The following is a 115,343-nucleotide window of genomic DNA, read 5'->3' as shown; positions in this document are numbered from 1 at the left end:
GGTGACGCATTTTTGATTCACGAGGCCAGCCACCCGTTCTCCTCCAGGATGAGTCGCAGGGCGCGCACCCCGTAATACAGCCGGCTGCGCATGGTGGAAGCCGAAATACCCAGTTCCTCGCCCAGCTCGGCGCAGGTACGGCCACCGAAGTACACCTCGACCACTGCCTCCCGGTGCTGTGGGCTCAACCGCTCCAGGGCTGCGCCCAGTTGAATCCGCTCCAGAAGCCGATCGACCGAGTCGACCCCCGAGGGTGACTCCGTCACGGCTTCCCACGAAGTGAAGTCACTCCCCTCACGGACCCTGCGCCGCCGGACGGCGTCCACGACTGCGTTGCGTGCGATGGCGAACAGCCACGTCCGCATGGCGCCCTGCTCCGGATCGAAGCCCCGTCCCGACCGCCAGGCACGGACGAAGGTGTCCTGCACGACGTCTTCGGCCAGTTGCCGGTCGTCCAGTGCCTTGTAGGCGAATCCGAACAGCTCCCCTCCGTACAGTTCGTAGGCGGCTTGGACCTCGGGTTCCGTCCTCAGTCCTGAACGCTCCACCTCCGGCGGGCCGGAACCTCGGCGCAGCCGGCCCAGCGGGCTACCGCTCACAGCCATGGTCACCTGCATCCGTTCCGTGCCGCACTGCCATGGGGCTTCCTCATCTTTCAGAAAACGTATTCATCAGGGGATACGCACGACCCCCAGCATGTGTTGAAGGGTGTCGAGAAAAACTTGGAGCACGGCGCCCCGGTGGCCGGAGCTTCCGTGCGTACCGTGCGCCGGGTCACAAGCATCGGGCGGGCCGCGCCTCGATTACCCATCGGCCCCGGCCCAGTCGTTCGCCGGACCCGATGCCCATACGGGCGAGGCGCCCTCCGATGCCCTTGCCGCGTCCATTCCCGCAGGTGGACCATGTCGTACGCCTTGCCGGCATGTAGCCGTTGCAGCTTGAAATACCTTCCGCGGTGGGAGGTGCCTCGTTCAGTGACCGGGCACCACGGGCTTCATCCCTTCGCCGTCGTGGACGTGGGCGGCGGAGACGCCGACGTCCAGGGGCGATCCGTCCGCGTCCGACAGGACGTGCCTCCTGGAACTCGGCCTGCCCCAGCCCACGGGGCACGGGGAGGGATGGTCGGCCGCATCTCCGCGCGCGGCAGGACCCACAAGAAGAGGCCCTGCGGACGCAGCTGTCAGACACCAGGTCGACGGCTGAGGCGGGCGGCAAACATGGTGTCAAACGCGACGGCGACCAGCGGCCCATGTTGGCTCCTCACCGCCGCGGGAATGAATCCGCATGGGTGAATCCTTGATATACGTATCAACCGAGCAACTTCAGAGGGACGTGACGTGACAGCATCACTTGCAGGACGACGGGCGCTGGTGACGGGGGCTTCGCGTGGTATCGGGGCGGCGATCGTCAGACGGCTGGCCGAGGACGGCGCCGCTGTCGCCTTCACCTACGGCGCCTCGGTCGCCGAGGCCGAGAAGCTGGTTGCCGAAGTCTCCGAAACCGGCGCCACTGTGGTCGCCATCCAGGCCGACAGCGGTGACCCCGAGCAGGTAGCACGGTCCCTCGACGAGACCGCGGCACAGCTGGGCGGCTTGGACATCGTCGTCAACAACGCAGGCGTCCTGTATGCGGGTGACATCGAGTCGTTGACAATGGAACAGTTCGACCGCCTGGTCGCCATCAACGTCAAGGGGATCTTCGCTGCGGTCAAAGCCGCCCTCCCCCACCTGGACGCCACCGGCCGCATCATCAACATCGGGAGCATCAACGCCGACCGGGTGCCCGGTGCCGGACTGTCGTTGTACGCGATGTCGAAGGCGGCGGTCGCCGGGTTGACGCGCGCGCTGGCACGTGAGCTCGGCCCCGAGGCATCACCGTCAACAACGTGCAGGTCGGGCCCACCGCAACGGATATGAACCCCGAGGACGGCGAGTCCGCAGATTCGCTGCGCGAGGTGATGGCGCTCGGGCGATACGGTCGTCCTCACGAGATTGCCAGTGTCGTCAGTTATCTGGCCGGTCCGGAGGCGGCGTACGTCACCGGTGCGAACTGGAACGTCGACGGCGGTTTCACGGTCTGAAGAACATGCAGTCGACCTGAGTGGGGCAACCCGACGAGGGCCGGTTGACCGCCGTGGTCAGCCAGGGTCCGGTGCCCTGGCGAGACGGGTCGACCACGAGCGGGACGCCCTGGCGCTCGCAGATCCTGATGATCCGGTGGGTACGGGCTGCGGTGAGGTCGCGCGTACGGCCCGTCAAAGCGGACGGCGGCCGTAGAAGCCGGCCCATGGGCCCGGCGCACGAGCGGCGAGCAGAGTGATGACGGCGCTGCCGTAGGCGTGAGCGGTCCCGACGGGAGACGCCGGACCCGGCCGGGAGCTTTGCGGGCGTGTCAGGGCGGTGCAGGTGCACTGGGCAGCCAGGGCGCGCTGGTGCGGCGAGAGTGTGCAGCGGTGGTCGCCCTCGTGGGTGACGATGGGCAGAGTGACCCGCTCGGCCAGCGCGTGCGGCAGGTCGAGTGCGGCAGGACGGGGGACCAACGAGGCGCTTGTGCTGGTTGGTTGAGAGGCCGGACACCTTCCTCAATGGCACGGGTGCCTCGTGCGTTGCGGTCCCTCGCCGTCACTCCGTCAACGACCGCTCCGAAACGGCTCACTGGCATCCGGCCGGGCCGCGGTGCTCAGTCACATGTGAAGTCGTCGATACACGTATTTCTCTGACGGTGTCGTGTTTCTGCGTTGTCAATAGCTCATTGGCACCTGACGTCAGGTATTTTAAGGTGCAATAATCTTGCCCGGGCGCCGGTGGAGTGACCCCCACCGTGTCACACGGCCCTCCTTCCGACCGATGAGGTGAGTCACGCATGGTGAATCGCACAACCCGACGGACTTTTGCCGCCATGGCTGCCAGTGGGGCAGCCGTGCTTGCCTGCACTGCTGCAGCTCCATCCGCTTCGGCGGCCGTGAACTCCGGGGCGTCATTCTTCAGCGGCAAGAACCTGACCGGAACGAGGACAGTCGTTGATCTGCACGCTCCCGGCTGCCAGAACCTATCCCAGCCCGCCCTGTCGGCAACGAACATGTCCGGAGCCGACGTGCATGTCTACTACAACGCGGACTGCCAACCGGGTCTGCCCGGTAGGGCCGGTGACTCCTACTTCATCCTAGGAAGCCTGCACTCGGGTCAGTTCCCTTACGCGGCGGTGAGCTACAGGGTGATCACCAGTAGCTGACCTCGGATCCGCGGGCGGAAGGTCTGACCGGCCCCACGTCGCCACCTGCCATACGCAGAAACCTACCGCTGGCCCCTTCCGGGTTTCGTGCACGGAGTCGGCCGGATCGCTTGCGAAGCTCGACCCGCGCTCCAGGAGCTGCCCACCGGTAGTGGCTTCTGGAGCGCACACCTGTGGCCCCACGCGCCCGGACGACTCGTGCCCGCACCCTGTCGACGGCTTACGGGTGGGCGCGTGGTGGTGGGGTGGGCGTCCTCTGACAACGAGGGACGTGGTCGTTCGTGCAGTACTGGCACATTCTCCGTCCACGGCCGTCTCGCCGGAGCATCTGACTACTCCGGCGTGGGCGAAGACGCGTCGCCGAGTGGACGCGGGTCCACTCCAGCGATCACCACATGGGGCACCGTCCGAGCGAGAGAGTCCAACCCTGACCGTCTCCTTGCACAGTGGCACCATGATTCGTCCGTCGGCCGCAGCTCCGGCCGCTCTCTCCCCCGGGTCCGCAATCCATTCTGCCGCCGATGTATTGACATATATCTAAGTATAGGACTTAGGTATCTCGCTTACGCCTCACTCATCACCTACATAGACCGACGCCCTGCTACCCTTCATACGTACACCTCGCGGAGATATCTGCAACCCCCACCGGTGCGGATTTTAGGTACAGCCGCACGGATTCGGGTATCCGTTCAAGCCTTGAGGGGCTCCCGTCCGCCCCTCCCTCGCACCGATTTGCCCGACGACCGGTGCGGGTATGAGCCCGCCCTCGGTCTCCAACCGCCGGCACCTGCCGCGCCTTCGGGTCGAGTTCGCCCCACCCCACACGGGCCCAACGCTGCCCGTCTCGGGACTCTTTCCCCAATGCACCGTCAATTCTCACCGTGAACAGGATCAACAGTCATGCCATCTCTTCTCTCCGACCAGGTGCAACACGGACGTACCGCGTTCGTCACGGTGGCCGACATGGGTATCGGGCGCGCCATCGCGGAACGACTGGCCGAAGTGGACATGACGGTGTACCTGGGGAGCCGGACCGAGATGTCGGGCAAGGACGTCGAACAGGTCCTGCACGCAGCCGGGCGCGATGTCCATTCTGCAGTGGTCGACCCCGACGACATCGCTTCCCTCTGGCGCGTTGCAGAGCGCATCGAGCGGCACAGTGGACAACTGGACGTGCTGGTCAACGTCCTCGGGCTCACTACAGCGTTCTCGGTGGAGAAGACTGCGAGTCCAGACGACGACGTGCGAGCCGTTTTCGATGCGAACGTCAACGAATCCGTACGCGTGGTGTCGGTGACCGAGGCACTGCTGCCTCTGCTGCGTAAATCAGGAAGAGCGCGGGTCGTCAATGTCAGCAGCGCTTTCAGGTCCGGCGGACGCGTCCCTGCCCGTCTGCCCTCGGCAGTTGTCGAGGGCGGACTTCCCGAGGTCAGCGGCAGTGTGTCGCCAAGGACGGCCGTTGAGGCACTCACCCTTCAGTACGCCGGTCTGGCACGCCAGGACGGCGTCCTGGTGAGTGCAGTGTGTCTGGACGCCGAAGCAGGCGGCTTCGGGGACGGGCCCGACGCTTCTTTCGCACTGTTGCAGGCCGCATCCGTGCCGGTTCGTCTCGCGACGCTGGCGGACGGTGAACTCACTGCCACGTCCACGGACTGCGACGGAGTCCGTCTCGTCCTGTCGAACGAGTAGGCCCGGACGGCACTAGCACTGCACCGGCCGACTCCGGGCGGGCCATGACGTCCGTGAAGGCGGGAGCCTCGCCGACCTGGTCGGCGAGGACGAAGGCCCGTGACCGGCACCGGCCGTCGGCCACCGGGGGGGATCTTCGTGGTCGGCCCGCCGCGGGACCGACCGGAGGCATGGCCGTCCGGATCGAGCGGTGAACATTTCCCACGTGCCGTCGGCGGCTCATATCCTCAGCCGGTTGCAGACGCCCCACCGGTTGCCGCACCTCTCCGGCAGGTGCATGCACTGAGTGCCGGCCCGGAGCGCGAAGGCGATCGCGCCGGTCACCCCGCGGTGGCCCCAGCGCGTTCCCCACTCTCGACGGCACCTGCTGCCGATCGACCCCTCACCGCCGACGCCTCTCGGGATCCCCGGCGGAGTCGGACTGAATACGGCCGCTGACCAGCAAGCATAAGATGGGCTGACCGGCGGCTCAAGGAAATGAGGGCGGTGATGGTGGATCGGCGCAGGCGCAGCGCAGGCCACGGCGATGCCCAGAAGGTCGTGTTGCTCGGGCGGGACACGGAACGTGCCGTTCTTGATCGGATGCTTGCGGCCGTCGCCGCCGGTGAGAGCCGCGTGCTGGTAGTACACGGTGCGCCGGGAGTCGGTAAGTCGGCGCTTCTGCGCTACGCGGAGAGCTCGGCCGTAAACATGCGGGTGCTCAGTGCGGTCGGCGTCGAGTCGGAGATGGAGTTGGCATACGCCACACTGCATCAGCTGTGCGCTCCCTTGCTGATTCGACTGGATCAGCTTCCCGGACCGCAGCGTGCCGCGTTGGAGACGGTGTTCGGGATGCGGGCGGGGCCCCCGCCCGAACGGTTCCTGGTCGGGTTGGCGGTACTCACGCTGCTGTCGGACGCTTCGGAACAGAATCCCTTGCTGTGCATGATCGATGACGCACAGTGGGTGGACCAGGCATCGTTGCAGGTGCTGGGCTTTGTTGCCCGTCGTCTGCTGGCGGAGTCGGTTGCTGTCGTCTTCGGGGTGCGGGAGAGGTCTCAGGAACTGTTCGGGCTCTCGGAACTGAAGATCACCGGTCTCCGGGACACTGATGCGCACACCCTGCTGGACTCCGTCACGCACGGACGTCTCGACAGGCAGGTCCGCGACCGAATCGTCACCGAGACCAAAGGCAATCCTCTCGCCCTGCTGGAACTGCCGCGCGGACTGACCGTGACCCAGATGGCAGGGGGGTTCGGCCTGCTGCGCGCTGACACGCTGCCGGGCCGGATCGAGCAGAGTTTCCTGACCCGGATCGGTGCTTTGCCCGAACCTGCCCGGCTGTTGCTGCTGATCGCCGCGGCCGAGCCGGTCGGTGACCCTGTTCTGGTGTGGAGTGCGGCCAGCCGGCTCGGTCTGACCCCGCGGGAGACGCTCGTCGAGGGCATGCAGGAATGGCTGTCCTTGGATGCACGTGTCACGTTCCGCCATCCGCTCGTGCGGTCGGCGGTGTACCGGTCGGCATCGAGAGACAACCGCCGAGCGGTGCATCTGGCGTTGGCTGAGGTCACCGACCCGCAAGCCGACCCGGACCGGCGTGCCTGGCACCGGGCGTCCGCGGCGGCTTCACCGGATGAGTCCGTCGCTGCCGAGTTGGAACGGTCTGCCGACCGGGCGCAGGCACGCGGCGGGATGGCCGCCGCGGCGGCGTTCCTGCAGCGGTGTGTGGCGCTGACGGAGGACTCTTCACGGCGTGCCGAGCGCGCGGTGGCAGCTGCGGAAGCCACCCTGCAGGCCGGTGACCTCGATGTTGCCCGCAGGTTCGCCGAAGTTGCCGACCGGGCCGCCCAGAACGAGTGGCAGCGCGTCCGGACGCATCTGGTCCGGAGCCGGATCACGTTCGCGGCCGGTCTCAACCAGGAGGCGCCACCGCTGCTGCTGACAGCCGCACGGCAGCTCGAACCCTTCGACATGGACCTCGCACGCGAGACCCATCTGGTTGCGTGGGGTGCCGCGGCGCTGCTGGCCGTGCACTCCGACAGCCTGCGGGCGATCTCCACAGCGGCCAGGGAGCTTCCGGCACGGGCCGGGACACCGCACGCGCTCGATGTGGTGCTGGAGGGCTGTGCGCTGCTGGTCACCGAGGGGCGGGCCGCCGCTGCGCCGGTACTGCAGCGGGCGCTGGCGGCGCTGACCGATCTCCCGGCGAGCGAAATGCTGAACTGGGGGTGGGTGGCCAACGGTGTCAGCGCGGCTGTCTGGGACGACGGGGCCATGCGCGTACTGGTCGGCCGGGTCGTGGAGCACGTGCGGGCTGTCGGCGCCTTGACCGAGCTCCCGTTCTGCCTGACATCGCTGGGAATTGCGATCGCTTGGACCGGAGACTTCACCGCTGCGGCTTTGATCGTCGCGGAGATCGAGGATGTGTGCGCGGCGACGGGCGTACCCATCGCGCCGCATGTCGAGCTCAGGATGAGCGCGCTGCGAGGCCGGGTGGCCGAGTCCGAGGCACTGATCGCCGCCACGACCGAGGAGGCCGGCAGGAGCGGTCAGCTGATGGGAGTCACCGTCGCCCAGTGGGCGGCCGCGGTTCTGTACAATGGCCTGGGCCGATACGAGCAGGCAATGTCGGCGGCGCAGGTGTGCACCGGGATGCCCGAGCCGTGGGTTTCGGTCTGGGCGTTGCCCGAATTGATCGAGGCGGCAGTGCGTGGTGGTTACGGTGACGTTGCTCGCGCGGCGCTGCGGGATCTGGCCGAGGTGACGGAACCGTCGGGCACGGATTGGGCGCTTGGTGTACTCGCGCGCTCTCGGGCGCTGGTGAGCGACGACGCCGCGGAAAACCTCTACCGCGAGGCGATAGAGCGGCTGGGCCGGACAGAGCTTCGCCCGGAGCTCGCGCGCGCTCACCTCCTGTACGGCGAATGGCTGCGCCGAGATCGTCGGCGGGGCGAGGCACGAGAGCAGCTTCGAACTGCGTATGAGATGTTCGGGTCGATCGGGATGGAGGCGTTCGCCGAGCGGGCCCGCGGTGAACTCGTCGCCACAGGTGAGCGCATCGGCAACCGCTCGATCGAGACCTCGTCCGGTGAGGAACTGACGGCGCAGGAGCGGCAGATCGCGTTGCTCGTGCGGGACGGCCTGACCAACCCGGAGATCGGCACTCGGCTTTTCCTCAGTCCGCGAACGGTCGAGTGGCACCTGCGCAAAATCTTCGCCAAGCTCTCGATCACCTCACGCCGCCAGCTCAGGGACGTCCTGCCGCTCAGCGAGGCCGCGTCCACCTCAGAGTGACTTCACCTACCACACCAGCCACCGCCAGTACCAGGCACAGGTGTGTACGCTCGGCGTGCTGCGGTCTGCGGCGGGCATCCACCTGCTGTGCCCACGCCCCTCGGAGCCTGAGGCACCCCGCACAGCATGGGAACTCTCTCTCCTGATGTCGAACGAACGAGGCACTGGACCCCGAGGATCCGAGAACGAACCTCATGAAGCTTCCCGTTGATCGTGCACACCTGGAGACTGGGACCTGAGGTTCCGACCGAGCAGGCCAGGACGATCGAGGTCCCGTGAGAAGCCGAGGTCTTCTTCGCGGAGGAGAGCGACAGGTGAACGACACGGGGCGGCGGACCCGGCCCAGCGGTTCCGCCCCGGCTTCCCGCTCGTCCACGCCCTCGCGGACTGTGGTCTCGCTGATCCCGGCCGCCTGGGCGACCGCCCCGATCCCGCCGTGGCCCAGGATCCTGGGCCACGGCCCCCCTCAGCGGACGACGCCGCCGCTCATCCGGATGCGGGAACGACGCTGCGCACCTCAGGCCGGGTTGACCATGGACCTCGCCAGGTACGCGCCCACCGCACCAACGAGCCGAACCATGGGAAGCAGCACCTTGATCCTCTGCGAACCCCAGGGACATCGGACTCATTCATCTAGCGGTGGAGGAGCTCCACCCAGTTCGCCGGTACCCGTCCTGCCGGCCCTGGGGCCGGCTGCTCCTCGGGATGGCTTCCAGGCGGAGCCAGCAGAGGGCCGGACTCGCGCCCCTTGTTGGCGGCGTAGTCCCAGAACCACTCCTCTCCCGGTTCAAAGCTCTGGACCACCGGATGCCCTGTGGCCTTGTAGTGAGCAGTGGCGTGCTGCCCCTGTGAACTGTCGCAGCAGCCGACGTGCCCGCAGAGCGCACAGCGCCTGAGGTGGAACCACCAGCCATTCGTCGCCAGGCACTCAACACAGCCGGTGCCGCTCGGCGCGACGGTGGGATCGATTGCAGGGTTGCCGGTCATGGTGTCTCCTCAGTCGGATCGGGTTGAGTAGCGGTAAGCGGAAGCAGTACCTGGAAACGAGTATTGCCAGGAACGGACTTGACGCGGAGGCTTCCATGGTGCTTGTTGGTGACGATGCGCCATGAAATGTCCAGGCCGAGCCCGGTGCCCTCGCCTACTGGCTTGGTGGTGAAGAACGGGTCGAAGATCCGGTCGCGGATCTCGGCGTCGATACCGGTGCCGGTGTCCTGGATCTCCACGAGCAGTTGGTCGTTGGCGCGCGCGGTCCGCACAGTGAGCGTGCCGTCCCGGTCGGCGCCGTTCATGGCAGCGACCGCGTTGTCGATCAGATTGGTCCACACCTGGTTGAGTTCAGCGGGATGGGCGGGAACCTTCGGCAGCGTCTCGTCGTACTGTCTGACGACCGTGATCCGGGTTCCGATCTTGCTGTTCAGCATCAGAAGGGTGCTGTCGAGGAGCTCGTGTACATCGACCATACGGAAGGGTGCTCGGTCCAGCTGGGAGTACTGCTTGGCGGCGTCGATGAGGTGCGAGATGCGAGCGGTGGAGTCTGTGATCTCGTCCAGGAGCAGTTCGGTCTCGACGGTGGAGTGGAGCCAGCCGATCGCCGACGGCAGGATTCGTTCGTCCAGCATCGATTCAACGCGGTCCAGCCATTCGCTGTCCAGGCCGGCTTGGACGAAAGTGGGCGCCACCTGCCAGCTCTGCTCGATGCCGTGGTCCTCCAGCCACTCTGTGAGGGTGTCTTCCCGGTCGGCTGCTTGCAGCGGGCTGAGTGCCGGTGCCTTGGCCACGCGGTCGGCTGTCTGCTCCTGGAACCCGATCAGCTCCGCGAGTGCCTCTCGGATGAGAGGACTGTCGGTGACCGCAGCGAGCTCGTGGCGCATCCTGGCGATCCGTTCACGCAGTGAAGCGGCCGCCCGGGCGGCCGCGGCGGCCGGATTGTTCAACTCGTGGGTGAGCCCTGCGGACAACGACCCCAACGCCAGCAGCCGCTCTCGCTGCCCGATGGCCTGCTGCATGTTTTTCACCCCGAAGAACAGGCCCTCCAGCAGATGGACGGCCATGGGGAACCATTCCTGCACGATGCCGGCGAACGTGTCGGCCGGCAGCACGAAGAATCTGGTCGGTCCGGTGATGTGCAGAGTGTGGTTGTAGATCTGCGGCGTTCGGTCCCCGAGATATGCCTGCAAGGCACCCGCGTACACACCGGGTCGGCTGGTCCGGTTGACTTCTACGTCGTCCCCACCGACCCGGCGGGAGAGGACGACGGTGCCCTCAAGCAGTACGTAGAAACACGTCGCGGGTTGTCCCTCGGTGTAGATGACGCCTGGTTCGAACAGCTCCACCCGGCCTGCGGCGCAGAGCCGTCCCAGTTGCTCGGGCGTCAGCTTCTCGAACAGGAACAGTTGCCTGATCTCCTGGACGCTGCACGGCATGGGCCGCCTGCTCATGACTGCTCCAGGTAGCGGTGGACGAGCATGACGGCCATGGCACCCTCGCCGACGGCGGAGGCGACGCGCTTGGCGGATTCTGCGCGTGCGTCGCCCGCTACGAAGATGCCGGGGATGCTGGTTTCCAGGTGGTACGGCGGCCGGTCCAATTCCCAGTCGGCCGGAGGTCGTCCGTCAGGGGTGAGGTCGGGGCCGGCTAGGATGAACCCGCGCCTGTCCCGCAGCACGGTTTCGTTCAGCCAGTCGGTGCGCGGGGCTGCGCCGATGAAGACGAACAGCCACTGCGCGTCGACGATTTCGCTGTGGCCGGACTGCGTGTCGCGCAAGGTGAGCTGTTGCAGGTGTCCGGAGCCGTGGGCAGCCTCCACGACCGTGTCGTGGCGCACCTGGATGTTGGACGTCTGCTCAATCTGCTGGATCAGGTAATGCGACATTGATGCCGCCAAGGACGATCCCCGCACCAGCAGCGTCACCGACTTGGCGTTGCGTGCCAGGTGCATCGCTGCCTGACCCGCGGAGTTGGCGCCGCCCACGATGTACACATCGTGGCCTTCGCAGGAGGCTGCCTCGGTCAGCGCCGAACCGTAGAACACGCCGCAGCCGATCAGTTCGTCGGCGCCTGGGGCGGGAAGCTGCCGGTAGGACACACCTGTCGCGAGGATCACGCTGTGGGCGGTGATCGCTGAGCCGTCGGAGAAGCGCACGATGCGCGCCGCGCCGCTGGCCTCAAGCCCTGTCACCTCGCGTGTGGTGAGAACCTCGGCACCGAATTTAGCCGCCTGCCTGCGAGCGCGTTCGGTGAGCTGACCTCCGGAGACGCCGTCGGGGAAGCCCAGGTAGTTCTCGATCCGCGAACTCTGCCCGGCCTGGCCGCCGGTCGCCGAGCGCTCCACCAGCACTGTCCGCAGTCCCTCGGACGCGCCGTAGACGGCTGCGCCCAGGCCGGCCGGGCCGCCTCCGATGACAATCAGATCGTAGAAATCGGTGGCCGGAGTGGTCGCCAGACCCACCCTCGCGGCAAGCTCGCGGGTGTCCGGCTCGACCAGCAGCGTGCCGTCCGGGGTGACGACTACGGGCAGCCGCTGTCCGTCCTGGCCTGCAGCCGACAACAGCCGCTGCCCCTCGGGCTCATCGGCCGAGTACCAGCGGTAGGGCACCTGGTTGCGGGCCAGGAACTCGCGGGCTTCGGAGGAACGGGCTGACCAGCGGTGCCCAATCAGTTTGATGCTGGGCACCGGGCGATGGTCGCCCGTGTGCCACGCCTGGAGCAGGTCGTCCAGGACCGGGTAGAGCTTCTCTGCCGGCGGGTCCCAGGGTTTCAGCAGGTAGTGGTCGAGGTCGACGACATTGATCGCGTCGATCGCCGCGTTGGTGTCCGCGTACGCGGTCAGCAGTACACGCCGCGCACTCGGGTAGATGTCCATCGCCTGCTCGAGGAATTCGATGCCGTTCATCTGCGGCATGCGGTGGTCGGCCATGAGTACGGCCACCAGGTCGCCGCGGAGCTTCAACTCGCGCAGTGCCTGCAGTGCGGACTCGCCGGACTCCGCGCGCACGATGCGGTAGGTGGCACCGTAGCGCCGTCGCAGGTCCCGAGCGACAGCTCGGGAGACACCCGGGTCGTCGTCCACGGTCATGATGACAACTCGCGGTTTCTCGGTGGCCTGTGTCATTTTTCCCCCATGCAATCGGGCGGTAGAGGTGTTCAGGGCGCTTCAATATCGGCGCGAATCGCTTTGATGATGCAGTCGGTGATCGCCATGAGCAGAACTATTTGCCGGGGAGACAGATGACTGAAGAAGAGCCTACGGACTTCTTCGGCATGACGAGGAGCAGCTAAGGTGATTGGCCATCTGCCTTCCGGGGTCGCGGCAACGAGAATACCTCTCTTGTCGCCAGAACATTCTTTTCTGATGACAAGATCCCGTTTCTCCATGCGTCCGATCTGATGCGACAGCCGACTTTTTTCCCATACCAGACTGCTGGCCAAGTCGGATATACGCATCCATCCGTCAGGACCTTGCGTCAGCTCTGTCAGCACGGCGAAATCAGCTTCTGAAATACCGAACTCGCTCTGGATGGGGCGCGTAGTGCGACCGACCAGCAGGTCATTCATCAAGAGCAATCCGCGCCATGTCTGCATTTCGGTAGCCGACAGCGCGTACGTCTTCTTTTCCATGTGACCACCATACGAGACGATCAATCCACGTAGTCCCGCTATTCGAATTGTTCAGGACTGCTCCGCGCAGCGTCCGCTGTGGTCACAAAAAGGCTGGTTGCCTCGTCCCGCCCCCCGGCCAAGCGATACTGCAGAGCTCCGCTGGGGCAACGCCTCACCACTTCGGCAATGTCATCGGCCGACTAGGCGCCGACGTCGGTCCAGGGCCTACGTTCGACGTCGAATACCGTCGGCAGCCCTTTGATGCACTCCGTCTGGTGAAGGCAACGCCGCGCCTCGAAGCTGACCACTGTGCCAGCAGGCTTATAACGCTCGGATCCGGGTCGGCGTGTACGATCCGAAGGATCAACAGTCGGGAAGGACATCAGTCATTCACTTTGCTTCGACTCTTGTAGAGAAGGTCCCGGTACTCGGGGTGCCGGGCGATCCACCCCGTATAGAAGGGGCAGACGGAGAGCACGTCAAGACCGTCGGCGCGTGCTGTTTCCAGCGAGGAGCGCACCAGCGCCGTGCCAATTCCCTGCCCTTCGTAGCCTGCATTCACCTCCGTGTGCACGAAGGCGATGAGGCTCTTGGTGCGGATATATTCGGCGAAACCAGCCACTTTCCCGTCGACGAGCGCTTCGTATCTGTTCGCCTCAGTGCTGTCGACAATCTGTGCAGTATGCCTCTGCGTGTCGTCCATCTTGGTCCTCACCGATGATCGTTGGATGCCCCTGAGTGTCTGGCTCCAGGCTCGGGGTGTGGCTGTTTGGGTGTGGTGGTTCAGGGGGTGGTGTGGAGGGCTGTGTGGAGGGTGGCGGTGGCGAGGAGGACGGCGTGCTTGGCGGCTTCGGTGTCGTGGAGGGTGTGGAGCATGACGAAGTCGTGGACGATGCCGCCGAAGCGGGCGTTGGTGGCGGGGACGCCGGCCTGGCGCAGGCGGGCGGCGTAGGCTTCGCCCTCGTCGCGCAGGACGTCGGCCTCGGCGGTGATGATCAGGGCCGGGGGCAGGCCGGTGAGGTCTTCGAGGGTGGCCCGCAGGGGGGAGACGGTGATCTGGGCGCGTTCTTCCTCGCTGCGTGTGTACTGGTCCCAGAACCACTTCATGCCCTCGCGGGGGAGGAAGTAGCCCTCGGCGAACTGCTCGTAGGAGTCGGTGTCGAAGGCGGCGTTGGTGACGGGGTAGAACAGCACCTGCTTGACGAAGCGGACGTCGCCGCGTTCCTTGGCCAGCAGGGTCAGGGCGGTGGCCATGTTGCCGCCGACCGAGTCGCCCGAGACGGCGATGCGTGCGGGGTCGAGGTTCTTGTCGGTGCCGTTGGTGGTCACCCACTGCGCGACCGCGTAGCTCTGTTCGAGTGCGACGGGGTAGCCGAACTCCGGGGAGAGGTCGTACTCGGGGAAGACGACCGCGGCGTTCGCTCCGACGGCCAGGTCGCGCACGAGCCGGTCGTGGGTGTGCGCGTTGCCGAACACCCAGCCTGCGCCGTGGACGTAGAGGACGACCGGGAGGGTGGTGTTGGCCGAGCCGGCCGGGCGCACGATGCGTACCTTGACGCTGCCGGTGGGGCCGCCCAGTACCTCCAGCCACTCCTCGTCGATCTCCGGCTTGGCGATCGGGGCGTCCTGGACCTGGTCGACGGTCTTGCGGCCGTCCTGCGGGGTCAGCTGGTACAGGAACGGCGGCTGCGAGGTCGCGTCCACGAAAGCCTGCGCAGCAGGCTCCAGAGCGAGGTTGTGCGGGTTACCGGCCATGACGTACTCCCTGAACGATGTGAACTCGGAACACCCACAATCCTGGCCCCCCACCCCACCCGAAGCCCCTCGGATCAAGGCAGAAAACCCTCGGATCAAGACACGATCCATGTTCTGGCCTCGCCCAAGGCCCCGGAGCCGAGGCGGAGGCCCGGGGCCGGCTCCCTGCTCAGTTGGGGCTGACACAGAGATGGACGACCAAGCGTTGCAACGTCCTGTGCCTACTGTGCAAGTCGGCCAACGAGCGCGGGCCATGCCCGGTCACAGGTCACAGGCTTGAGACGGTGTCCTACATGATGATGCCGGCAGTGCTGTCCACCAGGGGGCGGGGGACATGGAGTGCGACCATGACTACAAGCTGAGGGCTGTCGGCCCGGGTTCCGCAACAGCGTGGATCAAGAGCGGCATCCGGGTGCCGGAGGCTTCGACCGTAGGGCCGGTACTGCCACGGTCCTGCGTGGTCGCGTCGTGGCCGACACAGAAGAGACGTCCTGATCCGTGGGGTTCCTGCCCATAACTGAGGGGCGTCGAGCAGATCAAGGATGCAGTCTGGTCAGGCCAGATGCCGGCCAACCCAACAAGTTCCAAGCTCGAAGAAGCACAGCACCGTAGTGCGGTGCCCGAGCCACGAACCGGCACAGATCCCCCCTCGCACACAGCAGGAGTCGACCATGGGTACTCGAGTTGCAGTGATCTTTTACAGCGCCACCGGCAACGTGCATCGACTTGCCCAGGCCGTGGCGGAGGGTGCAGCCAGTCGTAACGCGGATGTCCGGCTGCGCCGTGTGCCCGAGCTGGCGCCCGACAGCGCCATTGACGCCAACCCCGCCTGGCGCGTCCACGCGGACGCCACCAAGCACGAGGTGCCCGAGGCGACATTGGAGGACCTTGAGTGGGCCACGGCCTACGCTTTCGGCACGCCCACCCGGTTCGGCAATGTCGCCTCCCAGCTGAAGCAGTTCATCGACTCGACCGGTGGTCTGTGGCAGGCCGGCGTCTTCCACAACAAGCCGGCCACCAGCTTCACTTCGGCGATGAACCGTCATGGCGGTCAGGAATCCACGCTCCTCGCCCTGAACAACGTCTTCTACCACTGGGGCTCCATCATCGTGCCGCCCGGTTACACCGACCCCCTCCTGTTCGCGTCGGGCGGTAACCCGTACGGCACCAGCTGGCCCAGCGGTGGTGGCGAGGGTCCCGACGAGGCCACACTCGAGTCGGCTCGCTACCAGGGCCGCCATCTCACGGACATCGCCGACCGCCTCCGCGGCTGACCCGGTGCGCTGGGACCGCCGACTTCCAGAGCCGCATCTGCTGTGGGAGGAGGCGGGCCGGAGGCACCACCTCGGTACGTCTGCAGGCCAGTTGCCGGCCGAACGGCCGGCTGTTTGAGGTAAGAAAGAGGGTCGATCGTGGCCAAGATCATTCGCATACATGAGCACGGTGAGCCCTCGGTATTGAGGGTTGAGACAGCGGAGGTCGCGGAGCCGGGACCGGGAGAGGTGAAGATCAGGCAAGAAGCCGTCGGCGTGAACTTCTTCGACACGATGTTGCGTGACGGGCGCGTCAACGGTCCTCTTCCCATGGTGCTCGGTTCCGAGGGTTCAGGCGTCGTGGAAGCCGTCGGTCCGGGTGTGGCAGACATCCATGTCGGTGAGCGAGTTGCTTATTTCGCTTCCATGGGTGCCTACGCGAGCGAGCGACTGATTGACGCGAGTTCCCTCGTCGCGTTGCCCCAGGACATCAGCAATGAGCAGGCTGCGGCGTTTCTCGCCAAGGGCCTGACGGCATGGATGGGACTGCGCGCTCTCCATGACATCGCCCCCGGCGAGGTGGTGCTGGTGGCAGGTGCTTCCGGGAATGTCGGATCCATCCTGTCCCGTTGGGCGATGGCACTCGGCGCGACCGTCATCGGAGTGGCCGGATCGAGGGGCAAACTCGACAAGGTGCGAGCCGGCGCCCATCACGCCTTTCACTCTCAGGACCCGGAAGCTCTGACCAAGATACGGGCGGTCGCTCCGGAGGGTGTCGATGTCGTCTTCGACTTCGTCGGGCATGGCACGGCAGAACTGACTGCGGCGGCGGTACGGTCCGGCGGGAAGATCGTCGCCATCGGTGCCGCATCCGGGCAGTTGCAGACCGACGCCCTGGAAGTGACGCGACGCGGCATCGAGGTGGTGAGCGGAGGCGTTCAGGATCATGTGAACACAGCCACCGTCGGTGAAGCCTCAGGACAGCTGTTTCAGGCGATGCGGGACGGGCTCTTTCACGATCTCCGTGTCAGTCGCTACGCCTTCACCGACGTGTCCCGCGCTCACGCGGATGTCGCAGCCCGGAGGCTTACAGGCCTGCCTGTGCTTCGCGTCTGACGCATACGCCGGCCGCGACGAGCAGCGCCGGGTGAGCCGCACTCCTCACCGCGCACGCTGTCATGACCGTATTCCCTGTTACCTCATACGAGGCGGCCCTCGGGCCCTCGTTCGACGAAGGAGCAGCACTGATGATGGACGAAGGCATGGGAGATGACGTCTACCAGCCGGATGGGTCACAGCCCCAGGACGACACCGGCATTCTGGATGCTTTGGACACTCTGGACTACCGGGCTGGTGACGAGGCTCTCGACGAGGGGTACTCGCCCCCGGAGAAGCCGTGGGGTGTGGAGCACAGCGGCGTGACGGCGTCGGAACAGCGCCGAGGGGAAACTCTGGACGAGCGCCTCGCGGAGGAAGTGCCGGACGTCGGAGTACCTGCAGGTGATGGCATCGGAGATGTCTGGGACACGGACGGCGAGGCTCGCGACGAGGAGGTCGGTTACGAGCGGACTGGACGTCTCGTTGCACCCGACGAGGGAACGCGACAGAACACAGAGACCGACTTGCTAGCTTTCGATCAAGGGCTGGACGGTGCGGGCGCCTCGGCAGAGGAGGCCGCCATGCATCTCGTCCCCGATGCCGATACCTCCTCCGACTACTGAACCGACGTCGGCCTATCGTTTGCCGACCGACACGAAGGTCCGCCGGACTAGGCATCCGCGGCCGCCGGCAGCGAACACGGATGCAAAGGGCACAGCCACGCTGCGGGTCGGTGTACTGCCCCAGAGCTCGCGCCGGCTGTGAGGCGTCGTCCTCAGAAGAAGCATGCCCACCCGGCATGGCCGTGCTGTGCGGTGGCCGAGAGTTCAGCGTCACCGCCGGATATCGGCCGGCCGGTCCGGATGGATGACTACCGACCGCGCCCGAACCTGGTGGTGTCGGGGGCGTCCGAGGAGCCGGTCCGGGGGCGGCGTGGGAAACGTCAGGACGGCACGCGAAGAGCGGATTGATCACCATTGCAGCAGAGGCCGCGTCGCCGGCCGGGCAGTTCGTGCGGGAACCCCAGTGAGCCGGATCGCCGCGGCGTCATGCGCGTTGTCCTCGCGACTCCGCGTCCGGACGGTCCGGTACGTTCCCCGTGCCCGTCGACCCGGTTGCCGGCCGCCTGACTGTGGAACAGGCTCGCGGATCGCCGTCCCCCACCCCTTCCCCTGCAGCACAACGCGTACGACGGCTCCTTGCGCGTTCATGGCGAGCTGAGAGCGGGACGTGAAAGACCAACCGCATGCGGATGATCCGCTGACGGTTCGTTACAGAAAGGTACGGCTTGCTTCATGTCTGCATCGGGACGTACGGCATCCGCAGTAGCACGCTCATTGTTCGGCTTCACTCTGCGGCCGTCCCAGGAGCAGGCTGTCCGTGCGGTGGTCGAGGGCCGGGACACGCTCGCCGTGCTGCCAACTGGTAGCGGCAAGAGCGCGATCTATCAGGTTGCCGGGATGCTGATCGGAGGACTGACCCTGGTCGTCTCACCGCTCATCGCGCTGCAGCGGGATCAATTGCGATCCATCACGGGCCGGAATGACGCGTCGCGTCCCGTCAGGGCCGCCATGTTGAACTCGGCGCAGCCCGTTCGCGACCGGCGGAAAACCCTGGATCTCCTCGCCAGGGGTGAACTGGATTTCCTTCTCATGGGGCCTGAGCAGCTCGCGAACGCTGAGACCGCAGCCGCAGTTCGTACCGGAGCTCGTGCCGTCGGCCTGTTCTGCGTCGACGAAGCACATCTCGTCAGCGAGTGGGGCCAGGAGTTCCGGCCCGAATACCTGCGCCTGGTGGACGCTGTGACGAACCTGGGCAGTCCGCCGGTTCTCGCCCTGACCGCGACGGCCTCGCCTCCTGTCCAGTCGGACATCACCCGTCGCCTGGGCATGCAGACGCCGGAGGTGGTGGTCGGCGGCTTCGACCGGCCGAACATCTCGCTGACCATGCGCTATACCGAACCGGCCAGTACCGAACCGCAAGCAGTCGATGATCGCTGCGTCGACGTGCTCCTGCAGCAGGAGACCCCAGCTCTGGTATATGCCCTGACCCATGCCCGCTGCGAGGTTCTGGCCGATCGTCTGCGGCGCAACGGGTTGCGGGCAGCTGCTTACCACGGCGGCCTGTCCTCCGGCACCCGAGCCGGTGTTCAGGACGCCTTCTTCGCAGGGAACCTCGATGTTGTAGTTGCTACCAGCGCTTTCGGCCTCGGCGTGGACAAACCGGATATTCGGACTGTGGTGCATGCGGGTGTGCCTGCGAGCATCGACGACTACTATCAAGAGATCGGCAGGGCGGGCCGGGACGGGCAGCCGGCGTCAGCGATCCTGGTGCACGACGCGCGCACGATTCGCATTCCGCGCAGCCTCGCAGCGCGAACTCACCTGGGAGAGTCAACACTTCACCGCATTGTCGATGCCATGGAGAACGCGGGCTGCGAGATCACTGTCGCGGATTTGGCCCGGGCCGCCAACGTTTTTGCCCACAGCGTCAACCGCGTCGTCAACGAACTGGTGGACATGGGCATCGTCCAGGTTCGTGGTTTCGGCCACCAGCGCGCCCTTGAGCCGCGGCGTCAACCCTATAACTCAGCCGAATTGATCGGACAACTCCTCAAGCGGGACAAACGGCGTCAGGCGATATTGGCGAGTCGCCTTGATGCGGCTCGCCACTACGCGGAAACCACGCGCTGCCGACGGGCGGAAATGCTCGCGTACTTCGGTGAAACCTACACAGCGCCTTGCGGCAACTGTGACAACGACCACGCGCCGGAAAGGACTCCCACGCACCGCCCAGTCGTCGTCGACGGCGGCGCTCCCGTACAGCACCGGCTCTGGGGAGAGGGACATCTCCTCAGCCAGGACAACCACGAACTCCTCGTCTACTTCTCAAGCGTCGGCTACAAACACCTCACCCCATCGGTTCTGGCATCCGGGATTCTGCAACAAGCCTGACCCCTATTCGCTTGCGGATCCCGGGGTCTGATCTGGCAGGTCTCTTCATCGGGCGATCGTACGAAACTGGTATCCAGTCGACTTCGGCGACCTGCTGGTTGGGGGCCCTCACCTGCCGCGCGAGCGTGAGCACCGTCTGGGCCGCGGGCTTCTCGCCGGACAGGCGGGTGTGCTGGCATCCAGCAGCCTCCAGAGCGGTCTCGGCGAGCCGGGCGCGCAGCCGGTTGACGGCACGGGTGCGGCCGGCGGCCGGGCTCTGCACGTCGGCTCATCAAACGAAGAGAGGCGCTTCGAACCGCTCACGACCGAGGGTGTGGACCAGCTTGACCGCGGAGAGGTTCCGAGTGCCTGTGGTCCTACTGAACTCGACGACCGCCCGCCTCCGCGACACCACCGATTCGCGTCATCGACCCGATCGGACGAGCGATACATGTAAAGGTTGTGTTTGTTGCTGCGCAAAACCAATACGCCATCGAGATACATGGCAACATACACGTGGTTCGGCACAACCGTGCCGGACGATGAGTGAAGTTACGGACGAGCACTGCACAGACGAGGAGAGTCAGATGCCGCTATCAGGCGAGTACGAACCCAGTCCCGAGCCCTGGGTGCGCGAGCAGGTCGAACTCTACGAGAGCTCCGGTGGCAAGGAGGGGACCACCCTGCGCGGCGAACCGGTGATCCTGCTGACGACACGTGGCGCGAAGAGCGGAAAGATCCGCAAGTCCCCCCTCATGCGCGTAGAGCACGAGGGACGCTACGCCGCCGTCGCGTCGCTGGGAGGGGCGCCAAAGCATCCGGTGTGGTACCACAATCTTGTTGCCGACCCCCGGGTCGAGGTTCAGGACGGTCCGGACCGCTGGGACATGAAGGCACGCGAGATACACGGCGAGGAAAAAGCCCTGTGGTGGGAGCGCGCGGTTGAGGCGTGGCCCGACTATGCGGATTACCAGGCGAAGACCGACCGTCAGATTCCAGTCTTCGTACTGGAACCGGTGCCTGAGGGCCACTGAGCCGCTCCGCCCGGAAGTGGTCCGCCCCGGTCTCCACCGCACGGCCAAAAGATACATGGGCCGGACGTCCGGCCAAGCGCACAATCTGGTACTCGCCTCGCGATGCGGTCGAAAAGTGGCATCATTAGCAATTTTCTGACGCTCTGTCAGATAGAAGGTCCAGCTCAATACCCGGCGGTGATTCCGCCGGGCGTTCGCCGGCAGTGCCCTCAGAAGTCGCGGTTGCCGACAGCTGCTCGGATGGACCCGCACACCGTCTGCGCATCCGCCTGTCGACATGTCGACCCAGATACGAAATGCGAGAACGCTTTGCTGAACAAATACGACGAATACCGATCTCTGTATCTTTCTTATCTGGAGCGCTGCAATGAGCATGATTTCGATGGTATGGCTTCGTTCTACACTCCGACAATCAAAATCAACGACCTTCCGATGAATCCGAAAGCTGTTGCAGCACAGTTCGCCCCGGTAACCGCTGCGTTTCCCGACTGGCACTGGGAGGCGCGCAGTATTGCCATCGACGGAGAGCTGATCGCGGTGCACTTCGAAGTTACCGGTACTCATCTCGGGTCATTCCGAGGAATCTCGGCCACCGGCCGCCGGGTGCGTATCAAGCAGTTCACATTTTACCGCCTTGAAGACGGCAAAATCGCCGAGGTGTGGGATCATGCTGATATGGATAAAGCATTGAGGCAAATCGAAGCGAGCGAAGGCAGCGCGCCTACGTAACCGTCAGGTTATCGCTTGGGCAGCCAGCCGTACACTGTGTCTGCTGGGTATGCCCCTCTGATGAGGGCGGCCCGTACGAGCGGCATCCGAATCAGAACGCCTCGTTCACGCCTGTGTTCTCGGGGTTGGCCAGGTGGGCAGCCAGCAGGCCGCCTGGCCAACTGGATGCTGGGGCTTTGCTGGGGCACCTCACGGCTTGCGAGACGACAGCGTCGCCGAGCACGATTTCAATGCCGGCGCGAGGGAATTTTTGAAGGGAAAAGCGGAGTTCTTCATCGACTTCGCTCGCGGTGCTGCCGAAATCAACTGTAACTCCCAGCCGAACGAGCCGGGTCAGCGGCCCCATTCTTTCGGCAAGACCTGGAGAAGTGTGCAGGGCGATGGCTTCCCATACTTGTTTGCGTAGCGTGGGGTGAAATTCGCGTTCGGCCAGGAAGTTCGAAGCCGCATCAGCCCCTTCGACTTCGAACCTTTGCGGCCCGTCATAAGCTGGCGCTGTGCCAGCATCATGGAAGAGGCATGCGACGGCCAATGCCTCGCGCTCCTCCGTCGCAAGTGAAAGTCGACCGGCAGCTCTATCGGCTATCAAGTAGACACGGATGCTGTGGTTCAAGATCGCGGGGTGCAGCAGACCTCGCACGTGTTCGTATGCTGCTTTCCCCGCGGATCCATTGAATATTTCGTCCATACAGGCCAACCTATCCGGCTATCCATTACGCACAGTCTCCCTCACTGATACCATGCGCGGCAACTGCCGAGCATATAACCGGCGTTCACGGACAGCGGGCGATGGGTATCGCGGTGTGCCCCCTGACTGCCGTGGCGCTGAACATGATACGTGGCGAGTCGAAGCAACGTCTGTCAGCCATGGAGCTCATGACACGATCATGTGTGGGTGTTCTTGAGCCATTGCCAGCAGGTGAGGCCACAGGCCAACGAGAAGAATGCCTCGTGGAGTTCGGGTCTACGATCTCCTCGGACGGGAGCCGTTTGAACGGGTGAAGCAGGACGAAGGTCCGCTCGGCGACGTAGCAGAGCCCGCCCAGGCCCTTGATTTCGAGGCACCCTCTCGGGAGATCACCGACAGGGTCCGGCGGCGTCGTAGGTCACGGCGCACGGCCTTCAAATCATACGCCGTGTCGCCCAGGACGGCCTTGGGGCGGCGTCGAGGCCCGTTCCGGCCGTCCGGCGACGGGCGGGATGCCGTCGGCGAAATAGAGGGTCTGAGTGAGGTCGTTGACGTCGGCGGCGATGGTGAGGAGATGCAGCGGGATGCTTGCCGTCACAGATCGGATGGTGTCTGCTGTCCTCTTCCGCCGGTCGGCCGGCGACGGACCGGTCGCGGCTCGCCCATTCTTCCGCGCGGACGTGGGAGTCGTCCACGCCCGCACATGACCAGTCGAGTGCGCCGGCCGCGTGCAGCTCCGTGAGCAGGATGCGGTGCAGCTGCTCGAAGGCTCCGGCCCGCTGCCGACGGTCCAGGCACCGCCGGCAGGTCTGCCCGGACCAGAACCTCTTGCCGGAGGGAGGAGTTGCTGGACGACGTCCTGGTGCAGGACGTACAGAATGCCCTGCAGACACCGCCGGTCATCCACCGCCTCCGACCCGGGCGACCGCTCCGGCCGCAGCGGCAGCAGCGGCAGCAGCGGTTCAACTCGCGCCCGCAAGCCGCCGTCCACCATCCACGACCGAGTCGCCGCACACCACGAACAGCCGAACCATCACATCGGTCACGCCCGGCCAGGACACCTCGACAAGATTCCGTGGAGACCTCTTAGGACTTCCTTTCGAAGCCCCTGGTGTGTTCAGAGATGAGCGATCGTGTCTTGATCCGAGGGTTTTCTGCCTTGATCCGAGGGGCTTCGGGTGGGGTGGGGGGCCAGGATTGTGGGTGTTCCGAGTTCACATCGTTCAGGGAGTACGTCATGGCCGGTAACCCGCACAACCTCGCTCTGGAGCCTGCTGCGCAGGCTTTCGTGGACGCGACCTCGCAGCCGCCGTTCCTGTACCAGCTGACCCCGCAGGACGGCCGCAAGACCGTCGACCAGGTCCAGGACGCCCCGATCGCCAAGCCGGAGATCGACGAGGAGTGGCTGGAGGTACTGGGCGGCCCCACCGGCAGCGTCAAGGTACGCATCGTGCGCCCGGCCGGCTCGGCCAACACCACCCTCCCGGTCGTCCTCTACGTCCACGGCGCAGGCTGGGTGTTCGGCAACGCGCACACCCACGACCGGCTCGTGCGCGACCTGGCCGTCGGAGCGAACGCCGCGGTCGTCTTCCCCGAGTACGACCTCTCCCCGGAGTTCGGCTACCCCGTCGCACTCGAACAGAGCTACGCGGTCGCGCAGTGGGTGACCACCAACGGCACCGACAAGAACCTCGACCCCGCACGCATCGCCGTCTCGGGCGACTCGGTCGGCGGCAACATGGCCACCGCCCTGACCCTGCTGGCCAAGGAACGCGGCGACGTCCGCTTCGTCAAGCAGGTGCTGTTCTACCCCGTCACCAACGCCGCCTTCGACACCGACTCCTACGAGCAGTTCGCCGAGGGCTACTTCCTCCCCCGCGAGGGCATGAAGTGGTTCTGGGACCAGTACACACGCAGCGAGGAAGAACGCGCCCAGATCACCGTCTCCCCCCTGCGGGCCACCCTCGAAGACCTCACCGGCCTGCCCCCGGCCCTGATCATCACCGCCGAGGCCGACGTCCTGCGCGACGAGGGCGAAGCCTACGCCGCCCGCCTGCGCCAGGCCGGCGTCCCCGCCACCAACGCCCGCTTCGGCGGCATCGTCCACGACTTCGTCATGCTCCACACCCTCCACGACACCGAAGCCGCCAAGCACGCCGTCCTCCTCGCCACCGCCACCCTCCACACAGCCCTCCACACCACCCCCTGAACCACCACACCCAAACAGCCACACCCCCAGCACATCGGCACAGGGAATGGCTTCGGCAGCACATTGTGCGAACCGGGCTTCGTGAGGTCGCGTACGCGCACCCGTGCCACCGGCTCGACGACTGACGCGGGTTCCGCAAGGGCCGGCCCGACTGAGGGATGCAGTCGGGCCGGCCGGCAAGTCGGCGACCTCCTCGCGGCCGGATATGGCTGCCCATGGTTTTGCGACTCGCGCGCGGCTTGGACGATCGCATATGTCTGCTGGACAGTCGGCCGTGGATCGCTCACAGGGGCGCCAGTAACTTCGGATGCGTCAGCATGCCCATGTTTCTCCCAGGAGTTCCTTGTGAACGCTTCATCTCGGATCACGACTCCCTTTGCCCCCGGTGCGACTGCCCTTGAAGTGATCGACGGTGTCGATCTTGCAGGGCGTCGTGCCGTGGTCACCGGCGGCACCTCTGGCATCGGTGCGGAAACCGTCAGAGCCCTTGCCCTGGCCGGTGCGGAGGTCATCGTGGCCACCCGACGCCCAGAGACGGCGGGGCTGCTTGCCAGCGAACTGTCCCGTGTCCCGGGTGCCGGGCCCGTGCGCGCCCAGGCGCTCGAACTGTCCGACCTCTCTTCTGTGCGCAATTTCGCCGAGGGGTGGCAGGGGCCGTTGGACATCCTCGTAGCCAACGCCGGAATCATGGCCCTGCCGCAGCGGGTGACCAGCGCAGAGGGCTGGGAAATGCAGCTGGCCACCAACTACCTGGGGCATTTTGCGCTGGCGACCGCGCTTCTGCCGTCGATGCAGGCATCGGGTTCGGCCCGCATGGTGATCGTAAGTTCGGGAGCACACCGCGCTTTCCCTCTCGACTTGGCAGACCCGCAGTTCGAACAGCGGCCCTATGATCCGTGGGCAGCTTACGGACAGTCCAAGTCGGCTGATGTCCTCCTCGCTGTTGGCGCGCGTCGCTGGTGGAGTGAGGGCATCACGGCCAATGCGGTCAACCCCGGTTACGTGCTGACCAACCTGCAGCGGCATCTCGACGACGACACCATGCGGTCCTTCGGTGTGATGGACGACGACGGCAAGGTGAAGCCGTTGCCCTACTACAAGACCCCTCCGCAGGGAGCTGCCGGATCGGTGCTGCTTGCGGCGTCCCCCTTGGTGGCCGGCGTGACCGGCCGCTACTTCGAGGACAATCAGGAGGCCGCGGTCGTCTCGGGCGACAAGGGTGAGGCCAGCGGCGTCGCCGCGCACGCCGTCGATCCGACGGTCGCAGACCGCCTGTGGGACTACGCCACTGACGCCATCTCGCGATAGGGCGCGCGCACCTGTCTGCGCCCTCGCTGTACCGGGCTGCTTCCGACCGAATCGGCGGCAGTCTTCACCTCACCGGCGCGGTGATCACGCAGATTGCCGCTCTCTCGTCTGTGCGGGCTTCAACCAAGAGGAAAATATGTACCACAAATTCCGATACAGCGATATTGTCCGCATAAGCGATGAGGTGTACCTGGTATCAGGCAGCAATACCAACTGGGTGGTGGTCAAGGAGGGGGACAGCGCGACCCTCATCGACAGCGGCTACCCGGCCGACTACGAGCGGCTGCTCGCCTCGCTGGTCGCCATCGGGCTGCACCAAGGCGCCGTGAAAGCCCTGTTGGTCACTCATGCCCACAATGACCACATAGGGGCAGCCGAGCGCCTGCGAGTCTTGCACGACGTTCCTGTTCTCATGCATGAGGAAGAGGTTCCGCATGCGCGCCGGGACTTTCTGCAACAGGTGTCCACCGGTCAGGTCCTCTCACAGGCTCTGCGCCCCGGCGTCCTGCCCTGGGCGTTCCATGCGCTCCGAGCCGGCGGGACCTACCACGTGCCCGTCCTTGGTCCGCGCCCCTTTCCCGCGCCCGGCCCTCTCGATCTTCCGGGAGCTCCCATCCCGATCCACACACCGGGACACACGCTGGGGCACTGCGTCTACCACCTGCCCAACAGCGGCGTGCTTGTCAGTGGTGACGCCCTGGTGACCGGCCACCCGACCTCTCAGCTCACCGGCCCCCAGCTGCTGCCCGACATGTTCCACGCGGACCGCGAGCGGGCCCTCACGTCCCTGGTCGTGCTTGGGGGAATCGACGCCGACACCATTTTGCCAGGGCATGGGCCGGCGCATTACGGGAGTGTGAAGGATGCGGCTGCCCAGGCCCTGCAGCGGGCCGAACCCAACGCCGTGTTCGGCTGAGCGGTGGGGCCCGGAGAGACAATGCTGGACCGTCTCGTCAGCCGCATGCGCCGCCCCGGCCCCGTCCGACAACACTTCTCGATGAGACCTGTCCGGCCCGCAGCTGTGGCCTGTGCGGGATCGCCGCGGACAGTCCCTCCAGGGCATCGCCGAAAGTCGATGCCGGACCGGGCAGCGCAAGCGCCGTCCCGAAGCAGCTGTACCTGTCCGCCGCGCTCGCCGCCTGCGGCGAAATCTTCCTGACGAGGAGCCCATCGGTGTCCCAGCAAAAGCCCGAACCGCCACCTGCCGGCCCTCCGGCGGAAGATGGCCGCCACCCATTGGTCGTCCAGCATGCCAGAAGCACCCTGCCTGCCTGCCGTGGTTCGCACGAGGCCACCCCGCTGGCCCCTGCGGCCGGGGACGGGCGCGGCAGGTGGATCGCCGTGGGCTCGGTGGCTGCCGCGTCCTTCGCGCTCGTCCTCTCTCAATTCGTCATGGTCGCTGTCCTGCCCGACGTCATGGAGCAGTTCGATGTCTCGGCCGGCACAGCGGGCCTGACCCTCGTCCTGCCCGGTCTTCTCGCCGCTGTGGCCGCACCCGTTCTCACGCTGGCCTTCGGGCAGCTCGACCGGCGTGTTGTCCTGTGGGGTCTGACAGCGATCATCGCCCTGTCGGACGTGATCGCGGCCCTCGCCCCCAATTTCGGCACTCTCATGGTCGCCCGTCTGGTGCTGGGCGGCGCGATCGGCGCCTTCTGGACAATGGGAGTCGGCGTGGGCCGTCGGCTGGTAGCGCCGGCCCAAGTGACGCGAGCCACCTCATTGGTGATGGCCGGTATCTCCGCCGGCACGGTGGTGAGCCTGCCGCTGGGCAACCTCGTTGCCCAGTACTGGGATTGGCGATCGGCTTTGGCCGCCACGAGCGTACTGAGCGTCTCGGTCCTGCTGGTTCAACTGCGTGTCCTGCCGAAGATGCCCGCTGCGGGCGCCCTGCACATCGGGGATGTCTTCGGGCTGCTGCGGAGTCCGAAGGCCCGGGTCGGGTTGCTGCTGTCTGCACTGCTCTTCTTCGCCCACTTCGGGGCCTATACCTTTGTCTCGTCATTCCTGACGGAGCAGGCCGGATTTTCCACGACGACCGTCGGCGGACTCCTGCTGCTCTACGGTGTCGCGGGGTTCATCGGCAACTTCGCGGCCGGAGCCACGCTCGACCACAGTATTCCCGCCACGCTGGGCACCGCAGCGGCGGTGCTGGCGGCGTCGGTCCTCGTCCTCGGGCAGTGGCACTCCCAGCCCGCGGCCGCCGTTGCACTGTTCCTGTGGGGCATCAGCTTCGGAGCCATCCCCATCTCCCTGCAGACCTACATGATGCGCGGGACCACGGCAGAGGCCGGGCTCGCACTGTTCGTTACCGTCAGTCAACTGTCCCTGGCGACGGGCTCCTTCGTCGGAGGCATGTTCGTCGACCGTTTCGGATTGCCGACCGACTACACCCTCTTCGCCGTCCCTGCGGTCATAGCCGTTCTGATCGCGGCCACACGACTGCGTCATCACACCCAGGGATGGGCAGTGTCGCGCCCGGACGTGTAGTCGGCGTAAGGGCACCCGGATGTGAAAACGAGAGGCCAATGAAGACAGACCACACAAGCGAAGTCACCCTGCGGATCAACGGCACCGAAGAGAAGGTGCTGGTGGATCACCGTGTCACCCTCCTCGATCTCCTGCGGGATCGTCTCGGTCTCACCGGGACGAAGAAGGGATGCGACCACGGTCAGTGCGGCGCGTGCACGGTGCTGCTGAACGGCCGACGGGCCAACAGCTGCCTGAAGCTGGCGGTGGCCGCTGAGGGTGCCACAGTCGTCACCATCGAAGGAGTCGCTGATCTCACCGAGGGCGACGGCCTGCACCCACTGCAGGAAGCGTTCGTCGCCAACGACGCCATGCAGTGCGGCTACTGCACGCCAGGACAGATCTGCTCCGCCCTGGGCGCACTGGCGGAAGCGGACGCAGGATGGCCGAGTCACGTCACCCCCGATGTGACCGCAGGTGTGAAGTCGGCATCCGAGCTCGGTGCGGAAGAGATCCGTGAACGTATGAGCGGTAATCTCTGCCGGTGCGGCGCCTACCACGGAATCGTTGCCGCCATCACCCAGGTGGCATCGGGGAGCAACCGATGAAGCCCTTCGCCTACCAGCGTGCCGACAGCATCGACGACGCCATCTCCGCGATCGCCAACCACCCCGGGACGGCCTACCTCGCCGGCGGTACCAACCTCGTTGACCTGATGAAGCTCGGAGTCAGCCGCCCGCGGGCCCTGGTCGACATCTCCCACCTTCCGCTGGACCACCTGACGCACCGCGACGGCCACACCGTCATCGGCGCACTGGCGACGAACGCCACCGTCGCCGCCGACCCCGTCATCCGCACCGACTTCCCCGTGCTGTCCGAAAGCATCCTCGCGGGTGCATCCGGGCAGCTGCGCAACAGCGCGAGCACGGCCGGGAACCTGCTGCAGAAGACCCGCTGCACGTACTTCCAGGATGTGAGCAAGCCCTGCAACAAACGGGCCCCGGGCTCGGGCTGCCCAGCCCGCACAGGTGCGCACCGCGACCTCGGTATCCTCGGCGTATCCACCTCCTGCATTGCGACCCAGCCCTCCGACATGGCTGTTGCGCTGTCGGTCCTGGACGCCACCGTGAGCCTGCGCAGTGCTGCCGGGGAGCGCACGGTGAAGCTGCAGGACTTCTACGTGGCCCCTGGCACGACCCCCCACCGTGAGACCGTCCTGGAGCACGGCGAACTCCTCACTCAGGTGGCCTTCCCCGCCCTTCCCGCAGGTGCCACATCGCGCTACCGCAAGGTACGCGACCGCTGGTCCTACGCCTTCGCGGTCATCAGCGTGGCCGCAGTAGTCGTGCTGGACGCCCATGGACGGATCGAGCAGGTCCGCATCGCCTGGGGCGGAGTGGCCCCGCGGCCATGGCGCGCGTACCTCGCCGAAGCCGAGCTCCGCGGCCGCCGGCCCTCTCCGGAACTCTTCGAGCGGACCCTGCGGGCCGAACTGCGCCATGCCACACCGCTGCCGCAGAACGAGTTCAAGGTGGACCTGGTCAAGGACGTGACGACCGCCCTGCTCACAGATCTCGCTCATCCCGCAGAGGACCGGAAGGTGACACGATGACTTCGGTTGGCACGCCGCTCGAACGTCAGGACGCACGGGCCAAGGTCACCGGCACAGCCACGTACGCCTACGAGCACCGCGTCGAGGGTGTGCTGTACGCGTGGCCGGTGACCTCGACCGTCGCCAAGGGACGCGTCGTGGACATCGACATGGACTCCGCCATGGCTACGCCGGGAGTCGTTGCCGTCCTGCACGCGGACAACGCTGCACGGCTCGAGACGAACATCGACCTCGGCCCTGTGCAGCAGGCATCCGTACCGGAGCTGTTCGTGCTCCAGTCGAAGAAGATCGCCTACCGTGGGCAGATCGTCGCCGCAGTCATCGCGAGCTCGGCCGAGGCGGCCCGCGAAGGTGCGGAGAAATTGGTCGTCCACTGCGAGGAACAGGCACACGACGTCGTCTTCCGGGCCCGGGATCCGCGTGCCTATGTGCCGTCCGTGCTCGGCGACCTGGGTCCGGGAAACGTCAACCGCGGTGATGCGGATGCCGCTCTGGAAGCCGCCGAGGTCGTCGTCGACGTCGCCTACAGCACACCGGCCCAGCTCCCCCACCCGATGGAACCGCATTCGACTCTCGCCAGTTGGACGGAAGGGCGGCTGACGCTCTACAGCTCCGAGCAGGGGCCCTCCAACACCAGCCAGGCGTTCGCCGCCCTGCTGGCCATGGACGCCGACGACGTCGAAGTGGTCTGCGACTACGTCGGCGGAGGATTCGGCGCCAAGGCAGCTCCCCGGCCACCTGCGGTGCTGGCTGTTCTCGCCGCGAAGCTGGTCGGCCGGCCCGTCAAGGTTGCGTGGAATCGCCGGTTGATGACCGCGCACGCCACCTACCGGTCACCGACGGCCCAGCGCATCAGGCTCGGCGCAGACGGCCAGGGCAAGCTGAGCGCCATCGTGCACGAAGCCCAGCACATGACCTCGGCACTGTCCGACTACGTCGACCAGACGGCGAGCTCCGCACGCATGATGTACGCCGCCGAACACGCGCGCACCACCGCCACTGCGGTGCGCCTCGACGTTCCCTCAGCAGGCTGGATGCGCGGGCCCGGAGAGACGCCGGGCATGTTCGGCCTCGAATGCGCCATGGACGAACTCGCCCACCGTCTGGACCTGGACCCCATCGAGCTGCGGATCCGCAACGAGCCTGAGGTCGATCCTTCCGACGGCAAGCCGTTCAGCAGCCGCAACCTGGTCGCGTGCCTGCAAACGGGAGCAGAGCAGTTCGGCTGGGTCAGCCGCGACAGGCGTCCGGGAACCCGACGTCACGGTCGGTGGCTTGTCGGCACGGGCGTGGCGGCGTCCCGCTATCCCGTCTTCACCGTACCGAGCCGCGCCTCCGCCACCGCCGAGACCGACGGCACCTTCACCGTAGCGATCGGGGCGGTGGACATCGGCACAGGGTCGCGAACGGTGCTTGCTCAGATCGCTGCGGACGCACTCGAAGTGCCCGTCGCGCGTGTACGCCTGGACCTCGGCCGTGCCTCCTACAGCGCGGCCGCATTCGCCGGAGCCTCCCTGGGCACCGCTTCCTGGGGATGGGCGGTCGACAAAGCCGGCCGCGTCCTCAGAGACCGGCTCCGCGACGGCGCACCGCTGGGAACAACGGTGGACGTTGACACCACCGAGGAGGTGAGCGCCATGCGGGACGTCAGCCGCAACGCCTACGGAGCTCAATTCGCCGAGGTCAAAGTCGATGCCGTCACGGGCCAGATACGGGTGGAAAGGATGCTCGGCGTCTTCGCGGCCGGGCGCATCATCAACCCGCGCACCGCCCGGTCCCAACTGATCGGAGGCATGATCATGGGCATCGGTGGCACCCTGATGGAAGCGGCGGACATCGACGAGACCTTCGGGGACTTCGTCCAGTCCGACCTGGCCGGCTATCACTTCCCGACGCACGCCGACATCGGCGACATCGACGTAGTCATGCTGCCCGAGACAGACGACGAGCTCAGCCCGGTGGGTGGCAAGGGGATTGGCGAGATCGGCGTCGTCGGTGCCGCAGCCGCTGTCGCCAATGCCGTGCACCATGCCACGGGTCGGCGTTTCCGGGACCTGCCGCTGCGCCTGGAGGACCTGCGGAACGCTTCCCCTGCCAGCATGAGTCTCCATCAGAGCCTGCGATGAGCACGTGACCCCTGGTCGGACGTCCGCACGCGGGACACCGGGTGCTCGCAGAGGGGCGGCCCGACCTTCATGACCCCGCATGACCTGTTCCGCGGAACGGCCCGGCGGGTCGGAGCGCTGTGCTCCCTGTCGGCATTCAGCCGACGGATTTTTCACACGGCAGCCACAGCTGGTGACATCACGTTGTGCCCTGGCTGTCACAGACACAAGGAGGAGATGACATGAAGGTACTCGTCACCGGGGCATCAGGCACTGTCGGCAGTCTGGTGGTGCGCAGGCTCGCCGAGCAGGGAGTGCCGGCTCGGGGCGTCGTGCGTCGTCAACAGAGTGCCACTACCCTACGTGGCCGGGAACTGCCGGGCGTGGAGGTCGTGGTAGCTGATCTGGCGAACGAAGCGGCCGTTGCTCCGCTGATGGAAGGCATCGACGCGGTGTTCCTGGTGGCGGCCAATGTGCCCGACCAGCTCGACCAGGAACTGTTCGTGATCCGGGCAGCCTCCGCAGCGGGAGTAGGACGCCTGGTCAAGCTCAGCGTCGGCGGCGCCTCACCTGATGCCCCGCTGGCTCTGGCCCGTGTCCACCATGCGGCGGAGCAGGAACTGACGGCCAGTGGGCTCACGCATACGGTGCTGCGCCCTTCGTTCTTCATGGAGAATCTGCTGCAGTACATTCCCTGGATCGACTCCTCGGGCAGTCTCCCTCTGCCGACGGGCGAGGGCTCCATGTCGATGATCAGCTCCCGTGACATCGCTGATGTCGCCGCGGCCGAACTCATGGACGTCTCCACGGAGAACCGCGACCTGGTACTGACCGGCCCGGAAGCGCTCACCGTCGGCCAGGCCCTCGCTCGGGTGGGAGAGGTCCTGGGTCAGCCTCTCAGCCACCTCGACACCACCCGGGAGGAGTTTCTTCGTCGCTACATGGCTGACGGCAACACCCCCGAGTACGCGGAGGACATGGCCACGCTCTACGACGGCATCCTGCGTCAGGGCTACGGCGCCGGCATCACCGACACCGTGGAGAAGGTGACCGGCAACCCGCCCCGTACCATCACCGACTTCGCGCGGGACCACGTAGCGGACTTCGCTGAGGTCCACGAACCCGTCGGCGACTGACGAGCCCCTTGCGGCAGTACCCGGCCAGACGGACGGGTACTGCCGCTTTCGTGTGCCGCCAGGCGCCCTGCAGCAGGGCGTCATGAAGCGGGGGGCAGCCTGCCGTCCCTCACCCGACGCTTGAGGGGGCGAAGGACGCAGCAGCAGCTTCGCCCGCCGTGCGCTTCGCCGTCAGCGTGAACGCCATGTACTCGGCCGGACTTTGCACACACTGGCCGAGAGCGTCACGCAGGCGTAACTCGTTACGCGGATCCATTGCCCTCGTCCGGATACGGGGCCTCCTGCTTGCCCGTACCGACAGATCGCTCGCGCGTTGAGGATTCGGACAGCGACGGGCCTGAAGACGGTTCCCGAGGTCTCGCTCGGAGGCGAGTGCACGCACGGTGTTCTGGCGCAGGGCCAGCATCGCCGGCACGACAGCAGCGGCCGTGATCAGGACGAGACCTGCACCGACGACTATTCCCACGGCGCCGAGACCGAACGCGGGTGGCATATCGAGCGCCCAGGCACCGATGAGACCGGTGGCAGGCACGGTGGGAACGGCGAGCAGGACGGCCGTGGTCACATAGATGACGGCCCCGGACGCGGCTGCGGCCACGACCGTGGCCGTTGTCCCGCCGCTCACCATCAGCAGGGCGACCTCGCGGTCCCGCTGGCGGCCGGCCATGAACAGCGTGACCGTGGCACCGGTCAGAGACAGCAGCAGCACGAGCCATCAACCGGGCAGGGACACCGGCATGACCGCAGTCCACGTGCGCAGGAGCGCCACCATGAAGACCGGGCTGAGAGCGGACAGAAGACCAGCCGCGAGGGGCCCGTTCAGCATCAGTGACGTCGCCGCCTTCTCCGGATTCGCCCCCGGCAGGCTCATGACGATGCTGATCAGGATGAGAAGCAGGGCCGCGCCGGTGAGCCACCGCGTCGTGCTCATGCTCTTGGTGGCTGCCTCAGGTTCGTGCAGCGCCTGGACAGCTGGTGTCCGGGAAGCACGGCGGGCACCGCGTGAACCCCCGAGAAGCACCATCCCCAGTACGCACGCCATCACTGCGCCGGCGGCAAGCGGACCGAATGCCGGCGTCACGTCCCGCAGGTGCGGCACATCGGCGAAGCAGTAGGCGCAGTAGCGGCACGGCCACTGCGCATCCTGCGGCACCTCCGATCAGGGCCATGTGGGCGAGCTGGGCCTGGACCACCGTGCGGACCTGATGCGGGCCGAGCCCGACCAGCTGCCAGAGGGCGTATGAGCGCTGATGCAGGGCAACTGCCAGGTTGGTGATCGAGCCGAGCACAACTACGGACGTCAGGGCGCTGAGGAGGATGACGGTGCCGCTGATCCCGTACAGGGCGAGGCCGGCGGTGCCACCGATCTCCGTGGCCGTCTGGATGTCGCTGGCGGCAATCGCGCCCACGACGGCGGTCACGGCAGCGGACAGTGCGGCGCCGAGCCAGATGCGCAGATTGTCGATGAGGTAGCCGAGAACCAGACGAATCACGTCAGGCCACCTGACTTCCGCTGCCCGTCACCGCATCGAAGACTTCCTCGGCGCTCGGGCAGCAATTCACGGTGGACGGCGCCGTCTCGCAGGACGAGGACCCGGTCGGCGCGGGCGGCTGCCTGCAGGTCGTGCGTCACCATCACCACCGAGCGGTTCTGGGCCGCGGTGTCCCGCAGGAGAGCCAGGACCTGCCTCCCTGCCTCTGTGTCCAAGGCTCCGGTCGGCTCGTCGGCGAACACGATGTCCGGGCTCATCGCCAGGACTCGGGCGATGGCCACCCGTTGCTACTGCCCGCCCGAGAGTGTTCCCGGCTTCTGCCGGGCCTGCCCGCTCATGCCTACGGCCGACAGCGCAGAGTCGACTCGTGCGCGGTCGGTCTTGCGACGGGCCAGCCGGGCGGGCAGAGCCACGTTCTCCGCTGCGGTGAGCGAGGGAATGAGGTTGTAGGACTGGAAGATGAAACCCACATGGTCACGTCGCAGCCGAGCCTGCGCTCTGCGGTCAAGAGCAGCCAGATCCTTCCCGAGCATGCGAACCGTTCCCTCGGTGGGAGGCTCCAATCCCGACATGCAGTACAACAGAGTGGATTTCCCTGAGCCGCTCGGTCCGACGATGGCGACGAACTCGCCGCGTGCGACGTCGAGTGAGATACCTCGCAGTACTGGGACCGGTGCCTGGTTCGTTGCTGCAGGCATGACCTTGCCAAGGTTACGTATCTCAAGAAGATGTTCGTTCATACCTAAGATCCTGGTGGTTGGGGCGGGTGAATACGTCCCTCCGCCGGACGTTGCTGCCCAGCCCTCAGAAGGACACGTCCCCTACGGGGCAGGACGTTCAGGACGGCCACCTGCTGCGGCCGACCCGCCGAAGAACAATCGCCACCGCTTGCTCCTTACCGTCACGGAAGTCTCGGAGACGACAGGACCGGACGGGGGAACCAGCTTTGCCGAGCCCGGCCTGCGCGGAAGGCGTTCCTCACGCAACGTTGCGCCTCGCTTCAGGCGGGTTGCCGGCGACTTCAAACGTGCTGCTTCCCCACCCCGCCGCGCCAGTACCGATCCTGTGTCGAAGATCAGCCGCCGCGGAGGGTGGGACGATACGTTTGTGCGAGCCCAGATGCCACCCGCGTCGCCCTGGGCACGCCTCGCGTCTCCTGTCCTCTGCGGGGCCCGCGCCACCCGCGGTCCCGTGGGTCCCAGGGACTCGACCAGTGACCTCCCTGGTCTCCCAGAAGCCCTGGTCAGGCGAGCATGGGGCAGGGTTTCTCTACCTTTGGACGAGAGATCCGCCGACGGGTGTGAACAGCGGGTAAATGATTAGAGATACCTCTAAACAATTGACACATCATCCAGTCGTTTCCTACGATCACTCCATGAACGGATCGGTACCGGACATGGCCGGAACACGTAGAATTGCCCTGCTTGTGGTCGACGGTGTATCCATGCTGGATATTGCCGCGCCCTCGGAAGTCTTCGCCGAGTCACGGCACGCGAGCAGCAATTATGAACTCGTCATCTGCTCTCCCGACGGCAAAAACATAAAGACGGGCAGTGGCCTCTCTCTGCACGTCGACTCCGACGCCCACGACGAAGGGCCGCTCGACACCGTAATCATCGCGGGAGGCTGCAGCATGCCCACCCGCGCCCTCACCTTCGAGCACATCTCCGCGGCACGCCATCTGGCAGGACGCGCAAGACGCGTGGCAAGCCTCTGCACGGGCGCCTTCGTCCTGGGAGCCGCCGGCCTCCTCGACGGCCGGAAGGTCACCACTCACTGGAACCACACCCAACGACTGCAGGACCGCTACCCACAGGCCGAAGTCGTCCATGACAGCGAGCTCGTCACGGACGGCAACCTCATCACCTCAGCCGGGGAAAGCGCCGGGATCGCACTGACCCTGCACCTCCTCAGAGAAGACCAGGGCAACAAGGTACACAGCGTGGTCGCTCGGGATCTCCTGGTCTATCAACCGCCGGACAACGATGTCGCCAGTACAGGAAAGCTCATCCCCCGCAACCCCCTGGTCCGCAAGCTCACCGAGGAGATCCTTGCGGACCCCACTGCGCAGTACACCCTGGCAGACCTCGCCCGGCGCGCTGCCGTCAGCCCTCGCCACCTCTGTCGCCTCTTCCAGGAAGAAGTGCAGACGACACCCGCCAAGTTCGTCGAGCAAGTGCGGTTCGACAGCGCCCGCTCGCTTCTCGACAACGGCGAATCAGTCACCAACGCTGCCTTCATGTCGGGCTTCGGAAGCATGGAAACCCTGCGGCGTACTTTCATCAGTCGTCTGGGAATCTCACCGCGGGCCTACCAGCACCGGTTCAACACCGTGGCGTAGAAGGGGCGTGTCCGCCGACGCCCTGCCCACTGCGTTCGCGGAGTCCCGGAGGACAGCGATCCGATCCGAGCCTGCGTCTGGAGAAGACGAGCTCCCAGCATGTCGGCAGCTCACCGCTTCACCCGTTGCCACCCACAGCTACCAACCCCCTGTACCCGCATGTCCGCAGATGGCACCCACCAAAACAGGCGCATGCGAACTTGAGGTCTCCCGCGCAGGCCGACGGCTCAGCAGCCCCGGAACGATGCGACTCCGGGCCCTTCCGTCCCGTACGCCTGGCGGCAGGCCATCCCTGCCGTCGCGCCCCACCCCCAGGCCCCTCGCGCGCACTCCGCGCCCGACAGCCTCTACTGTGCCCCTGCCGCACTCCTGGCAGTTGAATCGTGCGCGACGCTCCTCTGGACATGGCCGGCCCTGCTGTCCCTGCAGCGCACCATCAGCATGACCCGGGCGTGTTCAAGGCCGACTGGAGATTTGAATGCTGGACATCGCCGAGGAGTTGTCCCGTTGGCTCAGCGAGGACCGCGACTTCGCCATAGCAACAGTTACCGCTGTCAGTGGCAGTGCCCCCGTGCACCGGGCGCCGCCCTGGCTGTGGCTTCCGACGGAACTGCCGTCGGATCGGTCTCGGGCGGTTGCGTGGAGGGCGCTGTCTACGACCTGTGCCAACAAGCCCTGCTCGACGGTGCCACCGTGCTGGAGCATTTCGGATACAGCGACGAGGACGCCTTCTCGGTTGGACTGACCTGCGGCGGCAGCATCGATGTGCTGGTTACTTCGGTACGAAGGACGGATGTTTTCCGGACCTTTCTCGCGTCCGTCCTGGCTGTTGCTGTCTCGGGCAAGGCAGCCGCGGCAGTACGGGTGGCAGATGGCCCGGAGGAACTGAGGGGCCGTGGACTGCTGGTCCTGCCCGACGGGTCCCATCAAGGCGGTCTCGGTGATCATCCGGACCTGCAGGCATCCGCTGTGGCAGCAGCGTGCACCGCTTTGACGACAGGACGGACAGCCACGGTGGTCGTCGGGAGCCCGTACAGCGGCGCATCGCTCACCTTGCTGGTGGAGGTGCGTGTCCCGGCGCCTCGAATGATTGTCTTTGGCGCCACGGATTTCGCCGCCGCGCTGATTCCAGCGGGGAAACTCCTCGGCTATCACGTGACGGTGTGCGATGCCCGTTCCGTCTTCTCCACGACCGCCCGATTCCCCGCAGCCGACGAAGTCGTCACCGATTGGCCGCAGCGCTACCTGGCGGGCACGCAGACGGACGAACGAACTGTGCTCTGCGTCCTCACGCATGAAGCCAAGTTCGACATACCACTCCTTCAACTCGCCCTTCGTCTTCCCGTCGCCTACGTGGGCGCCATGGGCTCCCGGCGTACGCACACCGACCGCCGGCGCAGACTGCGTGAAGCCGGGCTCGACGAGGACGAGCTGGCAAGGCTCCATTCACCCATAGGCATGGATCTCGGCGCCCGCACACCCGAAGAGACCGCTGTGTCCATCGTCGCGGAAATCGTCGCTCTGCGGTACGGCGGAAGCGGGGTTCCACTCCGGGCGTCGGGCACCCCCATTCACAGGAAACTCTTGACCCCCTGCCCAGGAGACGCGGCAAGGTGAGCCGCGCGGCCAACAACCGGGCAGCTGTCACCACTTGCACTGGCCCGAAACCGGACTCACAGTCGCCTTAACGGGTTCGTTGACGGACTGCCGCAGCATCTCCCGACACCTCATCATCGTGAGCGGACCCCGGCCGCCTCACCCACCAGCAATTAGGGATGTGACCAAAATTTCTGCAAGCACTGCTCGTTCGGCACGCTTCGAAATTATCTGTGACCAATGGGAGAAGGCTTGGAATGATTTGGACGGTGATGCGGTAGCAGCACTGTGTGCAGACGACCTGCTCTATGACGAACCTGCGCTGGGGGACACGCGGCGTGGCCGCGAGCACGTCCGTCAGCATGTACTGAGCATGGCTCGGAATTTCCCGCAGGGCTCATCCTCTTTTACGCGCATCGGGCTGTACGTAGAGGCGGAGCGTGATGCGATCGTGGTTGCATGGCGTTTCAAAGGAACCCCGAAGGGTGGTGACCGAGCCATCGAGTTCCATGGAGACGACCGGTTGGAAGTCGGCCAGGACGGGCTGATTCACTCCTACCGGGGACTGTACGACAACCGGCTCGTGCGTCGGCTGTTCCGCGAAGCACAGGGCCATTGACGGCAGTGCAGGTGGAGCTCGTGGCGTGAGAGAATGGGCGGGGTCGGACCACTCTGCCGTGCCCTGGCCCCGCCCTTTCCCTCACGCCACACCCGCTGGTGCAAGGCCAGTTGCTTCGACCAGGCGTTGCTTGCTCTCGCCGGTCTGCACAGGAACAAGATGTTCTCGCAGCGCGGAGCCGGTTTCGGGACACCCTGGGCCGCCTGGCGGCACGTCAACGAGACCTTGGATGTCCTGGTCTCCTGGGCGCCCGCACCCCCCAGGCCGTAACCGACGACCTGGCCGCGGAGCGCCCGGCTGAGAGCTCCAGAGCGAACGCGTCTTCGCTCAGCTGAAGTCCTGACGACTGTTCCAGCAAGCAAGACGCTTCACCCCCCATTTCGGCACCCATGTCCAACCCGCACATGCCCTGTTGACCTGTGACTACAGACTGGCGATGCCGTCCCGCACCGACTTGCCCCAGGCCACACCTTCGGCATGCGTGTTGGCGAAGTCAGGGTCCACATAGATGTGGAGCCGCTTGATGAGTTCACCCTCGAACTCGAACACATTACAGAACAGCCCGAAGGAGTAAACGCCGTCAGGGAAGTCCACGCCTGACGTCGTTGTTCCCTTTTCCGCACCCTCCACAACCACGTGACTCCCGGACGTCAGCACAGTGAAGTCCTCGATCTCGTGCTCGAGCGACGCGATTCCCCGTGCGAGCCCCTGAGCGAATGCTCCGATCTGCTCCTTCCCCGCGCGAGGCCGAACTTCGGGTAGAACAGACGAGCATCTTCGGTGAAGAGGTCGATGACCGCGGGATTACCAGCGTCCACCATGCGGAAATATCTGATAGCGATCTCTTCGCGACGCTTCCGGGTATCACTGTGGCCGTTCATTTTTTTCTCCTGGTACGTGTGCGTGGTGCGCTTTCGCGCTGGTTGAGGGGCGTGGTCAGACCTGTGCCTGGCCTCCGTCGACGAACCAGTCGACGCCGTTGACGAAGCTGGAAGCGTCCGAGGCCAGGAACGTCGCCACGGCGGCGATCTCATCCGGGCGGCCGATCCTGCCGAGCGGCACCCCTGAAGCGAGCTGGTGGTCCGGACCCACGACGCCGATCAGGCCCGGGGTCTCGGTCGGACCGGGGCTCAGCACGTTCACCCGAAACTTCCGTTCCTGCGCGCTGAGCGCCCAACTGCGCACCAGGTTACGCAGCGCCGCCTTTGATGCGCCGTAGATCTCCAGGCCCGGTCCGGGGCGGAGGGCGTTGGTCGATCCCGTCACTATGATCGAGGCGCCGTCCGACAGCAGGGGCAGCGCCTTCTGTACCGTGAAGATCGTGCCCTTCACGTTCGTACCGAAGGTGGCGTCGATGGCTTCCTCCGTGATCTCACCGAGACGCTGAGGGACAGCGCTGCCGGCGTTGGCGACAAGTACGTCGATGCGACCCGCCTCCTGGCTCACGAGCGAGTAAAGGTCATCGAGGTCCGTCTGCACCGAAACATCGGCCCTCACACCGGTGGCCGCCGGCCCGATTTCAGCGACGGCCGCGTCGAGCGGCTCCTGGCGGCGACCGGTCAAAAACACCCGCGCCCCCTCCGCAGCGAACCGTCTGGCGATGGCGAGCCCGATGCCGCTGCCCGCTCCGGTGACTACCGCCACCTTGCCTGCGAGTACTTCCGTCATGACACCCTCACTCTTCGGTTCTTGACTGGTTCGTCCATAACGTTAGTTGTTATGGACGAACCAGTCAAGAACCGGTAAGCTACTCCCATGGCACGACCGAGGAAGTTCGACGAGCAGCAGGTACTGGACACTGCCCGGGAGCGGTTCTGGTCGGGTGGGTACGCCGCCACGCGGATGGAGGACATTGCCGAGGCAACGGGGCTCGGCAAGGGCAGCCTGTACGGCGCGTTCGGCGGAAAGCAGAAACTGTTCCATCGCGTGTTCGACGACTACTGCGACTCCGTCGTCGAAGCTGTGAGTCTGCAGCTGGGCGGCAGCGACGCAGACGCCTACGCACGGCTGTCCGCCCACGTCTACGCGGTGGCGGCGGCGACTGCCGCAGACACTGCCCGCCGCGGATGCCTGTTGGCCAAGGGCGCCGCCGAGCTGGCCGAACACGACGAGACGGTGGCCAAGCGGGCGCGCGCGGCCATGGAGTCGCTGCAGGCGCTGTTGGAGAACGACATCGCAGCATGTCAGCGCAATGGCGATATCGCTGCGGACGCGGACACGGGAAAGTTGGCTGCGTTGGCGCTCGCCGTGCTGCGCGGCATGGAAGCGCTCGGCAAGGCCGGAGCGAGCGAGGAAACACTGACCGACATAGCCTCGGCAGCCCTTGCCGCATTGCCCCGCACCGCTCCCTGAGCCCCTGCTCAGCGTTGCCCCTCCAGCGTGAGGGTGGCTCCGGCAACGGGCGTCATGCGACGGGAGCTGGATCGGGGCCTGCGAAAGATTCACCCAGGACTTCAGCCGCCGGCTGCCGGGGTCGGTGAGGACCAGCACGGTGACCCCCCTCCACGACGAGCGCATGGGACAGGTCGGGTGCGGCAGGGTGGCCGCCCCATGAGGCATCCGGAGCACCGTGGCGGAGATTTCAGACACCTCAATCAACAGGCCGGAGGCCCCGCTCGTTGCGCTTCACCACCGCTCGCTCGGGGCCGACTCGAAGAGGCTCGCCGAGGGCTTCGCGGGGAGCACGATCTGAGGCCGGTTTCCCCGCCGTCGGCGTGATGCGAACAGCGGCTGTCGGAGCGCGCCGGGCTCACCGGGCCGGCCGCGCCATCGCGTTCGGGCACGGGCTGTCCGTTCGCGGTCAGCCCGGCTGGCCGAGTGCCACCGCCGACTGCAGGGCGTGCAGGTTCTTGTTCATGCCCGGCTTGAGTGCCAGAAGGTCGTAGTACACCCCGACGGACTTCTCGTCGTCGTAGGTCCGCTGGAACTCGGAGGCCAGGGACAGCCATGAAGTAGGTGTGACGCCCAACTGAACGAGGCGGGTAACGGCGGCGTCGTGAATGGCCGGCGTCTCCCCGGCGGTCGCGTCGATGACGAGCGACACCTCATAGTCACGGCGCAGGGCGCCCAGGGCGGTGTGCACGATGCACCCCTCGGTCATCAGGCCGGCGAGGACCAGGTGTTTCCGGTCCATGGCCGCCACTGCGGCTTCGAAACCCGGGTGATCGAACGCATCGAATGAGCCTCCGCGGTGCACGACTGGGTGCTCGCCCAGGAGGGCGGACAGCTCCGGGTAGAGGGGGCCGCGAGGATCCTGCGCGGGGCCGAGGGTCACCACGAGAGGTACCTCATAGCCCAGTGCCGCCTTGGCCAGGCCCACGGCCCCGTTGACGTTCTCGCTCACGGTCTGAGACGTGAACACGTTGGCGAAGCCCGTGACGTAGTCGATGAGGACGATGCCCGTATTGTCGGCGGATCGGCGATCTATGTGCATGACAACTCCTGAGCGAGGTGCTCTTTATTCATTAGAGAGCTCCATGAGACTGGTCCTCAAGATACACCTGCTCAGCGCTACACCTGTTCGCCGACCGGTGAGGCGAACACGCAAAGCAAAGGTTCCTCGCATCGCTCCGGGCCCCGGGCTCCCGGCTCCTGGCTCCTGGCTCCTGGCTCCTGGCTCAGCCGGAGTGCATGCCGGGGGTCCGATGCCTGCTGCCGCAGTCCCGTCGAGGCGCAGGCCGCGGCAGGACGGCAGTACGCGGAAGGAGGTGTCGCCCATGGGCGGGGTTCCTGTTCTGCGGGCCGGAGGGTCAGGACGAAGCCGATTGCCGACGGAGAGGAGGTGCCCTGCCACGACGCCTTCACCAAACAGTCGGGGCGCGCCGCGCATTCGACGACATTGACCCCGCAGGCGCGAAAAGAGCCGGGGGCACGCATGGTGCCCGCAGGGGTTCCGATGCGGCTCCTCGGACGGCAGCCGCCCTGGCGAGATCCTGCGCGTCGGCCATGAGCTCGATCAGGTTACGGTCGCGCCGGTGGAGCACGGTGCCCATTGCAGGTGTCGTCCCGGCGAAGGTCCTTGAGAGCGGTGCTGCACTGAGGCCGGCGCTTCTCTTGAGTGCCGGCCTTCTCCCACGTGGACGCGGACGCACCCGGTTCCTTCAGCGCATGGACCCGCCTGGAGGGGCGGCTCCTCGCAGGGCTCCCGGGTGCAGCCGAGCCGGTTGCCGAGGCACTCCCAGGCAGCGAGCAGTCCCGACTCGGGATCAAGGCTGGGCCGCCGTGGCCGACCGGAGCCATGAGTGGTGTGAAGGCAGATCACGAGACCGGACTTCAATCCGGTGATCTGCACGTATCGACCGGAGCAGTGGGCGACGAAGCCGAAGGGCTCGGTTCGGCATGCCGATCCGGATGCTGCACACAGCGCGGGCGCGGTGCGCGCTCAACGAGTTCAGGGCCTCCTTGGACCACGCCCGTACTTGCCGCCCGTCATAGGTGGCGTGCTTGTTCTGCGGCGCGCATCCCGCTCAAGGGTGCAGATCGTGCCGGGATGCCGACGTATACCCTCCACAAGCCGTGAAGGGTTTACATAGAGTGCCATCTATCGATTAGAGTCCACACTATGAATCGTTCTGGTACGGAAGCCGTCGCTGTTACTGAGACGCGCCTGTCCCATGGCTTGCACCGTCGCGCCACCACGCTGTTGTCGCAGGCTGCACTGCGTCCGTCAGCACCTCTCGCAGCTGTCGCCGAACTGCGCGACTACCTGGTCAAGAACCTGCACCACCACCACAAGACGGAGGACCAACAGCTCTGGCCGATGATTTCCGCCGTTGCTCCGGAGGCAGCCGAAGAGCTCGCCGCCCTCAGCAAGGAGCACGACCAGCTGGACGGGGCGCTTGATGCGCTGGAAAACGCTCCGGCCGAGAGCGACGCCGACCGGGAGGGCCTGCACCGAGCGGCCGAAGTGGTACGTGATCTCGTCCACCGCCACCTGGACCACGAGGAACCCATCCTGTTCCCCGCCCTGGAGAAGCTGCCCTCCGAAAGCTGGGCGGACTTCTCGCAGGAGGTCATCATCACCTCCCCCCCGGAAGCGGCGCACCTGACGGTGGGGTTCTTCGACGAGGTCGGGACACCCCAGGAGGTGGCTCTCATCCTGTCGGGGCTTCCTGCACCTGCGCTGGAGTTCGTACCTGTCATGCGGGAACAGGCCCGGGCAGCACTTGCAGTACTTTCTGGTGCGGGCGCGAGCTGAAGAACCGGCTCAGGTTCAGGTGTCGTCCGCCCTTCTGAGCACCTCGGAGGGCCCCGGCCCACCCGCTGCACCGAATGGCCCATGCCAGTACCGCGGCGTCACGCCACCGCTTTGGCGGTGACCCACGTGTATCCCTATGAAATCGACGATGTCGCCGGCGCCAGAGCATGAGCAGGCTCCGAGCCGTAGGTACTCCGGCGCCGGCGACAGTCGATACGGCATGGTGACCGTACGTCGCGTCGACGGAGTACGGCACTCCGCGTGGTCATCTGCGGTTCCCACCGGCATAGAAACGCTCCACCGACCAGCGGTCGTTGCCGACGATGCCTTCTTCCAGTCCGCGGAGAGAAAGCACCGGAAGCGTCAGCGGCGTCAAGAGAGGACCCGCGAGACCCCAGCGATAAGTCAGGGGCTCCGTCAGAGCGTGCTCAGGAACTTCTCGCCGGACGCGTACGCCGGCGGCGAGGGAGAGCTTGCCCTGAGGCAACGGACGGACCCGCTACCGCTCGACCTCAGGGTCTGCGAGCAGTGCCCATTTTGCTGCTTTCGCCAGCCATTCCTCGGCATCATCGAAACTCCAGTGCCGGTGGCCGACCAGGCTGAACCAGGCGTCCTGGCCCAGGTGGAACCAGAGCAAGTCGGCGGCCTTGTCCGTGGTCAAGTCCGGACGCAGCGCATTGAGGTCCCGCAGCCGCTCAGCGATGAGCGTGAGCACCTTCATGAACTCCGCATTGCCTGCCGCCAGCACCGCTGCAGCGGTGGGCTCGGCATGGCACTGGGGCACCAGGGCCTCCAGCATTTGCCAGTGCCCCTCGTGTGCTTGCCGTGTCCCCTGCGCGGTGGCGTTGATGACCTCACGCGGATCCTCGGTCTCGGTGATCTGACGCATCGTACGCGCAACACTCGGGTCTTCGATGGCGGGGATAAGCAGTTCCATAAGGATTTCCGCCTTGCCACCCGTACTGCTGTAGACGGTCTGCGTCGCCACTTGAGCAGTCGCGGCGATCTTTCCCACCGTGACGGTGGAGTAGCCTTGAGCGATGAAGAGGTCCTCGGCCGCCCGCAGGATCGCGGCACGAGTCTCAGAGGCTGAGCGCATGCGCCTCAGGGAGTGATAACTCCTGGTGCTCACCATGCTCCTTACTCCACCGACGGATTCCCTTTGTCGCATACCTTACCCGTTTGCTGCAGAGCTGTGGCCAATGGGCGGACAGCCGACGTGCGGGGTTGGTTACCTCACGAGATGAGTTGCCCCGCCTCCATATCGGTGGGCGCGTTCACCTCGCAGCGGGTGGCCTCACGCCAAGGACATGCCGTTCGGCACATACCTGAACCATGGCCGCGGGGCTCGTACCAAAGGGGGATGTTGCCTGGCTTATCCAGCGGACATCGCTCGGCCTGCAGCGGCCACCTCAAGCCATACTGGCCATATCGTGTGCTTTTGTACGTTCCCGGCGGCTCTGCCTCGGCACGGCCCGTGAGTACCATGCGCAGCGTCACCCACGAACAAAGGAATAATGGCTGTGAGTGAATCAGCCCCCGCACCACTCAAGTCGCGCTACGCGGAACAAGCCGCCGCGGACCTGGAGGAAAACCGCCGCCGGCAAGCAGAACTGATGAGTTACGTGGAGGCGCTACGGGAGGAGGAGGCCCTGTTGGTGAACATCTGCAACCTTACCGGGCCGTCTTCGACGGCGCCTGCACCGCGCCGGGCACAAGAAGGCGTCTCTTCGGGAGCCCCCGCAGCACCGGGGCAGCACCGCGCCGAAGTTTCCCCGGACTTGCCTGCGAGCGGTCGCCATCGGCCCGAGAAGCAGGCCACCCCGAAGGGCGGCGACAAACAGCCCCTGCTCAGAGACCTCGTCCTGAACCTGCTCCGCACTCAAGGCGAACCACGCCTGGCCAGGGAGGTGCATGAGGAGTTCCTGCGGAAGCACCCGGGCCGGAACCCCTCTGCCCAAGTGGTCCGCAACACGATCGAGGGGCTCGTCGCCAAGGGCCACGTCCAACGGCACAAGCAGGGACGATCCGTCATGTACTCAGTAAGCAACTCGGAGGCCACTGCATAGGTTCCGTTCAGGAGTCGACCTCGTGCCGGCCGCACGACTTGACCAGCACGACTGGTCACTGCCGGAGCCAGGTGCGGTACCCGCCCGTTGTCGGAGCGTGCACTTTTAAGGGCCGCAGCAGGCAAGGGCGGGACCTGCCTGATCGGCCGAAGGCGAGCGCTTACTTCTACTGAGGTTGTAGGCGTGGTGTCGTGAATGTGAGTCCGGTCGCGGTGAGGCATCCGTCGATGAGGTGGCCGCGGTACTGGATCTGGCGGAGGCCGTGTCGTAGGCGGCGGATGAGGTGGTCGGGGTCGGTGAAAGCGGTGTTGGCCTGGGTGGTCCGCCGGAGGATCGACCAGATGCTTTCCACCGGGTTGAGGTCGGGTGCGTAGGGCGGCAGATGGTAGGCGCTGATCCAGCCCTGCGCGTCGATGAAGGCCCGCATGCGGCGGTCCTTGTGGACGTTCAGGTTGACCCAGATGAGGATGATTGGCCCGTGGAGCTGCCGGTGGGCGGCGATGAGGAGGTCGCGATACTCGGTCCAGGCGAAGCTCTTGCGCCCGCCGCTCCGGTGATCGGTATGACGTTTGGGCCGGTAGATCAGGCGAGAACGTTCGCCAGGTTTGTAGCAGCACAGGGCCGCAGTGGAGAAACGTATCTGAGAACGGCCGCGGACCCGGATAACCGGAGTGGTTCCGCGCCGGCCCCAGGTTCGAGAGGCCGGCGGCGTCATCGAGGATCCGGCCTCGTCTTCGAAGACGATCCAGGCCCCGAGCGCCCCGCGGTAGTTCCAGGTCCGGCCACACCTCCTTCACCCAGCTGGCCACGGCTGTCTCGTCCCGCTCGACGGCACGCCGGGCCGGAACCTGATGACTCCAGCCGTGCCTCCGCAACATCTGGGAGATCCTCGACAACGTCATGCTCTTGTGGAACCGCCGTCCGATCAGCGTCTTGATCCTGGCCAGGGTCCATCGTTGGTCCGGCCAGCCGCGCGGGATCGGGCCCTTGGCCAACTCCTCCTCGAGCACGGCGAACAGCACATCGCTCAGCTTCGGACGGGACGCTGGACCGCGGGAACGGACCGCGTCCTGCCCGGCCTCCCGCCAGGCCCGTCGCCATCGCTGGACCGACCGGACGCTGACCCGCAACTCCTTCGCGATCTCCGTACTGCCCCGCACGTCCGCGAGCATCCCGACCGCTTCCATCCGGACCCGCTCACGGAACGCTTGTCTCTCCGCGTTAAGACCCCCACCTTGCGGATACCTCATACCTCCGGCATACCGCGCCAATCACCAACCGTCAGCCCCTACGACAAGACGACTTCAAGGTCAGTAACTGATCGTTTCAGGATGAGGCACGGAGTCGTCTCAAGCAGATGATGCCGCAGGCGAGTTGGAGTAGTCCGAGGTGGAGGTCGGCTCGCATCTCGTAGCGGATGCGCAGTCGTTTGAATTGGTGGAGCCAGGCGAAGGTCCGCTCGACGACCCAGCGTGTGTTGCCCAGTCCCGGGCCCTGCGGGGTGCCGCGGCGGGTGATCGTGGGTGTGGTATCGCGTGCGCGGACCAGACGCCGGTACGTGTCGAAGTCGTACCCGCGATCAGCGAACAGCCGCCGGGGCCGGTGGCGTGGCCGGCCACGCAGCCCACGGATGCGCGATATTGCGTCCTGCAGCGGCATGAGCTGGGTGACGTCGTGACGGTTTCCGCCGGTCAGGGAGGCGGCAAGCGAAGTCCTGTGCCGGTCGACGATCAGGTGGCGCTTGCTGCGGGCCAGGCCCGGTCGACCGGCGAAGCTCCGGTGTGAGCCCCCTGACGTGCGAGCCGTCCATCGAGGCGTCGTCCATCTCCGGCAGGCCCTCTTTACGCAGTTCCTCCAGGAGAACCTCATGCAGGCGGGGCCACACTCCGGCCTCGGTCCAGTCATGTAGACGCCGCCAGGCCGTCACCCCACTGCAGCCCACCGGCTCCGCGAGAACGTCCCGCCAGCTCACACCCCTGCGCAGCACGTGCACGATGCCCCGCAGAGCAGCCCGGTCATCAGCCGGCAAGCGCCCGGGATACCGGTGCCGTCGAGGCGGTCGTACGGGCAACAGCGGGGCTATGCGTTCCCATAGGTCATCAGGCACAAGGTCAGCAGACACCCACCAGATCCTGCCGACCCAACACCCAACTGCCAAGCCACCGCACCGATCTCATTCTGAAACGGTCAGTAGGGGCGACGGCGATCATCGGCGCCCCTCTGAGGCGCTCAGGCGGGTAAGCACGCGGTGGTGGCGTGCGCTCAAGAAGCCGCCCTGGTCCAGCTTCAGTGACGCCCGGCATACGGAATGCTACGCGCGCCGGTGGCCCGTGCCAGCGTCCTGCCGCTGGGCAAGATAATCCATGATCTTGTACATCTCTGCAGGCAGGTCCCCCGGCTTGCGGGCGGTGAAGAAGGAACCGTCCTGGACGACGGGCTCATTGACCCAGATACCGCCGGCTGCCTCGACCTCTTCACTGACCTCGTACCAGGAGGTGAGACGACGTCCCTCGGCGAGCCCGGCCGAGACGAGCATCTGGGGACCGTGGCAGACCAGTCCGATCGGCTTTTCGGCGGCTGCGAAGGCACGTACGAAGTCGAGTGCTGCAGTATTCTCCCGCATCTCGGTCGGGGCGAGGCCCCCAGGCACATAGAGCATGAGGTAGTCGGCCGGATCCACGTCGGCCAGAGCCGTGGTCTCCGTGAGGCCCATGCCACGGTATCCGGTGAGCTCACCACCGGACGGAGTGATCACCTCGACGTCGTAGCCGGCCTCGACGAAGCGGTAATACGGGTAGAAGAACTCCACGTCTTCCACCTTGTCGGCCGTCAGTATGGCTATGCGGCCCTTGGAGGGCTCGCCAGTCGGCAGCGCGACTCGGTTGTCGATGGGACGGTTGGAGGCATTGTCAGCCACTGTTCGCTCCTTGATCGGTGCTGATGAGTACAAGGTAGGAGCAGTGGCGTAGACTCTCAAACATAGTGAGTCCTACTAAAACTATAGAAGGTCCAGCAGTCGTGGACCCCCTCGAAGAGATCCTGACTCTTGTCGACGTCCGGGCGGAGCGCGCTTCCACCCTGACCGGCCACGGTGACTGGGCCTTGCGTTTTCCCGCACCCGCTGGCGCGAAATTCAACTCCGTGCTGTCCGGCTCCTGCATGATCGACACACCGGGGCTCAAGGAACCGCTCCAGCTTCGCACGGGCGATTCCTTCCTGCTGACCCGACCGCAGGAGTTCGTCCTGTCCACCTCGGCTCGGGCCAGCGTGCAGCAGGCTTCTCCCATTTTCCGTGCCACGGAGGGTACGACGAGCGTCGAGATCGGACCCCTCGGGCAACCAGTGAGCACACGTCTGGTGGGCGGCAGCTTCGCCTTCGGCCGCCGCGCCCGTGAACTGCTGCTGGATACGCTTCCGCCGCTGATCCACCTGCCCGCCCACGCCGAGGGTGCGACGATGGTCCCGCATCTTCTGAACCGCATCGACCACGAGGCCCGCACCGCGGGCCTCGGCGCGCACGTGGTCAGTGAACACCTCGCCGTCGTCCTGCTGGTCGATGTCCTGCGATGTCATCTCATGCACCAACCCGACCGGGCGGGATGGCTGCAGGGTCTCGGTGATCCAGTCGTATCCACGGCCCTGCGTGCCATCCACGCCGATCCCGCACGCCGCTGGACGGTGCGGCTCCTTGCCGATGCTGCACTTGTCTCCCGCTCCACGCTCGCCGCACGTTTCAAGGCTGCCGTCGGCAAGGGACCACTCGAATACCTCACCAGGTGGCGCCTTGAGCTGGGAGCCCACCGGCTCGCGTCCACCGACCAGACCATCGCGGTCATCGCAGACGCCGTCGGCTACAGCTCAGAGGCATCCTTCGCCCTCGCGTTCAAACGCGAACTTGGAACCGCACCGGGCATTTACCGCAAGGAAATCCGCCATCAGGACGGTACTGCGCCGTAGAAGTCGCCCGTCCACGCCCAGCAGTGTCACGGCTGAAGATTCTTGGTGTGAGCACTCTTCCCGCTCAGAGGTGACAACAGAAGTGGCCGTGGTGTGACTGTCGGCCCGGTTGATCATTGGTCGTTGGTCTGGTTGCGGGAAGGAGGGATTCTCGTCCGTGGCTCGTGTCGGACGAACTGCGATCGCTCAAGCCGCTGACGCCGGCGCCTTCCCTGACACCTTCTTCTCCAACGCGTGGAACCATGGCTACGCAAGGGCACTGAACCGTCGCTCATCGATAACATGACCACGTGGTGGCCGTATGGACTTGATCCAGATGGGACACCAACGATGACCGCGCTGACGCACGCCGGTCCGGTCGAGATATCCGTGCCCCGTGACCGCGACGCATCGTTCGATCCGAAGATCGTCAAGAAGCGGCAGAAGCGTCTGTCCGGCGTGGACGAGATGGTCATCTCCCTTACGGCGAAGGGTCTGACGACCGGCGAGGTCCAGGCCCACCTCGCGGAGGTCTACGGCGCCGACGTATCCCGTCAGACGATCTCCACGATCACGGACAAGGTGGTCTGGCTCATCGTGCGAACAGGACGCGTTTGCGAAGGAGATCAAGGCTGGCTCGGCCGAACATCTACCGCTTGAGCATCTTCAGCCGGTTGATGTTGCCCTCGACGGCGCCGGAACTGTGTGGCGGAGAGAAGCCGTTGCGGACGACGTCGAAGTCGCGTCGGAGGTTGCGGGCGAAGCCTGCGAGTGGGGCCAGGGAGTCCTGTTCGGCTCCGGTGATCCAGACCTCGAGGCGGTCGCCGTGGCGTGCGGTCATCATGACGGCGAATTTCCTGACGTGCCGGGTGAGCCGGTCCAGGTCGGGATCGCGTTCACGGAGCCGGTGGAGCTTGTCCGCGTTCTCGTCACGCAGGTGTTCGGGGTGGGTCATGGTCCAGGAGGTGACCTCGCGGACCGATGGAGGCTTGGGCCCCGGGTCTGGTGCATGTCCGCGCCCGGTTCGATAGCGCCGCAGATGTCACTGGACTGCCAACTCGTCTCCCAGGTAGCCCTGTTCCTGAATCTCGCGGCGGAGCTGAGCGCCGTTTCTGACACCTTCGTTCCAGCGTCGGTGCAGGTAACCGACGTACGGGTCGACGTCACGCGCCCGCTGCAGGTTCTTGGCCACGACGTCGTCCGCGGAACGGGCGTTGACCAGCTTGCGGACGGTCGCCTGGTGCGGCCCGAGTTTCCGGCCGATCGCAGCCTTCGGCATGCCCCGCTGCCACAGCTCATGGGCAGCTGCATGCTGTTCACGGAGCCGAGTCACGATCTTCAGCGCTGCCGTCAGCTGGACCACCTGCGGCTCACCGGGAGCGTCGGCGGGCTCCGAAGGCGGTTCGGCCAGACGGGCGCGGTAGCCGTTCACCGTCTTCTCCACCGCCTGACCAAGATTGGCTCACAGGTGACAGCGGTCAGCGACCTGCTGGGCCTGCGGCGCCCCAGTACGTGCACCCTCCGCATAGCCGCTGGACCGGTCCCGGCAGATCACCTTCACCTCGGGATGGTCGCGAAGCCAGGCAGCCAGGTCCTCGCCCTCACGCCCGTCGTAGAGATGCAGCGTCCGGTGGGTGGCCATGTCGATCAGCACCGTCCCGTAGTGGCGGCCCTTGCGGAAAGCGAAGTCGTCGATGTCAAGGACCCTCACCTCGCTGACTTCCGGCTCAGGCAGGGCCCTGACCAGCCGCAACAGCGTGTCCTTGCCCACGGTGATGCCGACCGCGGAGGCCAGACGGGCTCCCGCCCGGCCGGCCAGGGCCAGCCCGATCTGCGTCAACACCCCACGCAGCAAAAGGGTCTGCCGACTGTGCGGGGTTGTCAGTCCCGTGATCTGTTCCGCGAACGTCACCGCCGGGCAGGAAGAGTTCTCGCAGCGGAAGCAGCGTATGCAAAACTCGATCACAACATCGAGCCCGCCCATAACGACGTCACGCAGCTTGCGTACAAACCGGCCATGCACCCGCGTCGAGCCCTGGCCGCACCGACAGACCGCGGTCGCCGCCCGCGCCCGCGTCCGCAGCACCACCCTGTCCGGCCGTCGCTCGATCTCCTCGACCAACAATGCGGACAGGTGCGGGAACAGCTCCGAGAGCACATCACGAGAGCACGCGATGCATGATCGCGAACATCCAGCGCGGCTCGCCTACCCGTCCGGATCACAAGATCGTCGACAGAACCAAGATCCGCGACGGCGCCGTCGCCAACCGACCGATCTACGTCGCCCTGGCCGTCACCACCGAGCGCCGCCGCGAGATCCTCGGCTTGTGGGCCGGGGACGGCGGCGAGGGCGCCAAGCACTGGATGCACATCCTCACCGACATCAAGAACCGCGGCGTGAACGACGTTCTGATGCTCGCCTGCGAGGGGCTGAAAGGACTGCCCGACGCGGCCGGGACCGTCCGGCCCCAGACGATCGTGCAGACCTGCATGGTCCACCTGCAGCGGAACTCCTTCCGCTATGTCGCCCGCCAGGACTGGGACAAGATCGCCAAGCTCCTCAAGCCCGTCCATACGGCGCCGACCGAGGCGGCCGCGCTCGAATCCGACGGGCGGTCAAGGCCCGCGGACACTTCCCGAACGAGACCGCCGCCCTGAGATCGGTCTACCTGGCGATCATGTCCCTGGACCCCGCCGGCAGGCGGCAAACACGCTGGACCCTGCGATGGAAGACCGCTCTCAACGCCTTCGACATCACCTTCGACGGCCGACTCTCCGCAACACGCCAGCAACCCCAGTTACACCGTTCGATTGACAGACCCGGAGCCGACGTGCGGTCTCCCGTGTGGCTGAACGAGAAGAACTCCCTCAGCCTGCGCGAGGACCGCGCGGGCGACATCCGCCTCGACTGCGAGGACGATGTCTCCTGCGAACTGCAGAGCGACACCAGCGTGTTCATGCAGATGTTCAACGGCAAAGCCGCTCGCCTCGACACCTGTCGGCACCTCCTCACCAGCGCCACCGGCCTCACGTACCGCACCTGGACGTTCGCGGCGGCGGACGATGGCTCCCAGCTCTGCGTCAAGAACGCTTCTGGCGACATCGCGGTGCTCACCATCCAGATCAAGCAGACGACCCTGCGAGAAGCCGCCTTCCTGCAGCTGAGCATGCACGTCTGGAAGAGGGCGGCCTGAGGCGCGGACCGGAGGCACCTGTGCCCGGTCCCGAGAGCGCTGCGGGGTGTGTCAGGCGGGTGGTTTGTGGGCGACGGCGACGATTGCCGCGCGCGGTATCTCGGCGACGAAGGCATCCTCGGAGCGGTAGACGACGGGCCCCGGTGTGAAGTCGGTCTTCTCGGGCAGGGTCGCCAGGTACGTCTCGTGCTGGAAGTACTGCTCCAGGAGTTGCCAGCAAGCGTCGGTTCCGCCCAGGGTCGCGAAGAACGCGCCGACTCCGTACATGTCGGCCACGTACGCGCACATGCGGCGGCGCACCTCTTCCTGCGTCTTGCCGCGGACGACGAGGGGGTCGTACAGGTCGACGACGCGGGCCGGTGTGCCCGCTTCGTCGAAGAGTTCGGCCAGGGGGCCGCGGGAGAAGTGGCGATAGTCGTGGCCGGCTGTGGTGTGGGGGTGCACGATGTCGGTGAAGAACCGTGCCATGGGGCTGGTGTCGTCGAAGTCGTGCAGGACCACGTGGCCGCCGTCCTTGACGACGCGCAGGGCCTCGGTGACGGCGTCGAGCCTGTCCTGCGGCGCGATGTGGTGGGTTCCGTAGGCGAGCAGTGCCGCGTCCATGGTGCCGTCGGCGAGGAAGAGGTGGTCCGCGGCTTGCCGGATGGCGGCCAGGCCCTGGGCGAGGGCTTGTTCGACCATGTCCCCCGAGAGGTCGCCGGTGAGGATGTGGACGCGGTCGCGCAGGTCGGGGGCGTTTTCGTGGACGGCGCGGGCGATGGTTCCATCCCCGCCCAGGACGTCGAGGACGGTGCGGGGGGCGGCCGTGTCGGGCGTCTCGCCGGAGGGGACGGCCAGTTCGAGCAGCTGTCGCATTCCCTTCCAGCGGACGGAGGAGTCCTGCTGGGCCCTGCGATAGGAGTCGCCGCGTCCGGTGTCGTCGGAATCGAATTCCGTGGTCGTCGCGGCCAGCGCTCTGAGCGCTTTGTCGGCGCCTGGGCGGCCGAAATCCACCGACGATTTCAGGACCGGGTGGGCCGGGACTGTATCGCGCAGATAATTTTCGAGAGTCAGGGACGGTAAGTAGGCGTCCGTTCCCACCGGTGCATCCGTCTGCATTTCCACCAATCCGGTCAGTCGATGGTTCTCATCGTGGACGACTGGTCGTTCCGTATGCAGGGTTTTCACCCTCCGCAACCCATGAACGGCGCTTGACCAGTCCGGTCCGCGGTTTCACCGTCGCACCCTTTCAGGGCGCTGATCCCGCGTCAAGGGTGCTCACGCGCGGGGCGATCCCCCAGGGCTGGTCGCGCGGCGCCCTCGCTGTGAAGGTGTTCACTTCGTGTCGTGATGGAGAGTCGTTTCTATTACTCACCTCCGATTCAGACGGACATTCCCCGAAATTCCCCTTCCTGTCTACTCCGGTCGCTGAATCGCACTCCCCTTCGCCTTCGATCGGCGCGTCCGCCGTGCCCCGCCATCCGGCGGCGGTTCCCTGGTAGATTGGCGTCCCTTCGCCCTTCTCCACGCCCTGTACCGGTCGGCCGGGGATGGGCCCGGTGAAACGGGGAAGTCGTTTCCCTGTTCCATTCGGTGGGTTCTCGAAGAAGGGCGCGGGATTTCAGGGGCGCCGCCGGGAGGGCTCCACGAGCGAGGAGAGGCGGAGCGGGGCTGCCATGTCTTGGTTGAGCGATCTGCTGAACGATCTGCTGGCAGCGGTGTCGGAGATGAGCCCGGTCGCCAGATTGGCCCTGGCCTCGGCGTTCGCGTTCGCCGAATCCGGCCTCGGGGCCGGCATGGTCGTCCCCGGCGAAGTAGCGGTCCTCGCCCTGAGCGCCGGAACCGAAGGGACCCGCCCGCTGCTGGCCCTCTTCCTCGTCGTCACGATCAGCAGCTCGGCCGGCGACCACATCGGCTACTTCCTCGGCATCCGCTACGGGCAGCGCATGCGGGAGACCCGCCTGGTACGCCGGATCGGGCAGCACCATTGGGACCGTGCCCAGGAACTCTGCCACCGGTACGGGGCCAGCGCCGTCTTCCTGACGCGGCTGCTGCCCGTGGTGCGCACCCTCACCCCCGCGACAGCCGGAGTCGGCTCCGTACGCTACCTCCGCTTCCTGCCCGCCTCCCTCGCCGGAGCCGCGATGTGGTCCGCGCTCTACGTGTCCGCGGGAACGCTGGTCTCGGCCTCCCTGCGCGAGGCCGAGAGCCTGCTCTCCACCATCCTGTGGGCCCTGCTGGGCGTAGCGGCCGCTCTCTCGCTCGCGGCCGTGTGGTGGCGGCGCAGGCACCGCCGCCGCAGCTCTTGACCGTGCGTCGCGTCGTCCCATGCCGCTCGCCCGAGGTGGCACGGACCGTCGGCGAGTCGTCGCGGTCACTCGTCGGGCGGGCGGCGGAAACCGCGCGCGGCGAGGACCATCATCGCCGCCATCAGGCCCAGGGCCGCGCACAGCGCTGCGGGCACCTCGCTCCCGACCTGCCCTCCCAGGGCGAGGCTCCGCGACGCCCCCACGGCATAGCTCACCGGATTGACGGTGGCGACGGCCGCCAGCCAGCCGGGCAGCACATCGACCGGTACGAACGCGCTGGAAGCGAACATGAGCGGGAAGTTGACGAAGAAGCCGATGCTGGACAGCACCTCCACCTTCCGCAGCCACGCGGCGAGCGCGATGAAGATCCAGATCAGGGACCAGATCACCACCGTGGACAGCAGCAACGCCGCCGCCAGACCTCCCACGCCTCCCCCGGCCCGGTAGCCGAACAGCAGATGGCCCCCGATGACCAGGACCAGCAACTGCATCCCCGAGCGCGTCAGATCGGCGATCGAACGCGCCACGAGCACCAGCGGCAGTGACAACGGCAGGACACGGAAGCGGCGTACCATCCCGCCTTCCATGTCCCGCACCAGCCCCACCCCCGCGGACTGCGAGGTGCCGAGCCCGGTGGTGACGAGGAGAGCGGGCAGCAAGAACTCGATGTAGGACACCCCTCGCGGAAGGATCGAACGGTCCGCGAGGCTACCGAAGACCTGGCTGATCAGCAGCAGCATCACCACCGGCTGCGCCACGCTGAACAGCACCACCCTGCGGTCCGCGTAGACCAGGCGGATCTGGCGTGCTGTGAGGACCCGGAGTTGCGCGGCCCTCCCCGCCGGTCTCCAGCGCGGTACGCGCGCTCCCGCTGCGGGCTCGGCCAAGGGCGCCGTCGTCACAGGTACGTTCACGGGGTCTCCGGGGTGTCGCCGGTACGCCGTTCGGCCTCCGGGGTGGTGCTCCGGTGGGCTGTACGCGCCGGAGCGGGGGCAGCAGGACGGCCGATGGCACCCGCCGCCGGGGCGCGGGTGCCGGGGGCCGTAGCGGTGAAAGCGAGGTAGACGTCGTCCAGAGAGGGCTCCGCGTAGCGGATCTCGCTCACGTTCTGCCCCACGGCGTCCAGCACCCGGATCACGACGGCCAGATCCGCCGAATGCCCCGCCGGCACGGTCAGCTCACTGGGCTCACCCTCCACGCCCGGCGGGAAACCGGCCCGGCGCAGAGCCTCGGCGGCCACGGCCCTGTCCCCCTGTGGCCCGACCCTCAGCGAGATGGAACCGCTACCGGTCTGTGCCTTCAACTCCACCGCCGTACCGGAAACCAGAACCCTGCCCGTCCCCAGGACAGTGATCCGATCGGCGAGCCGGTCGGCCTCCTCCAGATACTGCGTCGTCAGCAGAACCGCCGTACCTTCCCGTGTCAGCCCCTGCACCATCTCCCACAACCCGAGACGGCTGGGCAGGTCCAACCCCACAGACGGCTCGTCCAGGAACAGGACATCAGGAGACCCGACCAGCCCCAGCGCCAGATCCAACCGACGACGCATCCCTCCGGAATACGACACCGCCCTACGCCCCGCGGCTGCACGGAGGCCGAACACCTCCAGCAGCTCGTCGGCCCGGCCGACGGCCTGCGCCTTGGAGGCTCCGCACAGCCGGGCCACCAGGACGAGGTTGTCGTATCCGGAGAGCTGCTCGTCGAGAGCGGCGAACTGCCCGGTGACCCCGATGCGCCGACGGACCTCCTCGGGGCGACCGACCACGTCGAAGCCGGTGACCGAGGCGGTGCCCGACGTGGGGGCGTGAGGGTGGAAAGGATGTTGACGAGGGTGGTCTTGCCCGCCCCGTTGTGGCCCAGGAGGCCCATGATCTCCCCGCGTGCCACCGTCAGGTCCACGCCGTCGAGGGCCTGGACCGTGCCGAAGCGCTTGCGCAGGCCGGTGGCGTGGATCACCTGGTCCGCCGCCATCAGCTCAGCACGCGCCCGTGCTGCGCGCGCACGGCGCGGGACCGCCGGTGGTCCAGGTGGACGAAGGTGCGCTGGAGCCAGCGGTCCTGGCCGTCGTAGCGCGGGACGAAGGCACTACGCCCGTGCAGCGCGACGCGGTTGTCCACGTACACCAGGTCGGCCGTGTCCAGGACGAGTTCCTCGGAGACGGCGCGGGCGGCGTCCGCCAGGGCGTCCATGGCCTGCCTGCCCCAGGGGTCGCTCGTGTGGGTGGCGTGGAAGTCGACGCGGATGTCCGGGTCCTCCGCGTCACCGGTGAGCACGGCGTGCGGCTTGGTCGCGCTGTCCGGCCGCCCGAAGGAAGGGGGCGGCTCGGTGGTGAACAGGGGGCGCCGCAGCGTTTCGACTGTCCCGGCGTCCAGGTGGTCCATCGCGGCGCGGACGGAGGCGACCCGCAGGCCGGCGGCCCGGTCGTGGTCGCCGCGGACGCAGAACAGGCCGACGTAGTCGGGGCGGTGGGGGTGGAAGGCGTTCTCGGTGTGCATCTCCAGCGGGACGGAGCCGGCGTTGGACTGCTGGCCCTCCCGGCCGGGCACGGGCACCACGTTCTGCACGAGCGCCCCCTGTTTCTCGTTGCGGTAGGCGATGACGTCGCCCAGTGCCATGGACAGGGCACACAGCACGGAGGCGCTCAGGGTGGCCCTGCGCTCCACGGAGTCGGCCTCCTGCGGAGTGGCCGGCACACCGTCGGCGGCGGGGAGGTTGCGCAGGAGCAGTCTGCCGGTGGGGCCGGGGTCGTGCCGGAAGGCGCGGAGCCGGTCCTGGAGGCGGGCGGGCAGGTGGCAGGAGGCGGTGCGGCACCGGTCGAGCCATTCCCGTTCGTCCACGAGGCCGGGGGGCGTGCGCGTCAACTCCTGGGCCAGGGCCGCCACGTCGCCGCGTTCGGCGTCGGACAGGGTGAAGCTGTTCTCGGGGTTCATGCTGTTTCTCCGGGGGTGGGGAACCGTTCGGTTCGGATCTGCGAGGGGCGGCCGGGCGGGGGCGTACCTCAGCCGCGACAGGGCTCCGCGACGGCGAACACGCTGTGGCGGTCGCTGCCCGCGTACCGGTCCTCCTGCTCGGTCAGGACGCTGAACCCGCGCCGCTCCAGCTCGTCGGACACCGCTCGCAGCCGGCCGGCGGTGTTGCTGTCGGGGCTGTCGTGGACCTCCATGGCGATCTGGCGGACCAGTGGCCAGTGCCGCTCCGCCAGGCCCCGCAGCACCTCCTGCTCACCGCGCTGAACGTCGATCTTCAGCAGGTCGATCCGGTCCACGGGGTGCTCGTCGAGGACCGCGGAGAGCGGGCGGAGCCGGCAGCTCACCTTCTCCTCCCGGAACCGGAAGGCGAGGAGCTCGTCCAGCATCCGCTCGGCCTCGGGCAGGTGGTCGGTCCGCACCTGTCCCCGGACGAAAGCCCGTTCCGCCTCGGTGTCCGCCAGGGTGCTGCGCGTGGACATGGTCGAGTAGCCCGGATAGTGGGTGAACTCGACCTCCTGTTCCGCCTCGGCGAGGCCGTAGGGGTGGGCGAGCCCTGCCACCGCGTGGCGCTCCCGGTTGCGGCGCAGGAGGTTGTACACCTGGGGGACCGGTTCGAAGGAGTGGACCGTGGCACCTGGTCTCTCGGAGCGCACGAAGAGGGTGAACATTCCGATGTTGGCCCCGACGTCGAAGACCACGGGGTCCTCGGGCAGGTGCAGGGCCTCGGGCAGGTAGGCGCGGCGGGTGAAGATCTCGTCGTAGAGGAACTCGGTCTCATGCTTGTTCAGACCTGCCACCTCGGCGAGGGCGATGGTCATCGGCGGCCTTCCTGTGGGGTGGGCGGCGGTTGTCTGTGACGGTGGGAGCAGGCCCGGCATGGTCCGGAAGGCAGGCCCTAGTCCGACATGGCGACCAGGATGCGGCGGTCGCCGGTGAAGGGCCTGCGGCCGTGGGCCGCCTGGACGTTGTCGACGAGCATGAGGTCGCCGGGCCGCCAGTCGTTGTCCACGGCGTGCTCGAGGCCGCGGTCGCGTACCTGGCGTACGTGGTCGGCGGGTATCGGGGTACCGTCCGCGAAGGCCACCGACTGGGGCAGTTCTTCCGGGGGAAGCATCCCCAGCAGCGCGGCGGCGGCCTCGTCGCCGAGCGTGGCCGGATGCCACTGGTCGCTCTGGTTGAACCACAGCCGCTCGCCGGTGGCGGAGTGCTCGATCGTCGCGGGCCGCACGTGGCTGACGCGCAGTCCGTTGCGGGCGTTCCACTGCCAGGTGGCGTCGGTGCGGGAGAGGTAGTCCTCGACCTCCGAGCGGTCCTGCGTCTCGAAGGTGTCCTGCCAGCTCTTGCCGAGCCCGCGTCCCCCGTGGAGGTTCTGGGTGTAGCGCAGGCCGCCCGCGAAGGCGTCGCGGACGTCCTGGTCCAGTGCCCGGTACCAGGTGGCGTTGTCCACCACCGGTGTCGCGCCGCCGCTGCCGGCCGCCCGCTCGCAGTAGAAGAGCAGCCGGGCCGGCCACTTCGCGGCGTAGGACATCTCGCTGTGCATCGAGATGGTGAGCTCAGCCGGGTACTCCGTGGAGGTGTACACGTTGTGGCCGACCTTGGTGCGGGGCGAGTTGCCGAAGACGTAGGGCAGGCGGTCCGGGAGCAGGAGCGGCATGATCTTCTCCAGCTCCTCAGGGCTCACGCCGAAGCCGCTCAGGACCAGCACTTTGTGGGCGGCCAGGAGTTCGTCGGTGCGCGCGGAGTCCTGGAGGAAGCCGGCCAGGGCGTCGGCGGTGGCGGGCAGCGCGTGGCTGTCCGGGCTGATCGCGGCGGGCCGCCAGGGGGTGGTCGGTTCCATGGAGGGGCTCTTTCATGCGTCGAGGAATTGGGTGATGAACCGGTTGACCATGTCGGGCTGTTCGAGGTAGCCGTAGTGGCCGCAGTCGGGCACCACGTGGTAGTCGGCTGTGGGCAGGGCGTCGGCGATCTCCTTGGCCAGGTGCGCCGGCGCCACGATGTCGTCGGCGAAGGCGATCACCCGGCAGGGGGCTGTGATCCGGGCCAGGTCCTCCCCGTGGTCGTCGGCGGCGCTGATCTCCCTCTGGGTACGGACACCGGGGCCCGCGGTCGCCGTCAGCTCGAACAGGTCGAGCCAGTCGGTGATCCGCTCGTCGTCCGCGAGCGTCCTGGGCGAGAGGTTCTGCATGGCCCGCACCACCGCCCGGTAGCGGGGCGGCACGGTGACGCCGCTGACGTCGAGATCGATCTCGGCGGCGGTCGCGGCGGCCCTCATCCGGTCCGCGCGGGACCGCGGCGCCATCAGGACACACCGGGAGACCAGGTCGGGGCGGAGACGGGCGACCTCGAGCGCGACCCTGGCCCCCAGAGACGTCCCCACGACCGCGCACGGGCCCAGTCCGAGGCGCTCGATCAGGCCGATGGTGTCGGCGGCCATGTCCTGGAGGGTGAAACCGGGGCCCCCGCCGCTGGGGGCGATGCCCCGGTTGGTGAACGTGACGGCCTCGAAACCCGCGGCGACCAGCGCGGGCACCTGGTGCAGGTGCCAACTCGTTCCGGCGGCGCCGCTCCCCATGATCAGGAGGACGGGGGACCGCTGCCGGTGCGTGCGTGATCCAGGTCGATCCCGTTGATCCGTGCCAGCATCCAGGCTTCCTCGCAGTTCGTCGGCGGTCTTCGGGACCGGGGTCGGTGAACGGGCGCGGGGGGCGCGGGCGGGCGGGGTCCCTGTACCGGGCCGCCCGCCCGCGCCCCCGAGGTCACTTGGTCGCGCCCGCGGACTTCTCGTGGGCCTCCATGGCCTCGATGAGGCTCTGGGGGCGCATGTCGGTCCAGTTCGCCTCGATGTAGTCCAGGCACTCCTGGCGCGGGCGCTCGCGCACCACGGCCCGCCAGCCCGCGGGGATCTCGACGAAGTGGGGCCACAGCGAGTGCTGGTTCTCGTCGTTGACCAGGACGTGGAAGGCGCCCTCGGTGTCGTCGAAGGGGTTGGTCATCGTCATACCTCTCGTTTCTTCGTGGTGGCTCCCCGAAGGGAGTCCAGTCGGCGGGTCAGGACGCGGCCGGCTTCGGCGACCGACGTCGGTTCGGTGAGCATGGACATGTGGGCGGCGTCCAGCCGGTGCACCTCGACGCCTCCGTCGGTGTGCGCCTCCCACGCCGCGGGGTCGAGGCCGCGGGTGCGTTCCGCGGTCATCAGGACGATTCCGCAGCGGACACGGCCGGGGGTGAAGGAGCGCATGAGCCGGACGTTGTTGACGTAGACGTCCTTGGCCGCCGTCAGTTCGGCGTCGTCGAGGTGGCCGAGCGAGCTGTCCACGCGGCGCAGATGGGCGCGGAACCGCTCCAGCGGGAAGCGTCCCGCGCGCTGGTCGGCCTCCTCCCACGCGAACCCCGACTCGCGCAGGTTGGCCGCCACGATCTCGGCCTCGGACCCGTCGGCCCGTCCGCCGGGGTCCCCGGTGCGATGGGGTGGGTAGGCGTCCAGCATGGCGAGCAGGTCCACCCGCTGCCCGTCGCGCTCCAGCAGGCCCGCCGCGGTGTGGGCCACGTGGGCCCCCAGCGACCAGCCGAGCAGCCGGTAGGGGCCGTGCGGCCGGACGCGGCGGATCAGCCGGACGTAGTCGTCGGCCATCTCCTCGACACTCCCCGGCAGACCGGCACCGTCCGCGGGCGTGCGGGCCTGCAGCGCGTGGACGGGGACGTCGGCGGGGAGCCACGGCAGGAGACTCGCGTACGCCCATCCCAGACCGACGGCCGGGTGGACGCAGAACAAGGGCGGCTGGTCGCCCCGGCCCCGCAGGGTGAGCAGGGGCGCCGGGGCGCGGCGCTCGGCGCCCCGGCCTATGCGTGCGGCCAGGGCGGCCGGGGTCGGCGCCTCGAACAGGTCCCGTGCGGCCAGGGGCACACCCAGGCGCTCACGGACCCGTGCGACCAGCCGGACGGCGAGCAGCGAGTGCCCGCCGTTCTCGAAGAACCCGTCGTCGGCGCCGACCGACGTGCGCTCCAGCACCTCGGCGAACACCTCGCACAGGGCGGCCTCGCGTTCATCGCGCGGCGGCCGCCCGGCCTCTTCGGCGAGTGGTTCCGGCGCGGGCAGGGCGTCCCGGTCGAGCTTGCCGTTGGCGGTGGTCGGCAGGGCGTCCAGCACCAGGAAGGCGGCGGGCACCATGTAGGGCGGCAGGAGGGCGGTCAGGTGTGCGCGCAGTCGGGTCGCGGTGGGGCGGGGCGGGCCGTCGGCCGGTACCACGTAGGCCACCAGCGCGCGTCCGCCCGGCCCGTCCTCCCGCAGGACGACCGCCGCCTCGCGCACGGCCGGGTGGTCGGTGAGCCGGGCCCGGATCTCACCGGGCTCGACGCGGAAGCCGCGCAGCTTGATCTGCTCGTCGGTGCGGCCCATGTGGTGGACGCGACCCTCCCGGTCCCGGCGCGCCAGGTCGCCGGTGCGGTACATCCGCTCCCCCGGCTCTCCGAACGGGCAGCCGACGTACCGGCTCGCGGTGAGCGCCGGACGGCCGCCGTAGCCGCGCGCCAGTGACGCGCCGGCCAGGTACAGCTCGCCCATCACCCCGGGCGGGACGGGTCGCAGCCGGTCGTCGAGCACATAGGCCCTGGTGTTGGGCACGGGGGTGCCGATGGCGGGCGGCGGGCCGCCGGGAGTCAGGGCCTCACTGGTCAGGGTGACCGCGGTGGTCTCGGTGGGGCCGTAGACGTCGAGCATGCGCCGGCCGCGGGCCCAGCGGTCCACGAGGGGGGCGGTGACCGCCTCGCCGCCGACGGCGAGGCAGCGCAGGCCGTCCAGCCCTTCGGAGGGGAGGCCGCTCAGCACCGCCGGGGGGATGAAGGCGTGGCTGATGCGGTGCTCGGCCAGCATCTCGGCGAGCGGTTGCCCGGCGAGGAGGGGGCCGTCGGGCAGGACGAGGGTTCCCCCGGTGGTGAGGGCCATGAGCAGTTCCAGTACGGCGCCGTCGAAGGACGGCGAGGCGAGTTGCAGCACGCGGCTGCCGGGCTCCACCGGGTACCGCTCGCGCTGCGCCGTGGCCAGTGACAGCAGGCCGCGGTGTTCGGTCACCACGCCCTTGGGGCGGCCGGTGGAGCCGGAGGTGTAGACGACGTACGCGGCGTTGCCGGCGGTGAGGGGGGCGTTGCGGTCGCCGTCGGCGAGGTCGGTGGCCGGCTCCTGGGCCGGTTCGTCGTCGGGGACGAGGACCGGGACGCCGGCGATCTCCTCGCGTCCCGCCGCGTACGGGTCGCCTGCCAGGACCAGGGCGCAGGCGCTGTCGCGCAGCATGAAGGCGATGCGCTGCTCGGGGTGGCCGGGGTCCACCGGTACGGCGGCGCCGCCGGCCTTGGCGATGGCCAGCAGGGCGGTGATCTGCCCGGGGGAGCGCGACATCAGCGTGGCGACGCGGTCTTCGGGGCGGATGCCGCGCCGCACCAGCACTCCGGCCAGCCGGTTGGCCCGGGCGTTGAGTTCGGCGTACGTCAGTGCCTGGCCGGCGTGTTCGAGGGCTGTGGCGTGCGGGGTACGGGCGACCTGCTCCTGGAACATCCGCGGCAGTGTCGCGACCAGGCCCGCGCGCCGGGTGGCGTTCCATTCGGTGACCACCGTGTGCCGCTCGTCGGCCGCGAGGAGTTCTCGTGCGCCGATGGTGTCGGCCGGTTCCGCCGCCCAGATCGCCAGCATCCGGCCGAAGCGGTCGAGCAGGCTCTGCGCGGTCTCCCGGTCGAAGAGGTCGGCGCTGTATTCGAGAGCGGTCTCGATGCCGCTGGGCTGCCCGTCCTCCCCGTGGCTCTCCAGGAAGGTGAACATCAGGTCGAACTTCGAGCGGGCGGTCTCCACCTGGTGCGGTGTGACGGTGAGTCCAGGGGGGCGGCCGCCCTGGCGCGCCATCTGCTCCTCGGTGTTGTTGCAGGACAGGGCGACCTGGAAGAGGGGGTGCCGGCCGAGGGAACGGGTCGGGCTCAGGCGCTCCACCAACTGCTCGAAGGGCAGGTCCTGGTGGGCGTAGGCGGCCAGCGCGGTCTCGCGGACCCGACCGACGAGTTCGGTGAACGTGGGGTCGCCGGAGGTGTCGGTCCGCAGGACCAGGGTGCTGACGAAGAATCCGACCAGCTCCTCCACCGCTTCGTCGGTGCGCCCGGCGACCGGGGCGCCGATGGGGATGTCCTCCCCGGCGCCCATCCGGGTGAGGAAGGCGGCGACGGCGGCCTGGACGACCATGAACACGCTGGCCCGGCAGGTTCTGGCCAGATCGGCCACGGCGGAGTGGACGGTCGCCGGGAGCGTCAGCCAGACCTGGCCTCCGGTGCGGGTCGGGCGGGCCGGTCGCGGCCGATCGGCGGGCAGCCGCAACTCCTGGGGAAGCCCTGCCAACTGCTTCTCCCAGTAGTCCAGTTGGACGGCTGCGGGGCTGGCGGGGTCAGCGGGGTCGCCGAGGTAGCGCCGTTGCCACAGGGCGTAGTCCGCGTACTGCACCGGCAGCGGCCGCCACTGGGGGGCCCGGCCCGCGCGGCGCGCGGTGTAGGCGGTGAACAGGTCGCGCAGGAGTCGCCTGCCCGACCAGCCGTCGCTGGCGATGTGGTGGAGCACCAGCACGAGGACCCGGCTGCGCGGACCGCTCTCCAGCAGCCAGGCGCGCATCGGCGGTTCGGACTCCAGGTCGAAACGGTGGGCCGCCAGCTCGGCGAGGGTGCGGTCCACCTCCTGGCCGGCGACCGGGAGGACGGTGAGGGTTCCGGCCGCTCGTCGGGCCGGGAGCACCTTCTGGTAGGGGCCCTCGGCGCCCTCGGGGAAGACGGTGCGCAGCGTCTCGTGCCGTTCGGTCACGTCTTGGAGCGCGGCCTCCAGCGCCGGGACGTCGAGATCGCCGTCGAGCCGCAGCGCCCGGTGGATGTTGTACGTGGCGTCGGGGCCGGTGAGCCGGTGCATGATCCACAGCCGCTGCTGGGCGTAGGAGAGCGGGACGTGCTCCGGTCGCGGCGCGGGCGTCACCGGTGGGCGTCTGCCGTCGTGGGAGTCCAGCAGTGCGGACAGGGAGCGCACCGTGGGGTGTTCGAAGAGGCGGCGCACCGGCATCTCCGCGTCCAGGGCCGCCCGCACCCTGCTGGCCAGGCGGGTGGCCAGCAGGGAGTGCCCGCCCAGGGCGAAGAAGTCGTCGTCGATGGAGACCTGCGGGCGCCGCAGAACGTCGGCGAAGATGCCGCACAGGATCTCCTCACGGGGGAGCGGGGCGCTCCCCGGCCGGGGCGCCGGCGACGGAGGGCTCCGGCAGCGCGGCCCGGTCGATCTTGCCGTGGGGCGTGACGGGCAGCGCGGGCAGCTCCATCAGGTGCGCGGGGACCATGTAGGGCGGCAGGGTCCGGCGCAGGTGCTCCAGGATCTGCTCGGTGGGCATCGGGGGCGCTGAGGGCGGCGTGCTCTGTGGTCCTTCCGGCTCGGTGGGGACGGCGTAGGCGACCAGTCGGGCGTCGCCGGGCGTGTCCTCCCGCAGCACCACGGCGGCGCGGCGGACCGCGGGGTGGGCCGCCAGCGCCGCCTCCACCTCGCCGGGTTCCACCCGGAAGCCGCGCAGGCTGATCTGGTCGTCCACCCTGCCCAGGTACTCCAGCAGGCCGTCCTCGTTCCAGCGGACGAGGTCACCGGTCCGGTACATCCGCTCCCCGACGGCGTAGGGGCAGGCGACGAAGCGTTCGGCGGTCCTGCCCGGGTCGCGGAGGTAGCCGCGGGCCAGGCCGGCGCCGGCGACGTACAGCTCGCCAGGAACGCCGACCGGCACCGGTGCGAGGCCGGGGCCCAGGACGAACAGGCGGGTGTTCCACAGCGGCCGTCCGATGGGGACCGGCCCGTCGCCGACCGGATCGCGGGGGGCGATGCGGTGCTCGGAGCAGTTCACGGTCGTCTCGGTGGGCCCGTAGACGTTGTAGACGGTGACGTCCGGGTGGTCGGCGCGCCAGCGGCGCAGGTGGCGGCCGGTGAGCTGTTCCCCGCCGAAAGTGATCGCCCCGGTCGGGCTGACCTCGCCCGGCAGTCCTTCGAGGACGGGCAGGTGGCTGGGGGTCACCTTGACGAAGTCGGGGGACGCCTCGCCGGGGCGCAGGACCGGTTCGTCGTCCAGGGAGGCGAGGCGCACCGTGCCGCCGCTGATCAGCGGGACGTACAGGGCGCCGACGGTGAGGTCGAAGGAGACCGGCGAGTGCACCAGGGAGCGTCCGTCGGACGGGTACTGGTCCGAGCCGCGCAGCAGGTAGCCGACGAGGGAGCAGTGGGTGGCGACCACGCCCTTGGGGCGGCCGGTGGACCCGGAGGTGTAGATCGCGTACGCGGCGTTCTGCGGGCCCACGGGCGCGGGGAGTTCACCCGGGTCCAGCGGGCCGCCGGGCAGGACCCGGAGGGCGGCGGCGGTGCTCGGGGCGTCCAGGACCAGCAGCGGGAGCCCGGCCGGCAGCCGGTCGGCCAGGTCGGCGGTGGTGATGGTGAGGACGGGATCGGCCTCCCGCAGCAGCCGGGCCACCCGGTCGGCCGGATGGGTGGGGTCCACCGGGACGTAGGCGGCTCCGGTCTGCCACACCGCGAGCGCGGTCTCGACCAGTTCGGGCGAGCGCGGCAGCACGAGAGCGACGAACTGCTCGGCCCGCGCCCCGTGCTGCGCCAGCAGGCGGGCCAGCCGGCCGGAGCGGTCGGCGAGCCGTGCGTAGTCGAGGGAGCGCTCGGCCGTCTCCACGGCGATCCGGCCGGGGGTGCGGGCGGCCTGCCGGAGGAACAACTCGGTGGCGGTGATGTCCTCGACCTCGCGCGCGGTGTCGTTGTACTTCTCCAGTACCAGGGCGCGTTCGGTGTCGTCGAGGACGTCGAGCCTGCCCAGGGGCAGGTCGGGGGCGGCCAGGAAGGCGTCGACGAGCCGCAGCAGGCGGTCGCGCAGGGCGGCCGCCAGGCGTGGCGTGACCGCGCTGGGCCGGTGGCCCAGGCGAAAGCGCATCGGCGGTCCGGGGGAGGCCAGGAGGCCGAGCGGGTAGTGCATGGCGTCGCGCATCTTGGACGCCACCACGCGCACGCGTCCCGGCGCGTCGGCGGACGGGTCGGAAGGCTCTTCGGCGGAGCCGTCCGGGTAGTTCTCGAACGCCATCACCGAATCGAACAGCTCGCCCCGGCCGGCTTGGCGCTGGATGTCGGCCAGCCGTAGGTGCTGATGGTCCAGGAGCGCGCTCTGCTCGCGCTGCAACCGCCGCAGGAAACCGATCAGGGGTTCGTCGACGGGCATCCGGGCCCGCAGCGGGACCGTGTTGGCGAACAGGCCGATCATGGACTCGACGCCCTCCAGCTCCGGCGGACGACCGGAGACGACCACCCCGTACACCAAGTCCTGACTGCCGGTGGTGCGGGCCAGGGTCAGCGCCCACAGTCCCTGCACGACCGTGTTGAGCGTGAGACCGGCGCCTCGCGCGGCCGCGGTCAGACCGGCGGAGGCCGTCTTCGACAGGGCGAAGTCGAGCCACCTCGGCGCCTCCGCGGCCCGGTCGGCCCGCGGGGCGATGAGGGTGGGGGCCTCCAGGCCGGCCAGAGCCCCGCGCCAGGCGTCCTGCGCGGCCCCGCTGTCGCGGCTCCCCAGCCAGGCGAGGTAGTCCCGGTAGCGGCGCACCGGCGGCAGGGCGGAGGCGTCGCCACCGGTGCGGTAGAGCAGCATGAGCTCGCGCAGCAGCATCGGCATCGACCAACCGTCCAACAGGATGTGGTGGTTGGTGAGCGCGAAACGGTAGCGGTCGTGTGCCATACGCAGCAGCAGGAACCGCACCAGCGGCGGCTTGGAGGGCCGGAAACGGCGCCAGCGGTGCTCCTCAAGCCGTCGGGCCGCCTCCGCGTCCGGGTCGTCGGCCGCGCGCAGGTCGGCCTCCTCCCAGGGAAGTTCGACCTCTCGGGGGACGAACTGCACCGGGTCCTTCAGAGCGCGGGTCGCGAAGCCGGCCCGCAGGTTGTCGTGGCGGCGCAGCAGGGCCTCGGCGGCCGCGCGCAGTGCCGGGACGTCCAGCGGTCCGCGCAGCTCCACCTCGGTCTGGACGGTGTAGACGTCGACGGCCTCGTCCCCGACGTACTCGCTGTGGAAGAGGAGGCCCTCCTGCAGCGGGGAGAGGGGCAGGACGTCCTGTAGGGATCGGCGCATCAGCCGGCCTTCCACTCTGCTTCGAGCTGGTCGAGTTCGGCGTCGGAGAGGTCGACCAGGGGGGCCGGGTCCGACAAGGGCGGGGGGCCGACCGGGGGCGGTTCGGCGGAAGCGAGTTCCTCCAGCTCGCGGAACCAGAGTCCGGCCAGTTCGCGGATCTCCCGCTCCCGGTGGAGCCGGCCGGCCCAGGACCAGGTGGCGATCAGACGCGGGCCCTCGGGCCCCTCGGCGGCGACCGCGGTGACCTCGATCTCGTGGGCCAGGGGAAGCCCGGCGGGCTGGCCGGCGAGCCCGCTGCCCACCGGCGACCAGTCCGGCGTCCGGTCGGCCTCGTTCCGGTCACCGCCCGAACCGCCGAACCGGCCGAGATAGTTGAAGCCGAAGCGCGGCGCGGGCAGGGAGGCGAGCCGTTGCCGTGTGCGCGGGTTGAGGTACCGCAACAGGCCGTAGCCGAGACCGGCGTCCGGCGCCCGGTCCAGGATCGCGCCCAGCGCCCGCAGCGCGCCGGTCCGGTCGTCGTCGGGCCCGGCGGCGGGCACCCGGACCGGGTGGGCGGCGGTGAACCAGCCGACCGTGCGGGAGAGGTCCGCTCCGGGGACGACGTCCTCCTCGCGGCCGTGGCCCTCCAGATCCACCGTGACGCCGTCCGCGGCCTCCGCAGGACGCCAGCGCCGCACGGCGGCGGCGAACGCCCCGAGCAGGACTTCGGTCACCCCCACGCCGAGCGCGGCGGGCACCGGGCCGAGCACGGCGCGGGTGGCGGCGGCCGGGAGGGTGAGGGAATGGGCCTCCTCGGTGCTCCGGTCGTCGAGGGCGGGGTCGAGGCGGCCGGTCTCCCAGGACCGCGCCGACTGCTCCTCCCAGTGGGCGCACCGCTCGGCGCGGCGCGGGTCGGCGGCCAGCTCCGCCAGCTGCCCCGCCCAGATCCGCAGCGGGGTGCCCACCGGGTCGAGCCGGGGTTCCCGGCCCTCGGCGAGGGCCTGCCACGCGCTGCCGAGGTCGGCGGTGAGGATGCGCCAGGAGACGCCGTCCACGACGAGGTGGTGGGCGACGAGCGCGAGGTGTCCCGGCTCCCCCGGTCCCCGGTCGAACCAGACTGCGCGCAGGACGGAGCCCTTTCGCGGGGCGAGCCGGTCTCGGGCCGCGGCGCAGTGCGTCCGGACCAGCCGGTCCAGCTCCTCCTGGCCGGCGCCCGCCGCGTCCACCCGCTCCAGCACGGCGGCCGCGTCCACCGCGCCCGCCTCGGCGATCTCCATCCGCCAGTGACCGTCCTCCGGTTCGGCCCGCATCCGCAGCGCGTCGTGGTGGTCAAGGAGCGCCTGGAGGGCGCCGGTCACGACGGCCACGTCGGCCTCGGCGGGGACGCGCAGCAGCATGGACTGGTTGTATCCGTCGACCGCGCCGCCCAGCTCGGCCAGCCAGGAGCTGATCGGCGTCGGCGCCACCGGCCCGGTCCCCCGGCCACCGAGCACCTCGGCCGCCGGGCCGCCGGGGCGCGAGCGGGCCGCCAGGGCGGCGGGCGTGCGCTGTTCGAAGACGTCGCGGACGGTCATCCGGCCGCCCGCCCCGCGCACCCGGCCGACGAGCTGGATGGAGCCGATGCTGTCGCCGCCGAGAGTGAAGAAGTCGTCGTCGGCCCCGACCTCCGCGACCCCCAGCACCTCGCGGAACGCCTCGCACAGCACGCCTTCCCACGCGTCGCGCGGCGGCCTGCTCCCGTGCGGGGCGTCGGCGGGCGCCGGTGGCTGGGGCAGCGCCCGGTGGTCGAGCTTGCCTCCCGGAGCCAGCGGCAGGGCGTCCAGCCGGACGAACGCGGCGGGGACCATGTACCGGGGCAGCCGGGACGCCAGCGCCTGACGGAGCGCGTCCGGGTCGAACCGCTCCGGCGGGGCCGCGACGTAGGCGATGAGGCGTTCGCCGCGCAGGACGACGGCGGCCTGGCTGATCTCCGGGCGGTCGAGCAGGGCGGTCTCGATCTCGCCCGGTTCGACGCGGAAGCCGCGCACCTTCACCTGGTCGTCGCGGCGGCCGAGGTACTCCAGGTTCCCGTCGGTCCGCCAGCGGGCGAGGTCGCCGGTGCGGTACATCCGCTCCCCCGGCCCCCCGAACGGGCAGGCCACGAACCGCTCGGCGGTCAGCCCCGGCCGGCCCAGATAGCCGCGGGCCACCCCGACGCCGCTGACGTACAGCTCGCCGGGGACGTTGGCGGGCGCCGGGCGCAGGCGTTCGTCCAGGACGAACAGCCGGTGTCCCGCGAGGGGGCGTCCGATCGGCACGATGTCGGGGGGCGGTGCGTCGCCCGGTTCCAGGACGAAGTCCGCGCAGCTCACGGTGGCTTCGGTGGGGCCGTAGTCGTTGTAGACGCGCATGTCCGGGTGGGCCTGGCGCAGCCGGGCCAGTCGGGCCGCGGTCAGTTGTTCGCCCCGACGACCAGGTCGGCCGCGGGGACCGCCCAGGAGGCGATCGTGTCCAGGAAGGCGAGGTGGGAGGGGGTGACCTTGAGCAGGTCGGGGCGGGCCGGGGCGTCCTGCTCCGGCGTGTCCAGGTCCGCCACCACGATGCAGCCGCCGGCGATCAGCGGGGTGAACAGGGTGGTCACCGTGAGGTCGAAGGCCGGGGAGCCGTGCAGCAGCGCGGTTCCGGCGGCTCCGCGGTACCGGGCGGCCGAGCGGACCAGGAAGGCGATGAGGGAGCGCTGTTCGACCACGACGCCCTTGGGCCTGCCGGTGGACCCGGAGGTGTAGACGACGTAGGCCGGGTCGTGGCTCGCGGCCGGTGCGCGGCGGTCGGCGTCGGTGCAGTCGCCGCCGTCGAGCCCGGCGAGGGCCGCCTCGGTGGCCGGGGCGTCGAGGCGAACCACGGGGCCGGCTCCGGCCGGGAGGACGTCCTGTGTCCCGGTGACGGTGAGGACGAGCACCGGGCGGGCGTCGTCCAGCATGTGAGCGATCCGCTCGGCGGGCAGCTCGGTGTCCAGGGGGACGTAGGCGGCTCCCGCCTTCTGGACAGCCACCAGGGCGGTGATCAGCTCGGGGCCGCGCGGCAGCAGGACGGCGACGGTGTCCTCGGGGCCCGCTCCACGAGCGGCGAGGAGCCGGGCCAGCCGGTTGGCCCGGTCGTTCAGGTCGGCGTAGGACACCTCCCGGCCGCCGTCGCGGACGGCGGGGGTGTCCGGGGTGCGGGCGACCTGCGCCTCGAACAGGTCCGGGAAGCGGGCGCCGTCCACGGGCGCGGCGACCGGTCCGGGGTCGGGCTCGCTCCACGCGCCCTCCAGGAGCGAGCGTTCGCCCGGCAGCAGTATGTCGATCTCGTCGAGCGCGGCGCCGGGCGCGGCCACCGCGGCCTCGAGGAACCGGCCGAACCGCTCCACCAGGCGCTCGGCGGTCCCGCGGTCGAACAGGTCGGTGCTGTACTCGAGCACCCCGCGCAGTCCGGCGGGGCCGCCGTCGTGGGCGCGGGTCTCGGTGAGCGCGAAGGTGAGGTCGAACTTGGCCGTGGTGACGCCGAGCCGCTGCCCGCCCACGGTCAGCCCGTCCAGTTCCGGTGCGGCTTCGCGTGCTCGGGCCGTCTCGGCCGTGTCGTAGTTCAGCGAGACCTGGAAGAGCGGGTGGCGGGCCAGCGAGCGTTCCGGATCGCGGATCTCCACCAGGCGTTCGAAGGGGAGGTCCTGGTGCGCGTAGGCCGCCAGGTCGGTGGCCCGTACCCGCTCCAGCAACTCCCCGAAACTCGGGTCGCCCGAGGTGTCCGTACGCAGCACCAGCGTGTTCACGAAGAACCCCACCAGGTCCTCCAAGGCGTCATCGACACGCCCGGCCACCGGCGAACCGATCGGCACGTCCGTCCCCGCCCCCAACCGCGTGAGCAACGCCGCCAACGCCGCGTGCACCACCATGAACGGCGTCGCCCGGAACTCCCGCGCCAACTCCACCACCCGCCCGTGCACCCACGGCGGGATCGAGAGGGGCACGCTGTCGCCCCGGTGCGAGGGGACGGCGGGGCGGGGCCGGTCGGCGGGCAGCGCCAGCTCCTCGGGGGAGCCGGCCAGCGCGCTTTGCCAGTAGGCGAGTTGGGCGGACAGTTCGCTGTCGTCCTCCCGCTCGTCCCCCAGCCGGGCCTGCTGCCACAGGGCGTAGTCGGTGTAGGCGACCGGCAGCGGCGGCAGGGCCGGGGCCCGGCCGGCGTGGCGGGCTGCGTAGGCCGCGGCCAGATCGGCGGTCAGCGGCCGCTGCGACCAGGCGTCGGTGGCGATGTGGTGCATGACCAGAAGCAGGGTGTGCTCGTCGGGCGCCGTGGCGAACAGGTGGGCCCGCAGCGGGGGTTCGGCGTCCAGCCGGAACGCGTGGTCGGCCGCTTCCCGCAGCAGGCGGGGGAGTTCGTCCTCGTCGGTCCGGACGGGCCCGGTGAGCGGGGCGGGGCGGTCGGCGGGCAGGACGACCTGGTGCGGGCCGTGCTCGTCCTCGGCGAAGACGGTGCGCAGGCTCTCGTGCCGGGCGACCACGTCCCCAGCGCGGCCCGCAGCGCCGCCACGTCCAGCGGACCGGTCAGCCGCAACGCCAGCGGGACGTTGTACGTGGCGCTGGACCCCTCCAGTTGCTGGACGAACCACAGGCGGCGCTGGGCGTAGGAGAGCGGCAGCCGCTCGGGGCGCGGGTCGGCGGGGCGCAGCCGGGGTCCGGCCTCGCCGGCCGCAGAGAGCGCGGTGGCGAGGCCGGCCACGGTCGGTGTCTCGAAGACCTCGCGGACCCCCAGTTCGACGCCGAGGGTGCTGCGGACGCGGGCGACGAGCCGGGTGGCGAGCAGGGAGTGGCCGCCCAGGGCGAAGAAGTCGTCGTCCACGCCGATCCCGGACGCGCCCAGCACCTCGGCGAAGAGCCCGCACAGCATCTCCTCGCGGGGCCCGCGCGGTGCCCGGCCGGGACCCCGGCCGGTTGTCGCCTCGGGCGCGGGGAGCGCGGCCCGGTCCAGCTTGCCGTTCGCGGTCAGCGGCAGGCCGCCGTCCAGCACCATCAGGGCCGAGGGGACCATGTACTCGGGCAGCACCGCCCGTACGGCGGCGAACACGGCCTTCTCGTCGAGTACGCCGGTCCCGCCGGCCGGTACCAGATAGCCGACCAGGCGGGCGGAGCCGGCGGGGTCGGGGCGCACGGCCGCGGCGGCCCGGCCGACGCCGGGGGCCTGGGCCAGGGCCCTTTCGACCTCGCCCAGTTCGATCCTGAACCCGCGGACCTTGACCTGGTCGTCGGTCCTGCCCAGGTGTTCCAGGCTTCCGTCGGGCCGCCAGCGGGCGAGGTCGCCGGTGCGGTACATCCGCTCCCCCGGCCCCCCGAACGGGCAGGCCACGAACCGCTCGGCGGTCAGCCCCGGCCGGCCCAGATAGCCCCGGGCCAGCCCGGCCCCGGCCAGGTACAGCTCGCCCTGCACTCCGTCGGGCACGGGCCGCAGCGCGGCGTCCAGCACGTAGGCGGCGGTGCGGGCGATCGGCGCCCCGGTCGGCACGGCGCCGCGGTGCGCCTCCAGGGTCTCGGCGGTGATGTGCGCGGCGGTGGACCAGACGGTGGTCTCCGTCGGTCCGTACAGGTTGAGCAGGCGATCGCCCGACGGCGCGCGGCCGGGTTCCAGGAGGGCGCGGGCCAGGGCGGGCGGCAGCGCCTCGCCGCCCACCAGCACGCGCAGGGCGGTGAGGTCGAGGTCGCCGTCCACGGCCATGGCGTGCCACCAGCCGGGGGTGGCCTGGATCACCGTCACGCCCTCGCGGGCACACAGGGACCGCACGGCCGCGGGGTCGCGCTGGGTGGTGGCGTCGGCCAGGACGACCGTGCCGCCGGTGAGCAGCGGGGCGAAGATCTCCAGGACGGCGATGTCGAAGGAGACCGTGGTGACCGCCAGCAGCCGGTCCTCGGGTCCCAGTTCCAGCCGTTCGGTCATGTCGGCGAGGAAGTTCGCCACGGCCGACCGGGTCACCATGACGCCCTTGGGGCGGCCGGTGGAGCCGGAGGTGTAGATGGTGTACGCCAGCTCCTCCCCCAGGTCCCGCGCCCACGTGCCTTCGGCCGGTGCGGTGCGGGGGGCGGCGGCCAGCGTTGCGGCGGTGGCCGGGTCGTCCAGGACGAGGAGCGGGGCGGGCACCGGCGGGAGGCCGCCCGCGAGGTCGGTGGTGGTGATGACGCAACCGGGCGCGGAGTCGGTGAGGATGTCCGCCAGGCGGTTCTTGGGGTGGTCGGGGTCCAGCGGCAGGTAGTGCAGGCCCGCCTTCCAGACGGCGAGAAGAGCCACCGGAAGCAGTGCGCCACGCGGCAGGGCTACGGCGACGGGTCCGCCGCGCCCGCCGGCGCTCCGGGACAGCAGTGCGGCGAGCCGGTCGGCCCGTGCGTCGAGTTCGGCGTAGTCGATCCGCTCCCCGTCCGCGACCAGGGCTGTGGAGCGGGGAGTCCTGGCGGCCTGGGCCTCGAAGCGCCGCAGCGGGGAGGCGTCGGGCAGGGCGCGGGCGGTGTCGTTGCGCCGGACGAGGACGTCGTGCAGCTCGGCCTCGCTCAGGACGGGAATGCGGCTCAGCGGGGTGCGGGGCTCCGCGACCGCCGTTTCGAGCAGCCGGAGGTAGCGCTCGACCATCTTCCGGGCCGTGCTCTCGTCGTACAGGTCGGCGCTGTACTCCAGCACGCCCCGCATCCCGGCCGCCGTGCCGTCGGCCGCCCGGTCCTCGTTGAAGGACAGCGACAGGTCGAACTTGGCCGCCGCGATCTCCACCGTCTCGGGCCGCACCAGGACGTCCGAGGCCCGGTCGGCGGGTCCTTCGTCGGGCGCCGCGCCGTTGTTGAAGGCCAGCAGGACCTGGAAGAGCGGGTGGCGGACCAGGGAGCGCGCCGGGTTGAGCACTTCCACCAGGCGTTCGAAGGGGAGGTCCTGGTGCGCGTAGGCCGCCAGGTCGGTGGCCCGTACCCGCTCCAGCAACTCCCCGAAACTCGGGTCGCCCGAGGTGTCCGTACGCAGCACCAGCGTGTTCACGAAGAACCCCACCAGGTCCTCCAGGGCGTCATCGACACGCCCGGCCACCGGCGAACCGATCGGCACGTCCGTCCCCGCCCCCAACCGCGTGAGCAACGCCGCCAACGCCGCGTGCACCACCATGAACGGCGTCGCCCGGAACTCCCGCGCCAACTCCACCACCCGCCCGTGCACCCACGGCGGAACGGTGAAGGCGACGCGGCCGCCCCGGTGCGAGGGGACGGCGGGGCGGGGCCGGTCGGCGGCCGGCGCCGCCTCCTGCGGCAGTCCGCCCAGGGTCTGGCGCCAGTAGCGCAGTTGCGCGGCGATCGGGCTGTCCGGGTCGTCCTCGGAGCCCAGCTCCTCGTGCTGCCACAGGGTGTAGTCGGCGTACTGCACGGGCAGTTCGGGCAGGGCCGGGGAGGCGCCGCGGCGCCGGGCCGCGTAGGCGGACGCCAGGTCGCGCACCAGGGGGCGGACCGACCAGCCGTCCATCGCGATGTGGTGGACGGCCAGCAGCAGGACGTGGGTGCGTTCGTCGAGGACGAAGAGGCGGGCGTGGACCGGCGGCGCCTGGGCGAGGTCGAAGGGGCGGGCGGCCTCGGCCTCCAGGCCGGCCCGCAGGGCGTCCTCGGTGGTGGGGACCGCCTTCAGGCCGGGCTCGGCGGCCCGGGGCGCGAGGACGATCTGGTGCGGGCCGTGCTCGTCCTCGGCGAAGACGGTGCGCAGGCTCTCGTGCCGGGCGACCACGTCCCCCAGCGCGGTCCGCAGCGCCGCCACGTCCAGCGGACCGGTCAGCCGCAACGCCAGCGGGATGGTGTAGGTGGCGCTCGGCCCCTCGATCTGGTGGAGGAACCACAAGCGGCGCTGGGCGTAGGAGAGCGGCAGCCGCTCGGGGCGCGGGTCGGCGGGGCGCACCGCGCCGGGACCGCGTCCCGGCCCGTCGAGGTGGGCGGCCAGCTGGGCCACCGTGGGGGCCTCGAAGAGCGCGTCGATGGCCACGTCCACGTCGAGCAGGGCCCTGATTCGGCTGATCACGACGATGGCCAGCAGGGAGTGGCCGCCCAGGGCGAAGAAGTCGTCGTCCACGCCGACCGCGGGCACGCCCAGCACGTCGGCGAAGAGCCCGCACAGGATCTCCTCGCGCGGGCTGCGCGGCGCCCGGCCCGCGGTGCGGGCCGGTCTGGCCTCCGGCGCCGGCAGTGCGCTCCGGTCGATCTTGCCGTTCACCGTCAGCGGCAGCCCGCCCTCCAGCACCACCAGCGCCGAGGGGACCATGTACTCGGGCAGCACCGCCCGTACCGCGTCCGACACCGCCTCCTCGTCGAGCGTGCCGTTTCCGGCGGCCGGTACGAGGTAGCCGACCAGGCGCTGGTCGCCCGGCTGGTCCTCGCGCAGCACCACCACCGCGCTGCCGACGGAGGGGCAGCCCTCCAGGGCGCGGGCGACCTCCGCGGTCTCGATGCGGAACCCGCGCAGTTTGACCTGGTCGTCGCTTCGGCCGACGTACTCCAGTTGGCCGTCGGACCGCCAGCGGACGAGGTCGCCGGTGCGGTACATCCGCTCCCCCGGCCCCCCGAACGGGCAGGCCACGAACCGCTCGGCGGTCAGCCCCGGCCGGCCCAGATAGCCGCGGGCCACCCCCGTGCCGGAGACGTACAGCTCGCCGACCGCGCCCCCGGCGGGGACCGGGCGCAGGCCGGGGCCGAGCACGTGGACCCGCACCCCGGCGAACGGGCGGCCGATGGGCACCGGTCCGTCGCCGACCAGTTCTCCCTTGGGCAGCCGGTACTCGGTGCAGTTGACCGTGAGTTCCGTCGGCCCGTAGGCGTTGACGACCTGGACGGCGGGGTGGAGTTCGAGCCAGGGGCGCAGCCGTCTGCCGGTCAGCGCCTCGCCGCCGAGGATCAGGGTGCCCCCGTCCGTCAGGACTCCGGGCAGCTCGCTCAGCAGGGGCAGGTGAGAGGGCGTCGCCTTGACCAGGGTGGCCCCGGCGGCCCGGGCGGACTCGTCGAGTTCGCCCAGGCGCACGGCACCGCCGGCGGCGAGCGGGGTGAGCAGGGTGGTGACGGTGAGGTCGAAGGCGAGCGAGGTGTGGGCAAGGGAGGTCCCGGCCGCATCGGGGTAGCGGCGGCGCGCGCCGCCGACGTACGCGCCCAGGGCGCCGTGGTCGATCACCACGCCCTTGGGGCGGCCGGTGGACCCGGAGGTGTAGAGCGCGTACGCGGCTCCGCCGGGCGTCAGGGGGCGTATCCGCTCGGCGTCGCTCAATGCCTGGGCCCCTCGTGTGGCGAGGGCGGCCGGGTCCACGGGGAGCACCGCCGTCCCGATCTCCCGGGCGGCCCCGTTCCGGGCGCCCGTCGGGGCCACCACGAGCGCGGGACGGCAGTCCTCCAGGACCGTGCGGAGGCGTTCGGTCGGCCACTGCTCGTCCAGGGGGACGTAGGCGGCGCCCGACTTGAGGACGCCGAGCAGGACGGGGAGCACCTCGGGGCGGCGGGGGGCCAGCACGCCGACGTAGACGTCGGCGCCGCCGACGGCTTCGGCGCGGTCGGCCAGCCACCGGGCGACGCCGTTCGCCTGCCGGTCCAGCTCGGCGTAGGTGAGGGTGCCGTCGGGCGAGATGACCGCCGGGGCGTCGGGGGTGCGGGCGGCCTGCTCCTCGAACAGCTCCACGTAGGTGCGCGGGGCGCCCTCCGGTGCGGCGCCGGTGCCCCACTCAAGGAGGCGGGCGCGCTCCTCGGCCCCGAGCAGGTCGAGCGTGCCGGCGGGGGCGAAGGGGCGGTCGACGGCCTCGGTCAGGGCGGCGATCACCCTCTCGCCCAGGGAGCGGGCCCAGTCCTCGCCGAAGAGGTCGGGGCGGTAGTCGATGCGGACGGTCAGCTCGGTCCCGCGCATGGCCCCGACCAGGGTGAGCGGGTAGTGGTTGCGGCTGTAACTGGCCGTGCCAGACGCGCGGAAGGGCACCTGCCGGGCGGTGATCTCCGCCGGGTAGTTCTCGAACACCATGGTGGTGTCGAAGAGTGCGGGCAGGCCGCTCCAGCGGTGCAGGGTGGTGAGCGGGACGTGCTGGTGCTCCAGGAGTTCGAGCTGTTCCTTCTCCAGCCGCCGGACCAGTTCCATGAGGGGTTCGGCCGGGCGGAGGCGTACGCGGAGCGGGATCTTGTTCACCAGCATGCCGACCAGATCCTCGGCGCCGGAGAGTTCCGCCGGGCGGCCGGAGACGGTGATGCCGAAGGTGACGTCCGAGCGGCCGGTCTCCTGGGCGAGTACGAGCGCCCAGACGGCCTGGACGACGGAGTTGAGGGTGACCCCGGCCTCGCGGGCGCGGGTCCGCAGTCGTGCGGAGACCTCCTCGGGCAGGTTCAGCCGCACCGACTCGGGGACTTCTCCGACGCGCGGTGCGCCGGGGGCGAGCAGGGTCGGCCCGTCCGTGTCCGCCAGCGCCCGCGTCCACGCCTCGCGCGCCGCCTCGAGGTCGCGTCCGGCCAGCCAGTCGGCGTGGAGGCGGTGACCGGGGGCCGGGGGCAGCGGGGCGCCCTCGTAGAGCGCGAGCAGTTCGCGCAGCAGGATGGGGATGGACCAGCCGTCCACGATCGTGTGGTGGGTGGTGATCACGAACTGGTACTGCTCGGGGGCGGTGCGGGCCAGGAGGAAGCGGACGAGCGGCGGACGGGTGAGGTCGAACCGCTCGGTGCGTTCGGCCGCGGCCAGCTCCTCCAGCCGCCGCTGGGCGGACCCGGCGTCCGCGGGCCCGCCGTGCGGGTCGAGCAGGTCGTGGAAGCGCCACGGCAGCTCCACCGAACGGGCCACGGCCTGCACCCACGCGCCCGATTCCCGTTGGTGGAAGCCCGTCCGCAGGCTGGTGTGGCGGGCGAGCAGCGCGGCCGCGGCCGTCCGCAGGGCGTCCTGGTCGATCTCGCCGTCCAGGCGGAAGGCGAGCTGCCCGACGTAGACGTCCAGGGTGCGCCGGTCGTACACGCTGTGGAAGAGCAGGCCCTCCTGGAGGGGGGCGACCGGCAGGACGTCCTCGAGGGCGGTGCCGCAGCGGCGTTCGAGCTGTTCGATCTCCGCCTGGCCGAGGCCGGGGACGGCCACGTCGGAGGGGGTGAGGCCGCCCGCTCCGGCGGCGATGGCGTGGCCGACGACTGCGTGCAGCGCCAGCGACCAGGACCGCGTGAGGCGGCGCATCTCCTCCTCGGTCAGCAGGCCGGTGGCGTAGGTCCACCGGGTGATCAGCCGGGGCCCGTCCGGGCCCTCGGCCGTGACCACGTTGACCTCGATCTCGTGGTCGAGCGGGGTGTCCGGGTGGTGGCCCGCGGGGCCGCTGCCGAGCAGCGGCCAACCGTCCTCGCCCGCGCCCTGCTCGGCGGCGAACCGGCCGAGGTAGTTGAAGCCGAAGCGCGCTCGAGCGAGGCCGCGGAGGGAGGGGGCGGTGTCGGGGTTCAGGTGGCGCAGCAGGCCGTATCCGAGCCCTCCGTCGGGGACGGCGCGCAGTTGCTCCTTGATCCGCTTGATCGCGTCGCCGACGGCCGGGGCGCACGCGGAGAGGTCGGTGGGAGCGACCTTCCCGGCGGCGAGCCGCACCGGGTGGACGGTGGTGAACCAGCCGACGGTGCGGGACAGGTCGGCCCCCGGAACGAGCTCCTCGGTCCGGCCGTGGCCCTCCAGGTCCACCAGGACCGGTTCGTTCTCCTCGCCCCGCCAGTGGGCGACGGCGAGGGCGAAGGCGGTCAGCAGCAGGTCGTTGACCCCGGCGCGGAAGGCCGCCGGGGCGGGGCCCAGCAGGGCGGTGGTGAGGGATGCGGGCAGTTCGCCGCCGAGGACGGCGGAGGTGGCCGCGGTGTCCCGGGCCGCGTCCAGCGGGCGGCTGCCGGGTGCGGGGCCGTCGTCGGCGAGCGTGGCCGTCCAGTGGTCGAGCTGGGCGGTGACGGCCGGGTCGATGGCCCGTTCGGTGAGCCGGGTCGCCCAGGTGCGCAGCGAGGTGCCCGTACGGGGGAGTTCGGGGTGGCGGCCGGCGCGCAGGGCCCGCCATGCCTCGCGGAGGTCGCCGAGCAGGATGCGCCAGGAGACGCCGTCGACGGCGAGGTGGTGGATCACCAGCACGAGCCGCCCCGGCTCGTCGCCACGGTCGAACCAGACGGCGGCGACGAGGGCGCCGGCGAGGGGGTCGAGGGACGCGCGGGCGGTGACGGCCTCGGCGGCCTGCGCCTGTGCCAGTTCCTCGTCGGACATCCCGGTCGCGTCGATCCGGCGCAGGCACCGCTCGGCCGCGACCGTGCCGGCCTTCTCCACCCGCAGGTCCCACAGGCGGCCGGGGTCGGCCGCGGGGGCGGCGTGGATGCGCAGCGCGTCGTGCCGGTCAAGCAGGGCCTGGAGCGCGTCGCGTACGTCGTCGGGTGCGGCGTCCGGTGGGGAGGCGAGGACGACCGACTGGTTGTATCCGTGGACCGGCCCGCCGGCCGCGAGGGACTCGAGGACCACGGGGAGCGGCGGCAGCGGTCCGACGGCGAGGGCGGGGTCCTCGTCGCGTGCGGCGTCGGTCCGGCGGGCGGCGGTGGCCAGGGCCGCGGGGGTCCGCAGCTCGAAGACCTGCCGGACGGTGAACTCCAGGCCGGCCCGGCGGGCGCTGCCGACCAGCTGGATGGAGAGGATGCTGTCGCCGCCCCGGGCGAAGAAGTCGTCGTCGATGCCGACGCTCCCGGCGCCGAGGACGTCCGCGAACAGCGCGCACAGCTCGCGTTCCAGGGCGGTGCGCGGTCGCCGGCCGGCGGGGAAGTCCGCGGGGCCGGGGGCGGGGAGCGCGGACCGGTCCAGTTTGCCGCTGGCGTTGACGGGCAGTTCCCCGACGCGTACCAGCGCGGACGGCACCAGGTGGTCGGGCAGCCGGTCACGCAGGCGTGCCAGCACCTCGGCGGGACGGAGCAGGTCGTCGTCGGCGCCGGGGGCCCCGACGACGTACCCCACCAGTCTGCGGGTTCCGGGGGTGTCCTCGCGGACGGTCACGGCGGCGCTCGCGACGCCCTGCAGCTCCCGCAGGGCGGCCTCCACCTCGCCGGGCTCGATGCGGAACCCGCGGATCTTGACCTGTTCGTCGCCGCGGCCGACGTAGACCAGATGGCCGTCTGGGAGCCACCGGGCCAGGTCGCCGGTGCGGTACATCCGCTCCCCCGGCCCGCCGAACGGGCAGGCCACGAACCGCTCGGCGGTCAGGGCGTGCTGCCCCAGATAGCCGCGGGCGACTCCGGGCCCGGCGATGTACAGCTCGCCCAGCACACCGGGCGGGACCGGCTGCAGTCCGGCGTCCAGGACGTAGGCCCGCCAGCGGGGCACGGGCCGGCCGATCGTGCCGGCGGGCAGGTCGCCCAGTGCGGTCACCACGGCGTCGACGGCGGTCTCGGTGGGGCCGTAGGTGTTCATCGCGGTCACGCGGGGGGCGGCCGCCCGCAGGCGCCCCCACAGCTCGCCGTCCATCGCCTCGCCGCCCAGCGCGATCAGGGAAGGGCAGGGGGCGCCCTCCTCCAGCAGCCCGGCGTCGAGCAGGCTGCGGAAGTAGGTGGGGGTGAGGTCGACGTAGTCGACGCGGCGGTCGCGGAAGTAGGCCACCACTCCCGGCGGGTCGAACCGCAGGTCCTCGTCGATCATGTGCAGTTCGTGACCGGCGACCATCGCGAGCAGCGGGTCCCACGAGGCGTCGAAGGAGAAGGAGGAGACGTGGGCGGCGCGGCCGGGGCCGCCGGCGGAGGGGCGGATGCGGGAGAAGGTGACCCGGCGGTGCGCCTGGAACAGCCTCGTCAGGGCCCGGTGGTCCACCACGACCCCCTTGGGCCGGCCGGTGGAGCCCGAGGTGTGGATGACGTATGCCGCGTGGCCGGGCAGGAGGGGCGCGGTGCGGTCGGCGTCGGTGACCGGACCCGGTTCCTGGGCGTCGATCGCGGCCCGGGTGCTCGGGTCGTCCAGGACGAGGACGGGGGCGGCGAGTTCGGCGACCGCGGCCTCGGTGGCGTGCTCGGCGAGGACGAGGAGGGGGGCGACGTCGCGTTCGACGGCGGCCAGGCGCTCGTGCGGGGAGCGCGGGTCCAGCGGTACGTAGGTCGCGCCGCTGCGCAGCACCGCGAGCACCGTCGTCGGCCACAGGGCGCCGCGGTCCAGGCAGACGGCGACGCGGACCTCGGGGCCGGCGCCTCGGGAGATCAGCAGCCGGGCCAGCCGGGAGACCCGGGCGTCGGCCTCGGCGAAGGTGAGCGCGACCTGGCCGCCGACGACGGCCAGGGCCTCGGGGGTGGCGGCCGCCTGGCGGGCGAAGGTGTCGCAGACCGGCTCCATGCCTTCGTCGGCCGCACCGGCCGGGGGCTCGGCTGCTGCGGACTCGACGGCTCTGGGCCCGGCGGTTGCGGACCCGGCGGTTACGGACCCGGCGGCTGCGGGCTCGACGGCGAACTCCCGCAGCACGCGCTGCCGCTCGTCGGCGGAGAGCAGGTCGATCGAGAGCAGCCGCGCCGCGGGGTCGGCCGTCCCGGCCTCCAGGAGGCGGACGAGGCGTTCCTCCAACCTGCGGACGGTGGCGGCGTCGAAGACGTCGGTGGAGTACTCGACGGTGCCGGCGATGCCGTCCGGGCGGCCGTCGGGGCCGCGCTTCTCCAGGAGGTCCAAGGACAGGTCGAACTTGGCCGCCCGCCACCCCGTGTCCAGGGGTGCCATCTCCAGACCGTCCAGGAGGGCCGTGTGCGCGACGGCGTGCTGGAGGCTCAGGCTCACCTGGAAGAGCGGGTGGCGGGCCAGGGAGCGCTCAGGGGCGAGCACCTCCACCAGCCGCTCGAACGGCACGTCCTGGTGGGCGTAGGCGTCCAGGGCGGTGGCGCGGGCCCGTTCGACCAGTTCGCCGAAGGTCGGGTTGCCCGAGGTGTCGGTGCGCAGCACCAGGGTGTTGACGAAGAAGCCGATCAGCCCCTCCAGCGCCTCGTCGGTCCGTCCGGCCACCGGGGTGCCCAGGGGGATGTCCGTACCCGCGCCGAGCCGGGACAGCAGGCCGGACAGGGCCGCCTGCACCACCATGAAGGTGCTCGCGCCGTGGCGGGCGGCGAGCGCGGCGATCCGCTCGTGCGTCCCGGGCGGCAGGGTGAAGGGCACGGTGTCGCCGCGGTGGCCGGCGATCGGCGGGCGGGGACGGTCCAGGGGCAGCTCGATGGCGTCCGGCAGGCCCGCGAGCCGCTGCTTCCAGTACGCCGTCTGGCGGCTGAGCAGGCTCTCGGGGTCGTCATCCGAGCCGAGGAGTTCTCGCTGCCAGAGGGTGTAGTCGCCGTACTGGACGGGGAGTTCCTCCCAGCGCGGGGCGTGCCCGGCGCCGCGGGCGGCGTAGGCGGTGGCGAGGTCGCGTGCGAGCGGGGTGCGCGACCAGCCGTCGCTGGCGATGTGGTGGATCACCAGGCAGAGCACGTGCTCTCGCTCGCCGAGCGTGAACAGCTTCGCCCTGATCGGGACTTCGCGGGCCAGGTCGAAGGCGTGGCCGGCCTCGTGGGCCAGGGCGGCGGGCAGCTCGTCCTCGGTGGACCGGGTGACGGCCAGCTCGACGGCGGTCTCGGCGGCGGGCAGGACGTGCTGCCGGGCGCCGTCGCCGGTGTCGGGAAAGACGGTGCGGAGCGTCTCGTGGCGCCGTAAGACGTCGTGCAGGGCTTCGCTCAGCGCGGGGACGTCCAGCGCGCCGGTCATCCGCAGCGCCGTGGGGATGTTGTACGTGGAGCTGGGGCCGTCCATCGTGTGGAGGAACCACAGCCGCTGCTGAGCAAGGGAGAGGGGAAGCATCACAAGTCCTCCGACCGCGACATCCGTCGCAACGCTGGGCGGGTGTCAGGGCGGGCGGTCCGCAGCCGGGCCGCCAGCGCGGCTACCGTTCGCGCTTCGAACACGGTCCGTACGTCCAGTTCTTCGGCGAGTTCGGCCCGGATGCGGTTGACCAGCCGGGTGGCGAGCAGGGAGTGGCCGCCGAGTGCGAAGAAGTCGTCCTCGGCCCCGACCTCGGGCAGGCCCAGGACGTCGGCGTAGATCCGGCACAGGGTCCGCTCGCGCTCGTCGCTCGGCGGGCGGCCGCCCGCCGAGCGGTGGGCGGGGGCGGGGAGCGCGCGCCGGTCGAGCTTGCCGTGGGGCGTGGTGGGCAGTTCGTCGAGGACCACGACGGCGGAGGGCACCATGTAGTCGGGCAGGATGCGGGCCACCGCGCCGCGCAGTGCGTCCTCGTGCGGGCGGGCTCCCGCCGCCGGGACCACGTAGCCGGTCAGCCGCCGGTCGCCCGGACGGTCCTCCCGTACGACGGCGACGGCGCGGGCGACCGACTCCTCGGCGGCCAGGGCGCGCGCCACCTCGGGGAGTTCTATCCGGAAGCCCCGCAGCTTCACCTGCTCGTCCGTTCGACCCACGTACTCCAGTTCGCCACCGGGCAGGCGGCGGACGAGGTCGCCGGTGCGGTACATCCGCTCCCCCGGCTCCCCGAAGGGGCAGGCCACGAACCGCTCGGCGGTCAGGGCGCGCCGGCCCAGGTAGCCGCGGGCCACTCCGGGCCCGGCGACGTACAGCTCCCCGGCCACGCCCGGGGGCGCGGGTGCCAGTCCCGTGTCGAGCACCATCGCGCGGACGTCGGCGAACGGGCGGCCGATCGGCACCGGACCGTCCGGCACCGGGTCGCCGGGGGCGATGCGGTGCTCGGCGCAGTTGACGGTCAGCTCCGTGGGGCCGTAGGCGTTGACGACCTCGGCGTGCGGGTGGGCGGCCCGCCAGTCGCGCAGGGCCCGCCCGTCGAGCGCTTCACCGCCCAGTACCAGGGTGCCGTTCTCCCCCAGCAGTCCGGGACGCCGGTCAAGGAGCGGCAGGTGGGACGGCGTCGCCTTGACGAAGCCCACCGGGTGGGCGTCCGCCGCCCGGTCCACCTCCCCCAGCACGACGCAGCCGCCCGAGGCGAGGGGGGTGAACAGGGCGGTGGCGCTGAGGTCGAAGGTCAGCGGCGAGTGGAGCAGGGCCGTTCCCGCGGCGTCCGGGTAGCGGTGGACGGCCCCTTCCACGTAGTGCGCCAGTGCCCGCCGCTCCACGCCCACGCCCTTGGGGTGCCCGGTGGAGCCGGAGGTGTAGATGACGTACGCGAGCGAGCGCGGGTGGAACCGCCCGGCGGGAAGGGCGGGGCCGCCGGTGGCGCGGAAGGCCGGGTCCGCGAGGCCGAGGACCTCGGTGTCCGGTCCGCAGGAGGGGCCGAAGGCGGTCCGGGCGGCGCCGGTGTCCCCTGCCGCCAGGAGCAGGCGCACCCCGGCGTCGGCGGTCACCCGCCGCCGCCGTTCGAGCGGCCACGACTCGTCGATCGGGAGGTAGGCGGCGCCGGACTTGAGCACCCCGAGGAGTGCGGCCACCACGTCGGGATCGCGCGGGGCGACGACCGCGACCACGTCCTCCGGCCCGATGGAGCGCCCGAGGAGCACGCGGGCCACCGCGTCCGCCTTCCGGTCCAGCTCGGCGTAGGTCAGCCGGCCGCCGTCCCACCGCAGGGCGGGGGCGTCGGGGGCGGTCGCCGCCCACCGCTCGAAGCGGGCGAGCGGTTCGTCCGTGCCTTCCGCCGTGCCCGGTCCGCGGCTGTGCTCCCGCTCGCGCCGCGCCTCGCCGGGCAGGAGCACGTCCACCCGCCCCACGGGGGTGGCGGGGGCGGCGAGCACTTGGTCCAGCACCCGCAGCAGCCGGTCCACGAGCCGCTGCGCAGTCGCGCGGTCGAAGAGGTCGGCGCTGTAGGTGAGGACTCCGGGCATGTCGCCGCCGTCCGGTCCGCTCGGGGCCAGCACGAAGGACAGGTCGACCTTCGCGCCGTCGCGCCGGGTGCGGACCGCTTCGGCGCGCAGTCCGGGCAGTCCGTCCACCGGCGCCGCCGCCTCGTCGAGGTTCTGCAGGACGAGGGAGACCTGGAAGAGGGGGTGGCGGGCCAGGGAGCGCTCGGGGGCGAGCACCTCCACCAGCCGTTCGAAGGGCACGTCCTGGTGGGCGTAGGCGTCCAGGGCGGTGGCGCGGACCCGGCCCAGGAGTTGTGCGAAGGTGGGCGAGCCGCTCAGGTCCGTGCGCAGGACCAGGGTGTTGACGAAGAGTCCGACGACCCCCTCCACCGCGCTGTCGGTGCGCCCGGCGACCGGGGTGCCCAGCGGGATGTCCGCACCCGCCCCCAGGCGGTGCAGCAGGACCGCCAGCGCGGCCTGGAGGACCATGAAGGGCGTGGCGCCGGTGGTTCCCGCCAGCTCCCTGATCCGTGCGGCCGCGGCAGCGGGGACGGTGAAGTCGACGTCCTCGCCCCGGTGGGAGGAGGCGGCCGGGCGCGGCCGGTCGGCCGGCAGGGCGATCTCCTGCGGCAGGCCGGCCAACTGCCGCCGCCAGTGGGCGAGCTGGCCGTCGAGCGGGCCGTCGGCCGCGTCGGGGCCGCCGAGCACCCGGTGCTGCCACAGGGTGTGGTCGACGTAGTCGACGGGGGTCGGGGCGGGCGCGAAGTCCTCGCCGCGCACGCGGGCGGCGTAGCCGGCGGCCACGTCCCGCGCGATGATCCGCAGCGACCATCCGTCGGCCGCGATGTGGTGCACTACCAGCAGGAACAGGTGTTCTTCCGGCTCCTGGCCCGCGTGCGGGTCGGCCGGGTCCGCGGACCGGGTGAAGAGCCTGCACCGCAGGGGCGGTCCGGCCGTCAGGTCGAAGGGCTTGGCCACCGCCTCCTCCGCCGCCCGCAGCGGGTCCTCGACCGGCTCCGGGGCCAGGGTGATCAGCCGGGCGGCCGCCGAGGCGTCCTGGACGACCTGGCAGGGGCCCTCGGCGTCCTCGTCGAAGACCGTGCGCAGGCTTCCGTGCCGGGCGACCGCGTCGGCGATCGCGCCGCGCAGCGCGGCCGTGTCGAGGCGTCCGGTGAGGCGGAGCGCGAGCGGGACGTGGTAGGCGGCGCTGTCGCCCTGGAGGCGGTGGAGGAACCACAGCCGCCGCTGGGCAAACGAGAGGGGGATGCGGTCGGGCCGCTCGTGCAGGCGGGAGACCGGCGGCCGGGCCGCCCCGGCACGGGCGATCCTGGCGTACAGGGCGGCCACCGTGGGGTGTTCGAAGAGGTCCCGCACCGCCAGTTCGGCTCCCAGAGTGGTGCGCACCCTGCTGACCAGGCGGGTGGCGAGCAGCGAGTGGCCGCCCAGTGCGAAGAAGTCGTCGTCGATGCCGGCCGGGCGTACTCCGAGCACATCGGCGAACAGGCCGAGCAGGATCGTCTCGTGCGGGCCTCGGGGGGCGCGCGCCCGCGTGGCGTCGCTCCGGTCCGGCGGGGGCGGCAGCGCGGCACGGTCCCGTTTGCCGTTGACGGTCAGCGGCAGCTCGTCAAGGACCACCAGCGCCGAGGGCACCATGTAAGGGGGCGCTTTGCGTCGTACGTGGTCCAGGACCGCGGCCGTGTCGGGCGTCGTTCCGCGGGGGACGACGTAGCCCACCAGGCGCGGTCCCGCGGGTCCGCCGTCGTGCACGGCGGCTGCCGCCTGTCCGACCTCCGGGTGGGAGGCCAGCACGGCCTCCACCTCTCCCAGCTCGACCCGGTGGCCGCGCACCTTCACCTGGCCGTCGGCCCGGCCGACCAGGTCGATCTCCCCGTCGGGGCGGAGCCGCCCGAGGTCGCCGCTGCGGTACATGCGGGCGCCCGGTGCGCCGAAGGGGTCGGCGACGTAGCGTTCGGCGGTCGTGTCCGGGCTCTGCCAGTAGCCGCGGGTGACGTGGTCCCCGGCGATGTACAGCTCCCCCACGACTCCGTCCGGCACGGGGCGGAGCCAGGGGTCGAGGATGTGGATGCGCACGCCGGGCAGCGGGTGACCGATGGGGGGCGCGCCGTCCTCGGTCTCGTCGAGGAACCGGGCGGTGACGAAGACGGTCGTCTCGGTCGGGCCGTAGAGGTTGGCCACGCGTGCCCGCGGGAACGCGGCGCGCAGGGCGTCGCCCAGCGCGGCGGGGAAGGGTTCTCCGGCGCAGAGGAAGGTGTCGACGGCGAGCGGCTCGCCGCGCTCCAGGAGCGCCTGCAGGGCCGAGGGGACGGCGTTCAGGAGGGAGGGTTCGCCGTCGGTCCTGTCAGCGACGGCCAGGGTGTTCTCCACGATCTCGATGCGGCCGCCCATGAGCAGCGGGACGAGGGTGTCGAAGACCGACACGTCGAAGCTCTCCGAGGTGGCGGCCACGGTCCGGTGCAGCCGGTCGGCGCCGAGGCCGGTGGCGGCCCAGGACAGCAGGGCGTTCACCTGGGCGTGTTCGACCGCGACCCCCTTGGGCCGGCCGCTGGAGCCGGAGGTGTGGAGGATGTAGGCGAGGTGGCCCGGCAGCAGCGGCCCGGCCCGTTCGGCGTCGGTCGGTGCGGCCGGGTCGTACGGGGCCAGGAGTGCTTCGGTCAGGACGACGCGCTCGACGCCGCCCGGTGCGGTCTCGGGTCGGTCGTGCGCCCCGGGGTCGGTGCGCCGGGTCCGGGCGGCCTCGGCGTCGGGGTCGGTGAGGAGGCAGACCGGCGCGGTCTCGCGGAGGATGTGGGCGGCGCGCTCCTGCGGCAGCGCGGCGCCCACCGGGACGTAGCAGCCGCCCGCCTTGAGGATGCCGAGGACAGCGACGGGCAGCCAGGCGTTCCGGGAGACGGTGAGGGCGACCCGGCTCTCGGGTCCGCACCCTCGCTCCAGGAGCAGGCGCGCCAGCCGGTTCGCGCGGGCGTCGAGTTCGGCGTAGGTCAGCTCCTGGCCGCCGGCGAGGACGGCGGGGGCCGCGGGGGCCGCGCGCGCCCGCGCCTCGAACGCGTCCACGATCGTGGTCGGGGTGGGCTGCGGTGCGGCGCGGTGTGCAGGCGGGCGCACCGCCCGTTCCGTCGCGGGGGTGGCGGCGAGCGCGGCGGTCGGGGTGGCGGGGGCGCTGTGGATGGCCGTCAGGGCGCGTTCCATCAGGTCCGCCGCGTGGCGCGCGGTGACGCGGTCCACGGCGTCGGGGCGGTGGTCCAGGCGCAGGCGGAGCGCCGGGCCGGGGAGCGCGTAGAGGGAGAGGGGGAAGTGTGTGGTGGTGCGGCCGGAGCCTCCCTCGACGCGCAGGCCCGCGTGGTCAAAGGAGCTGACGGCGGCGAGGTCGTCGGCGGGGTAGTTCTCGAACGCGGTGGAGGTGTCGAAGAGCACGGTCCGGTCGGACCAGCGCTGGATGTCGGAGAGCCTGACGTGCTGGTGCTCCATGAGGGCGGTCTGCTCGCGCTGGAGCCGGACGACGAGGTCGCCGACCGGCTCGCCCGGCCGCATCCGCACGCGCGTCGGCACGGTGTTGATGAAGAAACCGACCATCTCCTCGGCGCCGGGCAGCTCCGGCGGGCGCCCCGAGACCGTCGTCCCGAAGACGACGTCGTCGCGGCCGGTGAGGCGGCCGATCACCGTCGCCCAGGCGGCCTGCACCGCCGAGTTGACCGTCACGCCGTGGGTCCGCGCCCACGCGCCGAGGGCGCGGGTGTCCCGCTCGCCGAGCCGCGTCCACACCGACCTGGGCAGCGGTCCGTTGCGGTCGGCGTCCGGGGCGATCAGGGTGGGTCCGGGCAGCCCCGCCAGCGCCTGCCGCCAGGCGCGGGCGCTCTGCTCGGGCGGGCGGCGGGCCAGCCAGTCGAGGTGGTCGCGGTGCGGGCGGACGGGCGGGAGCGCGGAGGAGTCGCCGCCGCTGCCGTAGAGCGCCACCAGTTCCCGCATCAGGATGGGCATGGACCAGCCGTCGAGGATGAGGTGGTGGTAGGTCACGGCCAACTGATGGCGGTCCTCGCCGGTCCTGGCCAGCAGGAAGCGCAGCAGGGGTGGCCGGCCGAGGTCGAAACCGGTGCGGTGGTGCTCGTCCAGGAGCGCCTCCAGGTGCTTGTCCGCCTCCGCCGGGCTCCCCACGGGCCGCAGGTCCAGCTCCTGCCAGGGCACCGCGGGACGGGTGGCGACCAGTTGGAACCACTCCCCGAGCGCCGCTGGCGGAAGGCCGAGCGCAGCGCCGGGTGGCGTGCCACCAGCGCCTGGGCGGCCCGTCGCAGCCGGTCGGCGTCCAGCTCCCCGGAGAGGGTCAGAACCAGTCGGCTGACGTAGGCGTCGGGGGCGTTCTCGTCGAAGACCGCGTGGAAGAGCAGCCCCTCCTGGAGCGGGGTGACCGCGAGGACCTCCTCGACCATGCGCTGCGGACCGCTCACTGCATCTCCTCCCAATCCGCGCCGAGCTCGTCCTCCAGCTCGGCGAGTTCATCGGCGCTGATGGGCCGGGGGGCGGTGGCGCCGGGGTCCGGCGGGCCGCCGGTCGGCTCGCCCTCCGGTTCCCTGCCTTCCAGGGCCGCCGCGAGCGCGGCCGCGGTGTGGTGCTCGAAGACGTCGCGGGTGGTCAGCGGCAGCCCGTGTTCGCGGGCGCGGCTGACGAGCCGGACGGACAGGACGCTGTCGCCGCCCAGGCCGAAGAAGCTGTCCTGGACTCCGACCCGGCCCAGGCCCAGCAGGTCGGCGAAGAGCGTGCACAGCAGCTTCTCCCGGGGCGTGCGCGGCGGGCGGCTGCCGGCCGTGCCCGCCGGGTCGGGGTCGGGCAGCGCGGTCCGGTCCACCTTCCCGTTGGCGGTCAGCGGGAGGGCGTCGAGGATGACGACGGCCGAGGGGACCATGTAGTCCGGCAGCCGTTCGGCCAGGTGGGAGCGGAGTGCGGCGGCCAGTTCGCGGTGGTGGGATGCGGCGGACGGGTCGTTCGTTTCCGGCCGGTCCGCGTCCGGCTCGCCGGGCCACAGCTCGGCCGGTGGTGCCACCGGCGCCGCGGCGTTGCCGTCCGCCGGGGCCAGCACCAGGTCCACGGTGTCCGGCGGGCCCTCGGCCGACCAGGTCACCCAGGCGGTGCGTCCGGCCGCGGCCGCGGCGTCGTACAGGTCGTCCGGATCCACTCCGTCGGCGGGGCCCTCCAGCAGCCGCCGCACCGCGGTGACCGGGCGCCCGTCCTCCAGGGCGGCGAGGGCGGCGGTCTCGCGCCGCACGCGGGCGTTGGGGATCGCGGTGACGCGCAGCGCGCCGGGGTGCGCCGCGCAGATCTCGGCGAGCCGCGTCCCGTCGCCGTCCTCCGGCGCCCAGCGCAGCTCGGTGGCCGGGGGCGCGGCGGGGGCGCGGTTCCGGCCCCCGGTTTGGCCAGCAGGACGTCGTAGCGGTAGCGGGTCAGCTCGTTGTACGGCCTTCCGCGCCGGACGCGCACGTCCAGGAGGAGCGGTTCGCCGGCCTCCCGCCGTAGCCGCGCGAAGTAGTCGGGGGCGATGACGAGTTCGTTCTCCGCGGCGGTCCTGCGGCCGGCGGCGGCCAGTACCGCGACGGGGGTTTCGGAGACGGCGGCGTTGCCGGTCTCCACCGAGGCGCGGAAGGCTCGCAGCAGCGCCAGGCTGCGGACGTCGCCGACGAAGAGCCGTCCGCCGGGGGCGAGCAGGTCGAGCGCGCCGCGCAGCACGCGGGTGAGGTAGTCGGCGTCGGGGAAGTACTGGACGACGGAGTTGAGCACGACGGTGTCGTAGAAGCCCCGGCGCAGACCGCTGAAGTCGTGGGCCGGGCGGACGTGCAGCTCGACCTTCTCCTTCAGCGCGGGTTCCGCGGCGACCTGCTCGCGCAGCGTCTCGATCGCCCGTGCGGACAGGTCGGTCCCGTGGTACGCGGTGCAGTCCTCCGCCAGTTCCGACAGCAGCAGCCCGGTGCCGACCCCGATCTCCAGCAGCCGCGCGGGCCGCAGCGCCCGGATGCGGTCCACCGTGGCCGCCCGCCACTGGAGCATCTCGTCCAGGGGGATGGGCTGCCCGTCGTCACTGCTCCGCCAGATCCCGAAGTCCTGGCCGAGGGGGGCGGGCGCCGAGCCGCCGTAGAGGGTGTCGTACGCCTCCCGCCACTCGTCGAGCCGGTTCTGCTCCTGGCTGTCGTCGGGGGCGGCGCGGTGGGACTCGGGGACCACGTAGGCCACCAGTCGCCGCGGGGCCGGGTCGCCCGCGCGGTCGCCCGGCACGGGGGCCGCGCCGGGGGCGGCGCGGGCAACCACGACGGCCCCGGCCACGTGCGGGTGCGCGCCGAGGGCCGTCTCGATCTCGCCCAGCTCGATACGGAAGCCCCTGACCTTGACCTGGTGGTCGGTGCGTCCGAGGAATTCCAGCTCCCCGTCCGCGCGGCGGCGGGCCAGGTCGCCCGTGCGGTACATCCGGCTGCCCGGCGCGCCGAAGGGGTCGGCGGTGAAGCGCTCCGCGGTCAGGCCGCCGCGACCCAGGTAGCCGCGGGCCACGCCGGCGCCGGCCAGGTACAGCTCGCCGGGTACGCCTTCGGGGCGCGGGTTCAGCCACTCGTCCAGCACGTAGGCACGGGTGGCGCGCAGCGCCCGGCCGATGGGCGGGGCGCTCCCGGTGACCCGGTCGAGGTGGGCTGCGGTGGACCAGATGGTGGTCTCGGTGGGCCCGTAGACGTTGACGAGTTCGCCGCCCAGGTCGCGCAGTCGGGAGGCCAGGGAGGCGGGGAGGGCTTCGCCGCCCACCAGCTTGCGCAGCCCGCGCAGGGCGTCGGGGGCGGTCTCGGCCAGCAACTGCCAGGTGGTCGGGGTGGCCTGGAGGATCGTGGCACCGCTCGCGGTGAGCAGCGCGGCCAGCGCCTCGGGGTCCCGTGCGGCATCGCGGTCGGCCAGGACCAGTCCGGCGCCGCTGACCAGCGGAAGGAAGAGTTCCAGTGCGGCGATGTCGAAGCTGACCGTGGTGACCGCCACCAGCCGGTCGTCGGCGGTGGGGCGCAGCCGGTCCCGCATGTCGGCCAGGAGGTTGGCGAGGTTGCCGCGGCTGACGACGACGCCCTTGGGGCGTCCGGTGGAGCCCGAGGTGTGCAGGACGTACGCGGCCTGGTCGGGCAGCGCGGCGAAGACCTCGGGCACGGGTCCGGCGCCGTGTGCGGCGTCGGCCGCGACGAGGACGGCTCCGCCGACGGCGGTCACGGCCTCGGTGATCGCGGGGCGGCAGTCCGCCGTGGTGAGCAGCGCGGCCGGGCGGGTGTCGGCCAGGATGGCGGCGATGCGCTCGTCCGGGTACTCCGGGTCCAGCGGTACGTAGGCGGCGCCGGCCCGCAGGACGCCGAGCAGGGCGACCACCAGGTCGGCGGTGCGCGGCAGGCACACCGCGACCCGGCTCTCGGGGCCGGCGCCGTGCCCGGCGAGGGCGGCCGCGACCCGGCAGGACCGCTCGTCGAGCTGGGCGTAGGTGAGACTGTCCCCGCCGCTGCGGACCGCCACCGCGTCCGGCGTCCCGGCGGCGCGGGCGCGGAAGAGGCCGATCAGGTCCTCGGCCGGGCCCGCGGCGGCGGCGTCCCATTCGGCCGCGAGTCCGCCGCGTTCGGCCGCGTTGAGCACGGGCATCCGGCTGAGCCGTGTCGTGGGCTCCTCGACGGCGGCCAGGAGCAGCTCGTGGTAGCGCTCCGTCAGTCGGGCGACGGTGCGGGCGTCGAAGAGGTCGGTGGCGTACTCGACCGCGCCCTCGACGGCGGTCGCGCCGTCGTCCTCGTTCCGGGACTCGACGAGGTTGACGAAGAGGTCGTACTTGGCCGCCGCCTGGGCGGGGCGTTCGACGGTGACCTCAAGGCCGGGCATGACGGCCTCGCCGTGCTCGTTGTTCTGGAGGGCCAGCAACACCTGGAAGACGGGGTGCCGGGCGAGGGATCGGGTGGGGTTGAGCGCCTCCACCAGTTGCTCGAACGGTATGTCCTGGTGGGCGAAGGCGGACAGGTCGGCGTCCCGGACGCGGTCGAGCAGTTCCTCGAAGGTGGGGTCGCCGCCGAGGTCGGTGCGGAGCGCCAGGGTGTTGACGAAGAAGCCGACGAGGTCGTCGGCCGCCTCGTCGCCGCGGCCGGCGACCGGGGTGCCGAGGACGATGTCCCGTCCGGCCCCCAGTGTGGCGAACAGCGCGGCGAGACCGGCCTGCAGGGCCATGAACAGGGTCGCCTGCCGGGAGTGCGCCAGGGCGCGCAGCCGGTCGCGCAGCGGGGCGGGCAGGGTGAAGCGGTGGATCGCGCCGCGGTGGCTCTCCATGGCGGGGCGCGGCCGGTCGGTGGGCAGCTCGATCTGTTCCGGCGCGCCGTCCAGCGCGTCGCGCCAGTAGGCGAGTTGGCGGGCGAAGAGGCTGTCGGGGTCGTCCGCCGCGCCGAGCAGCTCCTGCTTCCAGAGGGTGTAGTCGGCGTACTGCACCGGCAGGGGCCGCCACTGGGGGCGCGGCCCTCCCGCCGTGCGGTGTAGGCGGTGCTCAGGTCGCGGGCGAGCGGGGCCAGGGACCAGCCGTCGCCGGCGATGTGGTGGAGGACGAGGGAGAGTACGTGGTCGTCGGGCCCGGTGCGCAGCAGTACGGCCCGCAGCGGAAGGTCCTCGGTGAGCGTGAACGCGTGTCCGCGCGCGTCGGCGAGGGCGGCGGGCAGCTCCTTCTCGGTGACGTCCACGACGTCGAGGGCGGGCGCGGCCTGTTCGGGCGCGACCACGTGCTGGTGGGGGGCGCCGTTCTCGGCCGGGAAGACGGTGCGCAGTGCCTCGTGCCGGCCCACCACGTCGGCCAGGGCGGTGCGCAGGGCGCCGACGTCGAGGGGGCCGCGCAGCCGCAGGGCGAGCGGGATGTTGTAGGTGGCGCTCGGTCCTTCCAGTTCTCCGAGGAACCACAGCCTGCGCTGGGCGGAGGAGAGCGGGAGGCGGTCCGGCCGCCGTCGCGGGAGGAGGGGGGGCCGTCCGGTCCCGGCCGCGTCCAGCCGTCGGGACAGCGCGGCGGGCGTGGGCGCCTCGAAGAGCGTGCGGATGCCGATCTCCACGCCGAGCGCCGACCTGATCCGGCTGATGAGCCGGACCGCCGACAGGGAGTGGCCGCCCAGGGCGAAGAAGTCGGCGTCGCGGCTGACCTCCTGGACGCCGAGGACGGCGGCGAAGGCGGCGCAGAGCGCTTCCTCGCGCGGTCCGGCCGGGGCGCCGCCGGTGGCCCACGCCGCCCGGTCGGGGGCGGGCAGCGCCGCCCGGTCGAGCTTGCCGTTGGAGGTCAGCGGCAGGGCGGGCAGCAGCACCACGGCGGCGGGGACCATGTAGCCGGGCAGGGCGTCGGCCAGGTGGGCGCGCACCTCGTGCGGGTCGGGGTCGACGTCGGCCGCCGGCACTGCGTAGCAGACCAGGTACCGGTCGTCCGGGCCTTCGCCGAGCACGGCGGCCGCCGCCTGGGCGATGCCCGGGTGACGGCGGGCGGCGGCTTCGATCTCGCCGGGCTCGATGCGGTAGCCGCGCAGTTTGACCTGGGAGTCGGACCGGCCGACGTAGTGGAGGCCGCCGTCCTGGGTGCGCCGGACGAGGTCGCCGGTCCGGTACATCCGGCCACCGGTGTCGAACGGGTCGGCGACGAAGCGGGTGGCGCTCAGGCCGGGGCGGCGGCGGTATCCGCGGGCCAGGCCGGGGCCGGCGACGTACAGCTCGCCGACGACGCCCGTCGGCACGGGGAGCAGCCCCTGGTCGAGCACGTACGCGCGCAGGTCGTTCAGGGGCGTGCCGATCGGGCTGCCGCCGCGCTCCACGGCGGCGTCGTCCAGCTCCAGGTGGGTGACGTGGACGGTCGTCTCGGTGATCCCGTACATGTTGACCAGGCGGACCGGGCGGCCTCGCCAGGGGGCGAGTTGGGCGGGGTCCAGCGCTTCCCCGCCGAAGACGACGTACCGCAGGGCGGCGGTGGTCCGCGGGGGGACGCCGAGGTCGGACTCCGCCCGCAGGAGCTGGAGGAAGGCGGAGGGCGTCTGGCTGAGCACCGTGACGCGCTCGCGGCCCAGCAGCTCCAGGAGGTCGCCGGGGGATCTGGCCACGTCCTGCGGGACGACGACCAGCCGGCCGCCGTGCGCCAGGGGCCCCCACATCTCCCACACCGAGAAGTCGAAGGCGCTGGAGTGGAAGAGCGTCCAGACGTCGTCGGGCCCGAAGTCCACGGCCGCGCGGCAGGCGGCCAGCAGCCGTGAGACGTTGGCGTGGCTGACGACCACGCCCTTGGGCCGCCCGGTCGATCCGGAGGTGTAGATGGTGTAGGCCGGGTGGTCGGGGAGCAGGGGGGCCCGGCGGTCGGCGTCGGTGACCGGAGCGGCCGAGAGGTCGCCCGCCGCGCCGCCGGCCGGGGACGCGTCGAGCAGGAGCCACGGGACCCCGCCGACCGCCTCGCCCACCGTGCCGTGCAGGGCCTCGCGGACGGCGGTCGTGGAGAGAACGGCGACCGGCTGGCAGTCGTGGAGGATGTACGAGGTGCGCTCGGCCGGGTGGTCGGGGTCGACGGCGAGGTAGGCGGCGCCCGACTTCAGCACGGCGAGCACGGCCACCACCAGGTCCGCTGAGCGGGGCACCGCCAGGGCGACGAAGTCCTCCGGTCCCACTCCGAGTCCGAGCAGGGCGCGGGCCAGGCGGTTGGACCGGGCGTCGAGTTCCGCGTAGTCCAGGGTCGTCCCGCCGTCAGTGAGGGCGGGGACGGAGGGCGCGCGACCGGCGGAGGCGGCGAACAGGGCGGGCAGGTGGGCGACAGCGGTGGCGGCCCGCGCCCGTGCGGCGGCGTCGGCCTCGGCAAGGCGCCGGCGCTCCTCGGCGGTGGTGACGTCGAGCTGCCCGAGCCGCAGGCCGGGCTCGCGCGTCACGGTGCGCAGCAGCGCCACGAACCGCTCCGCCAGGGACCGCGCGGTCGTGCGGTCGAACAGGTCGGGGCGGTAGCGCAGGGACGCGTCGAGCCCGGTCCCGTCCGCGGCGGCCGTGCTTTCGGTGAAGGTCAGTTCGACGTCGGTGTGGGCGGTGCCCTCGGCGGTCGGCAGCAGTTCCACGCGCACTCCCGGCAGGTCCAGGAGGTGGTCGAGCGCTCCCTCGGCCGCGTTGTCGAAGGTGAGCATCGTCTGCACGAGCGGGTGCCTGCTGGGCGAGCGGGCGGGGTTGACCGCCTCCACCAGCCGCTCGAAGGGCACGTCCTGGTGGGTGTAGGCCCGCAGGTCGGTCTCGCGCACCCGGTCAAGCAGTTCGGCGAAGGCCGGGTCCCCGGAGGTGTCCGTGCGCAGGACCAGGGTGTTGACCAGGAAGCCGACGAGGTCGGCGGTCTCGGGCCGGTCGCGGCCCGCCGACGGGGTGCCCACGGGGATGTCGGCGCCGGCGCCGAGCCGGTGCCACAGGGCGGCCAGGGCGGCGTGGAGGACCATGAACGGGGTGGCCCGGTGACGGGCCGCCAGCGCCCGCACGTCCCGGTACAGTCCGGCGTCGACACGGAAGGCGACCCGCTCGGCGTAGGCGGGGGGCGTCGTCGGGCGCGGCCGGTCGTAGGGCAGCGCGAGTTCGTCGGGCAGTCCGCGCAGCTCCTCGGCCCAGTGGGCGACGCGGCGGTCCACCGGATCGCCCGCGTCGTCCCCGGCGTCGCGGTGCTGTCCGAGCAGGTGGGCGGCGGGGCTGGGGGCCGGGGTCGGCCAGCGGGGCGCGCGGCCGGCGGCGCGGGCGCGGTAGGCGGCGGCCAGGTCCCGTGCCAGCGGCCCCATCGACCAGCCGTCGGCGGCGATGTGGTGGATGACCAGGAGCAGGACGCGCTCGCCTTCCGGGAGCGTGAACAGGGTGTGCCGCAGCGGGGTGTCGACGGCCAGGTCGAAGGGGCGGCGGACGGCTTCGCGCACCAGGGCGTCGAGTCGGTGGGCGGCGGGGACGAGGGCCGGTGCGGACGGGACCCCTGCGGCCAGGACGACCTGGTGCGGCCCCTGCTCGTCTTCGCGGAAGACGGTGCGCAGGCTCTCGTGCCGGGCGGTCAGGTCGCCCAGTGCCGCGTGCAGGGCGTCGACGTCGAGGTCGCCGGTGAGCCGCAGCGCGACGCTGATGTGGTAGCCGCCGGCCTCCCTGTCGTAGCGGTTGAGGAACCACAGCCTGCGCTGGGCGGGCGACAGCGGCAGCCGCTCTGGCCGCGCCTGCGGGTCGCGGTGTGGCTCGGGCCGCGCCTGCGGGTCGGTGTCCGGCGCGGGCGGCGCCGGGACTCGCGTGCCGGGGGTCTCGCCACGGGTGAGCTGGGCGGCGATCTGCGGATCGGCGAGGAGGTCCGCGACGGTGCGGTGGTCGAAGATCGTCCGGATGTCGAGCCGCAGTCCGAGTTCGGCCCGGATGCGGCCGGCGAGCCGGACGGCGAGCAGGGAGTGGCCGCCCAGGGCGAAGAAGTCGTCGTCCAGGGTGGTCTCGGGCACGCCGAGCACTTCGGCGAACAGGGCGCACAGGGCGGTCTCGGCGGCGGTGCGCGGTGCCCGCCCCGCGGAGGCGGTGCCGTACTCGGGCGCGGGCAGCGCCCTGCGGTCGAGCTTGCCGTTCTCGGTACGCGGCAGCTCGGGCAGGACCACGATCGCGGCCGGGACCATGTACGGCGGAAGTGTCGCGGCGAGGTCGCGCAGGGCGGCCGCCGGGTCGAAGCCCGCGGCCGGTCCGCCTTCGGGGACCACGTAGCCCGTCAGCCGCCTGTCCCCCGGCTCGTCCTCGCGTACGACGACGGTGGCGCGGGCGACGTCGGCGCGGGTGGCGAGGGCGGCTTCCACCTCGCCCAGCTCCACCCGGAAGCCGCGCACCTTGACCTGGTCGTCGGTGCGGCCCAGGCACTCCATGATCCCGTCGGGCCGCCAGCGCCCCAGGTCCCCCGTGCGGTACATCCGGGCGCCCGGCTCGTCGAACGGGCAGGGCAGGAAGCGCTCGGCGGTCAGGCCGGGCCGCCCGTGGTAGCCGCGGGCCACGCCGACGCCGGAGACGTAGATCTCCCCGACGACGCCGACCGGCACGGGCTGGAGCAGGTGGTCGAGGACGAACATGTGGTTGCCTGGCAGCGGGCGCCCGATCGGCAGCAGGCCGTCCGGCACCTCGTCACCGGGTTCGAAGAGCAGGTCGGAGCAGTTGACGCTGGTCTCCGACGGCCCGTAGTCGTTGAAGACTCTGGCCCTCGGGTGGCGTGCGCGCCAGCGCTCCAGCATCTCACCGGTGAGCGGTTCGCCGCCGAGCACGAGCGTGCCGGGGCGCTCGCCGGTGGCGTCGAGGACGCCGGGCAGTTCCTCCAGGAGGGCGACGTGGGAGGGCGTGCCCTTGACGAAGGTGACGCCGGAGCCCTGGGCGTGTTCGTCCAGCTCCGCGAGGAGGAGGGTCCCGCCGGAGATCAGCGTGGTGAACAGGGCGGTCACCGTCAGGTCGAACGCGACCGGGGAGTGCAGCAGCGACACCCCGGCCGCGTCCGGGTAGCGGTCGCGGGAGCGGACGGCGTGCGCGGCCAGCGAACCCCGGCTGACAGCCACGCCCTTGGGGCGGCCGGTGGAGCCGGAGGTGTAGAGCACGTAGGCGAGGGTGTCGGCTCCGACCGGGCGCGGCCGCTCCCGGTCGGCCACCCTCCCCTCGGGGGCGCGGGCGAGTTCGTCCGCGGGGCCGGGCAGGTCGACGCAGAGGATCTTTCGCCCCGGCGCCTCGGGCACCAGGTGGGCGTGGGCGGAGGTGGTCAGGACGAGGGCGGGGTTCCCGTCGCCGAGGAGCAGCCCGATCCGTTCGGCCGGGTAGTCCACGTCCACCGGCAGGTAGGCCGCTCCGGCCTTGAGCGCCCCCCACACTCCGGTGAGCAGGTCGGCGCCGCGCGGGAAGACCAGGCCGACCAGGTCCTCGGCCCCGAGCCCGCGGGCGATGAGGAAGCGCGCCATGCGGTTGGCGCGGGCGTCGAACTCGGCGTAGCTCAGGTTGGCTCCGCCGTCACCGCCCTCGACCAGCGCGAGGGCGTCGGGGGTGCGGTCGACCTGCTCCTCAAGCAGGGCGACGGGGCATTCCCGTGCGCTCGCCGCCTCACCGCGCGCCCAGTCGCCCAGCAGCGTGTCGTGTTCGCCCGGCAGCAGGACGTCCAGCCGGCCCGCCGGGGTGTCGCCGGACGTCGCCATGGCGTCGAGCACCTGCTCGAACCGCGCCGCCAGGTCCTCCACCCACTGGGGTGTGAAGAGGTCGGGGCGGTGGATGAAGCGGAGTTGGAGGTCGGGGGCGGGGCCGATGGTGACGCTGAGGGGGTAGTGGTTGCCGTCGTGGCCGCGCGCCCCGTGCAGCCGGAGCCCGTCGCCCCCGCCCAGGCCGTCGGCGGCATCCAGCGGGTAGTTCTCGAAGACGAGCGTGGTGTCGAAGAGGTCGCCCGCCCCGAGTCGCTGCTGCACCTGCGCCAGGGGGAGGAACTGGTGGTCCAGGAGGGCGGCCTGCTCCCGCTGCACGCGCCGGACGAGTGCTTCCAGCGGTTCGGCGGGGTCCAGGACGACGCGCACCGGCACGGTGTTCATCAGCAGGCCGACGATCTCCCCCGCGCCGGGCAGGTCGGTGGGGCGGCCGGAAGCCGCGATGCCGAAACTCACGTCGTCCCGGCCGGTGAGCCGGCCCAGGAGGAGCCCCCACGCGGTCTCGGCCACCGAGTTGAGCGTGACGCCCAGGCGGCGGGCCCAGGCGGTGAGGCGGGACACGACATCGGGGTCCATGGTGCGGTGGTACGGGAGCGGGGCCGCACCGTCGCGGGGGGCGTCCGGGGCGATCAGCGAGGGCTGGAGCCCGGCGAGCGCCTGTTCCCACGCGGCGAGGGCCGTGTCGGCGTCCTGCCCGGCGAGCCAGGCGAGGTAGTCGCGGTACGGCCGTGCGGCGGGCAGGGCGGCGCCGTCCGCCCCGTACAGGGCCATGAGGTCGCGCACCACCAGCGGCAGCGACCAGCCGTCCAGTACCAGGTGGTGATTGGTCAGGGCCAGCACGTGCCGGTCCGCCGCCATCCGTACGAGCAGGAAGCGCATCAGCGGCGGCCGTGCGAGGTCGAACCGGCGGGTGCGCTGCCCGGCCAGCAGCGCGTCCAGCCGCCGCTGCCGCTCCTCCCCGGTCAGGGCGGACAGGTCGTGCTCCTCCCAGGGCACCGGCGTCCGGGCGGCGATCGCCTGGCTCCACTCGCCGGAGCGGCGCTGGAGGAACGCCGCGCGCAGCACGTCGTGCCGGTCGAGGACGTGCCGGGCGGCCTCCCGCATACGGGCGCTCGACAGCTCGCCGTGGAACTCCAGCGCCAACTGGCCGACGTAGACGTCCTCCGCCGCGTCGTCGAAGGTGCTGTGGAAGAGCAGCCCCTCCTGGGCGGGCGCGAGTGCGAGCAGGTCGGCGATCTCGAAGTCCGCCGCCGCCTCGCACTCCTCGATCCCGTCCTGGTCAAGGTCGCCCGCGCCGGTCTCCGAGGGGATCAGGCCGGCGCTCCCGGCGGCGCCGGCCAGGGCGGTCAGCTCGTGCAGCGCCTTCTCCCACTCCTGTGCCAGCGCGGTGAGCCGCGCCTCGGACAGGCAGCGGGCGGAGGCGTTCCAGCGCGCCGCGAGGACCGGTCCCCGCGGGCCGTCCTCCAGGAGGACGGTCAGCTCCACCTCGTGCGCGAGCGGCAGTTCGGGCGGCTGCGGGACGACGCTGTGGCCCGCGAACGCCCAGGCCCCGGCGGACTCTGCGCCCCCGGCTGGCTCCGTGCCCCGGAGGGCTCCGTACTCCCGGCGGTGAGGGTTTCGGCCACGGTGACCCGGCCGAGATAGTTGAAGCCGAACTGCGGGCGGGGCAGCTCCCGGCCGCCCTCCCCCAGGGGGGACGCCGCGCCGCCGCGGCGGAGCAGGTCGTGGCCGAGACCGGCCTCCGGCACGGTGCGCAGCCGCTCCTTGGTCTCCTTCAGCAGCCGTGCGGCCCCGGATCCGGGCCGCAGGCGCACCGGGTGGACCGACGTGAACCAGCCCACGGTGCGGGAGAGGTCGATGCCGGGCAGGAGCGCGTCCTGGCGGCCGTGGCCCTCGGTCTCCACCACGAACACGGGCCGGTCGCCCAAGGTCCGCGACGCGGCCAGCGCGTAGGCGGCCAGGAGCAGTTCGCCGGTGTCCGCGCGGAGCGCCGCGGGCGCGGTGCGGACGAGCGCGTCGGTCAGGTCGGGCGGCAGGCTGTGCGCGCGCTCGCGTGCCGTGCCGTGGGTGTCGGCGTCGGGGTCGAGCCGCGTCTCCAGGGCGACCACGTCGCCGTCCGGGTCGTCCAGCCCCGCCAGGGTCGCGCGCCAGTGGGGGAGCCGGCCGGTCACGGCGGTCTCGGTGGCGCGTCGTGCGATCCGGGTGGCCCACTCCCGCAGGGAGGCGCCCTCCGGCGGCAGGGGCGTCGTCGTGGCGGGGACGGCGGCCGCGGTCCATGCCTGGCGGAGGTCGTCCGCCAGGATGCGCCAGGAGACGCCGTCCACGCTGAGGTGGTGGGCCACCAGGACCAGCAGGCCGCCCCGGTCCGTCCCCCGGTCCAGCCAGGCCGCGCGCAGCACGGCTCCGGTGCTCGGGTCGAGGGCGTCGCGTGCGTGCTCGGTCTCCCGCTCCACCGCCTCCCGCAGCGCCGCGCCTTCGAGTCCGGCGGCGTCGCGGCAGCGCAGCAGGTCGGCGGCGGCGACCGTCCCCGGTTCGGCCACCACCAGGCCGTCCGGCGATCCGTCCCGGTCCGCGGCGGTGCGCAGGCGCAGCGCCCCGTGGTGGTCGATCAGTGTCTGGAGCACGCGCCGGATGTCGTCGGCTGCCGCGTGCGCGGGGGTGGTGAGGACCACCGACTGGTGGAAGCGGTCGGCGCCGCGGGCGCGCATCGACCCGGTCCGGGCGACGAGCCGCGCCGCGGCCGGGACGTAGGGCAGCGGCCCGCTCGGGGCGAGCGCCTCCGGCGCGGGGCGGTCCGCGTCCTCGTCCGGTCCGGCGGACCGGGCGGCGGCGGCCAGCCCGGCGGCCGTGGGGTGCTCGAAAAGGTCGCGCACAGTGAGGTGCAGTCCTGCTCTGCGGGCGCGGCCGACGAGCTGGATGCTGACGATACTGTCGCCGCCGAGGGTGAAGAAGCCGTCGTCCGCGCCGACTTCGGGCACTCCCAGCACCTCGGCGAAGAGCGCGCAGAGCAGTTCTTCCTTCGGTCCGCTGGGAGCACGGCGGCCCGCGTGGCGGCCGAAGTCGGGCGCGGGCAGGGCGCGGCGGTCGAGCTTGCCGTTCGGGGTGAGCGGCAGGGCGTCCAGTTCCACGAGGGCGGCGGGCACCATGTGGTCGGGTAACCGGACGCGCAGCCGCTCGAGGAGGGCGGCCGGGTCGGCGGTGGCGCCGACGACGTAGCCGACCAGGCGGGCGGGGGCGGCAGCCCGCTCGGGCGTCCCGTCCGGCCCTTCCACGAGAGTGACGGCCGCCTCCCGGACTCCGGGGAGGTCCAGCAGCGCGGCCTCCACCTCGCCGGGCTCGACCCGGAAGCCGCGCACCTTCACCTGGGCGTCGGCCCGGCCCTCGTAGACCAGTTCGCCGTCGGCGGTCCAGCGCATCAGGTCGCCGGTGCGGTACATCCGCTCCCCCGGCCGCCCTTGCGGGCAGGCGACGAACCGTTCGGCGGTGGCGGCCGGCCTGTCGCGGTATCCGCGGGCGACGCCGGGCCCGCAGACGTACAGTTCGCCCGTCACGCCCGGAGCGACCGGGCGCAGGCGGGCGTCGAGGAGCAACACCCGTACGCCCGCCACCGGTCGGCCCACCGGCACGGGTCCCGAGGGCGCGTCGGCGTCCGGGGTGATCCTGTGCTCCAGGCAGTTGACGGTGGTCTCGGTGGGCCCGTAACTGTTGAAGACGGTGGTGGCGCCGTGGCGGGTCCGCCAGCGGTCCAGCCGTGCGCCGATGAGTTGCTCGCCCGCCAGGACGACCGTTCCGGGGGCCGTGGAGCCGCCGAACTCCTCCAGCAGCGCGAGGTGGGAGGGCGTGGCCTTGACGAAGGCCGGGCGCTCCCGCTCCCACTGGGCGATCCCGGACTCGTCGAGGTCCCCGACCTGGATACGCCCGCCCGCGGCCAGCGGCCCGTAGAGGGAGACGACCGTGAGGTCGAAGGCGACCGGGGAGTGCAGCAGGACCGCGCCGCTCAGCGCGTCGCCGTAGGTGTCCAGGGCACGTTCGACGAAGGCGTCCAGCGCATCCCGCGTCACGACGACGGCCTTGGGGCGGCCCGTCGAACCGGAGGTGTAGATCGTGTACGCAGCGTTGTACCCGGCCACCGGGCGTGCGAGGTCGGCGCCGTGCTTCGGGAAGGGGGTGCCGTCCTTCGGGAGGGGGGCGCCTGCCGCCAGTTCCCTCTCGGCGTCCTCCTCGCCCAGGACCAGCGTGGCGCACCCGGCCGCTCCGGGGAGCGTACGCAGCCGCTCGGCGTCGGTCACCAGCAGAGCCGGGGCGGAGTCCGCGAGGGCCCATCGGTTGCGGTCGGCGGGGTGTCCGGCGTCGAGCGGGAGGTAGGCGGCGCCGGCCCGCAGGATCCCCAGCAAGGTGGCGACCAGCTCCGCGCCGCGGGGAAGGAGCACGGCGACGAGGTCCTCGGCGCCGACGCCGCGTGCGGCCAGGGCCGCGGCCACCCGGCCGGCGCGGGCGTCGAGTTCCGCGTAGCTCCAGACCCGTCCGGGCTCGACCACCGCGGGCGCGTCCGGTGTGCGGGCGGCTTGGCCGGCGATCCTCGCGGCGACCGGTTCGGGGCGGCTGTTACGGGTGCGGGCGGTGCCGGTCCCCCACGCACGCACGAGGCGGTGCTCGGCGGCGTTGAGGACGTCGAGGGTCCCGACGGGCCGGGCGGGGTCGTCGACCATCGCGGTCAGGACGTCGAGCAGGCGTTCGGTGAGCCGGTGCGCGGTGGCGGCGTCGAACAGGTCGGCGGCGTGGACGAGGGCCCCCTCCAGAGCCCGGTCCGGCCCGTCGCGGTGGGTGAAGTGCCAGGAGAGGTCGAACTTGGTCTCCCCCGACTCCACCGCCTCGACGCGGTCGGCCAGTCGGGGGAACCGCGCCCGGCCCCGGTCCTGCTCGGGGCCGTTGAGGATCAGCATGACCTGGAAGAGGGGGTGCCGTGCGGTGGAGCGGACGGGGTTGACCGCGTCCACGACCCGGTCGAAGGGCACGTCCTGATGGGCGAAGGCATCCAGGTCGCCGTCGCGCGTCCGGGCCAGCAGTTCGGTCGTGGTCGGGTCGCCCGAGACGTCGGTGCGCAGGACGACGGTGTTGACGAAGCAGCCGACGAGTCCGTCGAGCGCCTCGTCCGGGCGGCCGGCGACCGGCGTGCCGAGCGGGATGTCCGATCCGGCCCCCATCCGGCTCAACAGGACGGCTATCGCGCTCTGGAGCACCATGAACGGGGTGGCGCCGACGCTCCCGGCCAGCTCCGCCATCCTGGCGTACAGGGCGGGCGGCACCTCGAACCGAGCGACCCCGCCCCGGCGGACCGGCTCCTGCGAGCGGGGGCGGTCGGCGGGGAGCCGGATGTGGTCCGGCAGCCCGGCCAGGGCCCGGCGCCAGTAGCCGATCCCCTCGGCCTGCGCGGCGGCGCGCTCCCGGCTCCCCCGCTCCCACAGCGAGAAGTCGGCGTACGTCACCTCGGGCGGCGGGAGGACGGGGGCGCGTCCCGCGAGCCGGGCCGTGTAGGCGGTGGCGAGGTCGCCGATCAGGGGTCCCATCGACGCGCCGTCGGCGGCGACGTGGTGGACCAGCAGCAGCAGGGCGTGCTCCTGCTCGCCGGTGCGGTAGAGCGTGGCGCGCGCCGGAAGGTCCCGCGCGAGGTCGAAGACGTGGCCCGCGGCGGCGCGCAGCTCCCCGGCGAGCGCTTCGGGGGCGACATCGAGCACCGGCATCGTGAGCCGGTGGCCGCCGGGGGGCGCGATGTGCTGCTCGGGTGCGGCCGCCGCCGCGTCGTCGTCCGCCGCGCGCCGCAGGGTGGTGCGGAGCGTCTCGTGCCGGTCCACCACGTCGCCCAGCGCGGCGTGCAGCGCGGGGACGTCCAGCGGTCCGTCCAGGCGGAGGACGGTCGGGATGTTGTAGGCGGCCGACGCGCCGTTGAATTCGTCCAGGAACCACAGCCGGCGCTGCGCGGACGAGAGCGGCACCCGCTCCGGGCGGGGTCGGACCGGGCGGACGCGGTCGTCCGTCACCGCCCCGTCGCCCAGCTCGTCCGCGAGGCGGGCGACGGTCGGGGACCGGAAGATCTCCCGTACGGTGACCGCCTTGCCCAACCGGCCACGGATGCGGCTCGCGAGCCGGGCGGCCAGCAGGGAATCGCCGCCCAGGGCGAAGAAGTCGTGGTCGGCGCCCACCTCTTCGACGCCCAGCACCTCGGCGAAGAGCGCGCAGAGGGCCTCCTCACGGGCGTCGCGCGGCGCCCGTCCGGCGGTCGGGGGCGGGGTGACGGGGGCCGGCAGCGCCGCGCGGTCCACCTTGCCGTTGGCGGTGCGCGGGATCTCCGCCAGCTCCACGAAGGCGGAGGGGACGAGGTGGGCGGGGAGCCGGTCGGCGAGCGCCTTGCGAAGGCGCTCGACGTCCAGTCCTCCCTGGTGTGCCGGGTCGGGCGTCAGGTAGCCGACGAGCCTGCGGTCGCCGGCCGTTCCTCGTGCACGGTCACCAGGGCCTGGGCGACGCCGTCGAGTTCGGCGAGGGCCGCCTCGACCTCGCCCGGCTCCACCCGGAAGCCCCGGATCTTCACCTGGTCGTCCGCCCGGCCGACGAACCTCAGCACGGTGCGGCCGTCGCCGGGCACCCGGCGCACCAGGTCCCCGGTCCGGTACATCCGCTCGCCCGTCCCGGCGTGCGGGTCGGCGACGAACCGGGCGGCGGTGAGGCCGGGGCGGCCCAGGTAGCCGCGGGCCAGGCCCCTGCCGCGCAGGTAGAGCTCTCCCGTCACCCCGTCGGGCACGGGCCGCAGCGCGGCGTCCAGTACGTACGCGTCCACCCCGGCCTCGGGGTTCCCGATGTCCGGCGACCGGTCGTCTCCGGCCGCGCACCGCCCGGAGGTGGCCTGGACGGTCGCCTCGGTCGGCCCGTAGACGTTGAACATCCGCCGGCCGGGCGCCCACCGGGCGATCAGCGAGGGCGGGGGCTGCTCGCCGCCGGTGACCAGGTCGGTCAGGTCGGGGAGGTCACCGGGGGGCAGGGTGGCCAGTACGGCGGCCGGGGCGAGGGCCGTGGTGACGCGCCGGTCGCGCAGGAACGCGGCCAGCTCGTCGCCCGCGAGGCCGTGCGGCGGGATGACGAGGCAGCTCCCCGACGTCAGCGCCATCACGAGTTCGGCGACCGCGACGTCGAACCCGAGGGCCGCGAGCTGCGCCACCCTGGAGCCGGGGCCCAGTCGGTAGCGTGCGATCTGCTCGGCCGCCAGGGCGGCGATGCCCGCGTGGGTGACCACGACCCCCTTGGGCCGCCCGGTCGAGCCGGAGGTGTGGACGACGTACGCCGGAAGGTCCACCGGGAGGGTTCCGGGCGCGGGCACGTCGGCCTCGGCGCACCGCGCCCCGGCGTCGAGGAGTTCCTCGGCCGGCACGCGGGGGCAGTCGGCGGAGGCGGGCTCGGTCCCGGCCCCGCCGACCAGCAGGGCGGGGCGGGCGTCGCGCAGCAGGAAACCGATGCGCTCCGCCGGGTACTCCGGGTCGATGGGGAGGTAGGCCCCCCCGGCCCGCTGGACCCCGAGGATCAGCGCCGCGAGCTCGACGCCCCGCGGCACCGCGAGGGCGACGATGCTCTCCGGCCCCACGCCCCGCGCGGCCAGCCGCCGGGCCACCCTCTCGGCGTGGGCGTCGAGTTGGGCGTACGTCCAGGTGGCGCGGTCCGAGGAGACGGCCGGGGCGTCGGGGGTGCGGGCGACCTGCCGGGCGAAGAGTTCGGGCAGGGTCCGGGCGCGCAGGTCACGCCGAGGGCTCCGCCCGGAGGCCGACGTCCCGGCCTCCTCCTCCGCGCCGAGCAGGCGGGTCCGGCCCAGGGGGGCCTCGGGGTCCTGCCCTATGCGCGTCAGGAACTCCGCGAGCCGCGCGGCCAGCGAGGCCACCGCGTCCGCCGAGTGGAGCAGGGGGTTGGCGGCGAGGGTGATCTCCAGCTCGCGGCCGTCCCCCGGAGTGCCGAGCAGGCTGACGACCAGGTCCTCGACCGGTCCGGCCGAGAGCTGGTGCACCGGCGCCAGGCAGTCGCCGAGATCGAGCACCGGGGCGAACGCCATGACGTTGACGAGCGTGGTGGCCGGTGACGCGCCGTGCGGTCCGAGCGCCCGGCCGATGTCCTCGGTGCGGTGGCGCTGATGGCGCAGTGTGGTGCTGATCTCGGCCGCGGTCAGCTCCAGCAGCGCGTCCATCGACATGCTCTGCCGCACGGGCAGGCGCAGCGGTACGACGTTGGCGAGCATCCCCGGTGTGCGCACCGCGGCGGGGGTCACCCTGGCGGTGACGGGGAGGCCGACGACGACCTCCTCCCCCGGCGCGAGACGGCTCAGGAAGGCGGCCACCGCGGCCGTGGCGTACACGGGCCAGGGACGGCCGCTCCGGTCGGCCTTGCGGCGCAGCGCGGCGGATGGGGCGGCGGGCAGGCGCACCGTGCGGCGCAGTTCGCCGGGCGCGGCCGGCGCGGTGGTATCGGCAAGGCTGGTGGGGCGCGGGAGGTCCGCGAAGCGGTCGCGCCAGTGGTCGGCGTCCGCGCGGTGGCGGGCGGAGCTCCGGTAGGCGTGGTCCTCCTCGACGAGACGGGCCAGCGGCGCGAACGCGCAGGGGGACGGTCGCCGGCCGGTGCGCAGCGCGCGGTAGACCGCGGCGAGCCGGTCCAGGTAGAGCGCGGCGCCGTAACCGTCCAGGGCGAGGTGGTGGTAGCGCAGGTGAAGCAGGACGCGGCCGCCGCCGAGCGGGATCAGGGTGTGGCGGCAGGTGTCGCCCGCGGCGAGGTCCCAGGGTCGCGCCCGCTGCCGGTCCATCCAGTCCAGGGACGCGGAGCGGGAGGGGGCACCGCCGCTCGGGTCGGCGTGGAAGAGGCGGGTCTGGGTGCTCGGCGGCCGGGCGAGGACGTGCTGCTCCAGTGCGCCGTCCGCGTCCTCCTGGAAGGCGGTGCGCAGCGCCTCGGTGTCGTCGACGGCGCGGCGGATCGCCTCACTCAGCACCTCCTCCACCACGTGGTCGAGTTCGAGGTAGAGGCCGCAGGTGTAGAGCCTGTCGTCCGAACGCAGGCGCTGTGCCGTCCAGATCCCGGACTGGGCCGAGGTGGCGGCCAGACGGTGTGCTGGGGACTCCAACATGCTTCTCCCGCTCTCGGACTGAAGGGGTGTCGGCACGCCCGGACGCGCGGCGGCGTCCGCACGCACGAGTGCCTGGGCACGTGCGTGTGCGTGGTGGGGGCCGGGGACCGGCGGCCGTCAGCGCACGGTGCGCGAGGCCAGCCGGGCGGTGAGCCCGTCGATCGTCGGCTCCTGCCAGAGCAGTCCCAGGTCGCATTCGACGCCCAGGTGCTCCTCCATGACGCCGCACAGGGCGGTGCCGGTGACGGAGGTCATCCCGTAGTCGGTGAGGGGGACGTCCGTGGCGAGCGAGGAGGCGGGGACGCCGAGGCAGTCGGCGCACTGCTCGCGCAGCCACTGCCGCAGGGCGTCGGGGTCGCCGGGAGCGAGCGGGGAGGGAGGCGGGGATGAGGGCGGGGTCAGGGACATGCGGGGAGGACCTCTGTCTTCGGTGGGCGCCCGGGCGGTCTTCGGCGGGCGCAGGTCGGTCTTCGGTGGGCGCACGGCAGGTCTTCGGGACGGCGTCCCCGGTCGGCCCTCGTCCGGCGGGCCGGGGCCTCGGGGATCGCGTCGCGGCGCGGTCGGGGAGCGGATCAGAGCGGGGTCACGGTCATGTCAGGGGCGGGAGGGTGCCGTCGCGGTCGTCCGCCTCCCGGAGCGCCGCCAGGAGGCGGTGGGCGCCGGGGTCGGCGTGGACCTGAGCGAGTTCCCCGGTGGTGAAGAGCCGGGCGGTCAGACGGCGTTGGACCTTGCCGCTGCTGGTGCGCGGGATGCGGCCGCGTCTCACCAGCACCACTCCGGCCGGGGCGAGGCCGAATTCCCGCGCGAGCGTCGCCCGCAGGGCCGTCACCAGCTCGGGGCCCTGCTCGGGCCGGATGGACGGGCCCACCTCGTGGGTGACGACCATGGCCTCGCCCTCCTCGGTGGGGAGGGCGAAGGCGGCCCCGATCGTCCCGAGTTCGGGGTGGCGAGCGCGCAGTTCATGCTCGATGTCGTGGGGGTAGAGGTTGCGGCCGTGCACGATGAGGAGTTCCTTGATGCGGCCAGTGACGTACAGCTCGCCCTCGTACAGGGCGCCGAGGTCGCCGGTGCGCAGCCAGGGTCCGGAGCCGTCCGCGTCCATGACGAACGTCTCGGCGGTCGCCTCGGGTTTCTGCCAGTATCCCCTGGCGGTGCTCGCGCCGCGCACTCTGATCTCGCCCACCCCGTCGCCGGTGACGGGCTTGCCGGTCGCGGGGTCGACGACGCGGATCTCCAGGGACGTGGGCCGGCCGCAGGAGACGACCTCGCGGGAGGGGCGTCCCGCGGCGGCCTCGACGAAGCGGTGGTTCTCCAGTTCCGCGACGTCCACCCGCCGGGTGCGCAGCTCCCCGCGGACAGGGAGACCAGCAGGGTCGCCTCGGCCAGTCCGTAACAGGGGGTTGTGGCGTGCGGGTGGAGTCCGGCCGGGGCGAACTCCTTGGCGAAGGCGCGCAGCGTCTCGGCCCGGACGGGCTCGGAGCCGTTGGCCGCCCGGCGCCAGCGCGACAGGTCGAGCCGGTCCATCTCCTCGGGCTTCACCCGCCGTACGCAGTAGTCGTACGCGAAGTCGGGCGCTGCGGAGAAGGCGAGGTCGAAGCGGTCGATCAGCGTCAGCCAGAGGGACGGTCGGCGCAGGAAGGCGCTGCCGCTCATCAGCACGGCGGCTCCGCCGCTGAACAGTGCCGGGCTCAGCAGTCCGAACAGCCCCATGTCGTGGTACATCGGCAGCCAGCCGCCCAGCCGGGAGCCGGCTCCCAGCTCGAAGCCGGTGAGCAGGCTGCGGACGTTGTCGGCGAGCGCGCCGTGGGTGACGACGACTCCCTTTGGGCTGCCGGTGGAACCGGAGGTGTACTGGAGGACCGCCACGGTGTCGGCCCGGATCTCCGGTTCCCGCCACATGTCGGGGTCGGCGTCGCCGGGCAGTTCGTCGACGGAGAAGAGAGGCAGTGCGCCCAGGCCGGTGCGGTCCGCCCACTCGCGGACGTCCGCTTCCGTCTCGGAGACAGTGAGGACGGCGCCCGCCTCGGCGTCGTTCGCGATGCCGACGACGCGTGCGGCCTCCAGGGAGGTCCCGGTGGGCAGGGGTGCGGGGACGGCGACCATGCCCGCGTAGAGGCACCCGGCGTAGGCCGCCGCGAACTCCTCGGACTGCGGGAAGAGCAGCAGCACGCGCGCACCCGTGCCGAGCCCGGCCGTGCGGAGGAGGACGGCGACGCGGCGGGCGGTGGCGTCGAGCCAGGCGTAGCTGCGCAGCGCCTCCTCGCCCTCGTGCTCCGGGTGCCGGACGAAGCCGACGGCCTTGCGCTCGGGGTCGGCCTCGGCCATGGCGGAGATCGCGGCCACCAGGTGGGGGCCGGTCAGCGGATCTACGGGAGGACTGCTCACAGCAGCGGCCCTCGTCTCCCGCCGGGGCGCGGCCTCATGCCCGCGGCCGACTGGTACGGCGGGCTCCCGTGCCTTCGGGCCGCCGGACCGGCGGGGGCGCCGCTGCGGACGACCAGGGTCGCCGGCGGCGTGGACTGCGGTTTCCGGCACACCTGCCGGACGGCTAAGTAGTGCGGATCTTCGTGTTCGTACACCCTCTGCTGACCTCCCCCGTAAAGCGGCGGATTTTACAGGTCGTGCGCACGTGCTGATCCTGATGGAAAACCATGCGCCGATTCGCCCACGCGGGGATTCGGATCGCTCGACACACCATACAGGGCTGATCCTCTTTTGAGAAAGGATCGCTCTCTTTTACTCGAAGTCCTGCGTGAAAAGAATGGAAAAGCTTTCCCGCCATGCTAAACCACACACCACATACGTGCGATACGGCGACGGCTGCACCGCAGGCAACGATAACCGCCCCTTTGTCCGCTTCTCCTCTTCATGCCGCCCCGAGGGACGCACCGAGAAACTGTATACACAGCTTCGATCTCGCCACAAGAGCCTGCCGGAGAAAGGCCCTCTTGACAGAAGGCCCACCCTCCTTCACCGGTACAGTGCGGCGATTTCGCTGGGCATCGGGGTATTCGGGACATGATGGAGCAAGTCTTACGGAGCGACCGCCTCCATTCTTCGCCAGGGGCCGGGACGCACACCCGGAGCACATTCGGCGCGCGGACTTCCGGATTACTTCACCGGCAAGAAATGTTCAGTGCAACCCGGACCGACGAAAAAGGGAGAATGCCTCCCACCGCAGACCATTCTGAGGTGAAGCCCGAAGACGGTCCCCGCCACGGTGGCTACACGTCGGAGCTGTCGGGACGGCCGCAGAGCGATGACGGCCCGCGCGCGCCTGCGAAAGGAATTGCGGCGCGGCCGCTGTCATAGCAGTGACTCTTCCGCTCGGGACAGTGAGGTTTTCTCAGCGAGATGATCTTCGCGAAGCTGCGCGAACCGCTCGATTCCGGATGGGTAGGGCAGATAGGCCCCGATCGTGCAGAGACGTGCAGCCCCTGGTAGGACGGTTCTCACCACAAGATCGTCTGTTGAACCAGAGGCTTCACGTTGGTCACCTATGCTGCGACGCTGCACTGCCTGGCCAGGGACGCCGGCGTCTCGCAGGCCACCGGCTACCGCTACCTGCACGAGGGCATCGACGTCCTCGCAGCCCAAGCCCCGGACCTGCGCGAGGCGTTGGACCGCTGCCGCGCCGAGGAGATGAGTCACGTGATCCTCAACGGCACGCTCGTCCGGAGCGACCGCCTCGCCGGCACTCGGGACAGCGGCAACGATCTGTGGTTCAGCCAGAAGCACAAGAGCGTCGGCCGCAACGTCCAGTTCCTGTCCGCCGCCGACAGCACCCCGCTGCGAGTCTCCGACGCCGAGCCGGGCTCCACCCCGGACATCACCGCCGCCCGGGGGCACGTCTTGCCCGCGCTCTACAAGGCCGCCGCCGACGGCCTACCGACTCTGGCCGACAAGGGCTGCACCGGCGCAGGCATCGGCCTCCGTGAGAAAGCCGTCGCTTTTTTCAGGATCTCGATTGTCTGCTGCTGTTCGCGAACCACCTTGCGCAACGCTTGAGCTCCTCGCGCTCGGCGCTGGTCAGCTCACCGGACTCGCACTCGCCCCGGTCCGCCTTCGCCCGGCGGTACCAGCCACGCAGAGACTCGGAGCTGATGCCGAGCTCCCGGGCGACGGCGGTGACCGTCCTGCCCGAAGAGTCGACGAGCGCGATCGCGTCCCGCTTGAACTCCTCGGTGTACCGCTTCGTGTACGTGCTTCCCACCTGGAGCTACTTCCTCTGGAACCTCAAGATCCCAGCCTCCAGGTGTCCACGATCAAGGGAAGCTTCAGTACCTCGTGGGACTGCCGTCGTACCGGAACCTCGAGGACAGCGGCGTGGCGGCGGGGTACCAGGTGTGGGTCCGGACTCCCGACCGTGTGCGGCCGGGCGACGGCGTCGACTACGACCAGGCCCCCACCGAGCACCTTCCGCCGTCGCCCACGTCGATGGTCCGCGAGGTCCTCGGGGAGCGCCGGCCTTCGGGCTGGGTGAGGGGCGGGGCCCGGCCCGGGGGTGCTGCACGCGCCGGACTGCGAAGAGGCACCGCAGGGCGCGCCGCTGCTCGGTGAGGAGCAGGCGCTGAACGTCGCGCTCACCTGCTCGCCGCCATCGTCGATCTCGGCGGCGAGCTGGAGCTCCCAGATACCCGTAACGGGCACTTCAGGGGCGCGGTCATCCCAGAAGACTGCGCGGTCAGCGCCGGCCGCCGCCGATGCGGCGGTCGTCGGCCAGTGCGGTCAGCGGGCCGAACTCGCAGGCAAGCTGGTTCCACGTCAGAACCTCGCCACAGCGGGCAGGGAACTCCTTGGGGTTGAACTCGGGCATGGTCCAGGTGCCAGTGCCCCGGTCCCGCAGCCACAGGTCCCCGTCACCGTCGACCACACTCGGCGGGACCGGTACCGGCTCGGCCTGATCGGTGGGCTCCCAGGTGACCCGGCCCGGGTGGGAAACGCGGCGCAGCTCGGTGGTGGCCATGCGCGCGGCCAAGTCACGGGTGGACTCTTCTGCGTCCTTGACCGACGCGAGTCGGAATGCGTCGTCAAGTACGGGCAGGGCTGGATTCTTGCTGCGCTTTGAACTCATACGCTGACTACCTCCGGTAGGGGGCGTCACATCCGTTATGGCACCCCGTAGAGGAATACGGTATCCGAGGCGGGAGCCGGGCCGGCTACGACCCCTGTCCAGGTGGAGGCGCCGGCACCCCGGGCGGTCGGCCCAGGTGGCGCGCGTCTCCATGGGCAGGCAGGGCTGCCCCGGCTGCCGGAAGCGGACCAACGTCTCCCGGCAGGAGACGGAGCTGTTCGCCGAACTCGAGGTC

The 115,343-nt window shown here is 70.5% G+C and carries 70 protein-coding genes and 18 pseudogenes (1 of these 88 cut by a window edge); 30 read left to right on the top strand and 58 right to left on the bottom strand.

The window, feature by feature from the left end:
* The 3 genes and pseudogenes from Sfulv_RS28590 to Sfulv_RS30960 all read right to left on the bottom strand — a co-directional run.
* A protein-coding gene (locus Sfulv_RS28590) for a hypothetical protein (RefSeq protein ID WP_173317297.1) crosses the window boundary here: on the bottom strand, positions 1-33 show its start. The gene continues 642 nt to the left of window position 1, outside the view; 33 of the gene's 675 nt are visible here — the first part of the coding sequence; it begins with the start codon at positions 31-33; its stop codon lies off the left edge, out of view.
* Positions 18-599, bottom strand: coding sequence for a sigma-70 family RNA polymerase sigma factor (locus tag Sfulv_RS28585; RefSeq protein WP_173317296.1), 582 nt, complete (start codon positions 597-599; stop codon positions 18-20). The genes Sfulv_RS28590 and Sfulv_RS28585 overlap by 16 nt, the downstream gene beginning before the upstream one ends.
* Before the next feature lie 199 nt (positions 600-798).
* A pseudogene (locus Sfulv_RS30960) lies at positions 799-1,124 on the bottom strand (IS5/IS1182 family transposase); the annotation flags it as partial.
* 213 nt (positions 1,125-1,337) lie between these two features.
* Between Sfulv_RS30960 and Sfulv_RS28580 the strand changes: the two are divergent.
* Positions 1,338-2,080, top strand: a pseudogene (locus tag Sfulv_RS28580) (3-oxoacyl-ACP reductase family protein).
* Positions 2,081-2,108: 28 nt separating this feature from the next.
* Here Sfulv_RS28580 and Sfulv_RS28575 read toward each other — a convergent pair.
* Positions 2,109-2,539: pseudogene (locus Sfulv_RS28575) on the bottom strand (helix-turn-helix domain-containing protein); the annotation flags it as partial.
* Positions 2,540-4,131: 1,592 nt separating this feature from the next.
* Here Sfulv_RS28575 and Sfulv_RS28570 point away from each other — a divergent pair.
* Together Sfulv_RS28570 and Sfulv_RS28565 are read left to right on the top strand one after the other, a co-directional pair.
* The gene (locus Sfulv_RS28570) at positions 4,132-4,920 is read left to right on the top strand and encodes an SDR family NAD(P)-dependent oxidoreductase (protein WP_179764374.1); all 789 of its coding nucleotides are present in this window, start codon (positions 4,132-4,134) and stop codon (positions 4,918-4,920) included.
* A 489-nt stretch (positions 4,921-5,409) separates the two neighbouring features.
* The gene (locus Sfulv_RS28565) at positions 5,410-8,193 is read left to right on the top strand and encodes a helix-turn-helix transcriptional regulator (protein ID WP_173318305.1); all 2,784 of its coding nucleotides are present in this window, start codon (positions 5,410-5,412) and stop codon (positions 8,191-8,193) included.
* A gap of 325 nt (positions 8,194-8,518) precedes the next feature.
* Here the strand turns inward: Sfulv_RS28565 and Sfulv_RS31770 are convergent.
* From Sfulv_RS31770 to Sfulv_RS28525, 8 genes and pseudogenes are all read right to left on the bottom strand, one after another.
* A pseudogene (locus Sfulv_RS31770) lies at positions 8,519-8,714 on the bottom strand (ISAzo13 family transposase); the annotation flags it as partial.
* Between the two features lie 112 nt (positions 8,715-8,826).
* Positions 8,827-9,180, bottom strand: coding sequence for a UBP-type zinc finger domain-containing protein (locus Sfulv_RS28560; protein ID WP_173317293.1), 354 nt, complete (start codon positions 9,178-9,180; stop codon positions 8,827-8,829).
* Positions 9,177-10,634: an ATP-binding protein gene (locus Sfulv_RS28555; RefSeq protein WP_173317292.1), complete on the bottom strand. Its 1,458-nt coding sequence runs from the start codon at positions 10,632-10,634 to the stop codon at positions 9,177-9,179. The genes Sfulv_RS28560 and Sfulv_RS28555 overlap by 4 nt, the downstream gene beginning before the upstream one ends.
* Positions 10,631-12,307: an NAD(P)/FAD-dependent oxidoreductase gene (locus tag Sfulv_RS28550; protein WP_173317291.1), complete on the bottom strand. Its 1,677-nt coding sequence runs from the start codon at positions 12,305-12,307 to the stop codon at positions 10,631-10,633. The genes Sfulv_RS28555 and Sfulv_RS28550 overlap by 4 nt, the downstream gene beginning before the upstream one ends.
* 32 nt (positions 12,308-12,339) lie before the next feature.
* Positions 12,340-12,813, bottom strand: a complete 474-nt coding sequence (locus tag Sfulv_RS28545; RefSeq protein ID WP_246353274.1) for a MarR family winged helix-turn-helix transcriptional regulator — start codon at positions 12,811-12,813, stop codon at positions 12,340-12,342.
* Positions 12,814-12,995: 182 nt separating this feature from the next.
* The gene (locus Sfulv_RS28535) at positions 12,996-13,178 is read right to left on the bottom strand and encodes a (4Fe-4S)-binding protein (RefSeq protein WP_173317289.1); all 183 of its coding nucleotides are present in this window, start codon (positions 13,176-13,178) and stop codon (positions 12,996-12,998) included.
* The gene (locus tag Sfulv_RS28530; RefSeq protein ID WP_173317288.1) at positions 13,178-13,498 is read right to left on the bottom strand and encodes a GNAT family N-acetyltransferase; all 321 of its coding nucleotides are present in this window, start codon (positions 13,496-13,498) and stop codon (positions 13,178-13,180) included. The genes Sfulv_RS28535 and Sfulv_RS28530 overlap by 1 nt, the downstream gene beginning before the upstream one ends.
* An 80-nt stretch (positions 13,499-13,578) precedes the next feature.
* Positions 13,579-14,550 carry an alpha/beta hydrolase gene (locus Sfulv_RS28525; RefSeq protein WP_173317281.1) on the bottom strand — a complete coding sequence of 324 codons (972 nt, stop codon included), beginning with the start codon at positions 14,548-14,550 and terminating at the stop codon, positions 13,579-13,581.
* Positions 14,551-15,221: 671 nt separating this feature from the next.
* Here Sfulv_RS28525 and wrbA point away from each other — a divergent pair.
* From wrbA to Sfulv_RS28495, 6 genes are all read left to right on the top strand, one after another.
* On the top strand, positions 15,222-15,824 hold the full coding sequence (gene wrbA, locus Sfulv_RS28520; RefSeq protein WP_173317287.1) for an NAD(P)H:quinone oxidoreductase: 603 nt from the start codon (positions 15,222-15,224) through the stop codon (positions 15,822-15,824).
* A 138-nt stretch (positions 15,825-15,962) separates the two neighbouring features.
* Positions 15,963-16,919: a zinc-binding dehydrogenase gene (locus Sfulv_RS28515; protein WP_218578078.1), complete on the top strand. Its 957-nt coding sequence runs from the start codon at positions 15,963-15,965 to the stop codon at positions 16,917-16,919.
* Positions 16,920-17,050: 131 nt separating this feature from the next.
* Entirely contained in the window at positions 17,051-17,524 is a 474-nt protein-coding gene (locus Sfulv_RS28510; RefSeq protein WP_173318298.1) for a DUF5709 domain-containing protein, read from the top strand.
* A 714-nt stretch (positions 17,525-18,238) separates the two neighbouring features.
* Positions 18,239-19,855 carry a RecQ family ATP-dependent DNA helicase gene (locus Sfulv_RS28505; protein WP_173317286.1) on the top strand — a complete coding sequence of 539 codons (1,617 nt, stop codon included), beginning with the start codon at positions 18,239-18,241 and terminating at the stop codon, positions 19,853-19,855.
* 566 nt (positions 19,856-20,421) lie between these two features.
* On the top strand, positions 20,422-20,868 hold the full coding sequence (locus Sfulv_RS28500) for a nitroreductase family deazaflavin-dependent oxidoreductase (RefSeq protein WP_173317285.1): 447 nt from the start codon (positions 20,422-20,424) through the stop codon (positions 20,866-20,868).
* A gap of 240 nt (positions 20,869-21,108) precedes the next feature.
* Positions 21,109-21,597, top strand: a complete 489-nt coding sequence (locus tag Sfulv_RS28495; protein WP_173317284.1) for an ester cyclase — start codon at positions 21,109-21,111, stop codon at positions 21,595-21,597.
* Between the two features lie 91 nt (positions 21,598-21,688).
* Here the strand turns inward: Sfulv_RS28495 and Sfulv_RS28490 are convergent, their stop codons facing one another.
* Positions 21,689-22,285 (bottom strand): HD domain-containing protein, encoded by a 597-nt coding sequence (locus Sfulv_RS28490; protein WP_173317283.1) that lies wholly within the window; start codon positions 22,283-22,285, stop codon positions 21,689-21,691.
* 439 nt (positions 22,286-22,724) lie between these two features.
* On the bottom strand, positions 22,725-22,883 hold the full coding sequence (locus Sfulv_RS28485) for a hypothetical protein (protein WP_173317282.1): 159 nt from the start codon (positions 22,881-22,883) through the stop codon (positions 22,725-22,727).
* Between the two features lie 639 nt (positions 22,884-23,522).
* Here Sfulv_RS28485 and Sfulv_RS28480 point away from each other — a divergent pair.
* From Sfulv_RS28480 to Sfulv_RS28445, 8 genes are all read left to right on the top strand, one after another.
* A complete protein-coding gene (locus tag Sfulv_RS28480; protein ID WP_173317281.1) occupies positions 23,523-24,494 on the top strand; it encodes an alpha/beta hydrolase in 972 nt (323 codons plus the stop codon).
* Between the two features lie 345 nt (positions 24,495-24,839).
* Positions 24,840-25,802: an SDR family NAD(P)-dependent oxidoreductase gene (locus Sfulv_RS28475; protein WP_173317280.1), complete on the top strand. Its 963-nt coding sequence runs from the start codon at positions 24,840-24,842 to the stop codon at positions 25,800-25,802.
* A gap of 136 nt (positions 25,803-25,938) precedes the next feature.
* Positions 25,939-26,718 carry an MBL fold metallo-hydrolase gene (locus Sfulv_RS28470; protein ID WP_173317279.1) on the top strand — a complete coding sequence of 260 codons (780 nt, stop codon included), beginning with the start codon at positions 25,939-25,941 and terminating at the stop codon, positions 26,716-26,718.
* Between the two features lie 257 nt (positions 26,719-26,975).
* A complete protein-coding gene (locus tag Sfulv_RS28465; RefSeq protein WP_173317278.1) occupies positions 26,976-28,289 on the top strand; it encodes an MFS transporter in 1,314 nt (437 codons plus the stop codon).
* Between the two features lie 38 nt (positions 28,290-28,327).
* Entirely contained in the window at positions 28,328-28,876 is a 549-nt protein-coding gene (locus Sfulv_RS28460; protein ID WP_218578077.1) for a 2Fe-2S iron-sulfur cluster-binding protein, read from the top strand.
* The gene (locus Sfulv_RS28455; protein WP_173317276.1) at positions 28,873-29,880 is read left to right on the top strand and encodes an FAD binding domain-containing protein; all 1,008 of its coding nucleotides are present in this window, start codon (positions 28,873-28,875) and stop codon (positions 29,878-29,880) included. The genes Sfulv_RS28460 and Sfulv_RS28455 overlap by 4 nt, the downstream gene beginning before the upstream one ends.
* Complete coding sequence (locus Sfulv_RS28450) at positions 29,877-32,006, top strand: xanthine dehydrogenase family protein molybdopterin-binding subunit (protein WP_173317275.1); 2,130 nt, start codon at positions 29,877-29,879, stop codon at positions 32,004-32,006. Before Sfulv_RS28455 ends, Sfulv_RS28450 begins: the two co-directional genes overlap by 4 nt.
* Positions 32,007-32,227: 221 nt before the next feature.
* Positions 32,228-33,121 (top strand): SDR family oxidoreductase, encoded by an 894-nt coding sequence (locus Sfulv_RS28445; RefSeq protein WP_173317274.1) that lies wholly within the window; start codon positions 32,228-32,230, stop codon positions 33,119-33,121.
* A gap of 109 nt (positions 33,122-33,230) precedes the next feature.
* On the opposite strand, the gene Sfulv_RS28440 is transcribed toward Sfulv_RS28445, so the two are convergent.
* The 5 genes from Sfulv_RS28440 to Sfulv_RS30945 are packed head-to-tail and all read right to left on the bottom strand — an operon-like array spanning position 33,231 to position 35,354.
* Entirely contained in the window at positions 33,231-33,830 is a 600-nt protein-coding gene (locus Sfulv_RS28440) for a hypothetical protein (protein WP_173317273.1), read from the bottom strand.
* Positions 33,831-33,836: 6 nt separating this feature from the next.
* Positions 33,837-34,052 carry a hypothetical protein gene (locus Sfulv_RS28435; RefSeq protein ID WP_173317272.1) on the bottom strand — a complete coding sequence of 72 codons (216 nt, stop codon included), beginning with the start codon at positions 34,050-34,052 and terminating at the stop codon, positions 33,837-33,839.
* A 16-nt stretch (positions 34,053-34,068) separates the two neighbouring features.
* The gene (locus tag Sfulv_RS28430; protein ID WP_173317271.1) at positions 34,069-34,614 is read right to left on the bottom strand and encodes an FtsX-like permease family protein; all 546 of its coding nucleotides are present in this window, start codon (positions 34,612-34,614) and stop codon (positions 34,069-34,071) included.
* Complete coding sequence (locus tag Sfulv_RS30950) at positions 34,611-34,895, bottom strand: ATP-binding cassette domain-containing protein (RefSeq protein WP_246353272.1); 285 nt, start codon at positions 34,893-34,895, stop codon at positions 34,611-34,613. Before Sfulv_RS30950 ends, Sfulv_RS28430 begins: the two co-directional genes overlap by 4 nt.
* A 6-nt stretch (positions 34,896-34,901) precedes the next feature.
* Positions 34,902-35,354: an ABC transporter ATP-binding protein gene (locus tag Sfulv_RS30945; RefSeq protein ID WP_246353270.1), complete on the bottom strand. Its 453-nt coding sequence runs from the start codon at positions 35,352-35,354 to the stop codon at positions 34,902-34,904.
* A 635-nt stretch (positions 35,355-35,989) separates the two neighbouring features.
* Between Sfulv_RS30945 and Sfulv_RS28420 the strand changes: the two genes are divergently transcribed.
* From Sfulv_RS28420 to Sfulv_RS28405, 4 genes and pseudogenes are all read left to right on the top strand, one after another.
* Positions 35,990-36,955, top strand: a complete 966-nt coding sequence (locus tag Sfulv_RS28420; protein WP_218578076.1) for a GlxA family transcriptional regulator — start codon at positions 35,990-35,992, stop codon at positions 36,953-36,955.
* 478 nt (positions 36,956-37,433) lie between these two features.
* Positions 37,434-38,572 (top strand): annotated as a pseudogene (locus tag Sfulv_RS28415) (XdhC family protein).
* Positions 38,573-38,732: 160 nt separating this feature from the next.
* Positions 38,733-39,170 (top strand): nuclear transport factor 2 family protein, encoded by a 438-nt coding sequence (locus tag Sfulv_RS28410; protein WP_173317270.1) that lies wholly within the window; start codon positions 38,733-38,735, stop codon positions 39,168-39,170.
* A gap of 33 nt (positions 39,171-39,203) precedes the next feature.
* Positions 39,204-39,440 carry a helix-turn-helix domain-containing protein gene (locus tag Sfulv_RS28405; RefSeq protein WP_173317269.1) on the top strand — a complete coding sequence of 79 codons (237 nt, stop codon included), beginning with the start codon at positions 39,204-39,206 and terminating at the stop codon, positions 39,438-39,440.
* 153 nt (positions 39,441-39,593) lie between these two features.
* On the opposite strand, the gene Sfulv_RS28400 is transcribed toward Sfulv_RS28405, so the two are convergent.
* Both Sfulv_RS28400 and Sfulv_RS28395 read right to left on the bottom strand, forming a co-directional pair.
* Positions 39,594-39,827, bottom strand: a complete 234-nt coding sequence (locus Sfulv_RS28400) for a nuclear transport factor 2-like protein (RefSeq protein ID WP_218578075.1) — start codon at positions 39,825-39,827, stop codon at positions 39,594-39,596.
* 279 nt (positions 39,828-40,106) lie between these two features.
* Positions 40,107-40,838: an SDR family NAD(P)-dependent oxidoreductase gene (locus Sfulv_RS28395; RefSeq protein ID WP_173317267.1), complete on the bottom strand. Its 732-nt coding sequence runs from the start codon at positions 40,836-40,838 to the stop codon at positions 40,107-40,109.
* Between the two features lie 87 nt (positions 40,839-40,925).
* Between Sfulv_RS28395 and Sfulv_RS28390 the strand changes: the two genes are divergently transcribed.
* Positions 40,926-41,522 carry a TetR/AcrR family transcriptional regulator gene (locus Sfulv_RS28390; RefSeq protein ID WP_173317266.1) on the top strand — a complete coding sequence of 199 codons (597 nt, stop codon included), beginning with the start codon at positions 40,926-40,928 and terminating at the stop codon, positions 41,520-41,522.
* Positions 41,523-41,970: 448 nt separating this feature from the next.
* Here Sfulv_RS28390 and Sfulv_RS28385 read toward each other — a convergent pair whose 3' ends face one another.
* On the bottom strand, positions 41,971-42,603 hold the full coding sequence (locus Sfulv_RS28385) for an isochorismatase family protein (RefSeq protein WP_173317265.1): 633 nt from the start codon (positions 42,601-42,603) through the stop codon (positions 41,971-41,973).
* Positions 42,604-43,731: 1,128 nt separating this feature from the next.
* Between Sfulv_RS28385 and Sfulv_RS28380 the strand changes: the two genes are divergently transcribed.
* The gene (locus Sfulv_RS28380; RefSeq protein ID WP_173317264.1) at positions 43,732-44,367 is read left to right on the top strand and encodes a hemerythrin domain-containing protein; all 636 of its coding nucleotides are present in this window, start codon (positions 43,732-43,734) and stop codon (positions 44,365-44,367) included.
* Between the two features lie 499 nt (positions 44,368-44,866).
* Here the strand turns inward: Sfulv_RS28380 and Sfulv_RS28375 are convergent, their stop codons facing one another.
* Positions 44,867-45,466 carry a TetR/AcrR family transcriptional regulator gene (locus Sfulv_RS28375; protein ID WP_218900482.1) on the bottom strand — a complete coding sequence of 200 codons (600 nt, stop codon included), beginning with the start codon at positions 45,464-45,466 and terminating at the stop codon, positions 44,867-44,869.
* Positions 45,467-45,890: 424 nt separating this feature from the next.
* Between Sfulv_RS28375 and Sfulv_RS28370 the strand changes: the two genes are divergently transcribed.
* Complete coding sequence (locus tag Sfulv_RS28370; RefSeq protein WP_256669171.1) at positions 45,891-46,436, top strand: BlaI/MecI/CopY family transcriptional regulator; 546 nt, start codon at positions 45,891-45,893, stop codon at positions 46,434-46,436.
* 166 nt (positions 46,437-46,602) lie between these two features.
* Here the strand turns inward: Sfulv_RS28370 and Sfulv_RS28365 are convergent, their stop codons facing one another.
* From Sfulv_RS28365 to Sfulv_RS28350, 4 genes and pseudogenes are all read right to left on the bottom strand, one after another.
* Complete coding sequence (locus Sfulv_RS28365) at positions 46,603-47,151, bottom strand: transposase (RefSeq protein ID WP_218900481.1); 549 nt, start codon at positions 47,149-47,151, stop codon at positions 46,603-46,605.
* A gap of 133 nt (positions 47,152-47,284) precedes the next feature.
* Positions 47,285-47,608, bottom strand: a pseudogene (locus Sfulv_RS31765) (winged helix-turn-helix domain-containing protein); the annotation flags it as partial.
* Positions 47,609-47,762: 154 nt separating this feature from the next.
* Positions 47,763-48,558 (bottom strand): annotated as a pseudogene (locus Sfulv_RS28355) (IS5 family transposase).
* A 189-nt stretch (positions 48,559-48,747) separates the two neighbouring features.
* A complete protein-coding gene (locus Sfulv_RS28350) occupies positions 48,748-49,353 on the bottom strand; it encodes a type 1 glutamine amidotransferase domain-containing protein (RefSeq protein ID WP_173317262.1) in 606 nt (201 codons plus the stop codon).
* A 101-nt stretch (positions 49,354-49,454) separates the two neighbouring features.
* Here Sfulv_RS28350 and Sfulv_RS28345 point away from each other — a divergent pair, with 101 nt between their 5' ends.
* Together Sfulv_RS28345 and Sfulv_RS28340 are read left to right on the top strand one after the other, a co-directional pair.
* A complete protein-coding gene (locus Sfulv_RS28345; RefSeq protein WP_173317261.1) occupies positions 49,455-50,393 on the top strand; it encodes an AraC family transcriptional regulator in 939 nt (312 codons plus the stop codon).
* 333 nt (positions 50,394-50,726) lie between these two features.
* Positions 50,727-50,960 (top strand): annotated as a pseudogene (locus tag Sfulv_RS28340) (transposase); the annotation flags it as partial.
* Between the two features lie 61 nt (positions 50,961-51,021).
* Here Sfulv_RS28340 and Sfulv_RS29915 read toward each other — a convergent pair.
* The 3 genes from Sfulv_RS29915 to Sfulv_RS29905 all read right to left on the bottom strand — a co-directional run bounded on the left by Sfulv_RS29915 (position 51,022) and on the right by Sfulv_RS29905 (position 52,530).
* Positions 51,022-51,327 carry a transposase gene (locus Sfulv_RS29915; RefSeq protein ID WP_218578074.1) on the bottom strand — a complete coding sequence of 102 codons (306 nt, stop codon included), beginning with the start codon at positions 51,325-51,327 and terminating at the stop codon, positions 51,022-51,024.
* 87 nt (positions 51,328-51,414) lie between these two features.
* Complete coding sequence (locus tag Sfulv_RS29910; RefSeq protein ID WP_218578073.1) at positions 51,415-51,816, bottom strand: hypothetical protein; 402 nt, start codon at positions 51,814-51,816, stop codon at positions 51,415-51,417.
* Between the two features lie 18 nt (positions 51,817-51,834).
* The gene (locus tag Sfulv_RS29905; protein ID WP_218578072.1) at positions 51,835-52,530 is read right to left on the bottom strand and encodes an ISL3 family transposase; all 696 of its coding nucleotides are present in this window, start codon (positions 52,528-52,530) and stop codon (positions 51,835-51,837) included.
* Between the two features lie 83 nt (positions 52,531-52,613).
* On the opposite strand from Sfulv_RS29905, the pseudogene Sfulv_RS28330 reads away from it, so the two are divergent.
* Positions 52,614-53,152 (top strand): annotated as a pseudogene (locus tag Sfulv_RS28330) (transposase); the annotation flags it as partial.
* A 51-nt stretch (positions 53,153-53,203) separates the two neighbouring features.
* Positions 53,204-53,566 carry a hypothetical protein gene (locus Sfulv_RS28325; protein WP_173310109.1) on the top strand — a complete coding sequence of 121 codons (363 nt, stop codon included), beginning with the start codon at positions 53,204-53,206 and terminating at the stop codon, positions 53,564-53,566.
* 51 nt (positions 53,567-53,617) lie between these two features.
* On the opposite strand, the gene Sfulv_RS28320 is transcribed toward Sfulv_RS28325, so the two are convergent.
* The gene (locus Sfulv_RS28320; protein WP_173317260.1) at positions 53,618-54,664 is read right to left on the bottom strand and encodes a class I SAM-dependent methyltransferase; all 1,047 of its coding nucleotides are present in this window, start codon (positions 54,662-54,664) and stop codon (positions 53,618-53,620) included.
* Between the two features lie 557 nt (positions 54,665-55,221).
* Here Sfulv_RS28320 and Sfulv_RS28315 point away from each other — a divergent pair.
* Positions 55,222-55,854, top strand: a complete 633-nt coding sequence (locus Sfulv_RS28315; protein ID WP_173317259.1) for a DedA family protein — start codon at positions 55,222-55,224, stop codon at positions 55,852-55,854.
* A 65-nt stretch (positions 55,855-55,919) separates the two neighbouring features.
* Here Sfulv_RS28315 and Sfulv_RS28310 read toward each other — a convergent pair whose 3' ends face one another.
* The 25 genes and pseudogenes from Sfulv_RS28310 to Sfulv_RS31645 all read right to left on the bottom strand — a co-directional run.
* On the bottom strand, positions 55,920-56,768 hold the full coding sequence (locus Sfulv_RS28310) for an ABC transporter permease (RefSeq protein WP_256669169.1): 849 nt from the start codon (positions 56,766-56,768) through the stop codon (positions 55,920-55,922).
* Positions 56,765-57,825, bottom strand: a pseudogene (locus Sfulv_RS28305) (ABC transporter ATP-binding protein). The gene Sfulv_RS28310 and the pseudogene Sfulv_RS28305 overlap by 4 nt, the downstream one beginning before the upstream one ends.
* Positions 57,825-58,784, bottom strand: coding sequence for a TauD/TfdA family dioxygenase (locus Sfulv_RS28300; protein ID WP_173317258.1), 960 nt, complete (start codon positions 58,782-58,784; stop codon positions 57,825-57,827). Before Sfulv_RS28300 ends, Sfulv_RS28305 begins: the two are co-directional and overlap by 1 nt.
* A gap of 68 nt (positions 58,785-58,852) precedes the next feature.
* Positions 58,853-59,641, bottom strand: coding sequence for an FkbM family methyltransferase (locus tag Sfulv_RS28295; RefSeq protein WP_173317257.1), 789 nt, complete (start codon positions 59,639-59,641; stop codon positions 58,853-58,855).
* 77 nt (positions 59,642-59,718) lie between these two features.
* On the bottom strand, positions 59,719-60,660 hold the full coding sequence (locus Sfulv_RS28290) for a TauD/TfdA family dioxygenase (RefSeq protein WP_173317256.1): 942 nt from the start codon (positions 60,658-60,660) through the stop codon (positions 59,719-59,721).
* A gap of 12 nt (positions 60,661-60,672) precedes the next feature.
* Positions 60,673-61,395 carry an alpha/beta fold hydrolase gene (locus Sfulv_RS28285; RefSeq protein WP_173317255.1) on the bottom strand — a complete coding sequence of 241 codons (723 nt, stop codon included), beginning with the start codon at positions 61,393-61,395 and terminating at the stop codon, positions 60,673-60,675.
* Between the two features lie 184 nt (positions 61,396-61,579).
* Complete coding sequence (locus Sfulv_RS28280) at positions 61,580-61,816, bottom strand: MbtH family protein (protein WP_173318288.1); 237 nt, start codon at positions 61,814-61,816, stop codon at positions 61,580-61,582.
* 2 nt (positions 61,817-61,818) lie between these two features.
* Positions 61,819-65,898 carry a non-ribosomal peptide synthetase gene (locus Sfulv_RS29900; RefSeq protein ID WP_503827471.1) on the bottom strand — a complete coding sequence of 1,360 codons (4,080 nt, stop codon included), beginning with the start codon at positions 65,896-65,898 and terminating at the stop codon, positions 61,819-61,821.
* A 3-nt stretch (positions 65,899-65,901) separates the two neighbouring features.
* Positions 65,902-65,985 (bottom strand): annotated as a pseudogene (locus tag Sfulv_RS31760) (phosphopantetheine-binding protein); the annotation flags it as partial.
* A gap of 52 nt (positions 65,986-66,037) precedes the next feature.
* A complete protein-coding gene (locus Sfulv_RS28270; RefSeq protein WP_173317254.1) occupies positions 66,038-68,977 on the bottom strand; it encodes a non-ribosomal peptide synthetase in 2,940 nt (979 codons plus the stop codon).
* A complete protein-coding gene (locus tag Sfulv_RS30940) occupies positions 68,977-71,346 on the bottom strand; it encodes a condensation domain-containing protein (RefSeq protein WP_256669167.1) in 2,370 nt (789 codons plus the stop codon). Before Sfulv_RS30940 ends, Sfulv_RS28270 begins: the two co-directional genes overlap by 1 nt.
* 41 nt (positions 71,347-71,387) lie before the next feature.
* Positions 71,388-73,472, bottom strand: a complete 2,085-nt coding sequence (locus Sfulv_RS30935; RefSeq protein ID WP_256669166.1) for a condensation domain-containing protein — start codon at positions 73,470-73,472, stop codon at positions 71,388-71,390.
* Between the two features lie 254 nt (positions 73,473-73,726).
* A pseudogene (locus Sfulv_RS30930) lies at positions 73,727-81,682 on the bottom strand (amino acid adenylation domain-containing protein); the annotation flags it as partial.
* A gap of 84 nt (positions 81,683-81,766) precedes the next feature.
* A pseudogene (locus tag Sfulv_RS31755) lies at positions 81,767-84,709 on the bottom strand (non-ribosomal peptide synthetase); the annotation flags it as partial.
* 47 nt (positions 84,710-84,756) lie between these two features.
* On the bottom strand, positions 84,757-90,894 hold the full coding sequence (locus tag Sfulv_RS28250; protein ID WP_256669165.1) for a non-ribosomal peptide synthetase: 6,138 nt from the start codon (positions 90,892-90,894) through the stop codon (positions 84,757-84,759).
* A 53-nt stretch (positions 90,895-90,947) separates the two neighbouring features.
* Positions 90,948-91,136: pseudogene (locus Sfulv_RS30925) on the bottom strand (condensation domain-containing protein); the annotation flags it as partial.
* Between the two features lie 14 nt (positions 91,137-91,150).
* Positions 91,151-91,969, bottom strand: a complete 819-nt coding sequence (locus Sfulv_RS30920) for a phosphopantetheine-binding protein (RefSeq protein ID WP_178134763.1) — start codon at positions 91,967-91,969, stop codon at positions 91,151-91,153.
* Between the two features lie 350 nt (positions 91,970-92,319).
* Positions 92,320-92,745: pseudogene (locus Sfulv_RS31750) on the bottom strand (class I SAM-dependent methyltransferase); the annotation flags it as partial.
* A gap of 237 nt (positions 92,746-92,982) precedes the next feature.
* Positions 92,983-97,496: pseudogene (locus tag Sfulv_RS31745) on the bottom strand (amino acid adenylation domain-containing protein); the annotation flags it as partial.
* A gap of 111 nt (positions 97,497-97,607) precedes the next feature.
* Positions 97,608-102,371: pseudogene (locus Sfulv_RS30915) on the bottom strand (amino acid adenylation domain-containing protein); the annotation flags it as partial.
* Positions 102,362-107,245, bottom strand: a complete 4,884-nt coding sequence (locus tag Sfulv_RS28215) for a non-ribosomal peptide synthetase (RefSeq protein ID WP_173317251.1) — start codon at positions 107,243-107,245, stop codon at positions 102,362-102,364. The gene Sfulv_RS28215 and the pseudogene Sfulv_RS30915, both read right to left, overlap by 10 nt.
* 95 nt (positions 107,246-107,340) lie before the next feature.
* Entirely contained in the window at positions 107,341-110,034 is a 2,694-nt protein-coding gene (locus Sfulv_RS28210) for an amino acid adenylation domain-containing protein (RefSeq protein ID WP_173317250.1), read from the bottom strand.
* 117 nt (positions 110,035-110,151) lie between these two features.
* Complete coding sequence (locus tag Sfulv_RS28205; protein WP_173317249.1) at positions 110,152-110,442, bottom strand: acyl carrier protein; 291 nt, start codon at positions 110,440-110,442, stop codon at positions 110,152-110,154.
* Positions 110,443-110,623: 181 nt separating this feature from the next.
* On the bottom strand, positions 110,624-111,364 hold the full coding sequence (locus Sfulv_RS31810) for an AMP-binding protein (RefSeq protein ID WP_175607143.1): 741 nt from the start codon (positions 111,362-111,364) through the stop codon (positions 110,624-110,626).
* 86 nt (positions 111,365-111,450) lie between these two features.
* Positions 111,451-112,359, bottom strand: a pseudogene (locus Sfulv_RS31645) (AMP-binding protein); the annotation flags it as partial.
* Between the two features lie 1,164 nt (positions 112,360-113,523).
* On the opposite strand from Sfulv_RS31645, the gene Sfulv_RS28190 reads away from it, so the two are divergent.
* Complete coding sequence (locus Sfulv_RS28190; RefSeq protein ID WP_173317246.1) at positions 113,524-114,042, top strand: hypothetical protein; 519 nt, start codon at positions 113,524-113,526, stop codon at positions 114,040-114,042.
* Here the strand turns inward: Sfulv_RS28190 and Sfulv_RS28185 are convergent.
* Both Sfulv_RS28185 and Sfulv_RS28180 read right to left on the bottom strand, forming a co-directional pair.
* Positions 113,990-114,247 carry a transposase gene (locus Sfulv_RS28185; RefSeq protein WP_173317245.1) on the bottom strand — a complete coding sequence of 86 codons (258 nt, stop codon included), beginning with the start codon at positions 114,245-114,247 and terminating at the stop codon, positions 113,990-113,992. The two genes, Sfulv_RS28190 and Sfulv_RS28185, sit on opposite strands and share 53 nt — an antisense overlap.
* A gap of 471 nt (positions 114,248-114,718) precedes the next feature.
* Positions 114,719-115,000 (bottom strand): hypothetical protein, encoded by a 282-nt coding sequence (locus Sfulv_RS28180; RefSeq protein WP_246353264.1) that lies wholly within the window; start codon positions 114,998-115,000, stop codon positions 114,719-114,721.
* Positions 115,001-115,343: the final 343 nt, after the last annotated feature.

Source organism: Streptomyces fulvorobeus (assembly GCF_013167895.1).
GTDB lineage: Bacteria > Actinomycetota > Actinomycetes > Streptomycetales > Streptomycetaceae > Streptomyces > Streptomyces fulvorobeus.
This window is presented reverse-complemented; position numbering and strand designations above follow the sequence as displayed.

What these genes read in the sequence shown, in the direction of transcription:
- Sfulv_RS28570 (WP_179764374.1), top strand. Translation starts at nt 4,132, where the DNA reads ATGCCATCTCTTCTCTCCGACCAGGTGCAACACGGACGTACCGCGTTC.
- Sfulv_RS28565 (WP_173318305.1), top strand. Translation starts at nt 5,410, where the DNA reads ATGGTGGATCGGCGCAGGCGCAGCGCAGGCCACGGCGATGCCCAGAAG.
- Sfulv_RS28560 (WP_173317293.1), bottom strand. Translation starts at nt 9,180, where the DNA reads ATGACCGGCAACCCTGCAATCGATCCCACCGTCGCGCCGAGCGGCACC.
- Sfulv_RS28555 (WP_173317292.1), bottom strand. Translation starts at nt 10,634, where the DNA reads ATGAGCAGGCGGCCCATGCCGTGCAGCGTCCAGGAGATCAGGCAACTG.
- Sfulv_RS28550 (WP_173317291.1), bottom strand. Translation starts at nt 12,307, where the DNA reads ATGACACAGGCCACCGAGAAACCGCGAGTTGTCATCATGACCGTGGAC.
- Sfulv_RS28545 (WP_246353274.1), bottom strand. Translation starts at nt 12,813, where the DNA reads ATGGAAAAGAAGACGTACGCGCTGTCGGCTACCGAAATGCAGACATGG.
- Sfulv_RS28535 (WP_173317289.1), bottom strand. Translation starts at nt 13,178, where the DNA reads ATGTCCTTCCCGACTGTTGATCCTTCGGATCGTACACGCCGACCCGGA.
- Sfulv_RS28530 (WP_173317288.1), bottom strand. Translation starts at nt 13,498, where the DNA reads ATGGACGACACGCAGAGGCATACTGCACAGATTGTCGACAGCACTGAG.
- Sfulv_RS28525 (WP_173317281.1), bottom strand. Translation starts at nt 14,550, where the DNA reads ATGGCCGGTAACCCGCACAACCTCGCTCTGGAGCCTGCTGCGCAGGCT.
- wrbA (WP_173317287.1), top strand. Translation starts at nt 15,222, where the DNA reads ATGGGTACTCGAGTTGCAGTGATCTTTTACAGCGCCACCGGCAACGTG.
- Sfulv_RS28510 (WP_173318298.1), top strand. Translation starts at nt 17,051, where the DNA reads ATGATGGACGAAGGCATGGGAGATGACGTCTACCAGCCGGATGGGTCA.
- Sfulv_RS28500 (WP_173317285.1), top strand. Translation starts at nt 20,422, where the DNA reads ATGCCGCTATCAGGCGAGTACGAACCCAGTCCCGAGCCCTGGGTGCGC.
- Sfulv_RS28495 (WP_173317284.1), top strand. Translation starts at nt 21,109, where the DNA reads ATGGACCCGCACACCGTCTGCGCATCCGCCTGTCGACATGTCGACCCA.
- Sfulv_RS28490 (WP_173317283.1), bottom strand. Translation starts at nt 22,285, where the DNA reads ATGGACGAAATATTCAATGGATCCGCGGGGAAAGCAGCATACGAACAC.
- Sfulv_RS28480 (WP_173317281.1), top strand. Translation starts at nt 23,523, where the DNA reads ATGGCCGGTAACCCGCACAACCTCGCTCTGGAGCCTGCTGCGCAGGCT.
- Sfulv_RS28470 (WP_173317279.1), top strand. Translation starts at nt 25,939, where the DNA reads ATGTACCACAAATTCCGATACAGCGATATTGTCCGCATAAGCGATGAG.
- Sfulv_RS28460 (WP_218578077.1), top strand. Translation starts at nt 28,328, where the DNA reads ATGAAGACAGACCACACAAGCGAAGTCACCCTGCGGATCAACGGCACC.
- Sfulv_RS28455 (WP_173317276.1), top strand. Translation starts at nt 28,873, where the DNA reads ATGAAGCCCTTCGCCTACCAGCGTGCCGACAGCATCGACGACGCCATC.
- Sfulv_RS28450 (WP_173317275.1), top strand. Translation starts at nt 29,877, where the DNA reads ATGACTTCGGTTGGCACGCCGCTCGAACGTCAGGACGCACGGGCCAAG.
- Sfulv_RS28445 (WP_173317274.1), top strand. Translation starts at nt 32,228, where the DNA reads ATGAAGGTACTCGTCACCGGGGCATCAGGCACTGTCGGCAGTCTGGTG.
- Sfulv_RS28435 (WP_173317272.1), bottom strand. Translation starts at nt 34,052, where the DNA reads ATGAGCACGACGCGGTGGCTCACCGGCGCGGCCCTGCTTCTCATCCTG.
- Sfulv_RS30945 (WP_246353270.1), bottom strand. Translation starts at nt 35,354, where the DNA reads ATGAACGAACATCTTCTTGAGATACGTAACCTTGGCAAGGTCATGCCT.
- Sfulv_RS28420 (WP_218578076.1), top strand. Translation starts at nt 35,990, where the DNA reads ATGAACGGATCGGTACCGGACATGGCCGGAACACGTAGAATTGCCCTG.
- Sfulv_RS28405 (WP_173317269.1), top strand. Translation starts at nt 39,204, where the DNA reads ATGGGCGGGGTCGGACCACTCTGCCGTGCCCTGGCCCCGCCCTTTCCC.
- Sfulv_RS28395 (WP_173317267.1), bottom strand. Translation starts at nt 40,838, where the DNA reads ATGACGGAAGTACTCGCAGGCAAGGTGGCGGTAGTCACCGGAGCGGGC.
- Sfulv_RS28390 (WP_173317266.1), top strand. Translation starts at nt 40,926, where the DNA reads ATGGCACGACCGAGGAAGTTCGACGAGCAGCAGGTACTGGACACTGCC.
- Sfulv_RS28385 (WP_173317265.1), bottom strand. Translation starts at nt 42,603, where the DNA reads ATGCACATAGATCGCCGATCCGCCGACAATACGGGCATCGTCCTCATC.
- Sfulv_RS28380 (WP_173317264.1), top strand. Translation starts at nt 43,732, where the DNA reads ATGAATCGTTCTGGTACGGAAGCCGTCGCTGTTACTGAGACGCGCCTG.
- Sfulv_RS28375 (WP_218900482.1), bottom strand. Translation starts at nt 45,466, where the DNA reads ATGCGCTCAGCCTCTGAGACTCGTGCCGCGATCCTGCGGGCGGCCGAG.
- Sfulv_RS28365 (WP_218900481.1), bottom strand. Translation starts at nt 47,151, where the DNA reads ATGACGCCGCCGGCCTCTCGAACCTGGGGCCGGCGCGGAACCACTCCG.
- Sfulv_RS29915 (WP_218578074.1), bottom strand. Translation starts at nt 51,327, where the DNA reads ATGACCCACCCCGAACACCTGCGTGACGAGAACGCGGACAAGCTCCAC.
- Sfulv_RS28320 (WP_173317260.1), bottom strand. Translation starts at nt 54,664, where the DNA reads ATGCAGACGGATGCACCGGTGGGAACGGACGCCTACTTACCGTCCCTG.
- Sfulv_RS28315 (WP_173317259.1), top strand. Translation starts at nt 55,222, where the DNA reads ATGTCTTGGTTGAGCGATCTGCTGAACGATCTGCTGGCAGCGGTGTCG.
- Sfulv_RS28300 (WP_173317258.1), bottom strand. Translation starts at nt 58,784, where the DNA reads ATGAACCCCGAGAACAGCTTCACCCTGTCCGACGCCGAACGCGGCGAC.
- Sfulv_RS28295 (WP_173317257.1), bottom strand. Translation starts at nt 59,641, where the DNA reads ATGACCATCGCCCTCGCCGAGGTGGCAGGTCTGAACAAGCATGAGACC.
- Sfulv_RS28290 (WP_173317256.1), bottom strand. Translation starts at nt 60,660, where the DNA reads ATGGAACCGACCACCCCCTGGCGGCCCGCCGCGATCAGCCCGGACAGC.
- Sfulv_RS28285 (WP_173317255.1), bottom strand. Translation starts at nt 61,395, where the DNA reads ATGGGGAGCGGCGCCGCCGGAACGAGTTGGCACCTGCACCAGGTGCCC.
- Sfulv_RS28280 (WP_173318288.1), bottom strand. Translation starts at nt 61,816, where the DNA reads ATGACCAACCCCTTCGACGACACCGAGGGCGCCTTCCACGTCCTGGTC.
- Sfulv_RS29900 (WP_503827471.1), bottom strand. Translation starts at nt 65,898, where the DNA reads ATGCCGGTGCGCCGCCTCTTCGAACACCCCACGGTGCGCTCCCTGTCC.
- Sfulv_RS28270 (WP_173317254.1), bottom strand. Translation starts at nt 68,977, where the DNA reads ATGCGCCGATCCCTACAGGACGTCCTGCCCCTCTCCCCGCTGCAGGAG.
- Sfulv_RS30940 (WP_256669167.1), bottom strand. Translation starts at nt 71,346, where the DNA reads ATGCGCGTCTACAACGACTACGGCCCCACCGAAGCCACCGTGAGCTGC.
- Sfulv_RS28210 (WP_173317250.1), bottom strand. Translation starts at nt 110,034, where the DNA reads ATGTTGGAGTCCCCAGCACACCGTCTGGCCGCCACCTCGGCCCAGTCC.
- Sfulv_RS28205 (WP_173317249.1), bottom strand. Translation starts at nt 110,442, where the DNA reads ATGTCCCTGACCCCGCCCTCATCCCCGCCTCCCTCCCCGCTCGCTCCC.
- Sfulv_RS28180 (WP_246353264.1), bottom strand. Translation starts at nt 115,000, where the DNA reads ATGGCCACCACCGAGCTGCGCCGCGTTTCCCACCCGGGCCGGGTCACC.